The organism is Colwellia sp. 6M3, from assembly GCF_014077595.1.
Taxonomy (GTDB): Bacteria; Pseudomonadota; Gammaproteobacteria; order Enterobacterales; family Alteromonadaceae; genus Cognaticolwellia.
Map to the genome: position 1 here is coordinate 1 of NZ_JACGWF010000001.1, position 115,343 is coordinate 115,343.

Below are 115,343 nucleotides of genomic sequence, written 5' to 3' on the forward strand. Positions count from 1 at the left end.
GATGATGCAACACGTGATGTTTCAGACTGGCTTAAATGTGAATATATGCAAGATCATGTTGGTGATACATTTACTGGTGTTATATCGACTGTAACTAACTTTGGTTTATTTGTACGTTTAGCTGACTTACACATTGAAGGCTTAGTACATATTACCTCGTTAGGCCATGACTATTATCATTTTGATGATGTACGCATGTGTTTAACAGGCGAAAATACGGGTGCTAAGTATCATATTGGCGACACGGTAGAAGTACAAGTTGCAGCGGTTAATCTTGATGAGAAAAAAATTGATTTAGCACTCGCTGGTGCTAATGCTGTTATCAAACGTGCAAAACCACAAACGAAAAGCAAAAGCTCAGATAAGCATAAACGCGGTAAACGCTCTGCAGGTCAATCAGCATCAGAAGACGCAAAAGCGAGTTTTGATGAAAAAGCTCAGCCAGCTAAAAAACCAGCTAAAGCCGGCGATAAAACTACAACAAAAGCTAAGAAGCGCAAGGCGAGAAAAAAGCGTCCAGGTAAAAATGCTCGCAAAGCCGTTGATTAACTTATTAATGGTGAAATTATAACGGATTGCTTGGCACTTATGTCGTCAGTTTACGTTGTCGCCAGTTAACCTAATAAAGCCCGTCTAGATTGTAACTTATTTAGCTGCAAAGACATGTTATACCAAGTCTTCACGAAATAAGTTGAGTTGGTAAAAAGTAACTAATAGAGAAAGAATTAAATTTATGGCAAAGCAAGAAGAGTTAGTCATTGGCATTCATGCCGTAAAAGCCTTGATGGAACACGCACCAGAAAGGTTTATCGAGTTATGGTTGCTCAAAGGTCGTGATGATGACCGTTTAATGCCTATTATTAATTTAGCGCAAGAGTACGGTATCCTTGCGCAAATGGCGAATCGTAAAGTACTTGATGATAAAAGTGAAGGTGAACAGCATCAAGGTGTTGTTGCTCGTGTTAAGCCTGGTAAAGTTTTCACTGAAGCCGACTTAGAAGACATTCTTGCAGAAGCTGAACGTAAAGAACAAGCGCCATTTTTGCTGATACTTGATGGTGTAACTGATCCTCATAACTTAGGTGCATGTTTGCGAAATGCTGATGCAGCGGGTGTACAAGCGATTATTGTTCCAAAAGATAATGCTGCGCGTTTAACCGCAACTGTTCGTAAAGTGGCAGTTGGAGCTGCTGAAAGTGTGCCATTAGTGCAAGTAACCAATTTATCAAGAACCATGAAAGCATTGCAACAAATGGGTGTATGGATTATCGGTACTGCCGGTGAAACCGATACTTGCCTATATGACGTAAAGTTATCCGGCCCAATGGCATTAGTTATGGGCGCAGAAGGTAAAGGTATGCGCCGTTTAACACGCGAAAATTGTGATCAACTGGTTAAATTACCTATGGCAGGCAGTGTGTCTAGTTTGAACGTATCGGTAGCAACGGGTATCTGTTTATTTGAGATAGTACGTCAACGAATCGTGAGTTAACGCACAAAACTAATGAAAGCAAAGTAAGCTGAAACTTATTTTATTTAAGATAGCCTAAGCTTACTCTGCATTTTTTAAAGATATCCTTAAGCATAATGCTTATTTATTCGAGTTAACGACTAAAACACTCACCTCTCCACTTCATTTATCTCTCTCCAATATAAATTTAACCATTTTTGGCTAGATTATCTGCTTAATATAATATGCCAAGTGAATGAATATTAAGTTTAAATTGCTTTAAATAAACTATATGAAGCATCTTCTTGCCTTTTTTGCTGATTTTCCCTACAATACGCGTCCTTAATTCAGCCTGAACTTTTGTTCCTTGCCTCAACTGGTGTTGGCTGAGCCAGACAATGAGGCTACAACCGTAAGGAGCTCGTAATGCGTCATTACGAAATCGTATTTATGGTTCACCCTGACCAGAGTGAACAAGTACCAGCTATGATTCAGCGTTACAGTGACATCGTCACTAATGCTGAAGGCAAAATCCACCGTCTTGAAGACTGGGGCCGTCGCCAATTAGCTTACCCAATCAATAAATTGCACAAAGCACACTATGTTTTAATTAACATTGAAGCGCCACAAGCCGTTATTGATGAATTAGAAACTTCTTTCCGTTATAACGATGTTGTTATACGTAACATGATCATGCGCACTAAAGACGCGGTTACTGAAGCTTCAGCTATGGCTGTTGCTAAAGAAGACCGTCGTGATGAGCGTCGCGAAGTGAAGAAAGACGTTACTGACGCACCAGCTACTGAAGTATCAGATGTTGAAGCACCAGCTGCCGAAGCACCAAAAGAAGAAGCTGCGAGCGAAGAATAAGTAACCTGTGACCGTTCCTCTACCTATGAATAATAGTATAGAGAATTGCTTAGTATTGACCGGACATGTGGTAAAGCCACCTAAAACGTCAACTAGCCCAGCGGGTATTCAGCACTGTCAGTTTTCAATGGACCACAAGTCTATACAAAATGAAGCAGGCATGAACAGACAAGCGTTTGTTCGAATACAAGTTGTTGCAACCGGCAAAGTGTCACAACACTTAACTCGTGATTTAATTGAAGGCTGTAATGTTAAAGTGACTGGTTTTATAAACCGTCATGAATCTAGAAACGGTAATCCGCTTTTAGTATTACATGCCCAACAAATTGAAATGATTTAATTTAGGCTATACCTATTTATCGGTGATTTTCACCTGAAGAAAGTAAGCCATTTTAGGAGAAATCCATGTCTCGTTTTTTTAGACGTCGTAAGTTCTGCCGTTTTTCGGCGGAAGGTGCTGCTGCAATCGATTATAAAGATACAGCTGTACTAAGAAACTACATCACTGAAAGTGGTAAAATTGTTCCTAGCCGTATTACTGGTACAAGTGCTAAATATCAACGTCAACTTGGTCGTGCGATCAAGCGTGCTCGTTACTTAGCATTATTACCATATACTGATTTACATAAGTAACCTAATAAGGGGTTTTGAAAATGGAAGTAATACTTCTTGATAAAATCGCCAAATTAGGCGGCCTTGGTGACAAGGTAACAGTTAAATCTGGTTACGCTCGTAACTTTTTATTACCAAAAGGCAAAGCTGTTTTTGCCTCTAAAGCAAACGTTGAGCACTTTGAAGCTCGTCGCGCTGACTTAGAGAAAAAATTAGCTGAGCAACTTAGTGCTTCTGAAGCACGTGCTGCTAAATTAACTGAATTAGCTGAAATCACTATCGCTTCTAAAGCTGGTGATGAAGGTAAATTATTCGGTTCAATTGGTACACGTGATATTGCTGATGCAATCACTGAAGCTGGTGTTGAAGTTGTTAAAGCTGAAGTACGTTTACCATTAGGTAGCATTCGTGAAACAGGTGAATTCGATATCGTAATTCACGTGCACAACGATGTAGATGCAACAATTAAAGTTGTTGTTATTGCTCAAGCTTAATCGCTGCTAGTAATCGTATGATAAAAACCTGAATTCGTCATGAATTCAGGTTTTTTTATGCAAAAAATAAAGTCGTATTATGATCAATACTTCTATTGAAAGTTAATGTTAAGGTTAATGACTCACACATTTGAAAATCAACATAGCGCTAGGTAGAACTCATAAAAGTTTTTAGCAATCTAAATAAATCCGCGTATTTATACTACACTTGAATAAATGTGGAAATTAAAATAAGAATTTCAAAATGATAAATACTAAGGAAAGTTAGAAAATGGATGCTTTGCTACGGAGTGCCAATGTTATCAAAGGTTAATCTACACGAAAAACTCACCGTTAAAACACTATTTTTTTCGATAGTCATGCTTTATATCTTAGTGTGTCTGTTTTCTATTGTGGCTGTCTATCAAACGCAAAATAGCCAGCATAATACGATAGAAGCATTAATACTTAACGATCAACAATTACTTAACTTGGCCAGTACGCCTGCTGTACCTAATAGTGTAATTGGTCGATTAGTAATGACAAATGAAACAAGCTCTCGTTTGCTACCGATAGCGAATAGTCGCTGGTACTTAAGTTTTCAGCATCCTATTTATGTGGTGTTTTCTTCTTATTTATTCTGGATATTTACTTTAGTGTTACTTTTAAATGGGGGATTGCTATATAAGAAATTTAAACAGCAACTGGTGATTAATTTTAAACCCCTAAAAGCTTTAGAAAACTGGGCTAACTTATCGATAATTCAAGGTACGTCAAGCAAAATTGATATTGACCATTCATTAAAAGAAACTTACGCGATTACGTCAGCCATCCATCAATTACAGCAGCAAATTAATGACAACATTGAAAGTGACACCGCATGGGATCAAAGTATTAGGTCAAGTGCTTTGCTTGATCAAGAAACCCGAATAGGCAACCGAGCATTTTTCGATAATAGATTACAAGCATTTCTCAAAGAAGAAGAAGTTCAAGGCGCTGTACTTTTAATCCAATTTAAAGAAATTGAACTAGTGCAAAACCTGCATGGCTATCAACAGGCTTTATCACTTTTATTAACCTTAATTCAAGTCACTAAAAATAGACTACAAGGGCAACCTAGTTATTTTCTTGCACGACATAGTGATTATGAATTATCCCTATTACTTCCCAATTTTTTTGTGCAAGAAGTTGAACAGTTAGCAGGGAGGTTAATCAAAAATTTTCAAACAGTCGTCAAACCTGTAGGAATTAGCCAAGAAGAGTTTGTTCATATTGGTATTAGCTATTTTGGTCATGATCAGGTGCCTTATCAGATAATGTCAGAGGCGGATATGGCACTGCGCTCAGCACAGTTACAAGGGCCATCGCAGTGGTTTATGTTTGAAGCTGGAGAGTTAGCAGCCGTAAAAGCAAAAGGCTCACTCAAGTGGCGAACTTTTCTTAATGCCGCGATACAAGGTAATAGGTTTGTTATTTTTTTTCAGCCTGTTATTGCGAGCGATAATGCAGAAGTTTTGCATCATGAAGTTTTATCTAAGGTTAGGGATAAAAACGGTGCTCTGATAAATGCGCGCGTTTTCTTTCCCATGGCTAAAAAGTGTGGCTTAACCGTTCAAATAGATTTACTTATTCTTGAACAGGTATGTCGTGTTTTAGCACATGAACAAGATCAGCAATACAGTTGCAGTATTAATGTTTCTATAGACTCACTACTTTCAGCAGGGTTTGCTGATAAATTTATAGCAATAGCGCAACAGTTTCCTGCGGTTAAAGATAAGCTAATGATTGAAATAAGCGAGTACCAATTAGTCAGTCATATATCTGAGTTAGCTTCGACGTTAACCACTTTACATATTGCCGGTGTGAAAATTATTGCTGATAAGGTTGGGCAATATGTAGTAAGCGCTCACTATATTAATGTATATCCAATATATGCGATGAAGTTACATCGAAGTATTGTGATAGATATAGATAAAAAAGTGGAAAACCAGGTGTTTATCCAAAGTTTAAAAAAACTAGCAGAAGCGAAAAATATGCCGGTGTATGCGTTAGGTGTTGAAAACAAGTCGGAGTGGCGAACACTGTTACAACTTGGTGTAAAAGGAGGCCAAGGACACTTTTTTACCGAACCGGTGGCGCAGGTAGCAAAGGCCATTCATCTTGGTTAAGTAAGCCACGTTCGAACATCCCTGCTAAACCTTGTAGACCACCTGTGTGTAATAATACAATTCGGTGATGCTCAGGAAAGTAACCTGACGCTATAAGGTCTAGCAGCGCTAAAATCATTTTACCTGAATATATCGGCTCAAAGTCTATGCCAACTATATGACTAAAAGCACGAATTCTGTCAGCATCAATTTGGCTGAATTTGGCATACCCTCCTCGGTGAAATTCATGTGCTATGCGCCAATTACTACTTTGCTTTATTTGATTAGGTAATAATGAAAGCACCGCTTGCTCTAAATAATGTTGTTGTTTTAGAACAGCAATCCCTAGTAAGTTGTGTTTACATTTGTCACCCATTATAAGGCCAGCAAGGGTTCCGCCACTGCCAACGGGTGTCATAAGTGTATCAAACTCACTTTGCTGGCTTAGCTCTTCAATAACTTCACTGACACCACATAGCGCCAATGCATTACTTCCCCCTTCAGGGATAATAAAATGATCTGGGTATTGTTGCTGCAATTGCTTTAAGTAAGTTTCATCATCTCGCATGCGATAGGTCTTTCGGTCAACAAATTTTAATTGCATGTTCCAATGTTTTGCCCACGCTAAAGTGTAATTATTCTGACTACTTTCCTCGCCTCGTATAATGCCAATAACAGGTAAGCCATGGTCAAAACAGGCAAATGCACAAGCATGAATATGATTGGAAAAACAGCCTCCAAAAGTAATAACGCCTTTAGCGCCAATAGATTTAGCGTGCAGTATGTTGTGTTTTAATTTACGCCATTTATTACCTGAAATAATATTATGAATAAGATCGTCACGTTTAATTTGTACATTTAATTTATGTTGAGTAAAAACTGGATGAGTAATCGTTTGTAAAACTGAGAAAGTAGACATAAGTTTTGTAACTCAAAATAATGAAGTAATTAAAACACTTGCACCGAAAAGAGAATCAGCGATAATGGCTTTATGGTCAAAGATAACTAAGATAATAATATCGCTTAATGACAATTATTACACGGATCAAAAATATTTTCTCATCAGTGAAATCAACTGAATTAATTGGTGTCGCTTTACGACAGCATTCAATTAGCTATTTTGCTAAAAAAAGCAATGGCATTAAGAGTAAGGTTGTTGAAAACAAAGGTAATTCAGTCGTTAATGCGCTGAAAAAATTACTGAGTACTCAATCGTTTTCAGGCCAATGTCAATTGGTGCTAACACATGCCCATTCACAAATAGTTCAAGTAGATAAACCCAAAGTACCAGACGCTGAAATGAATGCAGCATTAAAATGGCAAATTAAAGACCTGGTCAGTATTTCACCGGAAAATATGATTTTAGATTATTTTGATGGTCCAACACTTGCCGGTGGACATGAAAAAATTAACGTTGTATGTGTCCCTAAAAATGACTTGATTGAATTGGTAGCAACCATTAGCGGTGAAAACTTAAGCATTGGCTGTATTACTACTGAAGAATTTGCTTTTGCCAGTTTACTCCCCATACAACAAGATGCCGTTTTACTCGTTTGCCAACAACCTAATGAAGAAATAAACCTGTTAATTGTTAAGAACGGACAGCTTTTCTTTAGTCGACGCTTACGCGGTTTTGCTCAAATTGCCACTAAAACTGAAGACGAATTAAGCATGGGTGTTATAGACGCTTTAAGCTTAGAAATTCAACGCTCTACCGACTACTTTGAACGACAATTAAAGCAAGCTCCTATTAAAGCGATTGAAATTTTACTGCCCGTTGAACAAGAAGCTTTTTTAGCACGTAAATTGGCAGAGAACACCAATGTAGAAGTTAAGTTGTTTGCTATGGCTACTTCGCTTGAAAACTTTCGAGGTAGTGCTGTAGCTGTTGGGGCTACACAGTTAAACTTTATGGAGCCAAATTAAAATGGCTAAACATTCAATCAACTTATTGCAGGCTGGCCTGTTACCAACAAAAGCGTTATGGTCACTAAATCGTGTTGTCGCAGTATGGGGTATAACTTTGGTGGTAATGCTCGGCATAATATTTATTGTTCAATTGCAGGTCAATAATGTTAAAGCTGAGTTTGAAAGCGTTAATTCAATCAATACTGCTAAAACAACAGAATTAAAGAGTTTAGAGTCTGCTATTAGTAATAATCGTCAAGATTCTAAATTACTCGCACAGCTAAATACAATTAAGCTTGTGATTGCCAATAAAGAGCATTTACATAAGCAGTTAACCGATCCAACAAAAACCTATAGTGCTGGCTTTTCAAGTGCGATGATAGAGTTAGCTGCATTACATGACAAAAATATTAGTTTACAAAGAGTTAGTATTGGCAATGGGAATATGACCTTTTCGGGAATTGCTAGAACACCAGATGCAGTTCCTCATTGGCTTTCTGGCTTTGAATCATCAACATTCCTTTCAGGCAAACGCTTTATTAATTTTTCTTTAACTGAAAATGAGCAAAAACTAACTGAGTTCGTTGTTAGCTCTGCACCAACTAAAGGAGAGTAGAGTTATGTCGCAGTGGTTAACTTATAGTGAAAAATTCAATAATACGACACCTCGAGAGCAGTATTTAATTATAGCGTCAGGCTTAGTGGCCATCGTTTTTATTTTATATAGTTTATTTTTAGATGAGCCTATTCAAAACATTGAACATTTAAGTGACCAAGTAACTATAGCCAAACAAGATAACGAAAATAAAAGCAATTCTATTCAAATTTTAGAGCAGGCGTTGCGTGAAGACCCAAATATTGCCTTACAAAAAGAGTTATCTCAATATCAGGCTAAGCTGGGAGATGTTGACGAAAAATTACTTGAATTAACCTCAGACTTAATTGACCCCATTCAAATGCGTTACGCCTTGATCAAATTACTCAAATTACAAAAGGGCGTTAAATTACTTTCATTTGAAGTGATGCCGGCAACGCCTGTAACTGAAAACAAAGCTGAAGCCGATAAAACGGATGAAAAAGATAGCATAACGTCAGTTAACGCCAGTCCTAAAAAGTCGCCGCCGAAGCAATTACGTTTATATCGACATGGGATAAAAATTAAGCTTCAAGGTCAATATTTTGAATTAAAAGATTACTTAACCCAATTAGAAAGTTTATCTTGGAAGTTTTTTTGGCAAGAATTTGATTATCAATTAAAAACGTATCCAGTGAGCGAACTTGAAATTGAAATCTATAGTTTAAGCACATCACAGGAGTTTATCGGTGTATAAAGTCATGTTCGTTTTATGCTTACTATTTGTGTCCAACTATGTAAATAGTCAGCAAACTGATCCAACCAGACCTTTTGGCGCGATAGCATCCGCCAATAGCAATGAAAAAAGTACCACTTTAGTTTTACAGTCAATTATCGAAAGCAATAATAAAAGAAAAGCAATTATCAATGGCCAGGTACTTAATGTTGGTGATAAATACAATGGCTTTAACTTGATTACAATTAGTAAGAATGGGGTGGTGTTAGATTCACCACAGGGTAGAATGGAATTATCATTATTTTCAGGTGTAATAGCGAACTCAAAATGAATAAAAAAATTACAAATAAAAAGCACCAAATGAAATTATTATGCTGCTCAGCGGTTATCGCACTCGTAGGTTGTCAGTCAGCGCCGAAACCACCAACGGATGTAACACAAGCATTAGATAAAGCCATTGCGCAAGCGGAACAACCAACCGCACCTAAGCCACTGCAAGCTTTACCAAACTCTGTTCGCCAAGAGCTTATGCAAAAAGAAATTCAACAAGCTCGTCATGGCCTATTGGCAGAAAAACGTTTAGAAATAGCAGCTAGCGGTGTGGCAGCAGATCAATTTTTTGCTGCAATAGTCGATGACTCGCCATACAGTATCGCCGTGCACCCAGAGGTAAGCGGCAACATCACACTGAATTTGAAAAATGTCACCCTAGATGAAACACTCGACGTAGTTGAATCACTTTATGGATATGATATTCGTCGAGAAGGGCGTGTAATTCAAGTTTATCCCGCAGGTATTCGTACTGAAACTATTCCTTTAGATTACTTGTACGTAAAACGCCGTGGTATTTCTAGTACCAGTATAAATTCAGGCGGTGTTTCTGAAAATGATCCAAACAGTAGTAACTCTAGCAACAATAACAACAGTAACAACAACAATAATAATAGTGGCGGCAGTAGCAACGGACAAAATGGCAACAGTAATCAAAGCAGTAGTAGTGGTGTAAACATTTACACCGAAAATGAGTCGGACTTTTGGACTGAATTAAAAGAAACACTTACCGCCTTAGTTGGCGATGAGAATGGCCGCTCTGTTATTGTTTCTCCTCAAGCAGGCCTAGTAACTATTAAGGCGCTACCTGGTGAAATAGCCGCTGTTAAACGCTTTATTGAAAGCACCGAAGAGCACCTACGTCGTCAAGTTATTATTGAAGCGAAAATTATGGAAGTCACCTTAAATGATGATTACCAGCAAGGTGTTAAGTGGGACCAAGTATTAGGACACATTGAAAGTACAGATATTGGTTTTTCTACAACCGGTAATATTATTGGTAATACTATCTCTTCTGCAGTGGGCGGTGTTACAAGTTTGAGCTTTTTAAATAAAGACTTCAGCGGTGTGATCGACTTATTATCCACGCAGGGCAATGTTCAAGTACTTTCTAGCCCAAGAATTACGGCGACAAATAATCAAAAAGCTATTATTAAAGTGGGTGAAGATGAATATTTCGTTACCGATGTTTCTAGCACTACCACTACCGGCACCTCAACCACCACCACGCCAGAAATTGATTTGACCCCTTTCTTCTCTGGTATAGCCTTAGATGTAACGCCGCAAATTGATGCAAATGGTGAAGTTATTTTACACATTCACCCTTCAGTGACGATAACGGATGAGCAAACTAAAACTATTAGATTAAGCGACCAAGATATTATATTGCCACTAGCACAAAGTAGCGTCAGAGAGTCGGATACTATTATTCGCGCAAGATCAGGCGAAATTGTGGTTATTGGCGGTCTGATAGAAACACGCAAAGTTGATATAGAGTCTAAAACACCTTTCTTCGGTGATATTCCTATTATGGGGGCATTGTTTAAGAGCAAGAGTGAATCTGTTCAAAAGAAAGAACTCGTTATTTTGCTGAAGCCTGTTGTGATTGGCCATGATACTTGGAAAAATCAGTTACAAGATGCACGTGCATTGTTAAAGCAGTGGTTTCCAGAAGATGCAGATGCAAGCACAAGCAATAATTAAGTTGTAACTTATGTATTTGTACCATTTTGGTTTAAGGGAACTCCCATTTACCCTGACCCCAAATACCAGTTTTTATTTGGGGTTAGAGTCTCACAATGAGGCTCTTGCGGTACTACTTACAGCGTTAAAAACAGGTGAAGGTTTTATCAAGGTTGTCGGTGAAGTCGGCACGGGTAAAACCTTGTTGTGTCGAAAGTTACTGAATGAAATTCCAGAGCACTTTGTCACTGCTTATATTCCAAATCCGTATTTGAAACCTGATGAATTACGACGTGCGGTAGCGGTTGAGTTAGGTGTAAAACAAGCCCAAAGCATGTCACTACAACTGCTAACTCAACGTATTCAGCAAAGATTATTGGAATTACATATTAGAGGTCATTCTGTTGTGCTAATTCTTGATGAAGCACAAGCTTTACCTTCTGAAAGCCTTGAAGCATTAAGGTTGTTTACTAATCTTGAAACTGAAACTCGAAAATTATTACAAGTGGTTTTATTTGCTCAACCAGAATTAGATGAAAGATTAGCCGAAAAAGCGTTTAGGCAGTTAAAACAACGCATCACATTTTCTTATAAACTACGTGCAATGAACGCTCGTGAAGTTGATTATTATATTCAACATAGATTACAAGTTGCTGGTCATAAGGGCGTTAATTTATTTAGCCATTCATTAGCCCATAAAGTCGCTAAAATCAGTGGTGGTATCCCTAGATTGGTTAATATTATTTGTCATAAAATGTTAATGCTGGGCTATGGTCAAGGTAGTTATGTATTGACCAAAAAGCATTTAAATTCTGCAATACAAGATACCGAAGGTTTGCAACTAAGCTCGTCGAAAAAGGTTTATTTATTTAGCCTATTGCTCGTTGCAATTTTTGTGGGTTTATACTTTTCATGGGATATTTTTGGGTTGCTAGTATGAGTGTAATAAACCAAATGTTAAAGGACTTAGACAAACGTCAAAGCGAACAACAAGATAATGCTAACGTTTCTGTGCCGGTAACAGTGAAAAATTCAACAACAAAAATTATACTGATTACTGTTGCTGTTATTGTAATCATAAATATTATTGGTATGTTCGGCTGGCAACTTTACAGTGAGAACACACAATTAAAATTACAGGCACAACAAAAAAAGGCATTTACTGTTCAGCCTAATACGACAATAGCCAAGCCAAATGTTGACACTAACGTTAATAAAGAGCCGGTACTTAAGCCTTCAAATCAGACAAAAACAACTGAGTCTGTAGTTGAAAGAAATCACAGTATACAAGTGATACCCGATACCATAGCAACTGAGATTAGTGACAAAAGTAATACCTTTGTCACTAAAAGCTCAAGCGAAGTAGCAAATGTAAATAACTCAAATAACTCAAATTATTTAGAAGCCAAGATACTAGAAAAAGATGACACGGTTGTTATTGTCGCACCGCTTGAGACAATTAAAAAAGCTGTTCAACCTGAAAGCTTGAGTGTATCGATGCCAGTTAAAGTTAAATCAAGCTTAACCATTTCACGTACACAATTATCACCAAAAGCGTTAGCAGCCAATAAAATTTCTCAAGCTGAAAAAGCAATGGAACGCAATGATATTGCTAAAGCTGAGTCGTTATTTGAAGAAATATTAATGGTAATGCCAACTCATGAAACCGCGCGTAAACAACTTGCCGCTTTGTGGTACGGAAAAAAATATTATCAAGATGCAATTAACTTGTTGTCGCAAGGTATTGCCTTAGAGCCGCAAGCAGAGGAAATGCGCTTGATGAGTGCTAGGATTTACTATGAACAAGGTCAAGCAAGACCCGCATATAACATTTTAAAGCCGGTAAGTCGTAGTAATAGTTCAGAAGTACAAACGTTGTTAGCTAATGTGTCTGCAGAGTTAAACGAACACGAAGATGCCATTTTTGCATATCGCCAACTGATATCACTGCAACCAGAAGTTGGTCGATGGTGGTTAGGTGTAGCAGTTTCATTAGATAGTCTTGGAAAGTTTGTACCTGCAAGAGATGCATACAAACAATCTATAGCACGTAATAATTTATCAACAAGTGCGATGCAATTTGCTCAACAGCGCCTGATAGAGTTAGGAGAATAATATGGCAGCACCTAAATTAAAAATGCGTTTGGGCGATTTACTTGTTCACGAACACATTATTAGTAATGAACAACTTATGCAGGCGTTAAATAGCCAAAAAACCAGTGGTAGAAAGCTTGGCGATACCTTAATTGAGTTAGGGCATATTAGTGAACGTCAATTGTTAGAGTTTTTTGCCCAACAACTTGATGTACCATTTTTAGATATAAGCCAGCGCAGAATTTCTTCTGAAGTTGCTTTGTTATTACCTGAAGTTCACGCACGACGTTTGCGCGCTATTATTATTGAAGACCAAGGCGACTCTGTACTCATTGGTATGAGTGATCCGGCAGATTTAAGTGCACTCGATCAGCTTGAACAGATGTTAGCGCCAAAACGTTTGAAACTTGCGGTTGTAATGGAATCGCAGCTTTTTAATGCCTTTGATGGTTTATATCGTCGTACTGCGGATATTGAATCTTTTGCTAGTCAACTTGAAGAAGAATACGATCAAAGTAGCGACTTTGATTTATCAAATAACTTTCTAGAAGAAGGCGGAGATGCAACGGTTGGGAAGTTATTACAATCAGTCTTCGAAGATGCTGTGCAAATGCGTGCATCTGATGTTCACATTGAACCAGATGAAAAAGCCTTACGTATTCGACAACGTATTGATGGTGTTTTACAAGAAAATATTTTAAAAGAGAATAAAATTGCCTCAGCGATGGTTTTACGCTTAAAACTGATGGCAGGTTTAGATATATCTGAGAAACGTTTACCTCAAGATGGCCGGTTTAACTTGAAAATCAATGGTCATAATATTGATGTTCGTATGTCTACAATGCCCGTGCAATACGGTGAGTCTGTGGTTATGCGTTTGCTTGATCAGTCAGCAGGTTTATTGTCGTTAGACGAAACGGGTATGCCTGAACATTTTGTGAAACGTATTCGTCATCAAATATCACGTCCACACGGCATGGTGTTAGTTACAGGTCCTACCGGTAGTGGTAAAACAACCACCTTATATGCAGCATTAAGTGAACTTAATAAATCAACTAAGAAAATTATTACAGTTGAAGACCCTGTAGAGTATCGTTTACCACGAGTTAATCAGGTACAAATTAACAGTAAAATTAACCTCACCTTTTCTAGTGTTTTACGTACCGCTTTACGACAAGATCCAGACATTTTGATGGTAGGTGAAATGCGAGACAAAGAAACCGTAGAAATAGGTTTGCGAGGCGCATTAACCGGTCACTTAGTGTTATCAACGCTACATACAAATGACGCAATTACCAGTGCTTTACGTCTATTAGATATGGGCGCAGCAGGTTTCTTAGTCGGGAGTTCATTGCGAGCAATTATTGCCCAACGATTGGTGCGTAAAGTGTGTGATAGCTGTCGCCAAGTTTATCAACCTGATGATCAAGAGTTGATGTGGTTATCAAATTTAGTTGATGAAGATGTTAAAGCAATTGAATTCAGTCATGGACGCGGTTGTCAAACATGTCAATACAGTGGTTATAAAGGCCGTATTGGTGTTTTTGAGTTATTAGAAATGAATGAGCCGATGATGGCCGCTTTAAAACGTGACGATACCGAGGCTTTCACTCAAGCCGCTAAACAGCATCCTGAATTTAGACCTTTAGCATTAGCAGCATTTGACTATGCTAAGCTAGGAGTTACCAGTGTTGAAGAAGTACTTAGGTTAGTAGAAACAATTGACGTCACAGGATAAGCAATAACATTATGCCAGCATTTAATTATATTGGGCGAGATGCCAGCGGTACCCAAGTTAAAGGCGCTATTGAAGCGGCAGACTCTACTATGGTTGCCGAGCAATTATCTCGTAAGCGCATTATTCCAATATCAATTGAAAGCGCCAGTAAAGCAACAGATGCTGTGGCTTCTCAAAATATCGACTTAAACGATCTGCTTGGCTTTAATCAAGTAACACTTGATGATTTAATCGTTTTTTGTCGACAAATGTATGCTCTAGTTAAGTCAGGTGTGCCTATTTTAAGAGCCATTAAAGGTATGGCTGAATCGAGTACTTCAGTGAAGCTAAAGTCAGCATTAAATGACATTTCTTCACAGTTAGAAGGCGGTTTTCCGCTTTCAACTACCTTGCATAAACACCCGAAAATATTCACGCCTTTATTTGTCTCTTTGGTTCATGTGGGTGAAAACACGGGTAACCTTGATGATGCATTTTTAAAGCTTGCAGGCTATTTTGAGCGTGAACAAGAAACCCGTAAACGCATAAAAACAGCATTGCGCTACCCTAGTTTTGTTTTAATTGCGTTAGTTGCTGCTTTAGTTATTTTGAATATTTTTGTTATTCCAACTTTTGCTAATATGTTTAGCAAATTGGGCGCTGATTTACCTTGGGCGACAAAAATGTTGATTGGTAGCTCAAACTTTTTTCTAGATTATTGGCCTCATATGCTGATTGCTAGTGTTGTTGGTTATTTCTCTTTAAGAAACTACTTGAGAACACCTTCTGGTATGTACTTATGGGATAAAAGAAAATTAAAACTACCCGTTGTAGGCGGGGTAATAGAGCGCTCTATTTTGTCACGTTTTGCTCATAGCTTTGCTATTATCTTAAGGGCAGGTGTGCCAATGACCTCAGGATTGTCGCTTGTTGCTGATGCTGTCGATAATACCTATATGCGAGAAAAAATCATGGCCATGCGAGGCAGTATTGAAAGTGGTGAAAGTTTATTGCGCTCAGCGGTTACCAGTACATTATTCACCCCGTTAGTACTGCAAATGATTGCGGTTGGTGAAGAAACAGGCCGTGTAGATGAGTTGTTAGCAGAAGTTGGTGATTATTATGAACGAGAAGTTGATTATGAACTCAGTACATTAACCGCCAGAATTGAACCTATCATGATTGCGATTGTGGCCGCTATGGTGCTTGTGTTAGCGCTGGGTATATTTAGCCCAATGTGGAATATGATGTCAGCATTTCAAGGTAAATAGTTATGTTTAATTCTTGTGGGAAAATATCATGACATCGCTACAAGTGGCCGAAAAAAGTGAGAAGTCGTTAACTGAAACGCTTGTTGTTGTGGTTTTAGTCGCTTCGTTAATGGCGAGTTTTATCTTTTATTTTTTTAAACAACAAGAGCAGTTAACACATGCTGGTTTTGAAACGTTAGCGCAAGTATTTTCAGCCAGAATTAATGGAATTCGTGCGCAATGGTTCATGGATCAAAAGCCTAATTACATCATAATTGAGAGTAGTAATATTCAGCCTGATGGAAGTCGTATGATAAAGGTGCCGATGAACAAAAAAGGCTGGATAGAGCCAGAAAATGAGCTATTGGTATGTCAGCAAATTTGGCAATTTGTTATGGAAGCACCTTTATTATATATGAAGCAACCTATTGGCGCTGTTTTGGTTGAACATAAAAATGAAGTTGTGCAATACTGTCAATACAGCTTGCCTAGTGGTGAATATTTCATTTATTATCAAAGTATTGGGAAAGTTAGTGAGGTTAAAATGGCATATTGAATTTCTCTGACCATAGAGTATTTTGCTATGTTAAGCTTTTAAGATGAAATAAAGTGACTAAGTAAGTGACTTCACTAGTATTTCGTTGTTAGAATCAAATTAATATAATTGTTAAGGGGTTGTTATGAATAAGCAGTCAGGTTTTACCCTCATAGAATTAGTTATTGTTGTGGTGATTTTAGGTTTTTTAGCGGTTACCGCTATTCCTAAGTTCCTCGATCTAACTGATCAAGCAAAGCAAGCTAACATTGAAGGCATGGCAGGTGGTTTTGCAACTGCAGTTTCATTAGCCCGAGCACAATGGGAGGCTGAAGGTCGCCCAAAGGATTCAAATAGTCAAAATTCGGTAGATTATGATGGTTCGATATTGGTTCTTACAACGGAAGCTACCGGTGTTCGTCCAGGGTATGTTGTATCTTCAGTTGCGGGTGGTGGCACTGGCGCTACATTAGGCGGTGACTTTACTTCAGCCAACTGTATTGATATTTGGCAAAATATTTTTCAACAACCACCTCGTATCACTAACGCTATAGCAACGTTGAATAGTGATAGTAGCATAGATTACTTATCTGCTAAATCAGGTACAGGCGCAACAACACTATGTCACTTTTATTTAAAGGAAACATTGAATAAAACCGGTAATAACTTTACTGACCCAGGCACAGCAACTACCACTGGTAATAGTTTTACTTACCAACCTGCAGATAGTTCGGTCGTTGTTTATATTAACAATAATTAATTTTTTAAAATAAAGGTTTACGTTATGAAGAAGTTAACAAGTAATAATTTTAGTACTCAAAAAGGTTTTACTTTAATAGAATTAGTCGTTGTGATCGTAATTTTAGGTATTCTTGCTGCAACAGCTGCGCCAAAATTTATCGATTTAACCGGTGATGCTAGACGTTCAGTTATGGAAGGTGTTCAAGGTAGCATTAATAGTGCGGTTAATTTAGCGCACGCAAAAGCGCTAGTTAGTAACCAAACGGGAGCTACAGGCTCAATTACAATTGGTTCTTTAAGTTATGCAATGGTGAATGGTTACCCCGCGGCACTTGCTAACAGCACTGACGGTTTAGGTGTTGGTAGCCTTCTTGAGCTAGATACTGATTCAGACATTGAGTTTACAGATGCCGCTCCATCTGTATTTACCCATAAAGGCACTGCAACGGGTGATGTTTGTACAATATCTTACGCTAACGCAGCAGGCTCAGAAACACCACCAGTAATTACAGCAACACTTACTGATTGTTAGAGTTTTAACTAATACTTAAAGGAGAGCTATGCTCTCCTTTTTTTTGCGCTAATGATTAGTAAAGTAAATGTCAGCCATTAATTGATACTTCCTGAATAAATTTTCCACATAGAAAAATGGAATATATTTTTAGATTAATTATGTCAATTAGATTAAGCTAACAACATAGTATTTATTGGTAAAGTTAAGCTAATTTAGCGTTACAGTAATTTAATTAAAGCAGTTAAAGGTACGTAGTATGAATTCCAAAGGGTTTACCTTAATCGAGTTAATTGTTGTTATCGTCATATTAGGCATTTTGGCTGCTACCGCAGTACCTAAGTTCATTAATTTGAAAGCGGAAGCGCAAACCGCGACATTGCAGGGCGTAAAAGCCAGTATGCAGGGTGCTGCTGCATTGGTTCATAGCAAGTCTTTGGTTAAAGGTAATCAAAAAGAAGTTGATAGTACTATTAACTTAGGTGATGGTGCTGGCTTTAGTAACGATGGGGAGTTTTTTATAACCTATGGTTATCCATTTGCGAATGAAAGTGAGTGGAAGCGTATAATAGATTTAGACGATAACTTTATTTATCTAGAGATAGGAAGTAGCTCAACAAGATCTTTAGTGATATATCGTAAAGACTCACCCGCCCCAACAAACTTTAACTCACCATGCATTTTGTATTATAGAGCTGCCGAAAACGAAAACTCTAGACCTGAATTTATTCTGAATAAGTGTATTTAAAGTTCAAAGGCTGAGCGAGGAAACAATATTGATTAATAAAAAGTCGTTAGCATACTTGCCTCGGCAGAGAAGCTTTGGGTTTACATTAATAGAACTAATTATTGTGATAATTATACTGGGTATTCTCTCAGTAACAGTAGTACCTAAGTTTTTTACGGCTAAAGGCTATTCTGAATACACTTATCGCTCAGATGCAATTGCAAAGTTGCGTTTGATACAAACTAAAGCTATGCAACAAACTAATAGTGATTATTGCCATAGGGTGTTAGTAACTACAACACAGTTAGGTACACCTGATAATTGTGGAATATCACCAAGTTTTACCTCACCATGGCAACAAAGTGCTTCAAAATTACAAATAGATATTAACGATAATATTACATTCATTACTAACTTTTCCGGCAATAGTTTTTTATTCGATAATATGGGGCGACCTTCTTGTAGCACACCTTGTGTAATCACCATTAAAGGTGAACAAAGTATAAGCATTCAAATTGAATCTGAGGGCTATATTCATGCTATCTAAGCAAAATAGCTATGCATTACAAGTCTCTCTAACAAAAGCTGGACAACAAGGTTTTACTTTAATTGAAACCATTGTTGGTATTGTAGTGTTGTCTATCGCTTTTTCAATATTTACAACGTTAATTTATCCTTTAGCTAACCAAAGCGCTGAGCAAGTACATCAAATTAAAGCAGCAGAGCTTGGCCAGTCAATGATTAACGAAATCTTGGGTAAAGCCTTTGATGAAAATTCAGAAATGTCAGGCGGCTTTTATCGATGCGGTGAAGACCAAAATAATGATGGTGAAATTAAGTCGAGTGATGGCGAAACATGTTCGACAGTTTTAGCTAATGAAGAGGGGGCTGAGAGAGAGTTATTTGATGATGTAGATGATTATAATGGCTTATCAATCATTGAAAGCTCGTTAGGAGATACTGATTCATTAGTTGATATGTATGTCGGTTATCAAGTTAATGTCACTGTTATTAACGATAGTGACTATGATGGTGATAATGATGGTGCGGATAATAACTATACTGCTAAGCTTATTACTGTAACGATAACAACTCCACAAGATTTTAAATTTGTTTTTTCAGTTTATCGAGTAAATTTCTGATGCCACAGCTACGACGATATCAACAAGGCTTTACTTTGGTAGAGTTAGTAACGGTCATAGTGATTTTAGGTGTGCTAGCGACTAGTATTACTTCATTTTTACGTTTTGGTACTAAAAGTTATACTGACGCTGCCGATCGTGAGGCATTAATATCTACGGCAAGATTTGTTGTGGAACGGTTAAATCGTGAAGTAAGACATGCACTACCCAATAGCATTCGTACCATTGGAGATAATAATCAATGCTTAGAGTTTGTTCCAATAGATAAAAGCGCCATCTATTTGGATATTCCTGTAGCACCTGAAGCACCTAGTAATAGTGTTAAAGTGGTTATGTTAGAAGACTTACTTAAAGCAACAACCAAATATGTGTCGGTTTATGCTCTAAATAGTAACGATATATATGCTACTTCATCAGGGGTGATCGAAACTTTTGCTTCAGTAAATAACTCAAGAGACAAACAAGTACCTTCAACAATTAACTTTGCAAGTAATATACTTTTTAACACCGAGTCACCTACTAGTCGTTTATACTTTATAGAACCACCAGTTAGTTATTGTGTTGAAAGTAAATCAATTTTCCGTTATCAAGGTTACGGTTTTGGTAATTACGTGAGTAGTGGATTGCCCAGCGTGAGTGCAACAACATCTCGTGTATTAATGGCCGAGAATATTGCTAATTACTCAACTTCTGACAATGTTGCCCCTTTTAGAACCTTTCCTGCAACCTTACAAAGAAATGGGCTAGCACTTACTAGGTTTAAGTTTGCTCGTAACTTAGAGGAGGTTGCATTTAATAATGAGATACAAGTGCCGAATGTCCCGTGAAGGAAAGCTTACCTTAGCGACTAAGTGCTCAAATATTACCCTAAAAAAATCTAAGCAGAAGGGGAGTGCATTAGTTATCGCTATTTTTATTATTATCGTATTGTCTGCATTGGGAGCGGCTTTAGTGAAGATGCTGGACTCAAGTCAAGAGGGAGTAGCCTATGAGGTTTTAGGTACTCGTGCTTATACTGCAGCGCAGAGTGGCTTGCAATGGCAGTTATCTGAAGTTTTTCCGTTAAACAGTGGTGCTATCGCATGTAAAAGCCAAACAGCCATTAACAGTAGAACCCCTACTTTTAATAATACACAGGGCTTAGCTCAATGTATTATTAACGTTACTTGTACTGACTTTGAACTAGATAGTATCCGTTATTACACCATCACAAGTTCAGGCGAGTGTGCTCTTGATGGCGAAGTAACTTCGAGAAAAGTTGCTGTCGAAGCACGTAGCTTATAACAGGCTAAAGCACACAAATAAAATTTCGCCATTTTCAGTATAACTGTTGGTTTTTTTTACACTCTTGCGATTGAATAATACAACAATATTTTAATAGTACTGATTTAAAAGGTTTTTTATGTTTTGGCGCGAAGATTGCATTCTTTAGGTTTAGTTGCATTACTTACTGCTGTTTTTCATTAGTTGAGGTTTTATAATGATCAAGTATTCATTCAAATTAATTACCATTTTATTCTTATTAGTTACTAGTTCTGCATTTGCAGGATATATAGAGACTGATCTTACCGAAGACACATATATAACTTATGGTGGCTATGATTGGACCTGGGCATCACCAGTAAATACTAGCGTATACAAAAGTACTGATTTTTCTCAGAGCTATGAAAATATATTTAAAGACGCGGATTCACGCACTGGCTGGATGACATTTATAAGTGGTAGTGACTTAGATAATATCTTTCGAGAGCTTACTTTAGTTGATTTTACCAATAATGGAAGAATTATACATTCAGCGCAATATTGGAATTCATTTTTTACTGAGGTCGACTCTAACAATTTTCATAGACGAAAAGGCGTAAAGTTGGGAGATAGTGCATCTGTTTTTAATGATTACGAAACATTCTATGTTCGTTCGTCAGTAGCACAAGCTCCTGCTGTTGTTCCTGAACCAACAACATTATTTATATTCGGCGCAGGCCTTTTAGGTTTTGCACTTCGTAAGCGAAAAATAAAGTAACTTAACAACACATGTACCAAACCCGCTAACTGCGGGTTTTTTTTACGCTATGATTTAATCAACACTTCGATTGTTTAACAGATACTCTATAAAAATAAAGTATCGGTTCTGTCTAATCTATTGTTAATTCGATAAAATTACGGTTAACTAACTAGGTAAAGCTTTATCATTCCTGACTTTATAAACTGTGGTAGGATTGTATAAACAATATATAGTAGTTTTTGTAAATAAAAACAGTAGCGTAAAGGTCGGTATTATGAGTTTTTCAAAGTGGTTCATTACTTTCATTATCACTGTTATTTCAGTTTATTCTAACCCACTTTTGGCTGCACTATGCCCAGCTGTATTCCCCGATGTTATTGCCACTCACGGCAATAAAGAAAAAAATAGTAACATTACTTTTGGTCGAGCAGCACAAGTCAAAAACAACCCTGATACAGTATTAACCACTCGCGCAATACAGTTCACGGCTACACCTCTTCTTCCTACTTGTGATAGTGCTGAGTGTTCTGCATCTAATAGTTCTTCGGCGTTATCGGAGCCTGAGTTTGATAATAATAAAAGTTCACAAGATGTTACCGTTACTGACGGCGGTTCAATTACTTTTGGTCTTTTAGGTGTTAATGAATATCGTGAAGTAAACATCAATATCATTGACACAAATGCCGATCCCAAACCTGTCCCCAATTTTGCGACATTAAATTTTGGTAACGATTTCGACACTTACCATTTTAAAAAATTTAATTTAGGGGTTAATACCACGCTAAATCTCATGGCTGGTAAAAGTTACTTTTTTGAAGAAATGACAATTCAGGAAGCCACAACAATAAATGTTGTAGGCCAGGGTACAGCGATAGTTTACATTAAAAAAAAGCTGACTTTTCCCGCAGATACACAAGTTAACTCACCCATTAAGGCCAGTGGTGACGTAACTAAATTAGTGATGCATGTTGATGATGATCTTATACTTAAAAGTGGTGTGACTTTTTCTGGGGCGCTTTACGCCAAAGATATTACTTTTACCGCGGCAAGCTTTTTATACGGTGTTTCAGCAGGCGAGAAAGTTATTATCGAAGAGGGGTCGTTACTTACTTACGATGCTAGAGTTTTTGATGCTGAGTTTGGTCGAGTTTGTGGACCAGAAGATAATACAGTTGCCCCCATTGCAAACTATAAGTTCGACGAAAAAGAATATGCTGATGTAAACGGAGAAGTTAAAGATAGTATCGGATCATTTCACGGCAGGGCTAAATTTTCTCAACCTGTGGAGGGGAAGGTTTGTCGGGCAATCGATTTGTCGACCACAGGTACAAGTGATTACGTAGTACTTGATGAAGCGGTTTTAGATGGACGCACTGAATTCAGTATTTCACTCTGGGCTAAAACTGCAAAAACAGGCTCGCAAAGTATACTTTCAGGCGCAACTTCAGGCAGTCACAATGAACTGCTTATGTGGTTTACGAATGCCACAAGCTTTAGACCTTATTTGCAAGATCAACAAAATGGCTCCTTATCTATTTCATCTATTGCCGGCGACACTTGGCGTCATTTAGTTTGGACACAAGGCAATGATAAAAGTTGTTTGTTTATCGATAAAGTTGCACAAGGGTGTTTAAACCAAACCACAACAAGAGTTGATATTACGAGTTTGATTCTAGGACAAGAGCAAGATAGTGTTGGAGGCAGGTTTTCGGCTTCTCAGGCCTTTAATGGCTTATTAGACGAAATAGTGATATTTGACCAAGTCATTGAGCAGAGCCAAATTGATCAAATATATGAATATCAGAACAATGGCTTGGGCCTTGATGGTGAACCTATCTCTTGTGGTGCTAACTTACTGCTTCAGTACTCAATGGAGGAAGCATCATGGAATGGTAATGCAGGCGAAGTGATTGATGAAACAGGAAACTTTAATACTCAAGGTATCAATGGCGTCACTACCGCTAAAAGCACACCAGCGTTAACGGGAAATCCTGGTACTTGTGGTTATGGTAACTTCGATGGTTTTGATGATTACATTCAGATTGATGATGACCCTAAATTAGATTTACAAAAAGAGCTAAGTATTAGCGTTTGGATTAACCCCAAATCGCTACCTACCACAGGTTTGAAAACGATTATTTCTAAAGACGAAAATTATGAGTTTCATTTGAATCCTGCTGGTGAGATTAATTGGTGGTGGCAAACACAATCGTTTTCGACTTCTGGAGCAGGTATTACTCCAGGCAATTGGTATCACGTTGCTATAACCTACGAAAGTGGTAAACAAGTGATATATATTAATGGTGTTGAAAAAGGTTCTAGAACGTTCACCGGAGACTTGATTTTAAACAACGACCCCTTGCAGATTGGTCAAGATCAAGGTATCGCGACTCGATTTTTTTCCGGCTTTATTGATGAAGTTCACCTCTTCGATGGTGCACTCTCGGCAGATGAAATTAATACTATTTATAACAAACGTCACGCATGTGCTGAACCCATTATTCATCATTATGAAATAGTGCATGACGGAAACGGCTTAACTTGTGCTGCTGAAGCCATTACCATTAAAGCTTGTACCAATAGTGACTGTACAATTGAAAGTACAGAGTCTGTAAGCTTAAACTTTAATATTACTAGTCCAACAACTGGCACTACAACAAAAGCTACCCCCACCTTCACGGGGAGTACAATTGTTAGTTTAAGTTATACCACCCCAGAAACTATCACTTTATCGATTGATGACGCTAGCATAGCAGCAAGCAATAGCGTTGAGTGTTCTGGTTTTGGTGCTAGTTGTGAAATGACCTTTGCTGATGCAGGTTTTAGATTTCTTTATGATGACACTAATAGTGAAACGATAGGTCATCAAACTGCCGCGGTAAACTTTAAAGAAGTATTAAAGTTACAAGCGGTTAAAAGTAATAACGGTGTTTGTGAAGGTGTTTTTAGCGGTAATGTGACTATTGGTTTGTCTCAACAAAATATGACACCAGACTTGGCTTTTAATGCCGGTTTAGCATTTCAATCCGGTGGTGTTGATATCGCAAAACATCCGCAGTTTACAGACAATGTTACCTTAGATTTTGGTAATGATAGTATTGCAATTATCCCTTCGCCAACCTACTTAGATGCGGGTAAAATTCGCTTAAATGCTAGGTACGCTAGTGGCGATATTGCTATTGTTGGTAGCTCTAATGATTTTTGGGTAAAGCCAGCAAGCTTTGAAATTACGGCCACGCATTTAAGTACGGTATTAAATGGCAGTACTGCGTTAAGTACCACAACGCATAAAGCCGGAGATAATTTCAATTTTAGCGTTAAGGCACTTAATTTTTCCGGCCAAACAACACAAAATTATAGACAATCTGACGGACAATTACAGCTCAAAGTATCTCGTGCAGCACCGGTATTAAATACTACCGTAGATGGGATATTTACCTATTCTGCAGGTCAGAATCGTACTACTTCAACCAATGCTAACTTTCAGGACGCTACTTTAACTAGCTTTACCGAGGGCGAAAAAGGCGTGTCAGCTTTTAATGCTGCGAAATATAATGAAGTTGGAATTATTAATGTAGATATCCAAGATGTTAATTATGGTGGTCTAGGCAATACAGATGGCTTAGTGTCAGCTCAGGATGTAACCATTGGACGCTTTACCCCTGCTTATTTTAAACAAAGTGTTAACGAAGATCATGGAGGGAAGCTAGATGGTTTCCATAGTTCACTTGGCAGTTGCGCTATTTCTGATTGGGCATATACAGGACAAAGAACAAATGATGACAAAGGCACAATTTCATACAGTATTGAGCCTAAAATAACTATTACGGCCTATAATTCGCACAATGAAATAACCAAAAACTATACCTTGGGTGAGCCTGAAAACTTTATGAAGTTGGTTGCTAGTGGTGTTGATATTACCGCCCCTACGAATGACGCTACACAACAAGTTGTGGGCAGTCTTACTGGTAATACTGTTACCATAACTTCGGGGATGGAAACCGGCACTTTAAGCGCTAGTATTGATGACGAAGGCGAATTTGTTGCAGGCGATTGGCTTTACACATTTTCTAATAACGACCATTTTAGTTATGATCATAACGATACGAGTTTATTAGTGCCTTTTGATGCAAAAATTCCGTTAGTTACTGCACAGGTTGAAGACAGTGACGGGATCTTATTAAGTAATGACACAGATGCAACAGAAGAGTTACTGATAGACGGTGTAGAAATTCGTTTTGCTCGCATGGTGCTTGAAAACTCTTACGGCTCAGAAAAAACTAAGTTACGAGCACCGTTAAATATTGAAGTTTATGATGGCGCTAATTTTATCACTCATACCGATGAATCTTGTTTGTCGACACTTATAGGTGACAAAAAAGCTGGAGCTAAATATTCTGGCAATATGAACCTATGGGATTACCGTTTAATCGACATTGATACCGATGCTATTCAGGTTGGTGATACCTCAGCAAATGTTTCAGGTATTTTTGACCAAGGAATTCAGACACAGTTAGTGTTTAGCAGTCCAGATAAGCAAGGTATGCTTGAATGGGAATATGAAGTACCTAACTGGTTCAAATTTAAATGGAATGATGTAGATGCAGATAATGATGGTAATTTTTATGATGATAACCCTAGTGCTTTATTAAGCTTCGGAATTTATCGAGGAAACGATCGAATTATATCATGGCGAGAAGTCGCTAATTAGGTATGAATGTTGAGTCTTTTGGGCATATCAGCATTTGTTTTCGCACATAAATCAAACCTTGGCTTAATCAATAGCAAAATATCTTAAAATTTAGTGAAATTTTTGTCATTGTAATAACACAAGTACTATAGTCTGCGGTATGATAGCGTGTTAATAGTACAAAGTATCATTTGTAAGCTAAACTAGGCTTGCAAATTCAGCACAATTATATTCTGGCAGTATGTTGCCTAGGTAATGTTTAAAGGACATTTCGACAATATGTTTAAGAAATTACGCGGCATGTTTTCTAACGATTTATCAATCGACTTAGGAACCGCAAACACCCTGATTTATGTAAAAGACCAAGGCATTGTTTTAGATGAGCCTTCTGTTGTTGCTATTCGTCAAGATCGTTCAGGTGGCTCTAAAAGTGTTGCCGCTGTAGGTACTGCTGCCAAACAAATGTTAGGTCGTACACCTGGAAACATTGAAGCGATTCGTCCAATGAAAGACGGTGTTATCGCTAACTTTTTTGTCACTGAAAAAATGTTGCAGTACTTTATTAAACAAGTACACAGTAATAACTTTTTACGACCTAGCCCACGCGTTTTAGTTTGTGTTCCTTGCGGATCTACGCAAGTAGAGCGACGTGCGATTCGTGAATCAGCCTTAGGTGCTGGCGCACGTGAAGTGTATTTGATAGATGAGCCTATGGCTGCAGCAATTGGTGCAGGTATGCCCGTCTCAGAAGCAACCGGCTCAATGGTAGTTGATATTGGTGGTGGTACGACTGAAGTTGGTATTATTTCACTAAATGGTGTGGTGTATTCTTCTTCAGTGCGCATTGGTGGTGATAAGTTTGACGATGCCATCATCAATTACGTGCGTCGTAACTTCGGCAGCTTAATTGGTGAAGCAACCGCTGAACGTATTAAACATGAAATTGGCTCTGCATACCCTGGCGAAGAAGTTATAGAAATCGAAGTACGTGGTCGAAATTTAGCTGAAGGTGTACCGCGCAGTTTCACTTTGAACAGCAATGAGATTTTAGAAGCTTTACAAGAGCCGTTAACCGGTATCGTCAGTGCTATTATGGTGGCATTAGAGCAATCTCCTCCAGAGTTAGCGTCTGATATTTCAGAACGCGGTATGATCCTTACTGGTGGTGGTGCTTTACTTAAAGGTTTAGACCGTTTGCTTATGGAAGAAACTGGCATTCCTGTTGTTGTTGCTGATGATCCACTAACGTGTGTAGCGCGTGGTGGTGGTAAAGCGATTGAAATGATTGATATGCACGGTGGCGATTTATTCTCATACGAATAAAAACTAAATTAGCATTTATACAAGTTTAATTTATGAATCCTATATTTAAGCATGGACCGTCCCCGCAGCACCGACTTATTTTGGTGCTGCTTTGTTCTGCAGCATTAATATTTTTTGACCATAAAATGAATAGCTTCGAGTCCGCTCGAGGCTTTTTGCAATCTATGGTGAGCCCTTTACAATATTTAGCCACAGCGCCTAAACAAATGATGAATTGGGCGGCAGAAAATATTGTTACTCGTCGTCAACTCATTGATGATAACGAACAATACAAAATCAACGAATTAGTCTTTCATGAACAGGCACTACAATTAGATATTGTAAAGCGTGAAAACAATCGATTAAGAGCGTTGCTTGCTTCGCCCGTTCGCAGTGATGCTAAAAAAATGGTCGCTGAAATTCTTGCGGTTGATAGTGACCCGTATACACATCAAGTGGTTATAAATCGAGGTGCAAACGATGGTGTTTACGAAGGCCAAGCAGTTATTGATGATGAAGGTGTTGTTGGTCAAATATTGCATGTTGGCACCACGAGTAGTCGTGTACTGTTAATTACTGATGTTACTCACGCGGTGCCTGTAAGAATAAGCCGCAACGGCTTACGGCTTATTGCTAGTGGTGTTGGCGTGATAGACCGTTTGACGCATAATCACGTACCGCACAGTAGTGATATACGCACAGGCGACTTATTAGTAACTTCAGGTTTAGGCAGTAAGTTCCCTGAGGGTTATCCTGTAGCCAAAGTATCTTCGGTTATTCAAGATGAGTCTCGTGCATTCTCTCAAATTCAAAGTCAACCCGTTGCTAAGATCGACCGCTTACGCTATGTATTATTGTTATGGCCAGAGCAACCTAATGAACAACAGCCACTAGTAACGGAAAGTTTGCCAGATAAAAAGGCAGAAAATAAATGACCATAGCAAGTCGCTTGATTATTCTTTTGACATTTTTAGTGGCATTAATGGCAAGCATTATGCCGTTACCTTTAAGTGTTGATGCTTTTCGCCCTGATTGGGTGTTAGTGGTGTTATTGTATTGGTGTTTGGCATTACCCTCGCGTGTTAATGTTATTTCTGCTTGGGTTATGGGCTTTATTCTTGATGTTTTGTTAGGCTCTACCTTAGGTGTTCATGCCGGCGCAATGGCAATTGCCGTTTATATTGTCGCGGGTAACTTTCAAAAAATACGCAACTTTTCAGTGTGGCAACAAGCCCTGATTGTTGGTGTGTTATCAGCGTTATATCACTTAATTGTTTTCTGGCTTCAACGGTTTTTAACCGACGCGGTATTTTTACCGAGCTATTTATATCCTGTATTCACGACAATAATCCTTTGGCCCTGGGCTTTTTTACTGTTACGTAAAATAAGACGAAATTTTAGAATAAAATAACATGTCTACTACTTTGATTTTAGCGTCGCAATCACCGCGTCGAAAAGAACTACTTGAACAACTCGGTTATCATTTTACTTGCTTACCCGCTGATATTGATGAAAGTGTCTTGGCGCAAGAAACTCCCGAGCAATATGTCTCTCGTTTAGCCATTGAAAAAGCACGTGTGATTGCCAAGCAATATGATGAGAGTGTTGTGGTGCTGGGTTCTGATACTAGTGTAATATTTGGTACTCATATATTAGGCAAACCTGCTTCACTTGATGAATGTATCGCTATACTTAGTATGTTATCAGGTCAAACGCATCAGGTTATTACTGCTGTAGCCGTTGTAAAAGGTGAACGTAGTGAGGTTCTTGTTGTCAGAACTGAAGTAGACTTTAAAGTGCTCACTGAACAAGAAATAAGTCGATATTGGCGCACAGGGGAGCCGCAAGACAAAGCCGGTGCTTATGGTATTCAAGGAATAGCTGGGCAGTTTGTTAAGCAAATTCGCGGGAGTTACTCTGCCGTTGTTGGCTTGCCTTTATATGAAACTTCACAATTATTGTCGTTATTCGGCGTACATTCTTCAATAACAAAAGATTAAACAGGAAGCGAAATGAGCGGTGAATTACTTATCAATGTTACACCAAGCGAAACAAGGGTAGCATTAATCGAAAATGGTTCACTGCAAGAGGTTCATATAGAACGAGAAGCCCGTAGAGGACTCGTTGGTAATATTTATCTTGGCAAAATCATTCGTGTTCTACCAGGTATGCAAGCCGCTTTTGTTGACATAAATTTAGGTAAAGCTGCTTTCTTACATGCCTCAGACATCAATTCTAAATTAATATTAAATGACGATAACAACAACGATCAAGTGCCAGATATTAGAAACTTGGTACATGAAGGGCAGTATATTGTTGTACAGGTTGTTAAAGATCCACTTGGTACTAAAGGGGCACGATTAACAACAGATATTACCATTGCAGCAAGGTATTTGGTGTTAATGCCTGATGCTAGCCATGCTGGTATATCTCAACGTATAGAAGACCCTGCAGAAAGAAATCGCTTGAAATCAATCGTTACCCCTTATTGTGGTAAAGATCATGGTTTCATTGTTAGAACGGCGGCTGAAGGTGCTGGTAAAGATGAGCTAGAACACGATGCAGAGTTTCTTCGCCGTGTTTGGGCAAAAGTAGTTGAGCGAAAAGAGCGTAAACAAACCAAAGATCCTATCTATCAAGATTTATCTTTAGCATTTCGCATGTTACGAGACTTTGTCGGGGTGTCGCTTGAGCGTATTAGAGTCGATTCAAAACTCACATATGAGCAATTAGTTGAGTTTACCACCGAGTTTGTACCCAATTTAACCTCGGTACTGGAATATTACCCCGGAGAGCGTCCCATTTTTGACTTATTCGATGTTGAAAGTGAAATACAGCGCTCTTTACATCGTAAAATTGAATTAAAGTCAGGTGGCTCTCTGATCATAGATCAAACCGAAGCTATGACCACTATTGATATAAACACCGGCGCTTTTGTCGGACATCGAAATTTAGAAGAAACTATTTTTAATACCAACATTGAAGCAACACAAGCGATTGCTCGTCAGCTTAGACTAAGAAACCTTGGTGGCATTATTATTGTTGATTTTATTGATATGCATGACAAAGAACACCAACGCCGTGTTTTACATAGTTTAGATGTCGCTATGGCAAAAGATAACGTGAAATACAGTTTGTCAGGGTTTTCTGCACTAGGTCTAGTTGAAATGACTCGCAAGCGTACGCGTGAAAGTTTAGAGCATATTTTATGCGGTGAATGTGATGTTTGTCATGGTCGCGGTTACATGAAAACAGTAGAAACTGTTTGTTTTGAAATTTTACGTGAAATTGTCCGCGTTAACCGTGCTTATGATGCAGATAAATTTATTGTTTATACTTCTTCTTCGGTAAGCGAGTCATTAGAGAATGACGAGTATCACAACCTTGCCGAGCTTGAAGTCTTCATCGGTAAGCAAATTAAAGTGCAAACAGAAAGCATGTATAATCAAGAGCAGTTTGATGTGGTGATGATGTAGCTATAACTGAAATGCAGGCGCTGTAATCAAGTAAATTTAAAGTTGGGTAAAGGTTTGGCTAAAACGTAATGAGTGTTTCCGCGGTTCTAAATAGATGGCTTAAACGTCTGTATAAACTACTAGCAATTTTGTTAGTAGCTTTTGCCGTGTTAATTAGCGCCTTACGATTATTTTTACCCTATGCTCACAACTATCGCCAAAATGTCGAAGATTTTATTAATAATACTTACAACAGTAATATTTCGATTGGCACATTAGCGATGGGCTGGGGTAAATCGGGTCCAACGTTAATCAGTAATCAAGTTGAGCTTTTAGCAGGTGATAATAGCCAAATATATCTTGATAGCTTGGCCGTTGAGTTAAATTTTTGGCGCAGCATACGAACCGGGCAATGGGTCACAAAAGACTTTGTAATTACAGGTGCAGAACTTGAGTTCGAACAAGCTGCCTTAACGAGCTCCGAAGATGATCTGGCTAATGATAAAACAAATGAAGTTAGTTTAATTGATTCACTTTCGTCTATATTTCTAAAGCAAATATCTCGTTTTTCTATACGCGATAGTCATGTGCTTTATCACACAACTACCGGTACTCGAGCTTTTACCATTAATGAAATGTTTTGGGTCAATAAAAATAATCGCCATCGAGCAAACGGCAGCGTTATGGTTGATGGGCTAAGCTCAAATAACTTAAAAGTATTATTAGATTTTAAAGGTCCAAGGTTCGATAAACTAAGCGGTCAAGCTTACCTTGAAGCCAATGAAGTCGACATTACTCCTTGGCTTGGGCGCTTTTTAGCCATCAAAGATGCCAATACACATTCAGCGATTAATTTTAGTGCATGGTTAACTATAGCCTCAGGAAAGCCCGACTTGGTTCAGTTTTCTTTAGGTAAAAATGAAATTATTTGGCAGCATAAAGGTAAGGCACAAACTTTTGAGGTTGTTGGTGGTGATATTGAAATAAAAACGCTAGACCAATTAGTTTATAACATTGCCACATCGCCTATAACGATCAAAAGAAACGGTGTTAAAACCAATAAATTATCATTAACTGCAGATGTAAAAGGCGAGTTTATTAATGGTCATATTAATGCCATAGAACTAGCCAGTTTTGCCGGTGTATCACCGCTATTATCTGACAATGTTGGTCTTGAAAAACTATTATTTGATCTCGATGCAGTTGGCCGAGTAGAAGACATTTACTTTCGTATCAACCCCAATAATACAGCTATAACTGCAACTTTTAGCGATGTAGATAGTCACTTCAGTCAAGGCATTCCGGGTTTAGACAATGTGAGTGGCGAGTTGATTTATGCTAATAATCAACTGCAAATATCGCTTAATGCTATTGACGGTGCTCTGCATTTTGATAAACATTTTAAATACCCCATCCCATATACGCATTTAAGTAGTTTGATCAATGCCAAATTTCTTGACGATAGCTGGCAACTTTCGGTTGAAAATATTGCCTTTAACTCTTCACAAATAAGTTTAAAAGCAGATCTAAACGTTAATAGTGTCGTAGATCAGCCAACTACCATGGCATTGTTAGCCAGTGTTAGTCATGGAGATGCCAAATTTGCCGAATATTTTTACCCTCATTTATTAATGGGGGATAGCTTAGTTAACTACCTTAATGGCGCTATTATTGACGGGGAAGTTAATCAAGCATTGGTCTTATTTAATGGGCCGTTGCAAGATTTTCCGTTTAATAATAATGAAGGTATCTTTGTTGTTGATGCTGAATTAGCGCAAAGCACCTTTAAGTTTGATCCACAGTGGCCAGCGATAGAAAACTTTGCCGCAAACCTTAATTTTACTAATAATAGTATGCTAATTACAGGGCGAGAGGGCACGTTATCAGGTATTGATGTTACCGGTGTTGAAGCGGCAATTGCTGACTTATCTGGTGAAGGTGTGTTAACTGTTGATGCTAGTTTTACCCAAACCCAGCCGGAATTAGTTACGCAATTAATGAACGCAAGCCCGATGCAGGATTCGGTCGGTGTTACCTTAGAACAAGTTATTATTTCAGCGCCTATTGATGGAGACTTTTCATTAATATTACCCTTAGCTACCCCCGAAGATGTTATTGCTAAAGGCCATGTTAAGTTTAAAAATAATAGTGTGGCACTGCAAACGCCAGCAATGGACTTTAAGCAAGTTAATGGTCGATTAGACTATTATAATGATGTGATAACAGCCAAAGGTGTAAAGCTTGATTGGCGTGGTATGCCAATGACAATTAATGTGGCAGCGAAGCAAGAACCTGAACTTTATAGCGTTAACATAGAAACGCTAGGTCAGTGGGAAAGTAAACATTGGCAAGCACAGTTACCTAATGAATTAGTGAAATATGCCGAAGGTAAAGTTGTTTGGGAAGGGATGCTTAAGCTTGAATTTATCGGTGATCAATGTTTTTACGATTACCAAATTAATACCGACTTACATAATATAGCGTTAGTTATTCCAGCACCGTTTACCAAAGAAGTTGAGCAAAAGCTTGCGGTGAGTATTCATGCTTTTGGAGATGAAAAAAATAGTACCATAAAGGCAGATGTTGGCAAAAATATTAACTTTTATGGCTTAGTAGATCATCAACAAACACGTTTTTCATTAGCGCACTTAGTGTTGGGTAATCAACAATCTTGGTTGCCGACTCAAGGGTTCCATATAACGGCGGATCTTGCGGATGCCAATTACCAAGAATGGCAGCCATTAGTATTAGATATTATAGCTGGAATAGAGTCAGCAACAACGGACTTAACTGATAATGTAACTGCTAACTTAGCACAGGCTAAAGTAAGTGAACCTGGTTTGTTATCTGTACCTGAAAAAATACACGGGGAAGTGAGTAATTTAGATGTTTATGGTAAAAACTTTCAGCAAGTAAGCTTTGATTTTACCCCTGAGCCAAATGGCTGGTTACTTAACCTTAATGCGAAAGAGCTAAGAGGTACTGCTATGTTTTACCCTGATTGGCTTGAGCAGGGTATCGAAATTAATGCTGATTTTATTCATTTAAAAAGTATACAACCTCAGTTAGAACCATCAGAAAACATTGATGATTTAGTAAAACAGAATGTGCTTGTAACACAAGCTAACAGTGACGCTATAGTCAATGATTCTCCAACACAGCATGTTGGTAAGCAAAATGAAAAAATTAAACAAAGCCAACAAGAACAAGCTGAAGTTCAGGTTGTTAATACAGCACAGCAGAAAATAATACCAGCTATCAACCATGCAAGTAATGCTGAAATATTTACAGTATTTCCTGCATTAAAAGTAAAGTGTACCAGCTGTAAATATGATAATTATGACTTTGGTGAGGTCAACTTTGCTATTGCGCGAGAAAACCAGAACACACTACTGCTGAATAATTTTATTGCTAAAAGAGGGGAAAACAACCTTACTTTTGATGCAAAGTGGCAACAAATAAATGATAGTTCAACCACTTCAATAATGGGCAGTTTATCAACAAATAATGTAGCGCGAGAAATCGAAAATATAGGTCTTGTTTCTATTATTAAAGACAGTGGCGTGAAAATGGATTATGACCTTGTTTGGCAAGGCGGTCCGCATGACTTTACAATGGCAACACTAAACGGAGATTTATCAACAACATTTGATGATGGTTATTTAGCTGATGTTGATGATAAAGGTGTACGTATTTTCTCTTTCTTAAGTTTACAGTCATTGGTACGTAAATTAAGTTTCGATTTTAGAGATATTTTTAGTGACGGTATGTTTTATAGTGAACTTAAAGGTAATTTTACTTTAAAAGATGGCGTAGCTTATACCGATAATGTGGTTATGAAAGGTACGGCTGGGGACTTAAGTATTGTTGGGAATACAAATTTAAATAGTGGTGGGCTAGACTATCGAATGACTTATAAGCCTAATTTGACCTCAAGCTTACCGGTATTAGCGTGGATTGCGACCTTAAATCCCGTTACTTTTTTAGCGGGTGTTGCACTAGATGAAGTGATCACTTCTACGGTCATTGCTGAAATAAATTTCGAAGTAACAGGTAATCTAGATGAACCTTTATTTAAGCAAGTAAGTCGAAAAAATAAAAACATTAGTGTTGGTCGTTCATCGCCTCCTAAAATAGTTGATAGCTTGCCAGAAAGTACTGCTGACGGCACCAATGTAGAAAAGTCAGCAAAGCCAAAGTCTAAAGGAGATAACATTGATGGGTCTTGAATATGGCAGATAAAATAAAGCAAATTTGTGCGATCCAAATGACTTCAGGTACTAATGTTGATGATAATATTAGTGATATTGAGCAACAGTTATTAACACTAGAACAGACACAGCAACAATTAGTTTTATTACCCGAGTGTTGCTTATTTTTTGGTGGTAAAGATCAAGAACAACTGACATTAGCTAAAGCAAATAAAGATAGTCATGGTTTGAAGGCAAAACTTGCGGCGCTAGCAAAAAAATATAATGTTTTTTTAGTCGCTGGTAGTATTCCTGTGTTATCAAAATTTCCAGATAAGTTTACCAATAGTTGTTTTGTTTTTTCTCCTGATGGAGAAACCCTCGGTGACTATGATAAAATTCACCTTTTTGATGTTGCAGTAGAAGATAACGAAAAAAATTACTTTGAATCACGTTACGCGAAAGCCGGTGAGCATATTAGCGTGGTTGATGTTGCTGGTATTAACGTAGGTTTATCGATTTGTTATGATCTGCGCTTTCCTGAACTTTTTAGGCAATTATGCCAGCAAGGCGCAAAAATTATTACCGTACCCAGCGCTTTTACACGTGTAACGGGAGCCGCACACTGGCAAACACTATTACAAGCCCGTGCGATTGAAAATCAGGTCTATATTATTGCTGCAGACCAAGAAGGTGTGCATTCAAATGGCCGTGAAACTTGGGGCCACAGTATGATCATTAGCCCGTGGGGCGAAATACTGACTCAGCTAGATACTGGCAAAGGTATCATTTGTGCTGAATACCAAGAAGAAGAATTAAACAAGGTGCGTAAAGCTATGCCTGTTAACACTCATAATCGTTTTAAAAATAAGTTGATGTCGTATGAATAATGTTGAGACTGAGCTCTTAGCCAATAGTAAAATTGATGAAAGTATGCTGATGGACACTTTGGATAACATCTTCCAACGTAAAATTGATTTGGCCGATTTATACTTTCAATCTAGTAGTCATGAATCGTGGATGTTAGAAGACGGTATAGTCAAAGAAGGTTCTTATAATATTGAACGTGGTGTGGGTGTGCGCGCTATATCAGGTGAGAAAACTGGTTTTGCTTACTCTGATGATATTTCCCCTGCGGCGTTAAAAAAAGCTGCAGATGCTGCTAAAGGTATAGCTATTGCTGAAAAATCTGCACGTGTACAGGTTTTTGATGGCAAGCAAATGCAAAAAAATCCAATGCTTTATAAGGCGTTGGACCCGCTAGCAAGTTTACCTCAAGAACAAAAAATTACGCTATTGCACGAAGTAGAAGCACATGCTCGTAGTGTCGATAAACGTGTTAAACAAGTGATTGTAAGTTTGTCAGGTGTTTATGAAAAAATATTAGTCGCTGCCAGTGATGGAACTTATGCGACCGATATTCGTCCATTAGTGCGACTAAATTGTTCGGTGTTAGTCGAAGAAAATGGTAAGCGAGAACGTGCCAGCTCTGGCGGCGGCGCACGTACAGACTATAGCTATTTTTTTGAGTTAGAAAATAATAAGCCGCGTTACTTAGCTTATGCAGAAGAAGCGGTAAGACAAGCTTTAGTTAACCTTGTTGCTATTGACTCACCCGCGGGTTCATTTCCTGTTGTACTTGGCGCAGGTTGGCCAGGCGTTTTGTTGCATGAAGCGGTAGGGCATGGTTTAGAGGGAGATTTTAATCGTAAAGGCTCTTCTGCATTTTCTGGCAAAGTGGGCCAACAAGTTACCTCTGATTTATGTACCATTGTTGATGATGGCACCATGGTTAATCGTCGCGGTTCAATAAGCATTGATGATGAAGGTACGCCAGGTCAATATAACGTATTGATTGAGAAAGGTGTGCTAAAAGGCTATATGCAAGATAAACACAATGCTGGCTTAATGGGCGTTAAACCAACCGGTAATGGTCGCCGTGAATCATATGCCCATTTGCCTATGCCACGTATGACTAATACTTATATGTTGGCTGGAGAGCACAAACCTGAAGATATCATTAAGTCAGTCAAAAAAGGCATTTATGCACCAAACTTTGCCGGCGGACAAGTTGACATTACCTCAGGTAAGTTCGTATTCACTAGCTCAGAAGCGTACTTAATTGAGAATGGTGAGATCACCTCGCCGATCAAAGGCGCCACTCTGATTGGCAGCGGTCCAGAAGCAATGAAAAATGTCAGTATGGTGGGTAATGACTTAAAACTTGATGCTGGGGTTGGTGTTTGTGGTAAAGACGGACAGAGCTTACCTGTAGGCGTTGGTCAGCCGACCTTGAAAGTTGATGAAATGACCGTTGGCGGTACACAATAATTCGCTAAACACCTTGGCTAAACACCTTGTTTTTTGAAAAATTTTAGTTGAAAAAAAAGCCCGTAAGGGCTTTTTTGTTTTTAAATAGATTGTAAAGTTAAGCTTATTTCAGGCGGATGCCATTAGCTTCAATGGTAATTTTTCCATTTTTCATTAAGTTACCTACCGTTGCTTTGAAGGTTTTTTTGCTCACCCCTAATATTCGCTTAATTAATTCAGGGTCACTTTTATCATGCAAAGGGCTAAAACCGTCATGTTCAGCAATGTGAGCTAATAATTTCTCACTAAAATCTTTTACTTTGCCTTCACCCGGACGAGTTAAAGATAAATCAATACGGCCATCTTCACGAACTTGTTTGATATAACCCGTTATTTTCTTACCCGTTCTTAGCGGTTTAAATATTTCATTGTCGTAAAGTAAACCCCAGTGCAGATCATTAATAATGGCTTTAAAACCTAAGTCAGTTTTAGAGGCAATGGTAAGTTTAACCTTATCCCACTTCTGATAATCAGCTGGCCAAATATCGATAAACTTATCAAGCTTACTTGAGGCGACTAAACGGTCGGTTTTTAAATCGAGAAAAATTCTTACAAGGTAATACTTACCTACTTCCATTTCGCTATGCTGCTGATTGTAAGGTACGAGTAAGTCTTTTGGTAAGCCCCAGTCAAGAAAGGCGCCCATTTTGTTTACTTGGCTGACCTTTAAAGAAGCAAATTCATCTACTTGTGCTAAGGGTTTTTCAGTTGTGGCAACAATTCGATCAGCAGTATCAGCATAAATAAAAACTTTAAGCTCACTTCCTATCTGGCAATCTTCAGGCACAAAACGATTGGGTAATAGTAGTTCACCTAAATCATCCGCATTTAAATATGCGCCTTTATCTGTTATTGCTACTACAGGAAGAGTGTTGTATTTGCCGATGCTTGCCATATGGTTTCTTGTTGTCAGTTAACTTGCGGCTATAATAACCGATTTAGCGGTAAGTTAACTATAACTTTCCATGTTGTCGGTATATTTTATTTAGTCGTACTGGTCTTGGCTTGAATATTTAATTTTGTTTGAATATATTCGCTATGTCGCAAATGCAATAAATCAGCAATTTTACGGATTATATGCTCCTCAATACTAGCAAGTTCACCATCAGCATAAGCCACCTGCCATAACAGTTCTAACATTTTAACACGCTGTTCTAAACTGTATTTCTCGTTGATTTTCGAGGTAAATTGATAAAAGTCAGTCGCATTTTCACAGAGCGCGAGCGAGTGATTAATTATTTCTGATACTTCATCAGGTGTTAACTGAAATTGGGTAGAAATAATATCGTTTAATTTTTTCTGCTCTGCAGTTTCAAGCTGACCATCAGCAAGCATAACTTCACATAATAAAACGCTACAAGCTATTTCAAGCGATAGTTCGTTCTCATGCTGATCATCCGTGTTGCCTAATGATTGAAAGAATGCGTTAATTTTTGACAACATAAAGTGTTCTCCGATGAAATAAAGATTAATTTTAATGTATTTACTTTAAGGTTCAAGTATTCAAGGTATATATTTCACAAAAAATAGGCACCTTGGGTTTAGATTGCCAATGTGTATTTATTCTGTGAAGTGATTAGATTCTACAATAATAACGATAAATTTTTTAAACCTAAGTTCAAACTGATCGTCATGAAAAATGCCTTACTGTTAACGACAATGTTAATTTCTCTCTTACTTATAGACCTCGATATTTTCAAAAATAGGAGACAACGTCAGAGTATTTAATACTTAAGACTGAGCATTCTTGGTAATTTTCATTGTTACTATCGTTAGTATTTTATGGGTAGTGATATCGACCAACAATTTTTTAAAAGTAAAATTATTTAGTGAAAAAAACCAAAATTGTGATCTTAGTTGCATTTTTTTTAACAGTCCTGATAAATACATATCAAAGATATTTCAGTTAAACTCATGATCTATATCGTTTTTATTTATTTTTAGATGGGATTGTCAAAGTCGGCTTGAATTTTGTAACAAGCATTTACAACTTTGTTAGTTTTTGTAGCCAATAATTTCTGTATCCTATTGGCAATTAAACTAGAAATTTTAAAATTTAGATTCTATGAGGACGTCATTGTGACACGGAAAAAACAAATAATTATACCAATTGTCATTCTAATTGCCGGTGTTTTAATTTTCTTTGCATTTTCAAGTATGAAAAAGCCCCCGGAAGAAAAAGAAGAAATCGATAATACTCCTATTGTTGCGGTTGAAGCTATTTCACTCGCACCCATGACCTTAGATGTAGATTCATATGGTGTGGTTAAGCCTAAATATGAAACTGAATTAGTGGCTCAAGTTAGTGGTCAAATTGTTGAGTTATCTGAAACATTTGTTCGTGGTGGCTTTGTCAAAGAAGGTCAATTATTGGCTCGTATAGATCCTAACGACTACGAGGCAGCACTTATTGAAGCTGAAGCTACAATGGCATCAGCCCGTGCTTCGCTTGAAACAGAGCGAGCACAAGGCCAAGTTGCCAAACAAGAATGGCAGCAAATAACAGATTCATCTCCAACAGAATTAAGTTTACGTAAACCACAATTAGCTCAAGAAATTGCTCGCGTTAAGTCTGCGCAAGCATCTATTTTACGTGCTAAGCGCAATTTAGAGCGCACTGAAATTAGAGCGCCATATGACGCTATGATAGACAGTAGAAATGTTGGGTTAGGCTCATTTGTTGGTACAGGTAGTATGGTTGGCAAGCTACTAGGTACGGCTATTGCTGAAGTACGTTTACCCGTTGCAGATAATCAATTACAGTTTTTGATTGATCAAGGAGAGAACGCAACGGTGAATTTAACGGGTACATACTCGGGTCTTACAACGGTATGGGACGCTAAAATTGCCCGTGGCGAAGGCGTTATAGACAGTACAAGTAGAATGAGCTATTTGGTTGCTGAAATTTATGACCCTTATGCTTTAGGTAAAGAAAACTCAAAAACACCATTACGCTTTGGCTCTTATGTAAAGGCAAAAGTATTAGGTATAGAAATAGCTCAAGCAGCCAGTGTGCCGCGTTATTTAGTTAATAATGGCCTTGTTGCATTAATGGATAATGAATCTAGATTACATTATTCAGCCGTAACAATTGTTCGCCAAGATGGCCAAAACATTATTATTTCAAAAGGCTTAGCTGACGGTGATAAATTGATAGTTTCTGCGCTTGATTATCCCGTTGATGGGATGAAATTGGCTTTAATTAGTGACAAAAAACCGAAAAAAAATGAACAAGAAGAGGGTGAAAGTAACGAGTCACAAGTTGCACAAAATGACAGTGGTTCAGGAGAGTAATCATGACAACTGTTACGCCTAAAGAAAAGCCGGAAATCGATCATACTATTGATACCAATACCGGCATAATAGCTTGGTTTGCTCGCAATAGCGTTGCCGCTAACTTGTTGATGATTTTCATTTTAGTGGGTGGTTTGTTAACTATTCAAACCATAAATAAACAAATGTTTCCACAGGTTAAGATCAACTGGATTTCTTACACCGCACCCTATCCTGGAGCCGCACCGCAAGAAGTTGAAGAAGGCATAACCATTAAAATCGAAGAGGCGTTAGAAACTGTTCAAGGCCTCAAAAGAGTTATTACTTATTCAAACCGAAACTTTTCCAATGGTTGGTTCGAGGTTGAACTCGATTATGACCCACAAGTTGTACTTGAGGAGGTTAAGTCTGCAATAGATTCAATCTCTAGCTTCCCTGATGGTATGGAACGCATCAAAATAGAACGAGAGAAATTTCGTCAAGAAGTGATGTACTTGAGCCTATATGGTGATTTAACCAATGGCGAACTTAAAGAGCTTGGTCGTAAAATACATAACGAAATTCAACAGCTGCCGATGATCAATATATCCGATATATACAGCGGTTTAGGTTATGAAATATCTATTGAAGTAAGTAAAGATAAGCTTCGAGAGTACGGCTTAAGCTTTACTGATATTGCCACCGCAGTACGCAGTTATTCACGCAACATGTCTGCTGGACAAATTCGTGCAGAAAATGGCTATATTAACTTACGTGTTGAAAATCAGGCTTATCGTGGACATGAATTCGAACAAATCCCCGTAGTAACTTTAGCCGATGGCACCAGAATTGTTTTAGGCGAAATTGCGACCATTGATGATGGCTTTGAAGAAGGTTTACAGTACTCTAAATTTAATGGTGAAAACTCAGTTACCTTATTTATTGGTGCTGCTGATAACCAAAGCATAACTGACATTGCCGCTGTGGTTAAAAAATATGTGGAAAAGAAATCTGCGGTATTACCTGAAAGCGTGAAGTTAGAAACATGGGTAGATATGACCTACTACCTTGAAGGTCGTTTGAATATGATGGTAGACAATATGAAAAGTGGTGCCGTATTGGTATTTATCATGTTGGCATTATTTCTACGTGTTCGCTTAGCTTTTTGGGTAATGATGGGATTACCGGTATGTTTCCTCGGTACATTACTGGTAATGCCACTCGAATTTGTCAATGTTACTATTAACGTTATTAGCTTATTTGCTTTCATTCTAGTGCTCGGTATTGTCGTCGATGATGCCATTGTTATGGGGGAAAGTGCCCATGATGAAATCGAAGAGCATGGTCATAGTACCGATAATGTTATTCGTGGAGTTAAGCGTGTCGCCATGCCGGCAACCTTTGGTGTTTTGACCACTATCGCGGTATTTCTGCCGTTTCTTTTTGGTGAAGGGCCATCTTCAGCGTTTGGAAAAGCGATTGGCTCTGTTGTTATACTTTGTCTTATCTTTTCATTAATAGAATCTAAACTTATTTTGCCAGCTCATTTGGTTAAAATGAAAATGAAAGCGTTCAACCCTAAAAATCCAATTGATAGATTACGCGCTTGGATTGACCTTAATTTGAAAAAATTTATTGATACCGTTTATAGCCCTGCGCTAGCTGTTTTTATTGCATACAGATATGGGGTATTAATGTTCTTTATTAGTTTAATGCTCATTAGTGGAGGATTGTTTAGTGGTGGTTTTGTGCGCTTTGTTGGGCAACCTAAAATTCCACATGACTTCCCTCGCGTAACGGTTGAAATGAATGTCGATGCTTCAGAAAAAGCGACTTTAGAAACCTTGTTAAACATTCAAGGGGTAATTAACCGTATCGATAAAGATATTGAAGCTAAATATGGCAATTCGATGATCTCAGATATGCAAGTTGATTTACGTACTAGAACCAGTGGTCAACTGATGGTTAAGCTTGTAGTACCAGAACTTAGACCAATGAATACCTTTGAATTGGCAGATTTATGGCGTGAGGCTATTCCTAATTATCCAGGCGTTAAATCATTCACTATAGGCGACAATTTATTTGGTGGTGGGCGAGACGACGGGGATATTGCTTTCAGATTAGAAAGTAAAAATGATGCAGAATTACTGGCAGCTGCGAGAGAATTAAAAGTTAAACTTAATTCACTTAAAGGCCTTGGTGATGTTAACGATAGCCGTCAAACGAGTGCTAAAGAAGTACAGTTTGAATTGAAACCACTCGCTTATAGTTTAAATTTAACCTTAGCAGACATCGCTTCGCAAGTAAGTTATAGCTTCTATGGTTTAGAGGCGCAGCGTATATTGCGTGACAGTGAAGAAGTGAAAGTCATGGTGCGTTACCCACTCGAACAACGTAGTTCTGTTGGTCATGTTGATGACGTAATGATTCAAGCCCCTAATGGTGCTGAATTGCCATTATCTGAACTGGCCGTTATTACCCTACAAGAAGGGGTTACTCGTATACGCCGTGAAAATGGTAATCGTACGATTAATGTTTGGGCAAGTGTTGATGCAGAGCAAGTAGAGCCCTTTAAAGTGGCTAATGATATTCGTGATAATTTCATACCTGAGTTGTTAAACAAATATCCACAAGTAAAAAGTGAAGTTACGGGTAGTATTCAAGAAGAAATGGAAGGGGCAGATAGCCAATTGCGCGATTTCGTTATCTCGTCAATGATCATATTTTCATTGTTAGCTATTCCGTTAAAGTCTTATTCACAAGCAATGATGATTATGGTCGTTATTCCATTTGGTATTATTGGGGCTGTACTGGGTCACTTTATTTTAGGTATGGATTTAAGTGCCTTATCTGTAATGGGAATTCTAGCGGCTGCCGGGGTAGTAGTGAATGACTCATTGGTGATGGTTGACTATGTTAACAATGCCAGAAAACGAGGTGTGCGACTTAAAGATGCTGTAATGCATGCGGGTAATAAACGCTTCAGAGCGATTATGTTAACGTCAATAACCACATTTATTGGTTTAGTGCCGATCATATTCTTTGAAGTTAGTGCCCAAGCTCAAATTGTCATACCTATGGCGGTATCTCTTGCATTTGGTGTGTTGTTTGCCACCATAGTAACTTTAGTGCTAATACCTTGCCTGTATCTTATTGTAGAAGATATTAAGGCATTATTTAGGCGTAAGAAAAAAGTCTCACAAACTGAAACACCTGTTTTAGATAGTCTTAAAGGTTAAGTTTAAGGCTATGCTTAAGTTATATGGACGTTAAGTTTTAAAGCCGTTAAACCTTAGGGCGATAAAATAAGCAGAAACTAAAAAGCCATCACATAGTGATGGCTTTTTTATTAACGGGTCTGTCCCAAGCTTAAATGTGTTTATGCATTTAAAGCTTATAGGTAATTATTTAACACCGAGTTCTTTTAGTCTTTCTAGTAAGTAACTTGCATGGGTATGTTTTTCTGATAAAACCACTTCGTTACGTGGATGTAAAAATAACGGTAAAGATATGCGTGATTTAGTCGCATTGTCGCCCGTTGGGTTAATAACCCTATGACTAGTTGAAGGAAAATAACCTTGTGAGGCTTCTTGTAACATATCACCAATATTAACAATTAAATGACCAAAGTCAGCTGGAACATCTAGCCATTGACCATCTTGAGCTTGCACTTGCAAACCTGGTTCATTGGCGGCAGGCAAAATAGTTAATAGGTTAATATCTTCATGTGCTGCAGCACGAATAGCACCAGGTTCTTCAGTCCCTTTAAGTGGAGGATAATGCAGTATTCTTAACAAAGTATTCGGGGTATCCTTGATCATATTCGATAAAGGCTCTGAATAGTGTTTAGTTACCTCTACAGGGCTATACTTCTCAACCCAATCAAGTAATTCACTGGCTAAATCTGAGGCCATTTTATAGTAATTTAAAATATCAGATTTTAATTGCTCAGGAATTCGTCCCCACGGGTATACATGATAATACTCTTTAATATCTTTTTTAGTGTGGCCTTTAGCAGTTTCTGAAATTTCAGGGCCGAAGTAGCCATCTTGCTTTTCAGGATCAAATGCAAAACTTTGCTTTTCTTCTTGCGTGAAAAAGGTATACCAATCCTGGTAAATTTTATCGACTAAAGCCTGTTGAATGGGATGATTAGTTAATACTCCAAACCCTGTATTGCGCAAACTCTCTACAAACTTTTTGGCGGCGTCATCAGCGCGATAATCAATAACTTGTACTTGCATATTTTTCCCCTAATACAATAATCTTAATGCTTAATCTTTATTTTTACGTATTATATACCAAACTAAAGGGAAGTGAATGAATTCAATCATTGTCGATTTTTAGACAAATAGCGTCACTGGTTTTAGCGTGCTGAGTTATATAACAAACAGCGCGTTCTTAGCGGTTTTTATTTATACCAAGTCGTGTTAATAACACCTATATAATAATTAATAGGCTGTTATTAAATAAGTTTATATAAAATTAAGAGTAGTCGTATGATAAAAAATTTGGTTGTGATGGTTTCTTCTGTTGTGTTTTTTTCGGCATGTAGTTCTAGTAATAATGTTTGTGAAGATCTCACATTAGCGTCAGAGCAGGTTCAGCAGTGCCAGTCATTACATAAACAAATCATTAATGCGAAAAATAAACCTATAATTCGTACAGAGTTGGAGCGCAGATATCAACAAGATTGTATCGATATCCGTTATTATCGTGATGACAAGCAAGACGGTATTTGTGGAAACAAACAAGAGGTCGAAGAGTCACTAAAACTTAATAAATAAAACAATGGCTTAAGTGGATTTATTGCCTGATATTTGTTACTTTGCCTACCTTTGAAGCGCTAGGGTCATTTACATGATCCATTTTATAACGTTTACCCGTTCAGTATGGTGAAAAAGTTGACTGATTCATTACATCCAATTGATCCATTAACTAATTCAAACGCAGATTTAGCGGTAGAATCGATCGCCTTACTAAATAAATATCAAAAACTTCAAGATCGCTACAAAGCGCTCTTAAAACTTAACCAACTTTCTATTGATTGTGCTGACCTAAACGCGCTATTTGAACAAGTTCATCATTCTATTGCCTCGGTGATGAGAGCAAATAATTTTTATATCGTGCTTTATGATCAAACATTATCAACGTTGGAGTTAGTTTATCATGTAGATGAAAAAGACAATTTAGCGCTAGGTGTTTACCCTATTAAATTTTTTGAAGGTTCAATGACAAACTATGTTATTGAAAGTCGAAAAGGTTTACTAGCGACACCAGAAGTTGTTATTCAATTAGAGCAAGAGCAAAAAATAAAATCTGTTGGTGAAGATAGTATTGACTGGCTTGGTGTACCTTTAATGCACGATGGTTTTGTTATTGGCGTAATGGCGGTGCAAAGTTATTCTGCTGATATGCGTTATCAAGAATCTGATCGAGACTTATTAGAATTTACCGCTCAACATATAGTAACAGCTTTAACACGTTTACAAGATAGAGGCCGTTTGCAAGCGGCTGTTGATGCGCGTACAAAAGAATTGATGCATCAAATTCGAGATCGAGAAAAATCGGAGTTATTGCAAGAGTCATTGTATCGTATCTCAGAGCTAACCAATGATCCTAATATAGATATAGATTCTTTCTACAGTTTAGTTCACAACATTGTAGGACAGCTGATCAACGCCGAAAACTTTTATATTGCCAAGTATGATGTGAAAAATGACGAGTTGTTCTTTGCTTACTTTCTCGATCAACATTTTGATAATACCGATGATCACTATCAACCCAGAAAACTTTCCAATCGTTTTACAGAAATAGTATTGAAAAGCGCTGAAACCGTATTACTCGATCAGGAGGCTATGCTGGCGCTACATCATCAAGGTAAAACGATTAAGCCAGATTTAGACGTTGTTTCTTGGCTTGGGGTGCCACTCATTCATTCTGGCGAAATGCTTGGCGCTATGGTGTTACAAAGCTATCAAAAAGCAATACGCTTTAACGAACAAGATGCAGAGTTGTTGCGATTTGTATCACGACATGTTGCCTCTGCCATGAATCGCCGTGAAATTTCAGATGATGAAAGAAAGTCACATGAATTATTAGAGCATCAGGTAAAGCTTCGAACTTCGGCGTTAGAAGAAGAAATAAAGCAACGTAAAGATGCCGAAGAAAAGCTCAAACATGCTGCTTCGCATGATATTTTAACGGGGTTACCCAACCGAGCAGTATTTATAAATCTTTTAAATCGTGCTATTGCACGTAACAAACGTCATGCAGAATTTAAATTTGCTATTTTGTTTCTTGATTTAGACCGTTTCAAAGTGGTAAACGACAACCTTGGACATCACGCAGGGGATAATTTATTAAAAAAAATATCTATCGCTTTAACTGAAGTAATTCGAGACAACGATACGGTTGCACGTTTAGGTGGTGACGAATTTGTTATTTTGGTAGAAGACATAGATAGTGAAGTAAGCACATACGAAATTGCTAAACGTATAACTGAGTTATTGTCTTTACCATTTACGATTGAAAATCAGACGGTTTTTATCGGCACTAGCATTGGCGTATTATTTAATAATATGCGCTATGAAAATGCAGATACTATGTTAAGAGATGCCGATATCGCGATGTATCACGCCAAAGACAAAGGTAAAGGTCGCTTTGAAGTATTTGACTCTAGTATGCACTCTAAAGTGCAAAATGCGATGTCGTTGGAAACTGATTTACGCGAAGGTATTGATAACGAAGAGTTTACCCCTTATTTTCAACCCATAGTACAAATGAGTGATGGTAAAATAATTGGTTTTGAAGCCCTCGCTCGATGGCAAAGTCCTAAACGAGGCTTTGTATTTCCTAATGATTTTATTCCGTTAGCTGAAGAAACTAACCTAGTGATGGCGATTGATTTTCAAATTCTTGAAAAGTCATGCCGACAACTCATGCTTTGGCAAAAACGCCTCGGGTTAGAACACCTGTATGTTAGTTGTAACTTATACTGTAATCATTTTTTTAATGTAAGCTTACCGCAAGATATTGAACATATTATCGATATAACCGGTGTAGAACCTCATCAAATTCGTGTTGAGCTTACCGAGCGAGCTTTACTCGAAAATAGTAATATTGTTCTTGATAACATGCGAGCTTTAAAGAAGCTGGGCGTGAAAATACTACTTGATGATTTTGGCACTGGATATTCGAGTTTAAGTTATTTACATCGTTTTCCAATTGATGTGTTAAAGATTGACCGTTCTTTTATTCATAATGTCCACGAAAGGGGTAATCACCAAGCAATAATTAAAACTATTATCGACTTAGCTGCAAACTTAAATATGGCGACAATTGGTGAAGGCATTGAAAATGAAGCTGATGCACAATTATTAAAAGCAATGGGCTGTATTTATGGGCAAGGTTATTATTATTACAAACCATTGCCAGGTGAAGAGATAGAACGCTTTTTGATAAGTAAAAGCTAATACTAAAAATGTAGTGTTTCACCACCGGACTCTTTAAAACCGCTAATATGAAGGTATTTGCGGTTTTTTTGAAATCATAAAGTCGCTTATATTAAATTTTTTAAATAGTGTGGCTAATTTTTTATTCAAACGTCATGTTGAGAATATATTGACAGTACTGAAGATTTCGAGATAATTTATTCTGTAATGCTAACCATAAAAATGACTGAACAATGATAAATAGCAAACCGAGAACGCTAGATCGTATTGATTTAACTATTTTAGACATTTTACAAAAAAATGGTCGAATATCAAACAACACGTTAGCACAGCACGTTAATTTAAGTGCTAGCCCTTGCCTAGAACGTGTAAAACGCCTTGAACAAGAAGGCTATATTGAGCGTTACGGTGCTTTTTTAAATGCCAGTAAATTAAAGTGCGGTATGACAGCGTTCATTCAAGTAACACTTGATCGAACGACTGCCGATATTTTTAATGAATTTCGTTCACAGGTAGTGCAAATAAAAGAGGTTGCTGAGTGCCACATGGTAGTGGGAGGCTTTGATTACCTACTTAAACTGCGCTTCGAAAATATGGAAGCTTATCGCATATTACTCGGAAGTATTGTCGACTTGCCAGCGGTATCTCAAACGCACACATATGTTGTTATGGAACATGTAAAACGCCACTCTGGCATCCCTATTTTTGATTAACAATAGCTATAATGCAAAGTTATAGTAACACCTAGCGATTTCCAATATGTTTGCATTTGGCATTGTGAGCTAGTTTTTTTACATAACAGTCGATATAGTGTCTGTAGACGTTTTTTAGCTCTTTTTATTACGATATATTTTTTAAAAAAGCTGAGATGTAATTATTAAAATAATAAAGCTAAATAGGTAAAATGTTTTTCAAGCCATTTAGCAGAAGTTAATGAGACTCCATGAATATACTCCCATCAAACATGATCAAAAAATTTAGCCTTATCGCCGTTGCTTTCATAGCATTATCCGCCTGTAATAAGTCACCCACAACGCCGGTGAATACCAGCAGCGAAGCGGGAGCTAGCCAAGTTAACGCTGACAACATTAAAGCGCATATTGAATTCCTTGCTGACGACACATTGCAAGGGCGAGACACAGGTAGTAACGGATACCAAATTGCAGCCAACTATGTAAAGTCATACTTTAAACAATTAGGGTTAACGCCTAAAGGGGAGAATATAGGCGGCGATTCTGAAGGCTTTGAACAACAAGTTCGCTTTCGTAAAACCTACCTAGTTGATGGCTCCGCAAGTGCTGTTATTCACGGCTTAAAAGGTGATGTTGAGCTTGAGTATATTAATCAGTTTTTAATGTCGGGTTCTAGTTTAAAAAATGAAAGCGCGATTACTGCCCCTACTGTTTTTGTGGGCTATGGCGTTATCTCTGAAGAGTTTGGCTATAACGATTATGAAAATATTGATGTTAAAGGCAAAATTGTAGTAGCGTTAACTGGTAGACCTGATGATTTACCTTCTGAAGAGGGAGCTCATATTGGCTCTAGCGCAGAAAAAAGTCGTCATGCAGCTGAACATGGAGCAGTTGGTTTTATTACTATCCATACACCTAAACGTGAATTGGTCAGAAGTTTTGAAAAATCTGCACAATATGCCAACACACCACGCTTAAGTTGGTTGACGAAAGATGATGTTCCATTTGGCAAGCAACCTACATTAATTTCTGGTGCATATATTCAACAAGATGCAGCACAGGCGCTTTTTGAGGGGGCAGAGTTTAACTTAGTCGATATTTATGCAGCAGATTCAAATAATACCGTGATTAAGGGGTTTAACTTACCTTATCAAGTTACGTTGAAGAATAACTCTCGCCATGAACAGATCACTAGCCCTAATATTATCGCAGCTATAGAGGGGAGTGATGCAAAATTAAAAAATGAATATGTTGTGTTTAGTGCGCACTTAGATCACATTGGTATTAGTTCGCATGGCGATAGTGAAGACACCATTAATAATGGTGCACTTGATAACGCATCAGGGGTTGCTATTTTACTTGAAACTGCTCGTTTGTTAGCTGAAATGCCAATAAAACCTAAACGCTCAGTATTGTTTGTCGTAGTTACAGGTGAAGAAAAAGGCCTATTAGGCTCAAGCTACTTTGCAAATAACCCAACGCTTCCGGTAACGCAGCTCGTAGCGAATGTGAATTTGGATATGCCGCTAATTTTGTACCCATTTGCCGATGTTATCGCTTTTGGTTCTACGCATTCAACGCTAGGTAACATTGTGGCAACAGCAGCAAAAAAAGTTGATATTGAGCTAAGTGAAGACCCAATGCCAGAACAAGCACTTTTTACCCGTAGTGACCATTACAGTTTTGTTAAAGCTGGTATTCCATCGGTATTTTTGATGACTGGTTTTAAATCAACAGATGAGAACATAGATGGTGGTGAGGTATTTGGTGACTTTTTGAAAAATCACTATCATCAACATAGTGATGAAATTACATTACCGATAAATTATCAAGCAGCGGCAAATTTTGCGCTAGTTAATATGATGATAGGCTTAGAAATAGCTAACCAAACTGCTCGTCCGCAGTGGCATGTAGGTGACTTTTTTGGTTTAACATTTGCGCAATAATATTTATCTAAAAGTTGTGAACATTTACATTAGGAATGATTAATTGATGAATGCCCTTGAATATGCCCAACAGGCAAATGGTTCTTTTGCGCTTCCTGACGCGTGTTTTAAAATAAAAGCGTTAATGGAAGACGACGACTCAACTATCGAAGATTTCGCTAACGTAATCAGTGTTGATCCCTCAATGACATCGCGCTTGTTGCAAATTGCTAATAGTGCAATTTATAGTTTTCCAGGTGAAATAAGCACTATTTCACGTGCGATTACCATTATTGGTACACAAGCTATTTACAACATGATGCTAGTCGATGTTGCTGCAACAGCGTTTAAACACTTTTCAAATGACTCAATTGATTTAAAACGTTTTTGGCATATGAGCGTTTTTTGTGGCTTAGCGACTAAAAATTTAGCAATAACCGCCGGTATTCGAGATATAGAACGATTATTTGTTGCGGGTTTATTGCAAAACTTTGGCGAGTTAATTGTGGCAAAAATATCACCAGAGCTTGCTAAGCAATGTGAAGCTTACCATGCCGATTTGTTGCCTTGGCAATTACAGCAGCAGGTGTTAGGTTTTACTTATACCGAAGTTTCTGCCGAGTTATTAAAAATATGGCAAATACCAGAAAAAATAATTTTGCCAATTCGCCATTACAATAACGCTCATAATATTCAAATCAATAAAGATGTTCAGGTACTATATTTAGCATCAAGACTAGCATTAGTTGAGTGCCATCCTGAGGACTTTAGTTACGATGACAGTATTGATGCTGCGATATGTAATACCCTAAAAGTATCAACGGATGATCTAGAAGCAGCCGCTAATTTTGCGGCTATAGAAACGGAAAACATTCTCAATATAATGAATGCTAATTTTTACGGTTAATCAACAATAGCAGGTGCAACAAATATGATACACCTGCAAACTATTGACGCATTTCAAATACAAGACTTTGGGAAAAAAGCTTGTTAGCATCAGTCAGTTATCCATCTAAATAAAAAACGGGCGCTGTGAATAAAAATTATAATTATTAGCCCTAAAAAAATACAATGAAGGACATTTATGAGTACAGAAAGAGAGCATTTCAGTTCCCGCTTAGGGTTCATTTTAGCAGCTGCTGGTTCAGCTGTTGGTATCGGGAATTTGGTTGGTTTTCCGGTGAATGCAGCTAAAAATGGAGGTGGTGCATTTTTATTAATGTATGCTCTTTTTGTGTTTTTTATCTGTTTACCCGTAATGGTTGCGGAAATGGCCGTTGGTCGCAAAACAGCAAAAGAACCTGTTGGAGCTTATAAAGCCTTAAGTGGTGGAAGTAGGGCTTGGGGCGCTGCCGGTTTTCTTGGTGTATTAACTCCTTTTATGATCGCTGTTTTTTATATGGTTTTAACCGTTTGGATTTTTGGTTATATCGTATTAACCTTAAGCGGAAATTTAGACTATTTAGCGAGTAACAAAGGTTTTGGAGAGTTTGTAAATAGTCCTTATATTTTCGCTGGTATGATTGTGGTTGCAGGTATAGTTAATTTTATACTCGTCGCTGGCGTTAAAGACGGTATTGAGCGCGCATCAAAGATATTGATGCCGACTTTATTTATTATGTTACTGGTGATGGTGATATATGTTCTAACTCTAGATAATGCACTTTTAGGTGTTAAGTTCTTTTTAATTCCAGATGTATCTAAAATTACCCCTGCGGTGATTAATGGCGCCTTATCACAAGCATTTTTCTCATTATCCTTAGGCATGGGCATATTGATCACTTATGGTTCTTATATTGACCGTAAAACTGATATTGTCGGCTCTGCAAAATTGGTAGCGTTAACGGATACCGCCGTAGCTTTCACTGCTGGTTTAATGATTTTACCTGCTGTGTTTTCATTTAATCCTAACGTAAATCCTGCGGAGTTAAGCGATAGCTCAGTATCGTTAATCTTTACATTCTTACCGAAAATATTTTTAGCGTTACAAGCATCAATTGGTTATATCGGTGCAAGTGCTGTCGCGGCTTTCTTCTTTATATTGGTATTTTTTGCAGCGATAACCTCACTAGTCTCTATTTTAGAAGTGCCAGTATCTTATTTAGTTACGGAGAAAAAACACAGTCGTAAGAAGGCGTTATCTATTTTATTGATGACTGCAGGTGTATTGACTGTGTTCGCTACTTTGTCTTTCGGAATGGTTTCATACTTTACAGAATTTACCTACTATGCGGGCGGTACACGCTCATTCTTTGATGTGATTTATGATGTTTTCTACGATACTATTTTACCGCTTAATGGCTTTCTATTGTGTGTTTTTGTCAGCTATCGTTGGAAGAGATTACAATTATCAGAAGAGTTGTCGATAGGTAACGCAAACTATAAAGGCTCATGGGTAGAAAAGTATATTAACTTCTCGCTCGGCACATTTATCCCGGTTATTGTCTTTAGTATTTTTCTAAATACGGTACTGCAAAAGTTCTTTGGCTATAGTATTTTTGGTTTTTAACTGATGTAACTGTGTAATTTATTTTAATGGGTATGATACCTAAGGCCGGATAATTTGTTATTATCCGGCCTTATTTTTTTAGCGAGCACTTCTTATAATGATTGAATTTATCCAGCCATGTGACTTTAGTGAAAGCCAGCGACTATTTCATGGTCGTGGTCATGCATTTCCTGAGCTTTCACATGTCAATATTGATTGGTTTGATCCGGTGATTTTGATCAGTTTATACCAAGAAGTTGAAGCAGAGTGGTTAGCTGAACAGATTGCTCAGTTACGCATGTTGACCGATAAGTGCCAATCTATTCAAGTGCAATATCGCTGCCGTAAATTTGCCCCGTGCGAGTTAGTTTGGGGGCAAGATATAAGCAATCTAACGGCGTTAGAACATGGTTTGAAATACCATATTAATCTAGGAAAAGCACAAAATTCAGGCTTGTTTTTGGATATGCGTAACGGTCGTGAGTGGGTTAAACAGCATAGCGAGAATAAACGCGTGTTAAACTTATTTTCATACACCTGTGCATTCTCTGTTGCAGCTTTAGCGGGTAATGCGTCAAAAGTTGTCAATATCGATATGAGTAAAAGCTCATTAACCAAAGGACGAGAAAATCACCGACTGAACCATCAAGATCTCAACAAAGTCATATTTGAAGGTGTTGATATTTTTAAGTCATACGGTCGCTTGAAAAAGCATGGACCATATCAACTACTTATTTCAGATCCGCCATCATTTCAAAAAGGCAGTGTTGATATTGAACGAGATTATAAGAAAATTATCCGCCGCTTACCTGATTTAATGTCAGATAATGGTGATGTCTTACTGTGTTTAAACTCGCCCGACCTTAATATTGAATTTTTATTAGCGGAAGTTGCAAGAGAGTGCCCTGACTGCGAGTTTCAATATCAACTTAATGCACCCGCAGTTTTTAAAGAGGCGCATGAAGGTAAAGGTTTAAAGTGTTTATATTTCATTTATAACCCCCAAGTTTAAATACTTAAATACTTATATGCTTGAATAAATAGGTTATTCAAGCATATATCATTGGAATAATATTTTTATTAATTAAGTACCACGCGCGCCGCTAATAAAATTAAAAAGCTGCCGGTAATTTTATCCACAATATGACTATTAGCTTTTAGTTTTTCTAAAATCGGCCCACGAGACAGAGTAAAAGCAATAATGACATACCAAAGCATATCTATAATGCCAACGGTTGCAGTCATCACTCCTTTTTGTTGCCAACTTGCATCAGGCTCAACAAATTGGCTAAATAAGGCCAAAAAGAAAATTGCCAGTTTAGGGTTTAAAAAAGCAATTAAAAAACCATCTCTCCAACCATTGATTGTTGGATCAAAATCACCATTTTGTTGAGAAAGCTTTATATTTTGCTGTTTGCTCATCAAGGCTTTAATGCCTAAATATAAAAGAAATGCAGCTCCAGCATATTTTATTGTTGCGAATATCATCGGTGATTGTACTATCAACAACCCAATACCTGTGGCGGTAATAGCAGCATAAAGCGCAACCCCTAAGCCATGACTAATCGCTGTTGCATAACCCTGGTTAACACCACCGTTTAATGTGTTTTTAATGACTAAAGCAAGGCTAGGACCAGGTGATAAAGCACCAAGAATGCAAATAACCACCAATGATAACCATAAATGAAATTCCATACGTTAAATGCCTTAAAATGATTACTTAATTGAACTAACTAATGTGTATTTCTAATTCGCAGAAAACTGGCAAATCTTGGCACACCTCGTTGTGTTTTACCAATGTATTTATAGGTTATTACACTGCCAATTTTTGGCGGGTGCTTACGTTGCAAGTCAGTAAATCCGCTACCTATTTTAAATATGATCCCTTCAGGTGTTTTGACTTTAATGGCACCGAGTAATCCGTTATATTTTCCCTTACCAGGCAGATGTGCTATTACCACGGCTTCAGCATCTTGATACTTTTTCAGTTTTAATAAATTTTTACTGCGACCAATGTTATATTTTGCGGTTGAAAGGTGCAGCATTAAACCTTCGCCTTTGTCCTCAACAACCTCTGTTAACCAAGCCAACAAATCAGAATTGGAAACTACTTTTTTTTGCTCAATCATAGCTAAATGCGGTGAATTACTGTTTTTTACCAATTGCTTCATAAGTGATATACGATGATTAAAGTCACCCAGTTGATGGGGTAAATCGAATAGCATAAGCTTTAGCTTCTTCCAACATGAGCCGTTTGATTTTTTTCGTCGAACACAGGCGCTGATTTGTTCAAATTGTCCTCTGTCACTCCACAGTTCGCCACCCATTGCCATTTTAGGCCAATGTTCAATAAACCATGCGGGTGGATTTAAATTGTTTCCTTTGCGGGTTAATAATTTATCTCCAGTCCAATAGCCACGAACACCATCGAGCTTTTCGCTAACCCAGTAATCATTAATAACCGCATCTTCATAATATTTAGTAGCGTGCTGTAGCTGAGGTTTAGCCTGACTTTTTTTATCGATTATCATTTCCTGAGCTTGCACATCAGATAATTGAACGATGAAAATAGAGATCAGAAACAAAGTGGAGAAAAATTTATGGTAGCTAATTGAATGAAACATCCTTGTCCCTTAATCTAAAGTAACTTTAAAGTATTTAGCGCTTTTGTTGGCTAGATTCGAATACAGTATAGAAGTATTTTTTTGATTTGGTTTATCACTTGATGAATGAGCTAATTATAGGCGTTATCGATTAAGTCGACTTTTTCTCAATCTTGACTACACTCTGGCTTACTATGGAATTCAATGGATGAAAGCCAATGCAAAAAATAATTATTTTTAGTCTACTGACGATGAGTTTATTATTTTCAATGACAGTAACAGCAGGAAAAAAGCACTGTAAAGGGTATCGAAGTAAACTCGACAATGTGCAAACGCAACAACGTCAATCTAACTCAAACAAGCGTAGTCAAAGCTTAGCAGTTAAAGAGTCTAAAGCTCGAAATACATGGTGGCAATGTGAAACGGGTAAACTCAAACCTAAAACAAAGAAAAAAAAGCAGAAAAAAGTTGCGAAACAACGCAGAAAAAAGACACTTAAATCTACTACGGTAAGGGCAGAGCAAAAGCCGTATAAGGCGATTAAACCTTTAATACCTTTTGCCAGTGATCACCCTGTTGTAGTGCGCTCTAAATACCAAGTTGAAAAATTACAGGCTTGGTTATCATTTTATAAACCCGCGAAAATGTGTGCTCGGCCAAAATCAACTCAACAGTTTGCCGCCTGTGTTGAAGACAAGCGCCGTCAGCAAATTGAATTTGATAATTATTATTAAAACTTTGTTGTTATTTTCACTATTAAATTGTTTTTTAAACCACAATATTCTGCTGAATTTTTAAAGCTGATTCTTACTTACTTGATAAATATGAATAATATTTTTTGGAACGACCTTTGCTATTACTTACTATTACTTGCCATTAATGATGTAAGAAAAAATAACTTAAAGGTCTATTATGACAAATAACATATCAGAAAAGATAAAACGCTTAGCACTAACTTTGCTAGGCTTTGTGTGTTTGTTGTTAGGAGCAATATTCATATTACTACCTGGTCCTGCGGTATTATTTATTCCGCTGGGCCTAGCTTTGTTAAGTTTAGAGTTTGATTGGGCTAAAATTTGGCTCAAAAAAAGCCAACGTTATTTTCGTCGGGTGGCTATTAAAGCCGACCAAGCCATGCATTGGTTGAATAGGAAACTACGCAGTTAAGCAAGCGTGACAACTAAACATAATTAAGTACTAGATAAGTCATTAGCTTAAATCGTAATGACTTACCTTTACCTTAATCGAGCCGTTTAAATCTGGTGGGTATTTTGAGGTTTGTGATTATCTCTGTGTTAAATATTGTGCTTTTGTATCATTGTATTGAGTAACAATATTATCAATAGTTTCTTGGCAATAATCTCTTAAACCACTTAATAGCATGAATTTCTTGCCGTTCCCGATCACTTGACCTTTTGAAACTAAATCAAATGATAAGCAGGCATTTCCGCGTTTACCATCAATATCGAGTGTGGTTGACGATAACTTTAATGTCACTTCTTCAAAATCTAGATTATCGAGATGAATTGACATACTTTCGTACATGATCATAGGGCGAGTAGGGTTGATCATAACCTGGCATTCTTTCATTAATTCGACAAGAATATGAGGAAAGGTGTGTCCTGAAAACTCAACATAAGCTCGAGTTAACGCCGTGATGGTTTTGCTACTCTTTGTGTAGTCACCCGATACAGACATATTCAGATATTCTTTTTGATTATCGTCAACAATACTCGCTGCAGTGGTTATTTCTGTTGGAATCGTTAACTTAGTAGCATCGGTAACCATACCTGAGAACTTAAAACTCATTTCTTTGTGTAAACCAGCACGCTCTAAAATTAATGAAAACAGCAAGTCACCAGGCACACAGAAACGCTTTGCTTGTATATCATGAAGCGGATTAAAATCGTCAGCAATTTGCTTTGCAAAATCGCTCGCCTGTTGACGTGTGAAACTAATTTTATCATCCGTAATTTGGCAATAATTTTCTAAAAACATGGCTATTTACTATCACTTTAAGGTGTTGAAATCGGCGCTATTCTATCAGTATGATGGATTAAGATCGAAGTTTATTCATCTTTAACAGACAAAGCAGACCAGTAATTGTAGGGCCTTTAGAGGTTTGTTGGTTATTTATGTGAGTCACTGGAATGAAAATATTGAGACACAAGTTGCTCTTTATTTTGCTTACTCAACTGCTTAAGCTGATATTCACGACGACTTGCTTCCTGACGATTTAATTGCGGCTCAGCATAGACTAATGTGACTGGTCGACGGACACGAGTATACTTTGCTGCTTTTTTGTTGCACTCGTTGTGCTCATACAAACGTCGTTCAAGTGACGTAGTAATGCCGGCATAAAGGCTGTTGTCAGCACAGCGAAGAAAATAAACATACCACATAAATTAAGTGTCTGATCGGTGAACTATTCACGCATTTTCGCAACTTTTGTCTAGATATTCGAGGTATTATTGAATTAATGCTAGCTGCTAGAAGTCGATTTTTATATTATTACACCCTAAAAAAATAATAGGTTGAGATATGTTGCAAATAGAAGCGGGTGCTCTGCGCAAAATGCGAGCGGATTTAGACGCAGACGGTACGGTAAATTATCGTATGGTTTTAGGCGAACAAGAAGTCGAATTAAATCCACTTATTTCCAAGCACCTGACGCTAAATTTTACCGGCCATATAGATTGTCAGCACTGTGGTCGAAAAATTAAAAAGAGTTATTCTCAAGGCTATTGTTACCCTTGTATGCAAAAATTAGCACAATGCGATATGTGTATTATGAAGCCAGAAACTTGTCATTTTGAGCAAGGCACTTGTCGAGATCCGCAATGGGGAGAAAGCAATTGTATGATCCCGCATTATGTTTATTTGGCAAATACTTCAGGTTTAAAAGTCGGTATTACGCGTCATACACAAATACCTACTCGCTGGATTGATCAAGGTGCCACTCAAGCATTGCCTATCTTTAAAGTAAGTACTCGCTTACAGTCTGGTTTAGTAGAAATTGCTTTAGCGGAGTTTATCGCGGATAAAACCAATTGGCGCGCAATGCTCAAAGGTAGTGCTGAAAACATAGATCTAAAAGCAATTGCAGAAGAGCTAAAACCAAAAATAGCAGAAAAATTAGCAAGTGTTAGCCTTAAGTATGGCACTGATGCTGTCATAGCATTAGATGAAGATATTGTAGATTTACATTTTCCTGTAACGCAATATTTAACCAAAATTTCATCTTTTAACTTTGATAAAACAGCTGAGGTTTCAGGTGTTTTACTTGGTATAAAAGGGCAATATTTAATTTTTGACACCGGTGTTATTAATATCAGGAAGTTTACCTCTTACCATGTAAGCTTGAAGGCAAGTTAATTATTTTATTTGATATTACATAGGCTAAACTAAACTTATTACTTGAGATTGTATTTATAATTGAGTTATTTGTAGCGATGAATGAGATTTTAGGATCATTATGATGAATGAAAACGACTATGCACAACAAGCCAGTGAAATATTTGTACTTTCAGATTCTTTTATCCGTATTAAAGAGCTGATCGATGATGACAATTCTACGATTGACGATATTGCTGACGTAATAATATTGGATCCTGCATTAGCAGGAACCATATTAAAACTCGCTAATAGTTCACTTTTTAGCTACCCAGGTAAAATTGACACCATATCAAAAGCTGTTTTGGTGTTAGGTATTACTGAAGTTTATAATTTGGTTATCGCCTTTTTCACTAGTCGTGCATTTAAAGCGTTAGACGTAGAACAAGACTATTTAGATGATTTTTGGTGTAAAAGTGTAGATTGCGCACTAATAGTAAAGTATCTAGGTGTTAACCTGAGAATTCCCAATGCAGAGCGCTTATTTCTTATTGGTCTTCTACATAATTTGGGTGAACTTGTTGTTCAACAAATAGCCCCTGAGAAAGCCGTAGTTGCGAACAAATTTACCGCTACTGAATTGCCGTGGGATAAACAAAAAAAGACACTTGGCTTTACCTATGCTGATTGCGCTGCAGAGCTTTTAAAACAATGGCAATTGCCTTTTAGTATTATAGAGCCTATTCGTAATCAAGATAATAGCGACTTTACTTACAGTACAGACGAAATTAAATTACTCTATTTATCAAAAAGAATTATGTTGAGTCAATTCGACTGCAGTGCACACGATGCTGAGTTGTTATTTCCTGATAATGCTATGCAACAGTTACTTATTGACGATGAAATGCTACAAGGAACAATTAATTATTGTGATTTCGAGCGTTTGAGTATTTTATCGATTATTAACCCCAGTGCCGCTACCATTTTTTAGTGGCTAAATTACTGATGGTCATCATGTTTAAAACCTATTCAATATGATGGTCATTGCATTTCACTTTTAGACATTCGTAACGTTAAGCTGATTGATATAGGTTAGTCTGCAGCCTAGTTATTTTGGCTAAACTTACCGACATTAGTTTGTTTACAGTACAAAAATAATCACTGTTAATTCATTTTTTCTTTTTAAATTTAAGTCTCCTATTGATTAAATTTATATCAATACGCAAGTCTTTCTTCGTTAAATTACGTTTCTCTATAAAATACTTTACGCCCCTCCATCATGGTAATAAATGTTGCACCAGTTGCTCTCAAATCAATTTGATTCGCACTATTGTGGTGCGTTTATCTCGGCATGAAAATCACTAACCTTTTGTTTTTAATTGTTATTTTTTTTGGCATAAAGCTTGATAAGGAATAGTTAATAATAATTAAGGGAAATATAACATGAAACTAGTAAGCGCAATTATAAAGCCATTCAAGCTTGATAATGTCAGAGAGGCCATTTCTGAGATAGGCATTGAAGGTTTAACTGTTAGTGAAGTTAAAGGCTTTGGTCGTCAAAAAGGTCATACCGAATTATATCGTGGTGCTGAATACCAGGTAGACTTTTTACCGAAAGTTAAACTTGAAATCGCTGTAAATGATGAGTTTGTACAACGGTTAGTTGATGCGATAGCTGAAGCGGCGCATACCGGTAAAATTGGTGATGGCAAAATATTTGTTTATGACCTTGAGCAAGCCGTACGAATTCGTACTGGTGAACAAGACATAGAAGCGATATAGGAGAAAATCATGGAACAAAATATTTTTCAACTACAGTACGCAATGGACACTTTTTATTTTCTAATTTGTGGTGCCTTAGTCATGTGGATGGCTGCTGGCTTTTCAATGTTAGAAGCTGGTTTAGTTAGAGCTAAAAATACCACAGAAATTTTAACTAAAAACGTCGCTCTTTATGCTATTTCTTGCATGATGTATTTATTTGTCGGTTACGACATTATGTACGGTGGCGGCATGTTTTTATCAGGTATAGAAACGGTTGATCCTGCAAAAGTGTTAGCTGATTTCTCTACAAGAGAAGATGGTTTCACTGGCGCGGCAATATATTCAGCTGCATCAGACTTCTTTTTCCAAGTAGTTTTTGTAGCAACAGCGATGTCTATTGTGTCAGGTGCCGTTGCTGAGCGTATGAAGTTATGGGCATTTTTAGCTTTTGCGGTTGTGTTAACGGGTGTGATTTATCCAATGGAAGGTAGCTGGACTTGGGGTGGTAACGCCGTGTTTGGTTTATACACACTTTCAGAGCTTGGATTCTCAGATTTTGCTGGTTCAGGTATTGTACATATGGCCGGTGCAGCAGCAGCCTTAGCTGGTGTTTTACTGTTAGGTGCTCGTAAAGGTAAATACGGTAAAAATGGTCAAATAAACGCTATACCAGGTTCAAACTTACCTATGGCAACTTTAGGTACCTTTATTTTATGGATGGGTTGGTTTGGTTTTAACGGCGGTTCAGTGTTAAAGCTAGGTGATATTGCTAGTTCACACTCAGTGGCTTTGGTTTTCTTAAATACCAATGCCGCAGCTGCAGCCGGTGCTATAGCAGCATTAGTATTTGCTAAATTGTTATTCAAAAAAGCTGATTTAACCATGGCACTCAATGGTGCATTAGCAGGCCTAGTTGTTATTACCGCAGAGCCATCTACACCAACACCTATACAAGCTACACTGTTTGGCGCAATTGCAGGTATTGTTGTCGTGTTATCAATTATCAGCTTAGATAAAATAAAAATTGATGATCCTGTCGGTGCTATTTCAGTACATGGTGTTGTTGGTTTACTAGGTTTATTACTAGTGCCTGTGACAAATAGTGGTTCAAGCTTTAGCGGCCAATTAATTGGTGCGGCAACTATTTTTGTTTGGGTATTCGCTACAAGCTTTGTTGTTTGGTTTATTTTGAAAAAATTAATCGGCATTAGAGTAAGTGAAGATGATGAATATGAAGGTTGTGATAAATCGGATTGTGGTATGGAAGCTTACCCTGAGTTTACTCGTGGCTAAGTCACGCTAAAACTAGTCGCTTTAAAACCATTAAGCCTGTGTATTCATTTACACAGGCTTATTTTTTTACCGATTACTACTTCAACTTAACGCTATAAAATAGTCTAACGTTGAAATATTTTTCAAAGTTTACTGCCATTAGTCATAAACTGTGTAAAATTAGGTATTAATCGATTTTTTTATTAGTGGATATTAGATGGCAAGAGAGCAGTTTGGCGTGTGTGCAGAGCCTAGCCTTCATGGTTATTATTTATTATTTAATGCCTTAGATGATAACTATTTGTTTTTGCGTAAAGCACTATCACGGTTGCCAGCTTTATTTGATAAATATGCTGATCGTTTTTCTGAAGCTAATTTAGCTGGTGTTATTGCTATTGGTACCAACTTTTGGGATGAACTTTATCCCCATGGGCGACCTAAGCATTTGCGTCAATTTCCAGAAATGGCGATTGAAGATTGCACAGCGCCCTCGAATAATTACGATTTGTATATTGAAATTCGCGGTGATCGTGCAGACGTAAATCACATTGTTGCGACTAAGGTCTGTCAGTTATTAGCTGACAGTGTTGAGTTGGTTGAACAAGTAAGAGCTTTTCGATTTTTAGATGGCCGTGATTTAACGGGTTTTGTTGATGGCACTGAAAACCCACAAGGTCATCATCGTCGACGTGTGGCCTTGATTAACGATGAACAAGATGCTGAATTCGCTTCAGGCAGCTATTTACATATTCAGCGATACCGTCATAACCTGAACTTATGGAATTCATTAGAAGTGAAAGAACAAGAAGACGTTTTTTCACGTACTAAAGTTAATAATGAAGAGTATTCAGAAGAAAACAAAGCGCCCACATCTCATATAAAACGCGTGAATTTAAAAGATAGTGAAGGCAAAAGTATTGAAATATTAAGACAAAGCATGCCTTATGGAGATATGAAGCTGCAAGGGTTGTTTTTTGTTTCTTATTGCCACTCACCTGAGCCATTCGAATTAATGCTAAAAAGTATGATTGGCGGTGATGCACATGGTCACAGTGACCACATGCTTAAATATACTCAAGCCGAAACTGGCGCAGCATTTTTTGTACCTAGCTTAAATATTTTGGCAAAGTTGGGTGAGTAACGCTGATAAAATTAAGAAAGCGAGCTTAAAATAACCAGGCTGATTTTCTGCATATATGCTTAGTGTCGCTGAATTTATATTTTAGTATCTTTTGCTAATTTTAAAGGTAGGTTAGCTTTCAAAGGCTGCAGTATAAAGATACATAACCCTTATTCAGTCATTACTCAGTACTTGATCAGAATCACTAATTTAGTTTGATTTATTAAGCTAAATTAGTGATATAAATTTAGCTTAATCAGTTAAGTTAGATTTTTTAAGAATAAATCTTCAAGTCTCGAAATGGTTTGTTTAATTGCTTTGACGTCAGTTGGGGCAATGAAGATGGTGTCGTCACCTGCAATCGTACCTAAAACACCATCACTTTTACTTAAGCTGTCCAGTAAGCGAGCGATTAGCTGTGCTGCTCCAGGGCTTGTTCTAATGATTATCATTACATCGTTATGTTCAATATCAAGAACAAGTTGCTTAAGTGGGCTTTTAGCTGTTGGCATTCCTAGCTCTGCAGGCAAGCAGTAAACCATTTCTTGGCGGGCATTACGCGTACGTACCGCACCAAACTTGCTTAACATCCGTGATACTTTAGATTGGCTAATATTTTCAAAGCCTTGAGCCTTTAAAGCATCAGCAATATCGCCTTGTGAACTAAATTGTTCCTGATTTAATAAATCTTTGAAAGCTTGCACTAAAGCTTCTTGTTTGTTTTGTCCGCTCATATAGGTCCATTAAGTGATAAAATTATGGTCGACTATTGTTGGTTGATAATATCTAAATTATACCTAAGTATTATTTCACAATTTTTATTATACGTTATCCTTATAGGTCAATACAGATGAATAACACTAACTCAATTAAGTATTGACGCGCTAGGCGGGAAATATATTTGATAGAATTGGTATAAACATTGTTTTTTTGTTGGTTATAATATATCTTTTGGCCAACAAATTTTTTTACGTAATTACTCAAATTTTCGGAGACATCGAATGAAAGTTGCTGTGCTAGGCGCTGCTGGCGGAATCGGCCAAGCGTTATCTTTACTATTAAAAACTCAATTACCTGCAGGTTCTGAGCTATCTTTATATGACGTTGCACCAGTAGTTCCAGGTGTTGCCGTTGATTTATCACACATCCCAACAGCAGTAAAAGTTGCTGGTTTTGGTGCTGACAACTTAGCCGGTGCTCTTACTGGTGCAGATATTGTAATTATTCCTGCTGGCATGCCTCGCAAACCAGGTATGGACCGTGCAGATTTATTTGCTGTTAATGCTGGTATTATTAAAACCTTAGCTGAAGGTATAGTGGCAAATTGCCCTAAAGCCTTGGTTGGTATTATTACTAACCCTGTAAACGGTACAGTGCCAATTGTTGCTGAAGTTTTCAAAAAAGCAGGTACTTACGACAAAAACCGTGTTTTTGGTGTGACTACACTTGATGTTATTCGCTCTGAAGCTTTCATTGCTGAATTAAAAGGCTTGAACGTAAGCGAAGTTAAAGTTCCGGTAATTGGTGGCCATTCAGGCACAACAATTTTACCACTTCTTTCACAAGTTGAAGGTGTTACTTTTTCTGATGAAGAAGTTGCAGCGTTAACACCACGCATTCAAAATGCGGGTACTGAAGTTGTAAACGCTAAAGCTGGTGGCGGTTCTGCTACACTTTCAATGGGCGCTGCTGCTGCTCGTTTTTGTTTATCTTTAGTGAAAGGTTTACAAGGCGAAGATGTTGTTGATTACGCTTATGTTGAAGTTGAAGGTGGCGATGCGCCATTTTTTGCTCACCCAGTACGTTTAGGTGTAAATGGTATTACTGAAATTTTACCTTACGGCGAGCTAAGTGCTTTTGAAGAAAAAGCTAAAAATGACATGCTTGCTACATTAAATGCAGACATTAAAGAAGGTGTTGATTTTATCAACGGCTAATCTTTTAACGTCATGCTTAAAACCGCGTTTACGCGGTTTTTTATTGCCTAAATTTTGTTTAAAGCCACTTAAATTCCCTGTTCTAAAATGTAGGGTAGAGACTTTTAAGTGACAAAATAGTATTTAGATTAAGTAATAGGTAAAATGCACACAACTTCATTAATTATAACTGTAATATGACCCAGCCCTTTAGTTATCAAACAAGCTTTATATTAGACAAATCTCATTTTAGTGAATGCTATGAGGAGTCTGTGCCGGCACAAACGCCCATCACTCTGTATCGTAAAGGTGCTGTTTTGATGTTAATTGGTGCCGTATTAGTTATTTTTTCAGAGCTTAACCCTTATGCAGCCTGGTTTATTTTCACGCTAGGTGTATTAGAAATTGTTAGTAGCCACTATAAAAAGCCGTGGTGGGTTGCACGTCAGATGTTAAGTAAAGTCGCCAAAGCTGAAGTTACCCTCAAAATTGATGATGATTGTATACACATATCGTCATTCTATAATGATAACAATATGAAATTTAGTGATATTAACCAAATAACAGCAACAGAAAATGGTTGGTTAATAAAACATAGTAATAGCAGGCATTATATTTCTAACCGTTGCCTTGATGAGCAAGCTCAGGCTTTTTTAAAAGCTAAAATGGGCTAATAATTTACCTTGATGGAGCTATTGTTTATTTTGGTGAGCTTATTAATCATATTTATATAAATTTAGTATAAGTTCTATAAAAGTTGAATGAGAATAATTCGCAAAAACCTTGACAGCGATAAGTATCTTCATTAGTCTTGCGGCAACTATAAATTCATCAATTTTCTAATTGTTTAGGCAGGTTTCATGTTGAATAAAATTTGGTTTTCTTCTTTTGTTTTAGTCGCTATTTTAGCGACGAGTAATAGCGCTTTCGCCAATGACGATGTTAATGTTTACTCATATAGACAACCGTTTTTAGTTGAACCATTATTTAAAGAGTTTACGAAAGAAACGGGTATCAAGGTTAATGTAGTTTTTGCCAAGAAAGGCATGGCTGAAAGATTAGCACGTGAAGGCGAATATAGTCCCGCCGACATTTTATTAACAACTGATATTAGCCGCTTAATTGAATTAAAAGACAAGCATTTACTTCAAGCCGTTCAATCGCCAGAACTCACGGCCGCAATTCCAGCACAATTTAAAGCGTCGGATAATACCTGGTACGCATTAACAACACGCGTTCGTAATATTTATTCGGCAAAAAGATTGGGTAAAATTGATTTTAATTATGAAGACCTAGCTGATGAAAAATACCGAGGTAAAATTTGTACTCGCAGCGGCAAGCATCCATATAATGTAGCACTAATCGCTTCAATGATCGCAGAACATGGCGAAGCCGATACTTTGACTTGGTTAGAAAAAGTTAAAGCTAACTTAGCTCGTAAACCACAAGGTAGTGATCGAGCGCAAGTACAAGCTATTCATCAAAACTTATGCGACATATCATTAGGTAATAGTTACTACTTTGGTAATATGCTTAACGATGAAAAACAAAAAGTGTGGGCAGACGCTGTTAATATTAACTTCCCTAATCAAAGTAATCGCGGTGCTCATGTTAATATTTCTGGTATGGCCATGGCAAAATATGCACCAAATAAAGCTAATGCCCTAACTTTAATGAATTTTCTTGTCTCAGAGCCAGCGCAAAAAATGTATGCTCAAACGAACATGGAATACCCTGTTCGCCCTGGTGTAGAACCTTCTAAATTAGTCGCTTCTTGGGGACAATTCAAAGCCGATAACTTATCGCTTGAAACTATCGCTAAACATAGAAAAGCGGCATTGATTTTACTTGATAAAGCACAATTTGATCTCTAACTCTCAACATCTCGAGTTCACTGAGTGATAATCGGTAATAAAAGTACCAGCTGGAAATTTTTCAGCTGGTTTTTTGCTTTAGCGCTAATGTCACCTATTGTAGTCATGCTAATAGGTAGCATGAGTGATTCAGGCGACCTTTTTTCGCATTTATGGGCTACGGTATTACCAGAGTATATCCAAAATACCATTATACTTGGCGTGTTGGTCGCATTGCTTTCATTTTGTTTTGGTGTGCCCGCTGCAGCGCTTATTAGTCAAACTAATATCGTCATGGCTAAGCAGTTAAGGTGGCTATTAATGCTACCGCTGGCGATGCCGGCTTACTTAGTTGCTTATCTATATACTGATTTATTTGATTATGCTGGACCTGTGCAACGTGTATTGCGTGCATGGTTTAATTGGCAATCCCCCAATGATTATTACTTTTTTGACATTAGAACCATAGGTGGCGCGGCAATTGTCATTTCATTGGTGATGTTTCCTTATGTCTACATGCTGACACGTACCGCTTTTGAGCAGCAAGACAGAAACCTGTTCAGAGCAAGTCGCTTATTAGGTTGCACCGAACGACAAAGCTTTTATCAGATAGCGTTACCATTAGCACGACCCGCTATTGCCGTGTCACTAATGTTAGTGATCATGGAAACACTCGCCGATTTTGCTACCGTACAATACTTTGCTGTAAATACCTTAACGACGGCTATTTATGATACCTGGTTAGGTTATGGTGATTTTGGCGCGGCGAACGCCTTAGCTAGTGTACTGATGTTATTTATTTTATTTATTGTGGTTGCCGAACAAAGAGCTAGAGCAGGGCAACGTCATCAATCAAGTCGACCAAATACAGAGCATCAGCTAAAGCAGCTGACTTTTGGACAACAAATACTGGCCAGTATTTTTTGTTGGTTCTTGGTGATTGCTGGGTTTTTATTGCCGTTAACGTTACTCATTATTATGGCAATAGATTATGCTGATTATCATCAGTTGATTGCGTTAATTGCTACCGGTAAAAATAGTATTGAAATTGCGGTTTATAGTGCGACTATAGCCACTTTAATTGCACTGACGCTGGCTTTATTTCAACGATTACATCAAAGTCGCGGCCGCATGATACCCGTGCAAATTTCTGGCTTTGGTTATGCTATTCCCGGTACGGTACTTGCCATGGCTATGTTAGCTACTTTTGGTCCTTTAGATCATCTCATTAACGACATTGCCAAAGCGCTAAGTTTTCAAGCGCCGGGGTTAATTCTATCGGGTACGGTCTTCGCCATTATTTTTGCATTTGTAGTACGTTTTTCTGCTATAGCTAATGGCACGATAAACGCAGGCATTAGCCAAATACCTAAATCGCTTGATCTCGCGCCTGGCAGTTTAGGCGTAAAAACTTTACCGGCTATTTTTCGGGTACATCTACCGTTATTAAAATCATCAATTTTGGTTGCTTGGCTGTTAGTGTTTGTTGAAGCAATGAAAGAGTTACCTGCTGTGTTATTATTACGCCCGTTTAATTTTGAAACCTTAAGTACGCAGATATATCAGCTAATTTCCGACGAACGCCTAGAACAAGGGGCGTTAGGTGCTATCTTGATTGTTTTGTTTGGTTTATTACCCATTATTTTTCTTAACCGCCAGAAGGACAGCGAGTGAAGCCACTTATTAATATTGAAAATTTAGCGGTCGAATTACAATCTAAAAGCATCCTCTCTAACGTTAATTTATCACTGGGAAAAGGTGAGATTTTAGGGCTTGTTGGCCCTAGTGGATGCGGCAAAACTACGTTGCTCAACACGTTGGCGGGTTTTATTGCACAAAGTACTGGCACCATTGAAATTAACACTAGCCATAAACCGTCAATACAAGTAACTATCGATAATATGTTGCCAGCAGAGCAGCGTAATATTGGTATGATATTTCAAGATTACGCATTATTCCCACACTTAAACGTTAATGAAAATATTTGCTTTGGGCTTAAAAACCTCACCAAGCTAGAGCAAAAATCGCGTTGTGAGGAATTATTAACCTTGCTTGAGTTATCAGCATTTGGGCAACGATACCCGCATCAACTATCTGGTGGCCAACAACAACGTGTTGCAATTGCAAGAGCGTTAGCGCCACAGCCCAGTTTACTGCTACTTGATGAACCATTTTCAAATATTGACGCGAGATTGCGTAATGAGTTAATGATTGAAATAAGGCAGCTATTAAAACGCTTAGGTATGACCGCTATTTTCGTTACTCACAATAAAGACGAAGTGTTTACATTTGCAGATAAAATTGCCGTTATGCATCAGGGGCAAGTATTGCAAATGGGATCGCCTGCCAGTGTTTGTCAGCATCCCAATAGTTGGCAAGTTGCTGACTTTTTACAACTGGGCAGCTGGCTACCGGTTACTTTACTTGAAAATGAGCACTCTGCATCAGTATCTACACTTATTGGAGATATTGAATCTGAAAATATTTTACAACAAACAACAAATAATACGGCTAATAAAGCACTGAGTTATCAGTTATTAATAAAGCCTAATCATGTCGAGTTATGTCAGCAGCAGAAACCTAATGTCGTTATTGAACACGTGAGTGTGACAGAACAAGGTTTTCACTATTTATTGCGCAGCACTGAACAAAATGTTGCATTATCCTTTACTCAGTTAAGTTATTATAGCCAAGAGCTTCACAGATTAGGTGATGGATTATCGGTGCGATTAAAAGCCGATAACTTTCATTTATATGCGGTTGAAAATAGCCACTTATAGGGTGATTTTATTACCACTGTCGCTGATCTGTGACAGTAAAATAGTATTTTTAGCCAAAAATTATTAATTTTTCGGGCCAAGTTGGGCAACCGATCCACAAAAGCCCACAAATTCATTCACTTCCCTAAAAGCCTTTATTTTCTAGGCACTCAGCGCGTTCAAATTACAAAACTTTGCTTGACATAAGTTGACTTTACTCACTAAACTGTATCATTGTGGTAAAAAGTGGGAATTAGTGGATCAAAGGTGATCCCAAACTAATAAAGTGGATTATGTACAGAGGCACTAGCGCTATAACGCTCGACAGCAAAAATAGAATCACGATACCTACAAGGTACCGCGAGGAGCTGTTTGCCGATTGCCAAGGAAAAATGGTTTGTACTGTTGATATTCAACATCCGTGTTTATTGTTATACCCGCTTCCTGAATGGGAAGAAATAGAATTAAAGCTTTGTGGCTTATCAAGTATGAACCCACAAGAGCGACTGTTACAACAAGTGCTATTAGGCAATGCCTCAGATTGTGAAATTGATAAAAGCGGTCGTTTATTAATTAATGGCCCACTGCGACAACATGCTGGCTTAGAAAAAGGCTTGATGCTTGTTGGACAGTTAAGAAAGTTTGAAATCTGGAGCGAAAATGCATGGCAAGATCAAATGCAGCAAGGTATTGCTAAAATTCAGTCAGGTGAAATAGAGCTCACTGACCGACTTCTTGATTTGTCGCTATGATAAATCAAACCACGAAAATAATGAAAATTATAGGGTGTCGATAAACTCATAATGCAACACGATAATGCACATATTTCAGTACTACTTGCCGAGTCGATTACAGGACTTGCGATTAAACCAGATGGTATTTATATCGACTGTACTTTCGGTCGTGGCGGGCATTCAGGGTTAATTCTTGAAAACTTAGGACCTAAAGGTCGTTTGATTGCGATAGATCGTGATCCATCAGCGATAGCCGCTGCAGAAAAGTATGCTAACGATGAACGTTTTATTATTGAACATCATGGTTTTGCTGATTTAGAAATGATTGTAGAAAAACATCAGCTAGTTGAAAAAATAGATGGTGTTTTATTGGATCTAGGCGTGTCATCTCCGCAACTAGATGAAGCAGAACGTGGCTTTAGTTTTATGAAAGACGGCCCGCTTGATATGCGTATGGATACATCACGTGGCCAAACAGCCGCTGAATGGCTAGCCGTTGCCGATGTTGAAGACATTACGTGGGTGCTTCGAACTTTTGGTGAAGAAAAACATGCATGGCGCATTGCCAATGCGATTGTCGACGAGCGCGAAGTTACCGCGTTGACACGCACCGGGCAATTAGCGCAACTCATTAAGAAAACAGCGCCACAAAGAGAAATTAAAAAGCATCCTGCAACGAGAAGCTTTCAAGCAATTCGTATGTATATCAACAGTGAATTAGAGCAAATTGAGCAAGTGTTGGCTGCGTCCTTGTCAGTATTAGCAACAGATGGCCGTTTGGTTGTGATTAGCTTTCATTCGCTTGAAGATCGCTTAGTGAAGCAGTTTATGAAAAAGCATTCACAAGGTAAAAAAGTACCTCGTGGTATGCCAATCAGTGAAGCAGAATTAAACAAAGGTAAAAACTTGAGCTTAATTGGCCGCAAGTTAAAACCAACGAAAGATGAAGTGGAAGAAAATGTGCGTTCTCGTAGCTCAGTACTTAGAGTTGCTCAGAGACTAGTACGCTAACTTTGGCGCATTAGTATGGCAAACCAAAAAGTTGTGTTAACGCTTGATATTTGGCATGACATTCGCCGTCATTTTTTGGTTTATGGCATTTTATTATTGGTATTGATTTCTGCGTTTTCGGTGATTTATTTCACCCACTTAAATAGGCTTACTACCAGTAAAATTGAAATATTATTAACTGAGCGTGACGCTTTAGAAAATGAGTGGCGCAACTTGGTTCTAGAGCAAAATAGTTTGGCAGAACATAGCGCGATTGAAAGTAGCGCAGAGAAGCAACTGAATATGACCAGACCAGACGCAAGCTCGGAAATTATAATTAAATTACCATGATTTATTAGCACGGGTAGGCAATGAAAAAACCAGCACAATATAATCCAAACACGGTAGCATGGCGTTTTTACGTTGTGTTAGGCGCTGTTGTGCTGATTTACGCAGGTTTGATGGCTCGTACTGCTTACATTCAAGTATTTGAACCCGACATGCTGAAAAAGCAAGGCGACAATCGCTCGCTTCGTACCAATACAAAAACAGTGCAACGCGGTTCTATTGTTGACCGTAATGGTCATGAACTGGCGATCAGTGTGCCTGTGGAAACCGTTTGGGCTGATCCTAAAATTATTTTTGACACAAATGCGTTATCGATGACTGAACATTGGCAGGCTCTGGCTGATGTATTAGGTCAAGACGTGAATAAGTTAAAAGTTCGCGTGACGAAAAACCCTCGAAAACGCTTTGTTTATATCGAGCGTAAAGTAGCGCCAGCAATGGCAAACTATATTCAAGAGTTAAAAATTCCGGGTATTCATTTACGTAAAGAATCTAAACGTTTTTACCCCGCAGGTGAAATAAGCGCGCATATTGTTGGCTTTACTAATGTTGATGATAAAGGTATTGAAGGCGTAGAACGCGTTTATGACCAACTGTTGACCGGTGAAGATGGCGAGAAAAAGTATCGTAAAGATGCCAAAGGCCGCAAGATTGAAATTTTATCAGTTAAAGCGTCTACCCAACCTAAAACAATTACCTTAAGTATCGACCAACGTATTCAAGCTCTTGCTTATCGTGAATTAAAAGGCGCGGTTAAAGCATTTAAAGCCACATCAGGCTCTGCTGTTGTTACCAATGTAAATACTGGCGAAGTTTTAGCGCTTGTTAATAGTCCATCATACAATCCAAATAATCGTTCAGGTGTGGCAATTCATCGTTTTCGTAACCGTGCGATTACCGATATTTATGAGCCAGGTTCGACCATGAAGCCGTTAACAGTTTTAACCGCTTTGGAATTTGGTAGCGTAAAAAAAGACAGTATTGTTGATACCTACCCAGGTTGGATGCGTTTAGGAGGGAGTCGTGTTTCTGATCCTCGCTATCTTGGTAAAATCACTTTAGCAGAATTATTGGTGCACTCATCTAATATGGGTACCACTAAATTGGCATTATCGGTGCCAAAAGATTATTTAATTGATAAGTTTTTTGACGCGGGATTTTCTGAAGATACAGGCACTGGGCTGGTAGGTGAAAGCTCTGGCATGATGCACGATAGAGCACGGTGGTCAAAGTTTGAATTGGCTACGCTATCTTGGGGGCATGGTGTCGCAATTACGCCAATTCAACTGGCACGTTTTTATACAACATTAGCGAATGGTGGCATTAAAACACCGTTAACTATTTTAAAACAAGACAAAGAATCATTAGCGCAGCAAAAGCATGAACGTATTTTTTCAGCTGAAAATAGTCAAAATGTGGTTGAAATGTTAGAGCAAGTGGTTAATGAACATTATACCGTAGCGAAAGTTGACGGTTATCGTGTTGGTGGAAAAAGTGGTACGGCAATTAAAGCGTTTGCCGGTGGATATGGCAATGATTATGTAGGCTTATTTGCTGGAGTCGCCCCTATTTCAGATCCTGAAATTGCCGTGGTTGTGGTTATTGATGACCCTGGCGGTGATTTATATCACGGTGGTGAAGTTGCCGCGCCGGTGTTTTCTCGAATTATGAAGGGCACGCTGCGGCTGCTCAATGTCCCGCCTGATGCGAACACGCGAGTGACCTCTGTAAAAGCAGAGAAAAAAATTGAAAGTGTACCTAAGGAGCGTGACCATGTTTGATCACGCTTTAACCGTTTCTACTGCACCGACAAATTTTGCCGCCATTGAAGCGGTTTTAAGCTTTGGTGAAATTACGCTTGCGGCTAATGATTTAAGGCAATTAGCAACACAGTTTTCTCAAAACTTTAACTCAACTAGAGCTAATTTAGTTAACGACACGAGGGCGTTAACGTCGGGCGATGTTTTTTGCGCGGTTATTGGCAGTTTACGTGACGGCCGTGAATATACGGTACAAGCGTTATCGGCGAATTGTGCAATGATATTACAAGAAACAACTGAGTCGTCCGAACATGGAAAATTGACATGGCTTGGACAAGCCTCAGGTCAAGAAACGCCAGTATTAAGTTATTTCCAGCTGAATGATAATTTGTTCAATGTTGCAAAAGTATTTTATGGCGAACCGCAAAAATTGTTAAATATTATCGGTATTACCGGTACTAATGGTAAAACCAGCACGAGCCAAATTATTGCGAACTTACTCGATAGTTGTCAGAAAAACTGTGCAGTTATTGGCACCAATGGCGCGGGTAAGTTGGCACAATTACATACGATTGAAAACACCACGCCGGGCGCAACTGAGTTGCATCAATTGTTGGCGTTATTTGCCGACAATAAAATTACCGATGTTGCTATGGAAGTATCTTCGCATGCTTTAGCGCAAAAACGTGTTAATGCAACCTTATTTAATACCGCCGTTTTTACAAATTTGAGTCGTGACCATTTAGATTATCATCAAACCATGGCCGCTTATGCTGAAGCAAAAAAAGCTATATTTACTGGCGATAATAAGCAAGTAGCGGTGATCAATGGCGACGACGCGCAAGCACAAAAATGGTTAGAAAATTGGCCAAGTACTCAAGCTATTGTTGTTTATGGACGAAACGCCAATGTTGCTAGTTATCAGCGCTTCGCACAAGCACTAGATGTTAAACATTATCCTCAAGGTGTTTGTTTCCAGCTGGTTACTGACCAAGGCAAATGTGAAATTAACAGCCAATTATTAGGTGACTTTAACGTTGAGAACTTGCTTGCTGCTATTGCCGTGTTAATGGTCGAAAAAATAGCCCTTGCGACAATTGCTAAAGCGATTACTCAGCTTGTGCCCATTATTGGTCGCATGGAGTCATTTTCCTTACAAGGTAAACCTACAGCCGTAGTTGATTACGCGCATACCCCAGATGCATTAGCCAGCGCTTTAGATGCTTGCCGATTACATTGCCAAGGTAAGTTATGGTTAGTATTTGGTTGCGGTGGTGACAGAGATACAGGCAAAAGAGCGTTAATGGCTAAAGTTGCCGAAAGCAAAGCAGATTGCATGATCATTACCAATGACAACCCGCGCAGCGAAGACCCTGAAGCCATAGCTGCAGATATTATTGCAGGGTTAGATAAAAATACACGTTTTGAAAAAATACTAGATAGAGCAACGGCAGTATCCACGGCTTTACAACAAGCGGATGCCAATGATGTTGTGCTTTGCGCTGGAAAAGGCCATGAAGATTACATTATTTTTGATAATGAAAAACGCCATTATGACGAACGTGCAGTAGTTAAAGCATTCTACTCTTCAGAAAAAGAGGTAACGGTATGATTGCGTTAACCTTAACTGAACTGTCACAAGTGATAAATGGTGAACTTATAGGTGAAGACTTAACAATTCATGCCATAAGTACGGATAGTCGTGCATTAAAACCTGGTGATGTTTTCTTAGCATTGCAAGGGCCAAACTTTGACGGACACAAATTCTTAAGCCAAGCAAGTACATTGGGCTGTAGCGCGGTAATCGTTCAAAAAGCGCAAGCAGATCTTACTATTGCACAAGTTGTGGTTAAAGACACTAACATAGCACTGGGTGAAATTGCAGCTTATGTAAAAGCAAAAGTTGCGCCGAAAACGGTTGCTATAACCGGTAGTAGTGGCAAAACCACCGTAAAAGAGATGGTGGCGGCAATTTTAAGTCATTTAGGTAATGTGCTTGCGACGAAAGGTAACTTTAATAACGATATTGGTGTGCCGTTAACACTATTACGTTTAGAAGATAAACATGATTTTGCTGTCGTAGAGTTAGGTGCAAATCATTTGGGTGAAATTGCATATACCTCCGCATTGGTTAAACCCGATGTAGCCATCATTAATAATATTGCCGCAGCGCATTTAGAGGGGTTTGGCGATTTATGTGGTGTGGCTCGCGCTAAAGGTGAAATTTTTTCTGGCTTAAATACCGGTGGCGTTGCCATTTATAATCAAGACACTCAATGGGCAGATAAATGGCTGTGGCGCTTAGCTGACAAAAAAGTCCTGAAATTTTCCTGTAAAGATGTCGCTGACTGTTACAGTCATCAAGAGACTTTAGACGAAAACGGTTGTGCAAATTTCACTTTAACAACACCAGTAGGCAGTACTTCAATTGCGTTGACCGTGCCTGGTCATCATAACGTTTGCAATGCTGTTGCGGCAGCAACTATCGCATTAGAATTTGGTGCTAGTTTAGAAGATATTCGCTTAGGTTTAGCAAAAATGGCTGAAGTTAAAGGACGTCTAAATTTACATCAACTTAATAAGCAAACTAAATTAATTGACGATACTTACAATGCTAACGTCGAATCAATTAATGCTGCATCTGATTTATTAGCCAGTTACCCAGGGCGTAGAATCCTTATTCTTGGTGATATGGGCGAACTAGGCTCAGAAGCACGCCGATATCATCAAGAGGTTGGCGAGCATGCAAAAGACAAGCAAATTGACGATTTGTTGACCTTAGGCGTGCTAAGTCAAAATGCATCTGATGCTTTTTATCAAGGGCAGCAAAAACAAGCTCAACATTTTAGTAGTAGAGAGAATTTATTGTCACGTTTACAACAGTTACTTCAAGATGAAAAACAACAAGTGACTATTTTAGTAAAAGGTTCGCGCAGTGCTCATATGGAATACGTAGTAGCTGATATTATTCAATGGCATAACAGTCAGACTATGCAGGAGCAGGCATAATGTTACTTTGGTTAGGTGAGTATCTCACTCAGTATTATTCATTTTTTAATGTCTTTTCGTATTTAACATTTCGAGCCATTATTTCAACTCTTACTGCGTTGATTATCTCGTTATATTTTGGCCCTAAATTGATCCGAGCATTACAAAATATGCAAATAGGTCAAACGGTTCGCGATGATGGTCCAGAAAGCCATTTAGTTAAATCGGGAACACCTACCATGGGTGGGCTATTAATATTAGCGTCTATCGTAGTCAGCGTTTTATTGTGGGCCGATCTAACTAACACCTATGTTTGGGTGGTGTTATTTGTAATAGCTAGTTTTGGCTTGATTGGATTTGTTGATGATTACCGTAAAGTTATTCGCAAAGACTCTAATGGCTTAATTGCCCGCTGGAAATATTTCTGGCAAACGGTTATTGGTTTAGCTACGGCAATATTCTTATATCAATTTGCCCAAAGCCCTGAAGAAACAACGTTACTCATTCCATTTGTGAAAAATGTTTTACCGCAGTTAGGCTTGCTTTATATCGGTTTAGTGTATTTCGTTATTGTCGGTACAAGTAACGCGGTTAACTTAACCGATGGTCTTGATGGCTTAGCTATTGTACCAACCATTATGGTAGCAGGCGCTTTCGCGGTATTTGCTTACATGACAGGCCATGCAAACTTTTCTGAATACTTACATATTCCACACATTGCCTTAGCCAGTGAGCTGGTGGTGGTATGTACGGCAATTGTTGGTGCAGGCTTAGGATTTTTGTGGTTTAACACATACCCTGCGCAAGTTTTCATGGGGGATGTTGGCTCACTTGCTTTAGGTGCTGCATTGGGTGTTATTGCTGTATTGGTGAGACAAGAATTAGTGTTATTTATTATGGGTGGTGTATTTGTTATTGAAACGCTATCGGTAATTTTACAAGTGGGTTCATACAAATTGCGTGGTCAGCGCATATTCCGTATGGCGCCTATTCATCATCATTACGAATTAAAAGGCTGGCCAGAGCCAAGAGTGATTGTTCGCTTTTGGATAATTTCTTTAGTGTTAGTTTTGATTGGCTTAGCCACTCTGAAATTAAGGTAAATATAAACGCGTGAATAAACATTTGCATCAGTCGGTAACGACACAATTAGCAAATAAGCGAATCGTGATCTTAGGTATAGGGATCACAGGATTGTCGTGCGCGCGTTTTTTACATCGTCATCAAATTTCATTTGCCGTAAACGATAGTCGAGCAATGCCTATTTCGCCCGGTGACTTTAAACATCAATTTGCAGATAATACTTTGGTACTTGGGCAGTGGGACTCTGCATTGATCGCCCAAGCAGAAGTGTTAATTGTCAGTCCAGGTATTGATATTTCAGTGCCTGAAATTAGCCATGCTATTGCAAAAAATTGTGATGTTATTGGCGATATAGAACTATTTTGTCGCTTAAGTGATACGAAAATTATTGCCGTTACTGGCTCAAACGGTAAATCTACCGTGGTTTCAATGCTAAATTATGTTGGTAACGCACTAGGCTATCATGTGCAGTTGGGTGGAAATATTGGCTTGCCAGTGCTTGATCAAATAGATGAAGTAGCCGCTGATTTTATGGTGTTAGAACTGTCAAGCTTTCAGCTTGAAACAGTTAAAAGCATGAAAGCCTTAGCAGCGACCATATTAAATATCAGCGATGATCATTTAGATCGCCATAAAACCATAGAAAATTATGCTACGATTAAGCAAAAAATTTATCAAAACGCACGTTATGCAATTTTTAATCGTGACGATGAATCAACTAAACCCAATGAAAGTTTTACTAACACTGAACAGTTAAGCTTTGGCTGTGATTCAGCACAAAATGCAAATTTTGGTTTAGCTGATATTGATGGTGTTGTGCACTTAATGGACGGTGAAACAGCGTTATGTTCATTAACAGAGTTACCATTACAAGGTATTCACAATGCGGTTAATTATCTAGCGGTATTGGCTTTAGGAAAATGTGCGGGCTGGAATGTCGCTGCGATGCTAGCAAGCTTAATAACCTTTAAAGGCCTTGCACATCGTTGCGAAGTAATTGAAACAACCGATGGCATTTGTTGGGTAAACGACTCAAAAGCCACTAATGTTGGTGCAACACTTGCCGCTATTGAAGGGCTATCACCGACATTAAAAAACAATAAACTGATTTTGATTGCTGGCGGTGATGGCAAAGGTGCTGATTTTTCTCCGCTAACACAAGCGCTGACACAACACGTTGATTACTTGATCACATTAGGTAAAGACGGACGCGCTATTGCTTCATTACGATTACCAAATCAAGCCAGTACAACGACCCATGTTGAGACCTTATCAGCAGCAGTTTCGCTGGCTAAAAATCAGGCTAACGCAGGCGATATGGTTTTATTATCACCAGCTTGTGCCAGTTTAGATATGTTTTCAAATTATGTTGAACGCGGTGTTGTATTTATAAAGTCGGTGCTAACGCAAAAGGAGCCTGTGTAATGTCGGTTTCTTTTGCAAACTTGTCACAGTGGACAATGCCAACCTGGCTACAAGTTGAGTCTCGCTCGGTTGCCACCTTTGATCGCAGCTATGTATTACTTGCACTTAGTATGTACATGATAGGTTTAATTATGGTGGCAAGTTCTTCAATGCCAATTGCCGAGCGATTATTTGAAAACCCATTCCATTTCATCGTCAGACATATGATTTATATCGTATTAAGTTTAGGAGTTGCAGGCCTAACGTTACAAATTCCAATGCAGCGCTGGCATCAATTTAGCAGTAATTTATTGATATTGGGCATTGTTTTACTGGTTGTTGTTTTAGTCGTTGGCCGAAATGTTAATGGCTCTACACGCTGGATCGCCATTGGACCGATAACGATACAGGCGGCAGAGCCAGCAAAGTTGTTTTTCTTTTGCTATTTATCTGCCTACCTAGTGAGAAGACGTGATGAAGTCATGGAAAACGTTAAAGGTTTTGCCAAACCATTAATCGTTTTTGGAGCGTTAAGTGGTTTGTTATTAATGCAACCAGATTTAGGCACCATTATCGTGATGTTTGTCACCACCTTTGGCTTATTGTTTCTAGCCGGTGCTAAGTTATGGCAATTTATAGCTATTTCAGGTGTAGGGGTCACATTATTATCAATGCTAGCGTATTTCTCTCCGTATCGCTGGGCCAGGGTGACGGGCTTTCTTGACCCATGGAAAGACCCTTTTGGCAGCGGTTATCAGTTAACACAATCGTTAATGGCTTATGGTCGCGGTGAAACATTTGGTCAAGGCCTTGGCAATAGTGTACAAAAATTAGAATATCTCCCTGAAGCACATACCGATTTTGTTATGGCTGTGCTTGCAGAAGAATTTGGCTTTATCGGCATAAGCGTTATTTTAATCTTAAGCATGAGCTTGGTTTTTAAGGCTTTATTATTAGGTAGAAAAGCCGTTAATCAAGAGAAGTATTTTGAAGGTTTTTTTGCTTACGCAATTGGTATTTGGTTTTGTTTTCAAGCAGCGGTAAATATAGGCGCTAGTGCAGGCATAGTACCGACCAAAGGTTTGACCATGCCACTAATAAGTTATGGTGGTAGTTCCATGATCATTATGACTATGGCGGTCGCCGTTTTAATCCGTATAGATCACGAAATAAGATTACAAAGTATTCAAGCAACCAGTCGCGCTACTGGTACTCATAAAAGCACTAAGAAGAAATCAAGTAAAGTGAAGAAAACTAAAATTATCGAGGGCGGCAATGACTGAACAAGTAAGTCATGAAGTTAAACGCCCAACACTGCTCGTAATGGCAGGTGGAACCGGCGGACACATATTCCCAGGCATTGCTGTTGCAGATGCACTGGTAAAACAAGGTTGGAATATCCATTGGCTGGGCACGGCTCAGCGAATGGAAGCCGATTTGGTGCCTAAAAATGGCTATCCAATTTCATTTATAAACATGGCAGGCGTGCGTAATAAAAACTGGCAAACATGGTTGAAAACACCGTTTAAAATTATGCAGTCTGTTATGCAGTCTATCCAGATTTTACGCAAAGTTAAGCCAGATGTTGTGTTAGGAATGGGAGGCTACGCAAGTGCTCCAGGTGGAGTAGCTGCTTGGCTACTAGGAATTCCGTTGGTATTGCATGAACAAAATGCCGTTGCAGGTATGAGTAACCGTTTTCTTTCGTATTTAGCAACGACAACCTTAAGTGCGTTTCCGGGAGCTTTTAGTAAAAGAGTGACTTCTAAAGTCGTTGGCAACCCATTACGTAGCGATATTATTGCCATAAAAAATGTTGTTCCTGCACAGCCTGCTACCAGTAAAAAAGTGTTAGTTGTTGGCGGAAGTTTAGGGGCAAAGATACTGAATGATGTAGTGCCGCAAGCGATGAATCAAATCAAGGTGCAAAGTATTGATGTTTGGCATCAAACAGGCGGCGGTAATGAACAAGCCGTACTAAAAAGTTATCAAGATTACGGATTACCTGAAGAAAAGGTCAAGGTAACAGAATTTATTGAAGATATGGCAGCAGCTTATGAATGGGCCGATGTTGTTATTTGTCGAGCAGGTGCACTTACTGTGTCGGAATTAGCCATGGCAGCAAAACCGGCAATATTTGTACCTTTGCCACATGCGGTTGATGATCATCAAACTAAAAACGCTATGTATTTAGTTAATTGTGGCGCGGCAAAGTTAATTCCACAAAAAGAGTTTAATGGCACCACACTAGGGCAAACGCTAAATAGCCTGTTTATATCAGATAAAGTAGTGCAGCAAATGTCTAAAGCTGCACACAACGCTGCCCATGCTGATGCAACGAATCTCGTTTCATCGGCTTGTATTGAAGTAGCAAAAATATGAGTAAATTAATGACAGCACAAAATGACAAAAATACTGTATCAAACCTGAGCAATAACAGGGTGCCAGAAATGCGCCGTGTGAAAACCATCCACTTTGTTGGTATTGGTGGCGCGGGTATGGGTGGTATTGCTGAAGTATTGTTAAATGAAGGTTATCAAATTACTGGCTCTGATATTGGAGAAAACCAAGTCGTTAAACGACTAATGGCTTTAGGTGCAAAGGTAACTATAGGCCATCACGCTGATAATGTTTCTGGCGCCAGTGTTATTGTGGTTTCAACCGCTATTGATAGTGAAAATCCTGAACTGACTGCAGCATACGAGCAACGTATCCCTGTTGTTCGAAGAGCTGAAATGTTAGCCGAGTTAATGCGTTTTCGTCATGGTATTGCCATTGCCGGTACACATGGTAAAACCACCACTACAAGCTTAATTGCCAGTATTTTTGCACAAGCAAATTTAGATCCTACTTTTGTTATTGGCGGTTTACTAAATAGTGCTGGAACGAATGCTCGTTTAGGTAGTAGCCGTTATTTAATTGCTGAAGCAGATGAAAGCGATGCGTCATTCTTACATTTACAACCTATGGTTTCAGTGATCACAAACATTGACGAAGATCATATGGAAACGTATGAAGGTGATTTTGAAAAACTTAAAGATACCTACATCGAGTTTTTACATAACTTACCTTTTTATGGTTTAGCCGTGGTTTGCTTAGATAACCCAGTCGTGCGAGAAATTTTACCGCGTATTAGTCGCCAAGTTATTACCTATGGCTTTTGCGAAGATGCAGACGTAAGGGCAACACAATACCAACAATCAGCCGGTATGAGTTCATTTGTTGTTGAACGTAAAGACAGTGCTCCTTTAGCTATAAGTGTTAACTTGCCCGGCGAGCATAATGTATTAAATGCCTTAGCAGGTGTTGCAGTAGCTATTGATGAAGGTGTTGCCGACATTGCTATTCAACAAGCTCTACAAGGTTTTGCAGGCATAGGCAGACGTTTCGAAAAATTAGCAACGTTGCAAACCGAGCAAGGCGAAATGATGCTAATTGATGATTACGGTCATCATCCAACAGAAGTGAAAGCAACCATATCTGCAATGCGTAACGGCTGGCCTGAAAAAAGATTGATCATGGTATTTCAACCTCATAGATATTCGCGCACCCGTGATTTATATGAAGACTTTGTGGAAGTGCTATCTGAAGTTGATTGCTTATTTTTACTTGATGTTTACGCTGCAGGCGAAGCGCCAATTGCCAATGCCGACAGTAAAAGTTTAGCGCGTAGTATTCGTTTACGTGGCCAAATAGAACCTATTTATGTTAGCGACAGTGATAAATTAGCCGAACTAATCTCTGCTCAATTGCAAGATGGCGACATGGTTATTACACAAGGTGCCGGAAATATTGGTGCAATTGCGCGTAGTTTAGCTGCAGATGAAAAGTTGACGGTGACAAACTCATGAAACCTTTAATGGAACAAAAGTTAGCCGTACTTTATGGCGGTACATCAGCAGAGAGAGCTGTGTCTCTAAATTCAGGTGTCGCGGTTGCTAAAGGCTTAGAGGCTGCTGGTTTTAAAGTACAGCTTATTGATACTCAAGACTACTGTTTAAGCGATCTTGTAAAGCTTGATATTGATCGAGTTTTTATTGCCTTGCATGGCCGAGGTGGTGAAGACGGCTGTGTACAAGGTGCATTGCAATATATGAATATTCCCTACACAGGTTCTGATGTGTTGGGCTCTGCATTATCGATGGATAAAATTCGCAGTAAGCAAGTATTTCAAGCGTTGAACTTACCTACCGCGGCTTTTGCTATTGTCGATAAAGCGCAATATCAAATGGCAGATGCAGAAAAAATTCTGCAACAGCTAGGTAACATGGTTATGGTGAAGCCAGCTAATGAAGGCTCCAGCATAGGAATGTCTAAGGCAAATAATGCCGAAGAATTGCATCAAGCGCTGATTGCCGCGTTTAACTATGACCACCAAATATTAGTAGAAGCTTGGGTTCAAGGTCCTGAATACACGATTGCGATTTTAGGCCAAACGGCTTTACCTGTAATTCATATGGAAACGCCAAACGATTTTTATGATTACGATGCGAAATATAAATCTAATACTACGCAATATCACTGTCCTTGCTCACTTTCAAATGAGGACGAAGTTGAACTTCAATCGATAGCATTAAAGGCGTTCAACGCCACGGGTGCAAAAGGTTGGGGACGTGTTGATGTCATGCGAGATAGCCAAGGACAATGGCAGATACTAGAAGTAAATACTGTACCAGGTATGACAGAAACGTCATTAGTGCCTAAAGCTGCAAAAGTATTTGGTTTAAGTTTTAGTGAGTTAGTAACAAAAATTGTAGAAATAAGCGCGGAAGGTAGCGCGTAAGTTATGGCAACGTCACAACAACTTCCGTTAAAGGAAGAGCTCTCAAACCTGCATTGGTCATTTTGGTTAGGGGTTACGTTTTTCGTTGCGGTTATTATTGCGATTTTATCGTTTGGTATTTTTTTAAACAAACAATTGAGTGCTGAAGAGTCGGCACCTGTTACATCTATTGCTATAGCGGGTGAAATGCCGTATACAACGCGTGCAGATATTGAAGGTGCAATAGAAAAAGTTAACTTAGGTAATTTTTTCAACTTAGATGTTAATGATGTACAGAAAAAAGTGGCCATGTTGCCATGGGTTTATTCAGTTTCTGTACGTAAAAAGTGGCCTGATGAACTGAAGATCTATGTGGTAGATCAGAAGCCTATCGCTCATTGGAATGGTGACTTTTTAATAAATGTTAATGGCAAGGCTTTTCAGGCGGATGTAAAGCGCTTAGCCAAAAAATTACCGGCCTTTTTTGGGCCAGAAGGTAGTGAGCAAATAGCATTAGACAATTTTATAAATTTGAACAAGTTATTGGATTTTAGCCAATTAGCAATTGATGAATTAGTGCTGACTGAGCGTTTTGCTTGGCAGCTAATCTTAAATGATGGCATTACCATTGATTTAGGACGAGATAATAGAGTAGAACGAATACAGCGTTTTATGGATATTTATCCAGAAATTAAATTACACAAAAAGGAAGGCCAACAAGTTGATTACGTTGACCTGAGATACGATACCGGTTTAGCCGTTGGTTGGAAGACCTCGGATAATAAAGAAAGAGTTTAGCCTGAATGTCAAAAATAACTGAAAGAAATTTAGTGGTTGGATTAGATATTGGAACGTCAAAAATTTCAGTAGCTGTTGGCGAGATCACGCCTGATAACCAGCTCAGTATCGTAGGGGTTGGAAATCAACCTGCTCGTGGCATGGATAAAGGCGGTGTTAATGACTTAAACCTCGTTATTCAGTCCATTCAGCGTGCGATTAATGAAGCTGAATTAATGGCTGATTGTCATATTACCTCAGTTTATCTTGGCATTTCTGGTAAGCATATCAGTTGTCAAAATGAAAACGGTATGGTGCCAATTAATGACAAAGAAGTCATGCAGGACGATGTAGATAACGTGATTCATACGGCGCGTTCAGTACCTATTTCTGCTGAACGTCGGATGTTACATGTATTACCTCAAGAATATAGTATTGACTGTCAAGATGGCATTAAAAGTCCTATTGGTATGTCAGGCGTAAGAATGGAAGCCAAAGTTCATATTGTAACGTGTGCTAATGATATGGCTAAAAACATTGTTAAATGTGTTGAACGTTGCGATTTAAAGGCTGACCAATTAATTTTTTCAGCACTTGCCTCTAGCTACGCCATTTTAACTGACGATGAAAAAGAGCTCGGTATCTGTGTTGTTGATATGGGTGCAGGCACCATGGATATAGCTGTTTTTACTGGCGGGGCGTTACGCCATACGGCAGTAATTCCAGTAGCGGGTAATCAAGTCACTAGTGATATAGCTAAAATATTTCGCACACCGTTAAGCCATGCTGAAGATATTAAAGTGCAGTATGCCTGTGCATTGCGCCAAATGGTGAGCATGGAAGAAAACATTGAAGTACCCAGTGTTGGAGGACGTCCAGCGCGTTCAATGTCTCGTCATACCTTAGCTGAAGTTGTTGAGCCTAGGTATCAAGAGTTATTTGAACTTATACAAGAAGAATTAAGAGAGTGTGGTTTAGAAGATCAAATTGCCGCAGGTTATGTATTAACTGGCGGAACCGCAAAAATGGAAGGTGTGGTTGAGTTTGCTGAAGAAGTATTTCAAATGCCAGCTCGTGTAGCGCAACCTTCTGACGTATGTGGATTGAAAGAGTATGTAAACGACCCAACATACTCAACGGTTGTTGGCTTGCTGCATTACGGCATGCAGGCGAGTCAGCAACAAAGTAACGAACAAAAGAAAAGTGAGTCAGTTGGTAGTATCGGATCGAAAATACTGGCTTGGTTTAAAGGCGAATTTTAATTAGTGGCATTAGCGGCTAATTAAAGGTGTAAGAAAAGTGTTTTGGTGGAACAAAACGTAATAAAAATCGGAGATAATAAAATGTTTGAATTAATGGAAGATCATAACGAAGAAGCAGTCATCAAAGTTATAGGCGTTGGTGGTGGTGGTGGTAATGCGGTAGAACACATGGTTTTACAAACCATAGAAGGTGTTGAATTTATTACCGCAAATACTGACTCGCAAGCATTACGTAATTCAGCGGCGAATGTTACTTTACAACTTGGCCACGATGTTACAAAAGGTTTAGGCGCTGGCGCAAATCCAGAAATCGGTCGTCGCAGTGCAGAAGAAGATAGAGAAACCATTAAAGAAGCACTTAAAGGTGCTGATATGGTATTTATCGCTGCAGGTATGGGCGGTGGTACGGGTACTGGTGCAGCACCTGTAGTAGCTGAAATTGCGAAAGAAATGGGTATTTTAACGGTTGCAGTAGTAACCAAACCTTTCCCATTCGAAGGCAAAAAACGCATGAATTATGCTGATCAAGGTATTGAGTTTTTATCAAAAAATGTCGATTCATTGATCACTATTCCAAACGAAAAACTGTTAAAAGTATTAGGCCCAGGTACAAGCTTATTAGATGCATTTAAAGCGGCTAATGATGTTCTATTAGGAGCAGTGCAAGGTATTGCGGAACTTATTACTCGACCGGGACTCATAAATGTCGATTTCGCCGATGTTAGAACGGTAATGTCTGAAATGGGCACAGCAATGATGGGCTCAGGTACAGCATCTGGTCCTGATCGTGCAGAAGAAGCAGCAGAAGCCGCAATTTCTAGCCCGTTACTTGAAGACGTTGATTTAGCAGGCGCTCGTGGTATTTTGGTCAACATTACTGCAGGTATGGATATCAGTATTGATGAGTTTGAAACTGTAGGTAACATGGTTAAAGCTTTTTCATCTGAAAATGCTACGGTAGTTGTTGGTGCGGTTATTGACCCTGAAATGACAGAAGATCTGCGAGTTACCGTTGTAGCAACAGGTATTGGTGCAGAGCGTAAGCCTGACATAACACTAGTTAACCCTGCGCCTATTGCTGAACCGCAAGTGGTTGGTGGTGATTATATTCCAAGCGCACAACCAGAGTTATCAGCGAGTCCGGTAACCATGCCAGAAGCAAATGCTCAAGCACAAAAAGTAGCGGCAACAGAGCTTGATGATTACTTAGATATTCCAGCATTTTTACGCAAACAAGCTGATTAATCGCGATTAATTTGGCTTGCTAATAATGCTATAAAAGTTGGAATATTGATTTTGTTAGGCTTTTTTGATATATTACGTCTCCGCTTAAATCAGTGGCGGCTAATAAATATAAAATATAGGCTTAAGAAGGCTATTTATGATTAAACAACGTACGTTAAAAGAAAGTGTCTCTGCCATTGGTGTAGGGTTACATAAAGGTGAAAAGGTGCAGATAACTCTCCGTCCTGCGCCTGCTAACACCGGTATTATTTTTCGCCGAGTTGATTTAGATCCCGTTGTCGATATCCCCGCGACACCGGAAGCTGTGGGCGAAACTACCCTTTGTACATGTTTAGTGAATGAGCAAGGTGTTCAGATTTCCACCGTCGAACATTTGCTTTCTGCTGTTGCAGGTTTAGGTATTGATAACCTTATTGTTGAGGTTGACTCACCTGAGATTCCAATTATGGATGGCAGTGCTTTACCGTTTGTATATTTAATACAGTCGGTAGGCATTGAAACATCAAATGTTGCCAAACGCTTTTTACGCATTACTAAAACTATTCGCGTTGAAGAAGGTGATAAATGGGCCGAATTAAAGCCTTATGAAGGATTCCGCGTAAACTTCGCTATTGAATTCGAACATCCTGTAATCGTAAATACTTGTCAAGCGATGAGTATGGACCTTTCAAGTTGTTCGTTTATCAAAGAAATTAGCCGTGCACGCACCTTTGGTTTTATGAAAGACATTGAATTCTTGCGCTCACATAATTTAGCACTCGGTGGCAGTTTAGAAAATGCTATTGTGTTAGATGAATATCGCATGCTTAATAAAGATGATCTTCGCTATGATGATGAGTTTGTAAAACATAAAATTCTTGATGCCATTGGTGATTTATACATGAGCGGTGTTAGTATTTTAGGTGAACTTAATGCCTTTAAATCTGGTCATGCATTAAATAACATCTTGCTACGAGAAGTATTTAAGCAAGTTGATTGTTGGGAATGGGTGACATTTGAAGACAGTGCTAAGTCGCCTATTCAATATCAAGAGATTGAAGCAACGTCTTTTTAATAGATTTTCCTTTCAATACTTAGCAATTAAAACCAGTCGATGACTGGTTTTTTTATAACTAAAAAAGGGATTTTTTAAGCAAAAAACTTTCAGGTAATAAGATGAAGGTATGCATAGGTGAAGAACTGCTAATCGTTATTGATATGCTCTTTGTTAGTTACAATAGATAGTCCTATTATTTCTTTGCATGTGCTGCTAGTTTTTCAAGTTTCTTGCGCAAACTATCGGGTGCAGTTTCAGCAATTTTTAATAAATGAGCTGCAGTTGCTGCCGAAATAGTCGAATTAATCGCATTAGGTATTATCGTTTTTTCAGGGATTTTGGGTCGAAATGGTGTGATTTTAATCTCGACTTGATTATAAGTATTGTCGGTAACTTTAATTAACTCACGACAAATATTTACTTTTTCAAATTGTAATCGCTGGCTCCAAACCGCTGAATTAACCTCAATAACGATGGCGTTTGCCCTGAAATTGGCTATTTTCCACACATCTGCTGGTAGGTCGGGGCAGATTTGTCGTACAATGTCTGACAATACTGTTAAAGAGTTGGTTTTTGCGGCTATTTGTGCCAAAGTGCCTGACGTTGAATTAAACAGCGCTGACATGTCTGTAGGGATTCTAGATTTTCTTGCCATGAGTCAGCTCTGAACTATACGATGAATGAATTATGAGTTTAACATTACTATACCGTGGAAAGAACGTTAGATTTTCAATGAAGCTAAATAAGCTACATTGGTTTTCTGCTTTGACAGCCTTTGCGCTCGTATCTGGCTTTATTGTTCATTTAGTTATTTCTGCTGATGACATACCACAAAACCCAATATATGGTATGTCTAGTCTACCGAGTACCCAAGCGCCTAAGGTAAATAGCCAAGTAACCGCTGTCACCATGAAATTAGCTGAGTTACAAAGCCAGGTATTAAGATTAAATGCCCTTGGAGATCGTTTAGCTGAAGAAGCTAATATTCCTGATAACGAATTTAACTTTCAGCAATCACCACCAAGTGGTGGGCCTATGATCCAGAGCAATGAAGATAAGCAACAGAGCTTAACGGAGTTACTGCTGAGCATAACATCATTAGAAAAAACCTTAGAACATGAAGAAAAACAATTAAAAATGCTTGAATCTGTCAGTTTTGGCCACCATATAGAAAATACAAGGTATTTATCTGGTCGACCTATTGTTAAAGGTTGGTTGTCTTCATATTATGGTATTCGTAAAGACCCTTTTAATGGCAAAGCTGCCATGCATAAAGGTGTAGATTTTGCCGGAAAAGAAGATGCCGACATTATTGCGACTGCATCAGGTGTTGTAAGTTGGGCAAGTGACCGTTACGGGTATGGGCAATTAATTGAAATTAACCATGGTGACAGTTTAAAAACTCGCTATGGGCACAATAAAGAAATACTCGTTGCAGTAGGTGATGTGGTTAATAAAGGTCAGGTTATTGCTAAGATGGGTAGTACAGGGCGCTCTACAGGTCCACACGTACATTATGAAATTTTACACAATAATAAACAAATAGATCCAAAAAAATACGTTTATCGAAAAGCAAAAGAATAGCTTAAGCACTAATTTCAGTTGTGTAAAATACTCCTGCGATTACAATACTAAGCAAGTTTATGTGATCGGTTATACCGATCATTTTATTTTCAGCGGAAGATTTTCTTCTCAATATGGTTTAACACGATGTTTGTAAGTTTAATGACAAAATTGTTCGGTAGTCGTAATGATCGATTACTTAAGCAAATGCAAAAAGAAGTAAGTAAAATAAATGCACTAGAACCGGTTTTTGAAGCACTCAGTGATGAAGAACTAAAAGCAAAAACAACTGAATTTAAAGAACGTGTTGAGCAAGGTGAAGAACTAGATGTTATTCTGCCTGAAGCCTTTGCTGTAGTTCGTGAAGCAAGTAAACGCGTATTTGGTATGCGTCATTTCGACGTGCAAATGATCGGCGGCATGGTACTTAATTCAGGTAAGATTGCAGAAATGCGTACGGGTGAGGGTAAAACACTTACCGCCACATTACCGTCGTATTTGAACGCTTTAACGGGTAAAGGTGTGCATGTTATTACCGTTAACGACTACCTTGCTACACGTGATGGTGATTGGTGTCGTCCTTTATTTGAATTTTTAGGCATGACAGTGGGTTGTAACATCGCTGGTATGGCACCACAAGATAAACAAGCAGCTTACAATTCAGATATTACTTATGGTACCAACAATGAATTCGGTTTTGATTATCTTCGCGATAACATGGCCTTTTCACCAGAAGAGCGCGCTCAAAAACCATTAAACTTTGCCGTGATTGATGAAGTTGACTCTATCTTAATTGATGAAGCAAGAACGCCACTTATTATTTCAGGTCAAGCTGAAGATAGCTCAGAGCTATATCGTAATATTAATCTTGTCGTACCAACACTTGTACAGCAAGAAGAAGAAGATAAAGAAGGTGAAGAAAGTACCGGTGACTTCACTATTGATGAAAAAGCGAAACAAATTTATTTGACTGAGTTAGGTCAAGTTCACATTGAAGAAATCATGATCGAAAAAGGCTTAATGGAGCAAGGAGATTCACTTTTCTCAGCAGCAAACATTACCTTGCTTCATCATGTTATGGCCGCATTACGTGCGCATAAGCTATTTCAAAAAGACGTTGATTACATCGTAAAAGATGACGAGATTGTTATTGTTGATGAGCACACAGGTCGTACAATGGAAGGCCGACGTTGGTCAGAAGGTTTACATCAGGCTGTTGAAGCCAAAGAAGGTGTGAATATTCAAAACGAAAACCAAACATTAGCTTCTATCACTTTCCAAAACTTCTTCCGTATTTACAATAAATTATCGGGTATGACAGGTACAGCTGATACTGAAGCATTTGAGTTTAACCATATTTATGGTCTAGAGACGGTGGTTATTCCAACTAACCAGCCTATGGTACGTAAAGACTTACCTGACCTAATATATTTAACTGCTGAAGAGAAATTTGAAGCTATTTTAGAAGATATAAAAGATTGTGTTGAACGTGGGCAACCAGTATTGGTTGGTACTATCAGCATAGAAACATCAGAATTCTTATCTTCATTTTTAAAGAAAGCAAAAATTAAGCATAAAGTACTTAATGCTAAGTTTCACCAGCAAGAAGCTGAAATTGTTGCCGATGCAGGTAAAATTGCAGCCGTAACAATAGCTACAAATATGGCTGGTCGTGGTACTGATATTGTCTTAGGCGGTAATTTAAGTACTATGTTGGCTAAGCTTGAAAACCCAAGCGAAGATAAAATTGCACAAGTTAAAGCAGACTGGCAAGAAGAGCACGATAAAGTATTAGCGGTAGGTGGTTTACATATTGTTGCCACTGAACGTCATGAATCTCGCAGAATAGATAATCAATTACGTGGTCGTTCAGGTCGTCAGGGTGATGCTGGTTCAACACGTTTTTACCTCTCTATGGAAGATGGTTTAATGCGAATTTTTGCCTCAGAACGTATTACTAACATGATGCGTAAATTAGGCATGGAGCGTGGCGAAGCTATTGAACATCCTTGGGTGACCAAAAGTATTGAAAACGCACAACGTAAAGTTGAAGGTCGTAACTTCGATATTCGTAAGCAGTTACTAGAGTTTGATGATGTATCAAATGATCAACGTAAAGTTATTTACGAGCAACGTAACGAATTAATGGACGAAGCTGATATTGCAGACGTTATCAAAGCGATACGAGCAGACGTTGTAAATGGCTTAATTGCACAACATATTCCACCACAATCGATGGAAGAAATGTGGGATGTTGAAGGCTTAGAAGAACGCTTTAAAGGTGAACTTACGCTTGAACTACCGATTGCAAAATGGCTAGAAGAAGATAAGAAGTTACATGAAGAAACCTTGCGTGAGAAAATTTTAGCAGAAGTTGAAGCCAGTTATATCGCGAAAGAAGAAATGGTTGGCGCTGAAGTTTTACGTCAATTTGAAAAAGCAGTTATGTTACAAAGCTTAGACTCGCACTGGAAAGAACATTTAGCGGCAATGGATCACTTGCGTCAAGGTATTCACTTGCGTGGCTACGCGCAAAAAAATCCTAAACAAGAGTTTAAACGTGAGTCGTTTGAGCTATTTGCTGAGTTGCTAGATAACTTAAAATATGACGTTATTGGTATTTTAAGTAAAGTGCAAATTAGAGCTGAGTCTGATGTTGAAGCCGTTGAAGAGCAACACAGAAAAGCAGATGAAGCGCCAAAAGAATTTAAACATGAATCAGCTTCTGAGCCAGAACAGGCAGCTATGCCGCGTGTGGGTCGCAATGAAGCTTGTCCTTGTGGTTCAGGTAAAAAATATAAGCAGTGTCACGGTAAATTAACTTAAATACTTAGCGAATTAATCGTAACCAAATGCCAGTCAATTGACTGGCATTTTTATATTCAGCCGTTCACTATTTCAACATAAGAACTTTTTTGTAGGCCGGGTTTTAGCGTATCACCTTTCAAACAAGCATAAATGAGATATCATCTGTACTGGATAAAAGCTTTTGAACTGGAATTTAGGATAAATTATGACAAAAATTGTGCATGTAGCTGTTGGTGTGATCAAGCTTGAGAATAAGTTTTTTCTTACTAAGCGCTTAATGGATAGCCATCAGGGCGGTTTGTGGGAGTTCCCAGGTGGTAAAGTAGAAAAAAATGAAACGGTACATCAAGCGCTTCATAGAGAGCTAAAAGAAGAAGTTTCGATAGATACTTTGTCATGCACATCACTAATGCAAATTAGCCATGATTACGGAGACAAAAAGGTATTGTTAGATGTATTTGTAGTGGATAACTTTACTGGCGAGCCATTACCGTTAGAAGGGCAAGAATCAGGTTGGTTTACTTTAGCTGAATTTGACGCTTTAAACTTTCCTGCAGCTAATCAGGCAATTATTGAAAAGCTGCAAAAAACTTACCAATAATAACTGCATGTTTTAGTTATTATTTGCTGTCAGCTTATTTTTAATTGTTTTATAAAAATAAGCGTGTTGAGGTTTGTTATTCTGGTTCAACGAAAAACTTATTATGCTGGAGAAATTCGGCTTCTAGTGCATCGAGCATTTCTTCATTCAAATCAACAGCACCTTGAACAGGTTGACTAATTTTATGATTTTCATCAGCCCAATCGCCTATATCAATTAATTGGCAGCGTTTACTACAAAACGGTCGATATTTACTATCTTCTTGCCAAATAACTTCTTTTTTACACGTGGGACAAGCAACTTTTAGTGCCATATTAATTTGAATCCGTCGGTATGAGTAACGATTAGAAAGATAGATATTATAAGAGAAAATTAACTATGCGGCTATAAAAAGCAGTCGGCTTTAAATTTTATAGCTTACGACAATTATAATTAGGCTGCTGATTGGGCAAAATAACTTATTAACTATTAACAGCGAGCTAAATGAAATGTAGTCGCTTGTTTTGAATACTTACGTCCCGTTTCATTGCAAGGCATCATAAAGCGAATAGAGTATCGAAATCGATTACCACTGATCGTAGGATAAACAGGGTAATTATCTGGTACTTTGATACGTATAAGGATTAAACCCTCGCCATTGTCTTGGTAAAAACCACTGTCTGTCGTTATTTCTTCAAATGCCGAACGTTGGCGGATAAACATCAGGTTAAGTGATAAAGCCGCTTTAATTTGTTCAAGCAGAGATAGCCAATAACGGCATTCCTCTTCTACTTTAGCGCTAGGCTGGTTTAACCAAAACTGCAACTGAGGTAAGTCAAAAAGAGAACTTCCACCTTGAATGGCAAAGCGTTGCTTTAAGCTTGTTAAGAACTTATCCGCTTTTAATTGTAGCCATAATGCCGAATGCACTTTTAGTTTACTGGAAAGTTGCACCGTTTTTTGTAAGTTGTCTTCAAGCGCAGCGCTATCAATATCAGGGTTCTGTGACCAAATGACTAAACTTTGCTCTAATTTCTCTAAATCTTTAATTAAGTCGCCACGTATATCATTGCGTTCAAGCGTATCTAAAATTGCAAACAAAGCATTAAAAAACACACTGTGGCTACTGGCAATATTATATTGTAAACAGTCTGAAGCTTGAGCAAACAATTGCTCTAGTTTTAGGTAGTTACGTATACGCTCATTGAGCGGATGCTCATACAATATTGAAGTCATTTATTTGAAACTTTGTTTGAAGGTTAAGTCGGTTATTAGCTTATAGTAACCATAGCGAAGATAAATGGCGAATTTTTTGTAAAAAAAACACCTGTCTACACACGTTTATTTATAATGGATTATCTCTCATTATTGAGTAACAAAGTACGATATTTTTGATCTAACTTTGTAACCTGCTGCTGAATATTATCTAAACCAAGGTCTTGGTTGTTGATAATATCATCTGCAAAACTTAAGCGTTGCTCACTCGACATTTGACTCGCAATAATACGTTTTATTTCAGCCACAGAGCTTGGATCGCGCGCAGCAGTTCGAGCAACTTGATGCGCTTCATCAATATTAATCACTAAAACTCGGTTTACTAATTTTTGTAAGCCATTTTCAATTAACAAAGGCGCAACGAGTACACAATAACTGCTGGTTGATTTTGAAATTTGAGTTAATATTTCCTCACGAATAAGCGGGTGTAATAGGTTATTGAGCCAAGCTTTATCGTCAAGATTACTAAAAATTTGGCTGCGAAGTTTTGTTCTATTCAGCTCGCCCGTTTCTGTTATAAAATCAGAACCAAAATAAGCTTCAATTGCAATAAGGGCTTTACTACCGGGCATTACAACAATACGGGCGGCAATGTCAGCATCAATAATATCGATATCTAAATTGGCAAACATATCACTAACCGTGGTTTTTCCGCTACCAATGCCACCGGTTAAACCTATAATGAATTTAGACATATTTGAGCCTTTGTTTGTTTAAGCTATTAGTTTGGTTTAGCTTAATGGGTGCGATTATTTACTGAAAGCTTCTCTTACAGACAACTTAAAGATTTTATAGCTTACTTTAAGTTAATGTACTTAAGTACCAAGTCCAAATACCATTACCCCAAAGCAGCGTAATCCAACCCGCTACTGCTAAATATGGGCCAAAAGGAATGGCTTGCTCTCTTTGGTGATTCTTAAATACCATTAAACTAATGCCGATAACCGCACCAACGGCCGATGCCATTAGAATGAGTAATGGCAATAACTGCCAGCCTATCCATGCCCCAAACAGTGCAACTAACTTAAAATCACCATGGCCCATACCGTCTTTGCCGGTAATTAGCTTAAATAACCAGAATATGCTGAATAAACTCATGTAACCGGCAACAGCACCGACAACGGCGTCTTGCAAGGGAACAATTGCCCCATTTATATTAACCAATAAACCTAACCATAATAGCGGAAGCGTAATTTGATCAGGCAATAACATATGATCAACATCAATCAAGGTTAAACAAATTAGCCCCCAAGTTAATACGAGAAGCATGAGTGTAGTAAAAGTAACACCATAATTGGCTGCAATAACAACACTCAGCATTGCCGTGACAAGTTCAACCATAGGATAGCGAAGCGAAATCTTAGCATTACACTGGCTGCACTTTCCCTTTAAAAACACCCAACTTATAACGGGAATGTTTTCATAAAAACGAATTTTATGTTGGCATTTAGGGCAGCTAGAACTGGGTGTTGAAAGCGTGATTAGGCTTTCATCAATTTGTATGGGTTTAGCTAATTCATCAGCAAGAAACTCGCGGCACTCACTTTTCCAACCTTGCTCAAGCATTTTAGGTAAGCGATATATAACAACATTCAAAAAGCTCCCAATCAATAAAGAAAAAACTACCACTATAGTGTAGAAATAAGCTGGAGAATTTGTCATCAGGGTAATAATATCGGTCAAAATTGTTGCCTCGAATTTAGGTAAATCTATTAACGTGCACTAAAGCTAGGTTTGCTATGATAATAAAAAAACGATGACAAGCATCGTTTTATTTTTCTGTAAAGTAGCCTTTCAAATAAGCCTTTATACCACCATACCAATTTGGAATATCGGTAAATACATAGCAATAATCAAACCACCGATAACCACACCTAAAACAGCCATTATCATAGGCTCTAATAAAGTGGTTAAGTTATCAACCGCATTATCGACTTCTTGCTCATAAACTGTCGCGACTTTAGCTAACATATCATCAACGGCGCCAGACTCTTCACCAATAGCAACCATTTGAATAACCATATCGGGGAATATGGCACAATTTCGCATGGCTAAATTCATTTGCATACCAGAAGTAACTTCAGCGCGAATTTCTAATATAGCATCACGAAAGACCGCATTACCTGAAGCGCCAGCAGCAGATTCTAGTGCATCGGGCAAAGGTACACCGGCGGCAAAGGTTGTTGAAAGTGTTCGAGCATAACGGGCAACTGCAGCTTTTTTAAGTACATCACCTACAACAGGTACTTTTAATATTTTTTTATCTACGCTGTCACGAAAGCTTAAACTATTTGCATGCGCTCTTTTAAATAGATAACTAGCGAGAAAAATAGCGCCAAGGCCAAAATACCAATAAGCTTGCATAAATTCTGAAATAGCGAGTACAAGTAATGTAAAACCCGGGAGTTCAGCGCCAAAACTATCAAATATCTCTTTGAAGACAGGAACAACAAATATTAATAATACCGCAGTTACAACAAAGGCAATAACCAATACAGAAATTGGGTATGTCATGGCCTTTTTTATTTTAGCTTTCAATGCTTCAGCTTTTTCTTTATAAGTCGCTATACGTTCATAAATAGTTTCAAGCGCACCAGATTGCTCACCAGAGTTGACTAAGTCGCAATATAAATCGTCAAAATACTGTGGGTGCTCACGTAAACATTCAGAAAGAGGGATACCAGATTGTAATTTGTTACCTATAGTACTCAGCAACTTCTGCATATTGCCATTGTTGTGGCCTGAGCTAATCATTTCAATGGTTTGTACTAAAGGTACACCAGCTCCCAGCATTGTGGCTATTTGGCGTGTGACTATAGCGATGTCCGCGGGGAGAATTTTCTTATCGCCACTCATGCCAAATAACGGTTTCGCTTTTTTACTGATTTTACCTGGCGTAATACCTTGTTTACGTAATTGGCCTTTAAGCTCTAAAATACTGGTAGCATTTAGCTCACCACTTATTTTTTTACCTTTACGGTTGAGACCTTGCCATTTATAAACATCTACTGATTTAACTTTGCTTTTTTTATCTTTTGTTTTTGTCGAAGAAACAGCCATTCGCTTAACCTAATTTTTAGTTTCTAGAAAGTGCCTAGAAAGTGCTTCGTAAATACTTAGTTAATACCCAGCCTTACTTTGTGAGTTTTTAGCTGGGAAGAGTCTGTAATTAATACAGTTAGCTTATATCTATTGTTCTAATATGGCAATTATTAGCCAATTAACTAAAATTATTACTATAAAATCAAAAGTATCAAATCGTTAAGTAACTTAGGTAAAATAATTAAGCGTTGGTCACCCTGTTAACTTCTTCTAAGCTGGTTACGCCCAGCGCTGCTTTTTCTAAGCCTGATTGGCGTAAGTTATTATAGCCTTCACGTTGACATTGTGCGGCAATGTCTAATGAATTGGAGCCGGTCATAATTAAATTTGCTGTAATTTCACTAATTTTTATTACTTCGTAAATACCGACTCGGCCTTTATATCCACCTGTGCAAAGATCACAACCCACAGGTTTAAATAATTTAACCTCAGAAAGTTGCTCAGGTAAAAAACCTTGAGCGAGCAATTCGTTTTCTGGAATATGTTCTTCTTCTTTACATTGAATACATAAGCGTCGGGCGAGTCGTTGGGCAATAATAATAGACACCGAACTGGCTACGTTGTATGACGGCACACCCATGTTTAATAAGCGGGTTAATGTTTCTGCTGCGGAATTAGTATGTAATGTAGATAATACCAAATGACCTGTTTGTGCCGCTTTAATCGCTATTTCAGCGGTTTCTAAGTCGCGAATCTCACCTACCATAACAATATCGGGATCTTGACGTAAAAATGAGCGTAATGCACTAGGGAAGGTTAAGCCAGAGCGAGTGTTAATTTGTACTTGGTTAATGCCATCGAGGTTAATTTCAACAGGGTCTTCTGCGGTTGAAATATTGCGCTCTTCAGTATTTAAAATATTTAAGCCAGTATAAAGTGATACTGTTTTTCCTGAGCCCGTTGGCCCAGTAACAAGTATCATACCTTGTGGCTGTGCTAGGGCATCCATGTAAATTTTCTTTTGTGCTGGTGCATAACCGAGCATATCGATACCTAGCATGGCACTTGACGAGTCAAGAATACGCATTACTATTTTTTCACCCCACATGGTGGGCAAGGTACTGACACGAAAATCAATCGATTTCTTTTTTGATAAAGCGAGTTTTATACGGCCATCTTGAGGGACACGACGTTCAGCAATATCTAATTTCGACATCACTTTTAATCGGGCAGCCATACGAGAAGCCAATGAAATTGGTGGTTTAGCCACTTCGTTTAGAATACCGTCAATACGAAAACGAATACGATAAGACTTCTCATAGGGTTCGAAATGTAAGTCTGACGCACCCTTGCGAATGGCATCGAGTAATATTTTATTTATATAGACAACAATCGGCGCATCTTCTTTGTCACCGCCGCCAATATTATCTTCTTCTTGACGTTCTTCTTGAACGTCTATACCGGCTAACTCTTCCGAGTCCATGTCGGAAATATCAAGGGCGTCGCTATCTTCTTCTAATATTTTCTCAATGCAGGCAGTTAGTGCTGTATCGTTGGCAAGAACTAATTCTGTAGAAAACCCCGTATTGAACTGAATTTCTTCTAGAGCATCAAGATTTGTTGGGTCAGACATAGCGACGAATAGCACTTTGCCACGAAGATATAACGGCAGGGCATGGTGTTTACGAATTAATTTTTCATTACGTACACCTTCCGGTACCAAGCTGGTATCGAAATTTGCTAGGTCAATTAACGGACAGCCAAAGCTGCGGCACAAGGTGCTCGCAATATCTTCTGCATTAATGCTTTTATCTTCAACTAAATAACGAATAAAAGGTTTTTTTTGTTGGATAAAATCGGCACTAATTGTTTCTGCTTTATCGCTAGGCACAATATTATGCTTAGTTAAGGCAGATAGCAGGCTTGATTGTTGATGAAGTCCTTTCATAGATCTCTTAATAAAACTATTAATAACTGCAAGTTACAGTGTAACTATTTTAATCAGGAAAAACAAAAAACAATTTTTGTTATTTTCAAGGTATAAAAAAAGCTCCTATAAGGAGCTTTATATGTTTGTAGTTATTTAAAAATTAACATACACCAGTAGCAATACAAGTGCCTGTTTGAGCCCAGTTTAATGAGTTGTTAGCGGCAGTAGGGGTAAGAACATATGTAGAACCATCTGTATCTGAGCCAGTACCAGTAATTACAGCAGTCCCGGCAGTAATTACTACTGAAGCAACTTCTGCACCAGCTTCAGCACCAGCTTTAACTGCACCAATTTTAGCGTAAGTATCACAATTAGCTAAGTCATAATCACCGCGTGTTTGAAAACAAGTTTCGATGGCAGCTTTAACTGAGCCTACGGCTAGTGGGATTTCTGAATAGCGCGCTTTTTCTGTATAAGTATTATAAGCCGGTAATGCTACAGCGGCTAAAATACCGATAATCGCTACTACGATCATTAATTCAATTAGAGTAAAACCTTGAGCTTTTTTCATTGTATTTAGTTTTTTCATTGTTTTAAATTCCATACATAATTACGGGGGCTGAATTGATACTGCGACAAAATTTGCTAAATGTAAAACATTGTGACGATATTTTTTAATTTTTTTACAAATTTAGCCGTTTTTAACACTCATTTACTCAATTTTCAGGCATTTAACAAAATTTTAACTAAATATAAAGTTAATTTATTAGCTAATACAAAACTAATTTGCTGTCGATTCAAGCATGTTAAATTCAATTATTTGAAATAACATATGATAAGAATTTTTAATAACGAAGCAGGCACTTTCATATGTTACCTGCTAAAATTTTAGATCTATAACATTTAACTGTTATCGCGTATTAAATACACACTTACCTATACGCAATTATTTGTTATACAAAGCGCATCGAAAGGTCTACTGCTTGTACGTGTTTTGTTAGTGCGCCTACCGAGATAAAATCTACGCCTGATTTCGCATAGTCTTTTAGTGTAGCTAAGGTCATGTTGCCTGAAACTTCTAACTTCGTGTTACCTGCCGATATATCAGCGGTTAACTTAACGGCTTGTTCGATCATTTCAGTACTAAAGTTATCTAGCATAATGATGTCGGCACCTGCGTTTAGTGCTTGAGTTAACTCTGCTATGCTTTCAACTTCAACTTCAACGGTTTTATCAGCATGATTAATGCGTGCTGTACTAATGGCTTTTTCTATCGAACCACAAGCGGCTATATGATTCTCTTTAATTAAGAAAGCATCAAACAAGCCAATTCTATGATTAACACCGCCGCCACAAGTTACGGCGTATTTTTGCGCGCTACGAAGGCCTGGCAAGGTTTTACGTGTATCGAGTAATTTGGTTGTTGTACCTGTAAGGTGTTTAACGTATGAACTTGTTATGGTTGCCGTACCTGAGAGGCTTTGTAAAAAATTTAATGCGGTACGCTCACCGGTTAATAAAATACGGGCATTGCCGGCTAATTCAAATAACGTGGTATTCGCTGTTACATGTTGTCCGTCGTTAACAAACCAAGTGATCTTAGTAGTTGTATTATAAATACTATCAAGCTGCTTAAATACTTCATTTACCCAAGCTACACCACAAATTACGCATTCGTCACGGCTTATAATATTGGCTACCGCTTGGTTTTGTGCAGGAATTAATTCAGCGGTAATATCACTACTGGTAGCAAGTTCGCTATAGCTATTTACGCCTAAGTCTTCACATAATGCCCAAGTAACGGTTTTGGTGATGTCGTGTAATAATGATGCTGGTAACATTTAATACTGCTCTCGTAAAATTAGTTGTTTTCCGGTTTGGCTAAATTCTACTCTTTTTAGGGCGCTCATGCCCAACAGAATTTCATCAGCAGCCATACTCGGGTTGATATTCGCAGCAACATTATACAGATAGATATTGCCAATGCGTAATTCATTTATTTGTGTTTGATAAACCGTAATAGTGCCATTAGCGGTTTGTACTCGCATTTGACCTTGAGCTTCTAACGATAAGTTTTTTGCTATGTGCCCTGGAATAGAAACGTGCGTGGCACCAGTATCAAGTAAAAAAGTAACTTGTGTGCCATTTATATCGCCATTGGTTATATAATGTCCTTGGCGGTTTTGTTGCAAGGTAACAGCGGCTTTACCGTTGGGTTGTAAAGACAATTGTGGTGTTTCGTTCGGGTTGTATTGCGCATCTAACAAATCTTGAAACACAAACACTAATAATACAATGCCGATCAACCAGGCTATCCAGACAAAACTTTTGCCAAAATTTGTTGAAGTGTCATTTTTAGTCATATTTGCCCATCATTTAGATTAATTTATTACCTTGTTCTGTTGCTAACTTTACTATGTAATAGTGCTTTGATAAACAAGGTGTGAATTTAAGGTGTGAATTATTGTATGTCATTTCTGACAAATGGCGGGGGAAATAGCCCTGAACTCATCATTGAGGCAGGTTGGTTAAACCATGCTGAAATACAACGTTCTAGTCATTTTGAGCCCCGAACGGCAGGTGAAGCAATCAACTTATTGGTTGTGCATAATATTTCTTTACCTCCAGGGCAATTTGGTGGTGATCACATAACCAATTTTTTTCTCGGTAATTTAGACCCCAATATTCATCCCTATTTTGAAAACATATATAACATTCGTGTTTCTGCGCATTGTTTAATTCAACGCAATGGTCATATTATTCAGTATGTTTCATTCAACGATAAAGCATGGCACGCTGGTGTTTCGGCTTATAAAAGCCGAGAAAAATGTAATGATTTTTCAATCGGAATTGAACTAGAAGGCACTGATGATATTCCTTATACTGAAGCGCAATACCAACAACTGACTCTTTTGAGTCGATGTTTGATTGATACTTATCCTGCGATGAAAAATAATATTGTTGGACATTGTGATATTGCCCCGGGGCGAAAAACAGATCCCGGAGAAGCTTTTGATTGGCAACACTTTCAAGCTTTAATGGTCAGCAAAAGTTAATAAATAAACAAGATTACGAATAAGTTATCAACTACAAGCTGTCAGTTAAATTAAATGTTAGCTTTGGATGATACACTCGACTTTAGTGAGTTGACTATAACTGTTAGCTAAATACTAAAACTAAAAACTTTTTTAATGGGTAAACCACAATGAGCTTAATTAGTTTATTAATTGCATTAGCCGCGGAGCGTTATTTGTCATCAAGCGCTTGGCAATTTTCTACATTATACCAACGATATATGACAGTAATTAAGCGGACGAAGTTACTGGCAGATTTTAAAAACTCTATCGTGCTAAGTTATGCGGTTATTTTTATTCCAGTGATAGGTTGTTACTTTTTACTAGCGCAAATTGATAACGCCTTACTTTATTTAATTGCTTCTACATTAATACTGATTGTTTGTTTTGGTTGTATGAAAACACGCGACGCCTATAAAAGTTATTTAGTGTCGGCTTTTAAAGGAGAGTTAACCAGTTGTGAATTTCAGCAATTGCAGCTGCAACAAGATAAAAACATTGGCAATATGGGCTTTGGTCAAACGATGGTTTGGCTAAACTATCGCTACTTTATTGCTGTTATGTTGTTTTTCGTACTGTTTGGCCCAGCCGGCGCTTTATTTTATCGCTTACTGACTACGGTGAATGAATGCTCAAATGAACTGGATATTTGCGAAGCTAAATCGGGTGATAATACAGCAGAGCATAATATTGAAATAGACAATACTGAAGTTGATAAAAAAAGCAGACAAGAAGTTAACCAAAGCAATCAACGACTATTATTTTGGGTAGATTGGTTGCCAGTGAGGTTAGTCGCTTTTGGTTATATGTTTGTTGGCCACTTTTCGAAAGCTATGCCGGTTTGGTTGGAAAACTTATTTGAGTTTGAAAAGCCACCTAGTAAGGTATTAATTGCCGTTGCACAAATGTCTGAAGATTTCATGGTCGATGCTGATGACTGTACAGCAGAACCTTGTTTGTTGGTTAAATTAGCCAAGCGAACATTATTACTATTTTTAGCGGTAATTGCCGCGCTAATATTAACTGGCGTATTATCCTAACTGGGATTCAACAATTTTGGCTGATAACTAGAACTATCAGCCAAAGTAGCCTAGTTTATATTCGTTTATTTATTACCAAATTCAAAATAATTTCTACTCATGTGTTATCACTAAAATGTAATACTGATTTCAATTGAGTAGTTACTTGCCCATTTCTATCTCACCATATGAAATCAATAAAGCTATATTTTAAAATATATCATTATTGATCTATAGCAACCTCCCTTGTGTTTAGTTGTTGATATTGATACTTTTATCTCTTTGGCTTTGCTCTTTACCTACTAACATTATGTTTTATTGTATTGTCGATAAATTATGCACTGTGTTTACAACAGCGTATTCATTTGTTACATTATATCTCAAATTATCAAATGGTAAGACCAATTTACCACGCGATTTGTGGTTTGAGTTAATGAATTTAGATACGTTTTATCTGAATAATTAAGGGTTTTAAATGTCGATTCCGAATATTGAAAAGCCGGTAAAGCAAGCTAAGTTGTCAGATATAATTTTGGCTCAGCTTGAGACAATGATCCTAGAAGGTAGCTTAAAGCCAGGGCAAAAATTACCAGCTGAGCGAGAGTTAGCGAAACAGTTTGATGTTTCTCGACCTTCATTACGCGAAGCCATTCAAAAGTTAGAAGCAAAAAATTTGGTTACCCGTCGTCAAGGCGGCGGTACATTTGTTAGTGATAAAGTCTTAAGTGGGTTGTCTGACCCTCTATTCGATTTAATGGCTAACAGTAAAGAATCGCAATTTGATTTATTAGAGTTTCGCCATGGTATTGAAGGTATGTCAGCATATTACGCTGCTATGCGAGGCACCCAAGCAGACTTTGATGAAATTCAGCGTAAGCATGACAATATTGGCACAGCACAATTAGAAGACAGTTACCGCCTTGAGGCTGAAGCTGTTTTTGAGTTTTACATTGCTGTATGTGGTGCCAGCCATAATGCAGTGATTTTACATTTAGCCACAAGTATGGCGCCATTGCTGATTGATAATATTGAGAAGAATTTAACAACCTTGGCTAAGCGACCAGACGTGTTTAGCCGAATATCTGATTATCGTACGCGCTTAATGAGTGCGATTGTCAGTGGTAAACCCCAAGCTGCTTGGGGAGCCAGCCATCGACATTTAGCTTTTATTGAAGAAGTACTATTAAAAATGTCGCAGGAAAATAGTCGTATGGAACGTTCAATACGAAGAATGAAACGAGCAAGAATAGATACTTAATTAATGATGAAGGTGGCTCAATGTGCCCATTGATCATTTATAAATAGTATTTAACTGATACAAAACAATACGAATTAAGGTTATCTGCTCAAAAGCAGCTATCTTTAAACAACTAAATTTACTTAACAAATAACTAATGGAGACTAAGTAATTATGTCTGAGCTCCCAAATCAAGATATTGATTCAATGGAAACCCAAGAATGGTTGGAATCAATGGAGTCTGTGTTAGAAAATGAAGGCCCTGAACGTGCTCATTTTCTACTTGAAAAGTTAATAGATAGAGCCCGTCGCAGCGGTACACATTTACCGTTTGACGCCAAAACTGCTTATGTAAATACTATTCCACCAGGGTTAGAGCCGCATATGCCGGCTGACCAAACGATTGAAGCTCGTATTCGTGCTGCTATTCGTTGGAATGCATTAGTATTGGTTTTACGTGCATCTAAAAAAGATTTAGAGCTTGGTGGACATATTGGCAGCTTTGCTTCTTCTGCCATGTTATACGATGTAGGTTTTAACCACTTCTTTAGAGCCGCGTCTGATAAAGACGGTGGTGACTTTATTTTTGCTCAAGGTCATATTTCTCCAGGTATTTATTCTCGCGCTTTCTTAGAAGGGCGTTTAACTGAAGATCAAATGAATAACTTCCGCCAAGAATGTGATGGTAAAGGTTTGTCTTCATACCCTCATCCGCATTTAATGCCCGACTTTTGGCAGTTCCCTACTGTTTCAATGGGCTTAGGTCCATTACAAGCTATATATACGGCACGTTTCCTTAAGTATTTAACTGACCGTGGTATTAAAGATTGTTCTGGTCAACGCGTTTATTGTTTCTTGGGTGACGGCGAAACTGATGAGCCAGAATCATTAGGTGCTATTGGTTTAGCAACTCGTGAAGGCCTAGATAACTTAACTTTTGTTATCAACTGTAACTTACAACGTTTAGATGGCCCTGTTCGTGGTAACGGTAAAATTATTCAAGAACTTGAAGGTACATTCCGTGGCGCAGGCTGGGAAGTAGTAAAAGTTATTTGGGGTTCATACTGGGATGCACTAATTGCACGTGATACCTCAGGTAAATTATTGCAACTGATGAGTGAAACTGTTGATGGTGAATACCAGAACTGTAAAGCTAAAGGTGGCAAGTACACTCGCGAAAACTTCTTCAATAAGTACCCTGAAACTGCGGCACTAGTGGCTAATATGTCAGATGAAGATATTTACCGTTTAAATCGTGGTGGTCATGACCCAGTTAAAGTTTACGCAGCATACAAGCGTGCAATGGAAACTAAAGGTCGCCCAACAGTTATCTTAGCGAAAACAGTTAAAGGTTTTGGTTTAGGTGCATCAGGTGAAGCATTAAACATCGCTCATAACGTGAAGAAAATGGATGTTGATTCACTTAAGCATTACCGTGACCGTTTTAATATTCCGGTAAGTGATAATGATATTGCTGACCTACCTTTCTTCAAATTCCCTGAAGACAGTGAAGAATTTAAATATATGAAAGCGCGTCGTGAAGCATTAGGTGGTTCATTACCTGCGCGTCGTGTACAAGCGGAAGAATCGCTTGATATTCCAGCATTAAAAATATTTGAGCCTATTTTGAAAGGTTCAGGCGAGCGTGAAGTTTCATCAACAATGACTTTTGTTCGTGTACTTAACAGCTTATTAAAAGACAAGAAAATCGGTAAGCGTATTGTGCCAATTATTCCTGACGAAGCACGTACTTTTGGTATGGAAGGTTTATTCCGCCAAGTAGGTATTTATGCTAGTGAGGGTCAAAAATATATTCCACAAGATGCTGACCAAGTTGCTTATTACCGTGAAGACAAAAAAGGCCAAGTGTTACAAGAAGGTATTAACGAGCTAGGCGCTATGGCGTCTTGGGTTGCTTCTGGTACGTCTTACTCAACCTGTAATGCAACAACAATTCCATTCTACATTTACTATTCAATGTTTGGTTTCCAACGTGTTGGTGACTTAGCATGGGCAGCTGGCGATAGCCAAGCGCGTGGTTTCTTATTAGGTGCAACAGCCGGTAGAACAACGCTTAATGGTGAAGGTTTACAACATCAAGATGGTCATTCACATGTGCAAGCTGGTTTAATCCCTAACTGTGTTACTTATGATCCAACTTACGGTTATGAAATTGCCGTTATCGTGCGTGAAGGTTTACGTCGCATGTACGAAGAAAATGAAAATGTTTTCTTCTACTTAACGCTAATGAATGAAAACTATCAACATCCGGCTATGCCAGAAAACAAAACGGTTGAAGACGAAATCATTAAAGGTATTTACCAACTTGAACGCGTTGAAGCTAAAAAGGCAAAAGCGAATGTTCAACTAATGGGCTCAGGCACAATTTTACAAAAAGTGCGTGAAGCAGCACAAATTTTGTCAGCTGATTACGGTATATCAAGTGATGTATATTCTGTTACTTCATTCAATGAATTAGCACGTGAAGGCCAAGAAGTAACGCGTTGGAACATGCTACACCCTGAAAGCAAGCAAAAAACAGCTTATCTTTCAAAGATCATTACCGCAGATAGTGGTCCAGCGATTGCTGCTACAGATTATGTTAAAAACTATTCTGACCAAGTACGCGCATACATCAACACCGAATACCGCGTTTTAGGTACAGACGGTTTCGGTCGCAGTGATAGTCGCGATAATTTACGTCAACATTTTGAAGTGGATCAAAACTACATTGTTGTAGCTGCTCTTTTTGAATTGGCAAATCGTGGTGATATTAAACGCACTGTAGTAAGTGAAGCGATTAAACGCTTTAACATTAATGCTGACAAACTTAATCCGCTTTACGCGTAATTAAGACTAGATAAGGAATTAAGAAATGTCTGATATTGAAAAAATTCTAGTCCCAGATGTCGGTGGCGATGAAGTAGAAGTTATCGAAATATGCTTTGCGGTTGGCGATAGTTTAGAAGCCGACGAAGGTATTATTACTGTTGAAACAGATAAAGCATCAATGGATATCCCAGCACCGTTTGCGGGTGAACTTGTTGCGCTTTCTGTTAAAGTTGGCGACAAAATTAAAGAAGGCGATGTTATCGCTGAAATGAAAGGCGCTGCTTCAGGCAGTGCCGATGAAGCACCAACAAAAGAACCTGCTGAAGCTGAAACAAAAGCTGAGCCAGAAGTAGAAGCTGAAGCGCCTGCTGAAGAAAAATCACCTGCAGCTGCAACAAGTAGTGAAGTTATCGAGATTGCCGTACCTGATATTGGTGAAGATGGCGAAGTTGACGTAATTGAAGTGCTAGTTGCTGTTGGTGATGTAATCGAAGCTGAAGATGGCTTGATTACACTAGAAACAGATAAAGCCACTATGGACGTGCCTTCACCGCACGCCGGAACGGTAAAAGAAGTTTTCATTAATACTGGTGATAAAGTTAAGCAAGGTTCAATTGTTATTAAACTTGAAACTTCATCAAGTGCTCCGGCTGAAGCTGATTCAACGTCAGAAGCTCCGGCGGAAACGCAAGCACCTGCTGAAAAATCGGCACCTGCAACAAGCAGTGAAGTTATTGATATTGCCGTGCCAGATATTGGTGAAGACGGTGAAGTTGATGTTATTGACGTACTCGTTGCTGTTGGTGATGTTATTGAAGCTGAAGACGGTTTAATTACTTTAGAAACTGATAAAGCGACAATGGATGTACCGTCATCACATGCCGGCACAGTAAAAGAAGTGTTGATCAGCACGGGTGATAAAGTTAAACAAGGCTCTATTGTTATCAAGCTTGAAACTTCATCGGATGCACCTGCTGAAGAAGCGCCTGCAGCACCTGCTCCTGCGGCTAAAACAGCAACGGTTGCAACTCCAGCACCTTCAGCTAAAAAAGCTGCGCCTGTACCGCATCACCCGCAAATGGGTTTAACGAATGCGAGTGCTATTTACACTTCACCTTCAATTCGCCGTATAGCGCGTGAATTTGGTGTTGATTTAACTTTAGTAAAAGGTTCTGGACGTAAAGGCCGTATATTAAAAGAAGATGTACAATCATATGTTAAATATGAATTGTCTCGTCCGAAAGCTAATGCGGGTAGCTCAGTAGCGTCTGGCGAAGGTGGTTTACAAGTTGTTAGTGCTAAGCAAATCGATTTTTCTAAGTTTGGTGAAATTGAAACGAAAGCGTTAACGCGTATTCAGAAAATATCTGGACCATTCTTACATCGTAATTGGGTAACTATTCCGCATGTTACACAATTTGATGAAGCTGATATCACTAATGTTGAAGCGTTCCGCAAAGAGCAAAATGTTATTTGTGAAAAGCAAAAGCTTGGATTTAAAATCACCCCATTAGTGTTTATTTTAAAAGCAGCAGCAGATGCGTTACGTGCCTTTCCTGTATTTAACTCTAGTTTGAGTGCAGACGGTGAAAGCTTAATCCTTAAAAAGTATATTCACATTGGTGTTGCGGTTGATACGCCTAACGGTTTAGTTGTACCAGTAGTGCGTGATGTAGATCAAAAGGGCATTCATCAGTTATCGCGTGAATTACTTGAAATCAGCATGAAAGCGCGTGATGGCAAGTTAAAAGCGACAGATATGCAAGGTGGTTGTTTTACTATTTCTAGCCTAGGTGGTATTGGCGGTACGGCATTTACGCCGATTGTTAATGCTCCAGAAGTGGCCATTTTAGGCGTTTCAAAATCAGAAATGAAACCTAAATGGAATGGTAAAGACTTTGAGCCTAAGTTAATGTTGCCATTATCGATGTCTTACGACCATCGTGTAATTGACGGCGCGTTAGCGGCACGCTTTACTGTACATCTGGCAAGTGTGATGAGTGACATTAGAAAACTCATTTTATAATTTGCCTAATGTCGTTTGAAGCTAATCAGTAAGATGACATAAAGTTGGTAAAGTGAAAGATATTGATTAATTTCACTTATACCAACTTTATGCTGATAATTACTGATTTAATGATGGCGATCCTAGTGCGGTTTAAGTAAAATCGCCGACAAGTAAGAAATAATGAAAATGCTGATAAATTAATTGTTCACGCTCTTAATTAGGTTCGGCAAATATAGGCTGGCAAAACCAGCAATACATACATCAATTTTTGAGGTTAGCATGAGTAACGATATTAAAACTCAAGTAGTAGTTTTAGGTGCGGGTCCTGGTGGCTATTCAGCAGCATTTCGCGCAGCAGATTTAGGTTTAGACGTAATTTTAGTTGAAAGCCGTGAGACGCTTGGTGGCGTTTGTTTGAATGTGGGTTGTATCCCTTCAAAAGCACTTTTACACGTAGCTAAAGTTATTGACGATGCGGCAGCAATGGCGTCACATGGTGTTACTTTTGGTACTCCTAAAATTGATTTAGACAAAATTCGCGATTGGAAAGAAAGCGTTGTTGGTCAATTAACGGGTGGTTTAGGCGGAATGGCCAAAGCACGTAAAGTTAAAACAGTATTTGGTTACGGTAAATTCACTTCAGATAAAACCATTGAAGTTGAAGGTGCAGACGGCAAAACAACTATTACTTTTGATAATGCGATTATTGCTGCTGGTTCATCAGTGGTTGATTTACCTTTTATTCCAACTGAAGATCCTCGTGTTATCGACTCAACGGGTGCATTAGAGCTTCAAGATATACCAAAAGAAATGTTAGTACTTGGTGGCGGTATTATCGGCCTAGAAATGGGTACGGTTTATAAAGCACTAGGTTCAAATGTTTCTGTTGTGGAATTTGCTGATCAACTAGTTCCAGCGGCTGATAAAGACATTGTTAAGGTTTACACTAACTTCAACAAGAATAAATTCAACATCATGTTGTCAACTAAAGTGGTTGCTGTTGAAGCAAAAGACGATGGTTTGTATGTCACTTTTGAAGGTAAAAACGCTCCGGCTGAGAAAGTGCGCTACGACAAAATTTTAGTTGCTGTTGGCCGCAAGCCAAACGGACACTTAGTTGCTGCAGACAAAGCGGGTGTTAATGTTGATGAACGTGGTTTTATTAACGTAACAAATGAACTTCGTACTAACGTTAATCACATTTTCGCCATTGGCGATGTTGTTGGTCAACCTATGCTTGCTCATAAAGCTGTACATGAAGCGCATTGTGCTGCTGAAGTGATCTCTGGTAAGAAACATACTTTTGAACCACGTTGTATTCCTTCAATTGCTTATACTGATCCAGAAATGGCTTGGGTAGGTGTTACTGAACGTGAAGCGAAAGAGCAAGGTTTGAACATTGAAGTTGCTAACTTTCCTTGGGCTGCTTCTGGTCGTGCTATTGCTTCTGCACGTACTGAAGGTAAAACTAAGATGATCTTCGAAAAAGAAACCGGTCGTGTATTAGGTGGCGCAATTGTTGGTATTAACGCTGGCGAAATGCTTGGTGAAGTATGTTTAGCGATTGAAATGGGCGCTGATGCTGAAGATGTTGGTTTAACAATTCATGCTCACCCAACGTTGAATGAATCTATTGGCTTAGCGGCTGAAATTTTTGAAGGTTCAATCACTGATCTACCTAACGCTAAAGCCGTTAAAAAGAAAAAATAATTTGATAATAAAGCGTTATCTTAACGTTTTAATTTAATCAATTGAAAGCCAGCTAATTAGCTGGCTTTTTTGTGTCTTTAATTTGAGATGTAACTATATTTAAGTCAATCGTAAAATTAAATCTGATTTATTTTTTCTAAACGTCATAGTTATTATAAATCTTACTAAATAATATAAATTTAAGTATTAAATAGGGGGTAGTAATAAAAATTTTATTAGTATAAAACAGTTAAATATTTTCATATAAGTTAATAGCTTAATGAGTTTTCAAGTAAAGACTAAGGTACATAATGATATTGAAATGTTGTTTTATGAGTTATTTGAGCTACTTTTGTAAGCAGCTATTTAAGGATAAATAACAAACCACATTAAGGATGATGTATGAATAATATTTATGTAACACTTATTAAAAAACCTCTATTAATGATATTCCTATCTGTCTTTGCACACAATGCTATAGCAGTAGAACAAATAGAGCCTATTGTTGAATGGGAAAAAAAACAGAACGCAGAACAGCGGCTTGAAGTATTTGGCGATGACTTCTTAGGTGATGCTATAGACCCGCACACAGGTACCCTTGTTTTTGATCAAACCGACATTAACATACCGGGTAATTCGCACTTACCCGTTATCTTATCAAGAAAACGAACAACAGGGTTCACTTATAAAGATGGCGTAGACGCTGAATTTGGTGACTGGACTTTATCAGCTCCACGTATAAAAACTACATCATTAGATGCTAGACCATGGGTAGGACAAAGGTGTTCTAAACCAACCAATCAAATTTTAAGTACTTTCAATTATGGCACACAAGGTAATTTAACGAGTGTAACAACAACGGGCTATTCAAACGGCATTCAATTAGAGGTGCCAGGACAAGCTAGTCAGCAAATAATAGAAAATAACGGTGTGGCAATTTGGCCGAGCACAGCCAAAAAAGTAACTGTTAAAAATTGGTATTTTACTTGTTCTACTGCAACTGATGGTGGAGAAGGCCTAATAGGTCATGCGCCTAATGGCGATATTTATCAATTTAACTATGCCTATGTTTTAGACTCACCCAAAATGGGGTTTGTTGGTGCTAGGCCTCTTGAAAGAAATATTTATATCCTAGCGGCTAGCCAAGTTAGCGATGTTAATGGTAATTGGGTCAAATATCAATATGACTCACTTAACCGTTTAAAAGCAATTTATGCTAACGATGGTCGTCGTATTGATCTTAATTATTCGGGTAGCTCTAAACTAATTAGCTCAGCAACAGCGGCTAGCGAAACGTGGTATTACAATTATCGGATAAATAATTTTCCAAGAACCGACTGGATGCCATATGCAGGCCAACCATTGCGTGGCCAAGTGCTATCTCAAGTTACACAACCTGACGGCCATTATTGGTCATTTAATCTAGACTTAATGACAGGTACTTCTGCACCTAGTGGTATTCGTTGTCATAAATGGTCACGTACGGTTTCATTAACACATCCTTATGGTGCAACAGGTACCTTTGTATTAAAAGATACTGAACATAGACAAATTTACGCTCGACAAGCTCGAAGAACGGGAAGATGTGCGGATGCTGAACCAGGTCTACCTGCACGTGGTAACCCAGATATACCTTTAGTTGATGACGTAACAACATCTTCCATGGCAGTAATCAGAAAAAGCGTTACAGGGCCATCAATAACGCCAGCTACTTGGGTTTATCAATATGAAGGCGATAAAGGGCCTACGGGGTCATCGTCATCAGATAGAACTAACTGGACGAAAGTATCAGCACCAGAAGGTCATTATACTTATTATCATGCTTGGGTTAGTGAACCATTAGGTGGCAGGCTTGTTAAAAAAGAAACTCGATTATCAAGTACCGGTATAGTTAAAAAAACTGAGCAGTACACATACTTAAAAGAAGTAAGTGTTGGCGTATCACCTATTATAAAAGCACCAGGGCCAGGCGACGCTAAAAACCCTATTCACACTACAAAAATTGTTACGAAACAAGATGGTGATACGTACACCCAAGAATTTGGTTTTAATACTAGTCATAGTTCATCGTTATACTCTTACGCTAACCCTGTTATGAAATCTGTAAAATCAAATGTTTCGACGGTCGCACGAGTAACCCAGACAGAATATAGTCATAATAAAAGTAAATGGATATTAGGACTACCTAAAAAACAGACAGTTAATAATAGGGTTACACAAGAAAACACTTATAACTCTTTAGGGAAAAAGATTAGCGAGCAGCGTAATGGCGCACTTTTTGCCACTTATAGTTATCATGCAGATGGCACTTTTTCTACAGCTAAAGATGCCAATAATCGCACATTAAAAGCCTCTACGTATAAGCGTGGAACACCACAAAAAGTAACTCGTGCTGATGGGAGAAGTGTTTATCAAAATGTTGATGACTTTGGTCGCATAAGCTCTATAACTGATGCGTTAGGTAATACGGTTAATTATATTAGAGACAGTATGGGTAGGCTCATTACTGCAAATCTGCCAGGTAGTTGGTCAAATGTAAATCATAATTATAATTTTAATAGCAACCCAAATCATACCATCACCAAAGGTAACGCCAGAACAACTATAACCTATGATGCTATGTTTCGACCTTTATTGGTTGCCACTAAAGACATCTTAACAAATAAGTCTACGTATATTAATTATAAATATGACAGTGCGGGAAGAGAGGTTTTTTCATCATTTCCTTCTGTTAGCTCAACATCTACAGTAGGCGTTACTTCAGCATATGATGGATTAAATCGATTAACTAAAAAACGTGAAACTGTTTTTCCGTATGCAACTACGTTAACCAGTTATCATAGTGGCCATCGTCGTACAGAAACGGATCCAGACGGCAATAAAACAGATTACTACTATTATGGTTACGATGGCGCTAATTACAAAGACGTTAAGTCACAACATTCGCCATTAGGAATACATACAGATATTAATAAGAATGTATGGGGTGAAGTAACATCAATTAAGCAATGGGGAAACCAAGGAAGTCTTGACTCTGGTGGCTCATCAGGAGGAGATATTGGTGAAGGCTCTAAAGGTGGCTCAGCTCTTATCCCTGTAGCACCAACTAACCCTGGTGATATAAAAATTAAGCCTCCAGGAATATATTTACCTGGAGATCCAATTAGTGCGAGCACAAATGCGTATGTTAATAACGAAGGTACAAGTACCAATGTCGCTGAAAACGATGTTGATGTTAGTGTTACTCGACGTTATTATTATAATCAGAACCGCCGTTTATGCCGAATTAGTGAACCAGATGTTGGTGATACGCTATATCAATATGACGCTTCTGGTTGGTTAACTGCTTATCAAAAAGGTGCAAACAGTGGAAATACTTGTTTATCACCAAGTGGTAATGCAAAAGTAACACTTTTAAGAGATGCTGTTGGGCGTATAACAAAGCGCGACTTTTCATACCACTTAACACCAGATATAAATAAAACCTATGATGCTAATGGTAACGTATTAGCTGTAAGCCGAAATGGCATTAACTGGTTTTACACCTATAACTCACTTAGCCTACCTACGTCTGAGCAACTTAATGTTGATGGACGTCAATATGCTTTAGCCTATGGTTACAATCCTGCAGGGCAAATGTCATCAATGACTTACCCAAGTGGCAAAACGATTAGTTATAATCCCAATGGTTTAGGTCGACCTCGTCAAGCAAACTATGGTGGAACTTATTATGCGAGTAATATTCAATATCATGCAAGTGGTCAAGTAAGCCGCTTAAACTATGGTAATGGGCACATTTATCAGCAACTATTAAATGAGCGATTATTACCATCACGTTTACTAACAAGTAAAGGCAGTATTAAAGCGATAGACATTAGTTATAGTTATGACAAACGAAAACTCACTACATCAATAATCGATGGTGCCATAAGTAATAATAACCGTGTAATGAGCTAC

The 115,343-nt window shown here is 38.2% G+C and carries 100 protein-coding genes (1 of these 100 running past the window's edge); 81 read left to right on the forward strand and 19 right to left on the reverse strand.

All coding sequences use genetic code 11. The annotated features are described in order from the left end of the window. From H4J50_RS00005 to H4J50_RS00035, 7 genes are all read left to right on the forward strand, one after another. A partial coding sequence (locus H4J50_RS00005; protein ID WP_182253676.1) for a S1 RNA-binding domain-containing protein occupies nt 1-549 on the forward strand: 549 nt, incomplete at its 5' end. 184 nt (nt 550-733) lie between these two features. Then, nucleotides 734-1,492: a 23S rRNA (guanosine(2251)-2'-O)-methyltransferase RlmB gene (gene rlmB / locus H4J50_RS00010; protein WP_182253678.1), complete on the forward strand. Its 759-nt coding sequence runs from the start codon at nt 734-736 to the stop codon at nt 1,490-1,492. A gap of 384 nt (nt 1,493-1,876) precedes the next feature. Then, nucleotides 1,877-2,320: a 30S ribosomal protein S6 gene (rpsF, locus tag H4J50_RS00015; RefSeq protein ID WP_182253680.1), complete on the forward strand. Its 444-nt coding sequence runs from the start codon at nt 1,877-1,879 to the stop codon at nt 2,318-2,320. 7 nt (nt 2,321-2,327) lie between these two features. Continuing rightward, nucleotides 2,328-2,660, forward strand: coding sequence for a primosomal replication protein N (priB, locus tag H4J50_RS00020; protein ID WP_404842728.1), 333 nt, complete (start codon nt 2,328-2,330; stop codon nt 2,658-2,660). Between the two features lie 65 nt (nt 2,661-2,725). Next, entirely contained in the window at nt 2,726-2,953 is a 228-nt protein-coding gene (gene rpsR, locus H4J50_RS00025) for a 30S ribosomal protein S18 (protein ID WP_085330283.1), read from the forward strand. A 20-nt stretch (nt 2,954-2,973) separates the two neighbouring features. Continuing rightward, complete coding sequence (rplI, locus tag H4J50_RS00030; RefSeq protein WP_081150055.1) at nt 2,974-3,426, forward strand: 50S ribosomal protein L9; 453 nt, start codon at nt 2,974-2,976, stop codon at nt 3,424-3,426. 296 nt (nt 3,427-3,722) lie between these two features. Next, on the forward strand, nt 3,723-5,573 hold the full coding sequence (locus tag H4J50_RS00035; RefSeq protein WP_182253682.1) for an EAL domain-containing protein: 1,851 nt from the start codon (nt 3,723-3,725) through the stop codon (nt 5,571-5,573). Here the strand turns inward: H4J50_RS00035 and H4J50_RS00040 are convergent. Beyond that, nucleotides 5,527-6,471 carry a 1-aminocyclopropane-1-carboxylate deaminase/D-cysteine desulfhydrase gene (locus H4J50_RS00040; RefSeq protein WP_108457320.1) on the reverse strand — a complete coding sequence of 315 codons (945 nt, stop codon included), beginning with the start codon at nt 6,469-6,471 and terminating at the stop codon, nt 5,527-5,529. The genes H4J50_RS00035 and H4J50_RS00040 overlap by 47 nt on opposite strands. Nucleotides 6,472-6,578: 107 nt before the next feature. On the opposite strand from H4J50_RS00040, the gene H4J50_RS00045 reads away from it, so the two are divergent. The 27 genes from H4J50_RS00045 to tldD all read left to right on the forward strand — a co-directional run bounded on the left by H4J50_RS00045 (nt 6,579) and on the right by tldD (nt 37,470). Continuing rightward, nucleotides 6,579-7,478 (forward strand): MSHA biogenesis protein MshI, encoded by a 900-nt coding sequence (locus H4J50_RS00045; RefSeq protein ID WP_182253684.1) that lies wholly within the window; start codon nt 6,579-6,581, stop codon nt 7,476-7,478. Nucleotide 7,479: 1 nt separating this feature from the next. Further along, entirely contained in the window at nt 7,480-8,076 is a 597-nt protein-coding gene (locus tag H4J50_RS00050) for a PilN domain-containing protein (protein WP_182253686.1), read from the forward strand. 4 nt (nt 8,077-8,080) lie between these two features. Then, nucleotides 8,081-8,791: a hypothetical protein gene (locus H4J50_RS00055; protein WP_108457317.1), complete on the forward strand. Its 711-nt coding sequence runs from the start codon at nt 8,081-8,083 to the stop codon at nt 8,789-8,791. Further along, a complete protein-coding gene (locus tag H4J50_RS00060; protein ID WP_108457316.1) occupies nt 8,784-9,101 on the forward strand; it encodes an MSHA biogenesis protein MshK in 318 nt (105 codons plus the stop codon). The genes H4J50_RS00055 and H4J50_RS00060 overlap by 8 nt, the downstream gene beginning before the upstream one ends. Continuing rightward, the gene (gene mshL / locus H4J50_RS00065) at nt 9,098-10,804 is read left to right on the forward strand and encodes a pilus (MSHA type) biogenesis protein MshL (RefSeq protein WP_259366119.1); all 1,707 of its coding nucleotides are present in this window, start codon (nt 9,098-9,100) and stop codon (nt 10,802-10,804) included. Before H4J50_RS00060 ends, mshL begins: the two co-directional genes overlap by 4 nt. Nucleotides 10,805-10,814: 10 nt before the next feature. Further along, nucleotides 10,815-11,723 (forward strand): ExeA family protein, encoded by a 909-nt coding sequence (locus H4J50_RS00070; protein ID WP_108457314.1) that lies wholly within the window; start codon nt 10,815-10,817, stop codon nt 11,721-11,723. Then, nucleotides 11,720-12,898: a lipopolysaccharide assembly protein LapB gene (locus H4J50_RS00075; RefSeq protein WP_182253688.1), complete on the forward strand. Its 1,179-nt coding sequence runs from the start codon at nt 11,720-11,722 to the stop codon at nt 12,896-12,898. Before H4J50_RS00070 ends, H4J50_RS00075 begins: the two co-directional genes overlap by 4 nt. Nucleotide 12,899: 1 nt before the next feature. Continuing rightward, the gene (locus H4J50_RS00080) at nt 12,900-14,615 is read left to right on the forward strand and encodes a GspE/PulE family protein (protein ID WP_108457312.1); all 1,716 of its coding nucleotides are present in this window, start codon (nt 12,900-12,902) and stop codon (nt 14,613-14,615) included. 11 nt (nt 14,616-14,626) lie between these two features. Further along, nucleotides 14,627-15,865, forward strand: coding sequence for a type II secretion system F family protein (locus tag H4J50_RS00085; RefSeq protein ID WP_182253690.1), 1,239 nt, complete (start codon nt 14,627-14,629; stop codon nt 15,863-15,865). Between the two features lie 28 nt (nt 15,866-15,893). Then, the gene (locus tag H4J50_RS00090; protein WP_108457310.1) at nt 15,894-16,400 is read left to right on the forward strand and encodes a hypothetical protein; all 507 of its coding nucleotides are present in this window, start codon (nt 15,894-15,896) and stop codon (nt 16,398-16,400) included. Nucleotides 16,401-16,524: 124 nt separating this feature from the next. Continuing rightward, nucleotides 16,525-17,139: a type II secretion system protein gene (locus H4J50_RS19785; protein WP_108457309.1), complete on the forward strand. Its 615-nt coding sequence runs from the start codon at nt 16,525-16,527 to the stop codon at nt 17,137-17,139. Between the two features lie 24 nt (nt 17,140-17,163). Then, nucleotides 17,164-17,652: a prepilin-type N-terminal cleavage/methylation domain-containing protein gene (locus tag H4J50_RS19790; protein WP_182253692.1), complete on the forward strand. Its 489-nt coding sequence runs from the start codon at nt 17,164-17,166 to the stop codon at nt 17,650-17,652. A 238-nt stretch (nt 17,653-17,890) separates the two neighbouring features. Beyond that, nucleotides 17,891-18,379, forward strand: coding sequence for a prepilin-type N-terminal cleavage/methylation domain-containing protein (locus H4J50_RS19795; protein WP_182253694.1), 489 nt, complete (start codon nt 17,891-17,893; stop codon nt 18,377-18,379). A gap of 55 nt (nt 18,380-18,434) precedes the next feature. Then, nucleotides 18,435-18,905, forward strand: a complete 471-nt coding sequence (locus H4J50_RS19800; protein WP_182253787.1) for a prepilin-type N-terminal cleavage/methylation domain-containing protein — start codon at nt 18,435-18,437, stop codon at nt 18,903-18,905. Beyond that, complete coding sequence (locus H4J50_RS00115; RefSeq protein ID WP_182253696.1) at nt 18,895-19,500, forward strand: prepilin-type N-terminal cleavage/methylation domain-containing protein; 606 nt, start codon at nt 18,895-18,897, stop codon at nt 19,498-19,500. Before H4J50_RS19800 ends, H4J50_RS00115 begins: the two co-directional genes overlap by 11 nt. Further along, nucleotides 19,500-20,327, forward strand: a complete 828-nt coding sequence (locus H4J50_RS00120; protein WP_182253698.1) for a type II secretion system protein — start codon at nt 19,500-19,502, stop codon at nt 20,325-20,327. The genes H4J50_RS00115 and H4J50_RS00120 overlap by 1 nt, the downstream gene beginning before the upstream one ends. Beyond that, a complete protein-coding gene (locus H4J50_RS00125) occupies nt 20,317-20,784 on the forward strand; it encodes a pilus assembly PilX N-terminal domain-containing protein (RefSeq protein WP_182253700.1) in 468 nt (155 codons plus the stop codon). The genes H4J50_RS00120 and H4J50_RS00125 overlap by 11 nt, the downstream gene beginning before the upstream one ends. A gap of 196 nt (nt 20,785-20,980) precedes the next feature. Next, a complete protein-coding gene (locus H4J50_RS00130; protein ID WP_182253702.1) occupies nt 20,981-21,520 on the forward strand; it encodes a PEP-CTERM sorting domain-containing protein in 540 nt (179 codons plus the stop codon). Between the two features lie 256 nt (nt 21,521-21,776). Beyond that, nucleotides 21,777-26,213, forward strand: coding sequence for a DUF6701 domain-containing protein (locus tag H4J50_RS00135; RefSeq protein ID WP_182253704.1), 4,437 nt, complete (start codon nt 21,777-21,779; stop codon nt 26,211-26,213). A gap of 258 nt (nt 26,214-26,471) precedes the next feature. Then, entirely contained in the window at nt 26,472-27,515 is a 1,044-nt protein-coding gene (locus H4J50_RS00140) for a rod shape-determining protein (protein WP_081148217.1), read from the forward strand. Nucleotides 27,516-27,547: 32 nt separating this feature from the next. Next, the gene (mreC, locus tag H4J50_RS00145; protein ID WP_182253706.1) at nt 27,548-28,429 is read left to right on the forward strand and encodes a rod shape-determining protein MreC; all 882 of its coding nucleotides are present in this window, start codon (nt 27,548-27,550) and stop codon (nt 28,427-28,429) included. Continuing rightward, the gene (gene mreD, locus H4J50_RS00150) at nt 28,426-28,905 is read left to right on the forward strand and encodes a rod shape-determining protein MreD (RefSeq protein ID WP_182253708.1); all 480 of its coding nucleotides are present in this window, start codon (nt 28,426-28,428) and stop codon (nt 28,903-28,905) included. Before mreC ends, mreD begins: the two co-directional genes overlap by 4 nt. A gap of 1 nt (nt 28,906) precedes the next feature. Beyond that, a complete protein-coding gene (locus H4J50_RS00155; protein ID WP_182253710.1) occupies nt 28,907-29,494 on the forward strand; it encodes a nucleoside triphosphate pyrophosphatase in 588 nt (195 codons plus the stop codon). A 12-nt stretch (nt 29,495-29,506) separates the two neighbouring features. Beyond that, complete coding sequence (gene rng / locus H4J50_RS00160) at nt 29,507-30,970, forward strand: ribonuclease G (RefSeq protein WP_182253712.1); 1,464 nt, start codon at nt 29,507-29,509, stop codon at nt 30,968-30,970. Between the two features lie 68 nt (nt 30,971-31,038). Then, nucleotides 31,039-35,178 (forward strand): YhdP family protein, encoded by a 4,140-nt coding sequence (locus H4J50_RS00165; RefSeq protein ID WP_182253714.1) that lies wholly within the window; start codon nt 31,039-31,041, stop codon nt 35,176-35,178. Between the two features lie 2 nt (nt 35,179-35,180). Next, a complete protein-coding gene (locus H4J50_RS00170; protein ID WP_182253716.1) occupies nt 35,181-36,029 on the forward strand; it encodes a carbon-nitrogen hydrolase family protein in 849 nt (282 codons plus the stop codon). Next, a complete protein-coding gene (gene tldD, locus H4J50_RS00175) occupies nt 36,022-37,470 on the forward strand; it encodes a metalloprotease TldD (protein WP_182253718.1) in 1,449 nt (482 codons plus the stop codon). Before H4J50_RS00170 ends, tldD begins: the two co-directional genes overlap by 8 nt. 103 nt (nt 37,471-37,573) lie before the next feature. Here tldD and H4J50_RS00180 read toward each other — a convergent pair whose 3' ends face one another. Both H4J50_RS00180 and H4J50_RS00185 read right to left on the reverse strand, forming a co-directional pair. After that, on the reverse strand, nt 37,574-38,404 hold the full coding sequence (locus tag H4J50_RS00180; protein ID WP_108457294.1) for a S1 RNA-binding domain-containing protein: 831 nt from the start codon (nt 38,402-38,404) through the stop codon (nt 37,574-37,576). A gap of 86 nt (nt 38,405-38,490) precedes the next feature. Continuing rightward, nucleotides 38,491-38,952: a TerB family tellurite resistance protein gene (locus H4J50_RS00185; RefSeq protein ID WP_182253720.1), complete on the reverse strand. Its 462-nt coding sequence runs from the start codon at nt 38,950-38,952 to the stop codon at nt 38,491-38,493. A gap of 636 nt (nt 38,953-39,588) precedes the next feature. On the opposite strand from H4J50_RS00185, the gene H4J50_RS00190 reads away from it, so the two are divergent. Together H4J50_RS00190 and H4J50_RS00195 are read left to right on the forward strand one after the other, a co-directional pair. After that, nucleotides 39,589-40,803, forward strand: coding sequence for an efflux RND transporter periplasmic adaptor subunit (locus H4J50_RS00190; protein WP_182253722.1), 1,215 nt, complete (start codon nt 39,589-39,591; stop codon nt 40,801-40,803). Nucleotides 40,804-40,805: 2 nt separating this feature from the next. Continuing rightward, entirely contained in the window at nt 40,806-44,000 is a 3,195-nt protein-coding gene (locus tag H4J50_RS00195) for an efflux RND transporter permease subunit (RefSeq protein WP_182253724.1), read from the forward strand. Nucleotides 44,001-44,165: 165 nt separating this feature from the next. Here H4J50_RS00195 and H4J50_RS00200 read toward each other — a convergent pair whose 3' ends face one another. Next, nucleotides 44,166-45,005 (reverse strand): isopenicillin N synthase family oxygenase, encoded by an 840-nt coding sequence (locus H4J50_RS00200; RefSeq protein WP_182253726.1) that lies wholly within the window; start codon nt 45,003-45,005, stop codon nt 44,166-44,168. A 255-nt stretch (nt 45,006-45,260) separates the two neighbouring features. Here H4J50_RS00200 and H4J50_RS00205 point away from each other — a divergent pair, with 255 nt between their 5' ends. From H4J50_RS00205 to H4J50_RS00235, 7 genes are all read left to right on the forward strand, one after another. Next, a complete protein-coding gene (locus H4J50_RS00205) occupies nt 45,261-45,548 on the forward strand; it encodes a hypothetical protein (RefSeq protein ID WP_182253728.1) in 288 nt (95 codons plus the stop codon). Nucleotides 45,549-45,665: 117 nt separating this feature from the next. Then, entirely contained in the window at nt 45,666-48,236 is a 2,571-nt protein-coding gene (locus H4J50_RS00210) for an EAL domain-containing protein (protein WP_259366121.1), read from the forward strand. A 212-nt stretch (nt 48,237-48,448) separates the two neighbouring features. Further along, nucleotides 48,449-48,928 carry a winged helix-turn-helix transcriptional regulator gene (locus H4J50_RS00215; RefSeq protein WP_108457288.1) on the forward strand — a complete coding sequence of 160 codons (480 nt, stop codon included), beginning with the start codon at nt 48,449-48,451 and terminating at the stop codon, nt 48,926-48,928. A gap of 230 nt (nt 48,929-49,158) precedes the next feature. Next, a complete protein-coding gene (locus H4J50_RS00220) occupies nt 49,159-50,853 on the forward strand; it encodes a M28 family metallopeptidase (RefSeq protein ID WP_259366122.1) in 1,695 nt (564 codons plus the stop codon). Nucleotides 50,854-50,899: 46 nt separating this feature from the next. Beyond that, nucleotides 50,900-51,739, forward strand: a complete 840-nt coding sequence (locus tag H4J50_RS00225; RefSeq protein WP_108457287.1) for an HDOD domain-containing protein — start codon at nt 50,900-50,902, stop codon at nt 51,737-51,739. A gap of 177 nt (nt 51,740-51,916) precedes the next feature. Next, nucleotides 51,917-53,341 carry a sodium-dependent transporter gene (locus tag H4J50_RS00230; protein WP_182253732.1) on the forward strand — a complete coding sequence of 475 codons (1,425 nt, stop codon included), beginning with the start codon at nt 51,917-51,919 and terminating at the stop codon, nt 53,339-53,341. A 97-nt stretch (nt 53,342-53,438) separates the two neighbouring features. After that, nucleotides 53,439-54,332 carry a class I SAM-dependent methyltransferase gene (locus tag H4J50_RS00235; protein WP_182253734.1) on the forward strand — a complete coding sequence of 298 codons (894 nt, stop codon included), beginning with the start codon at nt 53,439-53,441 and terminating at the stop codon, nt 54,330-54,332. 68 nt (nt 54,333-54,400) lie between these two features. Here the strand turns inward: H4J50_RS00235 and H4J50_RS00240 are convergent, their stop codons facing one another. Continuing rightward, nucleotides 54,401-55,015: a LysE family translocator gene (locus H4J50_RS00240; RefSeq protein ID WP_182253736.1), complete on the reverse strand. Its 615-nt coding sequence runs from the start codon at nt 55,013-55,015 to the stop codon at nt 54,401-54,403. Between the two features lie 38 nt (nt 55,016-55,053). Continuing rightward, entirely contained in the window at nt 55,054-55,944 is an 891-nt protein-coding gene (locus H4J50_RS00245) for a DNA ligase (protein WP_182253738.1), read from the reverse strand. Between the two features lie 197 nt (nt 55,945-56,141). On the opposite strand from H4J50_RS00245, the gene H4J50_RS00250 reads away from it, so the two are divergent. Beyond that, nucleotides 56,142-56,657, forward strand: a complete 516-nt coding sequence (locus tag H4J50_RS00250; protein ID WP_182253740.1) for a hypothetical protein — start codon at nt 56,142-56,144, stop codon at nt 56,655-56,657. Between the two features lie 178 nt (nt 56,658-56,835). After that, nucleotides 56,836-57,090, forward strand: a complete 255-nt coding sequence (locus tag H4J50_RS00255) for a PGPGW domain-containing protein (RefSeq protein ID WP_182253742.1) — start codon at nt 56,836-56,838, stop codon at nt 57,088-57,090. A 117-nt stretch (nt 57,091-57,207) separates the two neighbouring features. Here the strand turns inward: H4J50_RS00255 and H4J50_RS00260 are convergent, their stop codons facing one another. Both H4J50_RS00260 and H4J50_RS00265 read right to left on the reverse strand, forming a co-directional pair. After that, complete coding sequence (locus tag H4J50_RS00260; protein WP_182253744.1) at nt 57,208-57,921, reverse strand: DUF3581 family protein; 714 nt, start codon at nt 57,919-57,921, stop codon at nt 57,208-57,210. Between the two features lie 131 nt (nt 57,922-58,052). Beyond that, on the reverse strand, nt 58,053-58,325 hold the full coding sequence (locus H4J50_RS00265; RefSeq protein ID WP_182253746.1) for a GIY-YIG nuclease family protein: 273 nt from the start codon (nt 58,323-58,325) through the stop codon (nt 58,053-58,055). Between the two features lie 172 nt (nt 58,326-58,497). Between H4J50_RS00265 and H4J50_RS00270 the strand changes: the two genes are divergently transcribed. The 5 genes from H4J50_RS00270 (at nt 58,498) to H4J50_RS00290 (ending at nt 63,433) form a co-directional block, all read left to right on the forward strand. Further along, nucleotides 58,498-59,298, forward strand: coding sequence for a DUF2797 domain-containing protein (locus tag H4J50_RS00270; RefSeq protein WP_404842729.1), 801 nt, complete (start codon nt 58,498-58,500; stop codon nt 59,296-59,298). A gap of 100 nt (nt 59,299-59,398) precedes the next feature. Next, nucleotides 59,399-60,247 (forward strand): HDOD domain-containing protein, encoded by an 849-nt coding sequence (locus tag H4J50_RS00275; RefSeq protein WP_239059023.1) that lies wholly within the window; start codon nt 59,399-59,401, stop codon nt 60,245-60,247. A 452-nt stretch (nt 60,248-60,699) separates the two neighbouring features. Further along, nucleotides 60,700-61,038 carry a P-II family nitrogen regulator gene (locus H4J50_RS00280; protein WP_108457277.1) on the forward strand — a complete coding sequence of 113 codons (339 nt, stop codon included), beginning with the start codon at nt 60,700-60,702 and terminating at the stop codon, nt 61,036-61,038. A 9-nt stretch (nt 61,039-61,047) separates the two neighbouring features. Continuing rightward, nucleotides 61,048-62,313, forward strand: coding sequence for an ammonium transporter (locus H4J50_RS00285; RefSeq protein WP_108457276.1), 1,266 nt, complete (start codon nt 61,048-61,050; stop codon nt 62,311-62,313). A 196-nt stretch (nt 62,314-62,509) separates the two neighbouring features. Further along, nucleotides 62,510-63,433, forward strand: a complete 924-nt coding sequence (locus H4J50_RS00290; protein WP_182253750.1) for a Dyp-type peroxidase — start codon at nt 62,510-62,512, stop codon at nt 63,431-63,433. 239 nt (nt 63,434-63,672) lie between these two features. Here H4J50_RS00290 and argR read toward each other — a convergent pair whose 3' ends face one another. Beyond that, the gene (gene argR, locus H4J50_RS00295; protein ID WP_108457274.1) at nt 63,673-64,146 is read right to left on the reverse strand and encodes a transcriptional regulator ArgR; all 474 of its coding nucleotides are present in this window, start codon (nt 64,144-64,146) and stop codon (nt 63,673-63,675) included. 267 nt (nt 64,147-64,413) lie between these two features. Between argR and mdh the strand changes: the two genes are divergently transcribed. From mdh to lpxC, 21 genes are all read left to right on the forward strand, one after another. Continuing rightward, on the forward strand, nt 64,414-65,349 hold the full coding sequence (mdh, locus tag H4J50_RS00300) for a malate dehydrogenase (RefSeq protein WP_108457273.1): 936 nt from the start codon (nt 64,414-64,416) through the stop codon (nt 65,347-65,349). Between the two features lie 251 nt (nt 65,350-65,600). After that, a complete protein-coding gene (locus H4J50_RS19805) occupies nt 65,601-66,002 on the forward strand; it encodes a YcxB family protein (RefSeq protein ID WP_182253752.1) in 402 nt (133 codons plus the stop codon). Between the two features lie 186 nt (nt 66,003-66,188). After that, complete coding sequence (locus H4J50_RS00310; RefSeq protein WP_182253754.1) at nt 66,189-67,202, forward strand: extracellular solute-binding protein; 1,014 nt, start codon at nt 66,189-66,191, stop codon at nt 67,200-67,202. 120 nt (nt 67,203-67,322) lie between these two features. Beyond that, nucleotides 67,323-68,855 carry an iron ABC transporter permease gene (locus H4J50_RS00315; RefSeq protein WP_259366123.1) on the forward strand — a complete coding sequence of 511 codons (1,533 nt, stop codon included), beginning with the start codon at nt 67,323-67,325 and terminating at the stop codon, nt 68,853-68,855. Next, on the forward strand, nt 68,852-69,961 hold the full coding sequence (locus H4J50_RS00320) for an ABC transporter ATP-binding protein (RefSeq protein WP_182253756.1): 1,110 nt from the start codon (nt 68,852-68,854) through the stop codon (nt 69,959-69,961). The genes H4J50_RS00315 and H4J50_RS00320 overlap by 4 nt, the downstream gene beginning before the upstream one ends. A 272-nt stretch (nt 69,962-70,233) precedes the next feature. Continuing rightward, entirely contained in the window at nt 70,234-70,692 is a 459-nt protein-coding gene (gene mraZ, locus H4J50_RS00325) for a division/cell wall cluster transcriptional repressor MraZ (protein WP_108457269.1), read from the forward strand. 51 nt (nt 70,693-70,743) lie between these two features. After that, the gene (gene rsmH, locus H4J50_RS00330) at nt 70,744-71,685 is read left to right on the forward strand and encodes a 16S rRNA (cytosine(1402)-N(4))-methyltransferase RsmH (RefSeq protein WP_108457268.1); all 942 of its coding nucleotides are present in this window, start codon (nt 70,744-70,746) and stop codon (nt 71,683-71,685) included. 15 nt (nt 71,686-71,700) lie between these two features. After that, nucleotides 71,701-72,015 carry a cell division protein FtsL gene (gene ftsL, locus H4J50_RS00335; RefSeq protein WP_182253758.1) on the forward strand — a complete coding sequence of 105 codons (315 nt, stop codon included), beginning with the start codon at nt 71,701-71,703 and terminating at the stop codon, nt 72,013-72,015. 20 nt (nt 72,016-72,035) lie between these two features. Further along, a complete protein-coding gene (locus H4J50_RS00340) occupies nt 72,036-73,793 on the forward strand; it encodes a penicillin-binding protein 2 (protein ID WP_182253760.1) in 1,758 nt (585 codons plus the stop codon). Then, complete coding sequence (locus H4J50_RS00345) at nt 73,786-75,384, forward strand: UDP-N-acetylmuramoyl-L-alanyl-D-glutamate--2,6-diaminopimelate ligase (RefSeq protein ID WP_182253762.1); 1,599 nt, start codon at nt 73,786-73,788, stop codon at nt 75,382-75,384. Before H4J50_RS00340 ends, H4J50_RS00345 begins: the two co-directional genes overlap by 8 nt. Then, a complete protein-coding gene (gene murF / locus H4J50_RS00350; protein ID WP_182253764.1) occupies nt 75,381-76,781 on the forward strand; it encodes a UDP-N-acetylmuramoyl-tripeptide--D-alanyl-D-alanine ligase in 1,401 nt (466 codons plus the stop codon). The genes H4J50_RS00345 and murF overlap by 4 nt, the downstream gene beginning before the upstream one ends. After that, nucleotides 76,781-77,863 carry a phospho-N-acetylmuramoyl-pentapeptide-transferase gene (mraY, locus tag H4J50_RS00355; protein WP_182253766.1) on the forward strand — a complete coding sequence of 361 codons (1,083 nt, stop codon included), beginning with the start codon at nt 76,781-76,783 and terminating at the stop codon, nt 77,861-77,863. The genes murF and mraY overlap by 1 nt, the downstream gene beginning before the upstream one ends. A gap of 10 nt (nt 77,864-77,873) precedes the next feature. After that, nucleotides 77,874-79,268, forward strand: coding sequence for a UDP-N-acetylmuramoyl-L-alanine--D-glutamate ligase (murD, locus tag H4J50_RS00360; RefSeq protein WP_310733236.1), 1,395 nt, complete (start codon nt 77,874-77,876; stop codon nt 79,266-79,268). A gap of 35 nt (nt 79,269-79,303) precedes the next feature. Further along, complete coding sequence (ftsW, locus tag H4J50_RS00365) at nt 79,304-80,530, forward strand: cell division protein FtsW (protein WP_239059217.1); 1,227 nt, start codon at nt 79,304-79,306, stop codon at nt 80,528-80,530. Beyond that, nucleotides 80,523-81,629: an undecaprenyldiphospho-muramoylpentapeptide beta-N-acetylglucosaminyltransferase gene (gene murG, locus H4J50_RS00370; RefSeq protein ID WP_108457261.1), complete on the forward strand. Its 1,107-nt coding sequence runs from the start codon at nt 80,523-80,525 to the stop codon at nt 81,627-81,629. The genes ftsW and murG overlap by 8 nt, the downstream gene beginning before the upstream one ends. A gap of 8 nt (nt 81,630-81,637) precedes the next feature. Next, on the forward strand, nt 81,638-83,098 hold the full coding sequence (gene murC / locus H4J50_RS00375; protein WP_182253794.1) for a UDP-N-acetylmuramate--L-alanine ligase: 1,461 nt from the start codon (nt 81,638-81,640) through the stop codon (nt 83,096-83,098). Beyond that, on the forward strand, nt 83,095-84,030 hold the full coding sequence (locus H4J50_RS00380) for a D-alanine--D-alanine ligase (RefSeq protein WP_310733238.1): 936 nt from the start codon (nt 83,095-83,097) through the stop codon (nt 84,028-84,030). Before murC ends, H4J50_RS00380 begins: the two co-directional genes overlap by 4 nt. Before the next feature lie 3 nt (nt 84,031-84,033). Then, nucleotides 84,034-84,807 carry a cell division protein FtsQ/DivIB gene (locus tag H4J50_RS00385; RefSeq protein ID WP_108457260.1) on the forward strand — a complete coding sequence of 258 codons (774 nt, stop codon included), beginning with the start codon at nt 84,034-84,036 and terminating at the stop codon, nt 84,805-84,807. A 5-nt stretch (nt 84,808-84,812) separates the two neighbouring features. After that, nucleotides 84,813-86,048, forward strand: a complete 1,236-nt coding sequence (ftsA, locus tag H4J50_RS00390; RefSeq protein WP_108457259.1) for a cell division protein FtsA — start codon at nt 84,813-84,815, stop codon at nt 86,046-86,048. Nucleotides 86,049-86,129: 81 nt separating this feature from the next. Then, the gene (gene ftsZ, locus H4J50_RS00395; RefSeq protein ID WP_108457894.1) at nt 86,130-87,293 is read left to right on the forward strand and encodes a cell division protein FtsZ; all 1,164 of its coding nucleotides are present in this window, start codon (nt 86,130-86,132) and stop codon (nt 87,291-87,293) included. A gap of 136 nt (nt 87,294-87,429) precedes the next feature. Then, nucleotides 87,430-88,347 carry a UDP-3-O-acyl-N-acetylglucosamine deacetylase gene (gene lpxC / locus H4J50_RS00400; RefSeq protein ID WP_108457258.1) on the forward strand — a complete coding sequence of 306 codons (918 nt, stop codon included), beginning with the start codon at nt 87,430-87,432 and terminating at the stop codon, nt 88,345-88,347. A gap of 175 nt (nt 88,348-88,522) precedes the next feature. On the opposite strand, the gene H4J50_RS00405 is transcribed toward lpxC, so the two are convergent. After that, nucleotides 88,523-88,984: a DUF721 domain-containing protein gene (locus H4J50_RS00405; protein WP_108457257.1), complete on the reverse strand. Its 462-nt coding sequence runs from the start codon at nt 88,982-88,984 to the stop codon at nt 88,523-88,525. Nucleotides 88,985-89,016: 32 nt separating this feature from the next. On the opposite strand from H4J50_RS00405, the gene H4J50_RS00410 reads away from it, so the two are divergent. From H4J50_RS00410 to mutT, 3 genes are all read left to right on the forward strand, one after another. Next, nucleotides 89,017-89,913 carry a M23 family metallopeptidase gene (locus tag H4J50_RS00410; protein WP_108457256.1) on the forward strand — a complete coding sequence of 299 codons (897 nt, stop codon included), beginning with the start codon at nt 89,017-89,019 and terminating at the stop codon, nt 89,911-89,913. A gap of 126 nt (nt 89,914-90,039) precedes the next feature. Beyond that, the gene (gene secA / locus H4J50_RS00415; protein WP_108457255.1) at nt 90,040-92,718 is read left to right on the forward strand and encodes a preprotein translocase subunit SecA; all 2,679 of its coding nucleotides are present in this window, start codon (nt 90,040-90,042) and stop codon (nt 92,716-92,718) included. A gap of 184 nt (nt 92,719-92,902) precedes the next feature. Beyond that, nucleotides 92,903-93,301: an 8-oxo-dGTP diphosphatase MutT gene (gene mutT / locus H4J50_RS00420; protein WP_182253798.1), complete on the forward strand. Its 399-nt coding sequence runs from the start codon at nt 92,903-92,905 to the stop codon at nt 93,299-93,301. A gap of 76 nt (nt 93,302-93,377) precedes the next feature. Here mutT and yacG read toward each other — a convergent pair whose 3' ends face one another. The 9 genes from yacG to H4J50_RS00465 form a co-directional block, all read right to left on the reverse strand. After that, complete coding sequence (yacG, locus tag H4J50_RS00425) at nt 93,378-93,614, reverse strand: DNA gyrase inhibitor YacG (RefSeq protein ID WP_108457253.1); 237 nt, start codon at nt 93,612-93,614, stop codon at nt 93,378-93,380. 155 nt (nt 93,615-93,769) lie between these two features. Then, nucleotides 93,770-94,516, reverse strand: coding sequence for a cell division protein ZapD (zapD, locus tag H4J50_RS00430; protein ID WP_182253768.1), 747 nt, complete (start codon nt 94,514-94,516; stop codon nt 93,770-93,772). A gap of 119 nt (nt 94,517-94,635) precedes the next feature. Beyond that, a complete protein-coding gene (gene coaE, locus H4J50_RS00435; protein WP_182253770.1) occupies nt 94,636-95,250 on the reverse strand; it encodes a dephospho-CoA kinase in 615 nt (204 codons plus the stop codon). A 106-nt stretch (nt 95,251-95,356) separates the two neighbouring features. Beyond that, nucleotides 95,357-96,238 carry an A24 family peptidase gene (locus H4J50_RS00440; protein WP_310733239.1) on the reverse strand — a complete coding sequence of 294 codons (882 nt, stop codon included), beginning with the start codon at nt 96,236-96,238 and terminating at the stop codon, nt 95,357-95,359. Between the two features lie 123 nt (nt 96,239-96,361). After that, nucleotides 96,362-97,615 carry a type II secretion system F family protein gene (locus tag H4J50_RS00445; RefSeq protein ID WP_182253772.1) on the reverse strand — a complete coding sequence of 418 codons (1,254 nt, stop codon included), beginning with the start codon at nt 97,613-97,615 and terminating at the stop codon, nt 96,362-96,364. A gap of 223 nt (nt 97,616-97,838) precedes the next feature. Further along, on the reverse strand, nt 97,839-99,545 hold the full coding sequence (pilB, locus tag H4J50_RS00450) for a type IV-A pilus assembly ATPase PilB (RefSeq protein WP_182253774.1): 1,707 nt from the start codon (nt 99,543-99,545) through the stop codon (nt 97,839-97,841). Between the two features lie 142 nt (nt 99,546-99,687). After that, the gene (locus H4J50_RS00455; protein ID WP_310733240.1) at nt 99,688-100,116 is read right to left on the reverse strand and encodes a prepilin-type N-terminal cleavage/methylation domain-containing protein; all 429 of its coding nucleotides are present in this window, start codon (nt 100,114-100,116) and stop codon (nt 99,688-99,690) included. Nucleotides 100,117-100,480: 364 nt separating this feature from the next. Further along, nucleotides 100,481-101,368: a carboxylating nicotinate-nucleotide diphosphorylase gene (gene nadC, locus H4J50_RS00460; protein WP_182253776.1), complete on the reverse strand. Its 888-nt coding sequence runs from the start codon at nt 101,366-101,368 to the stop codon at nt 100,481-100,483. Next, nucleotides 101,369-101,890, reverse strand: a complete 522-nt coding sequence (locus H4J50_RS00465) for a TIGR02281 family clan AA aspartic protease (protein ID WP_182253778.1) — start codon at nt 101,888-101,890, stop codon at nt 101,369-101,371. It lies immediately after the preceding gene. A gap of 105 nt (nt 101,891-101,995) precedes the next feature. Here H4J50_RS00465 and ampD point away from each other — a divergent pair, with 105 nt between their 5' ends. The 7 genes from ampD to H4J50_RS19510 form a co-directional block, all read left to right on the forward strand. Then, nucleotides 101,996-102,583: a 1,6-anhydro-N-acetylmuramyl-L-alanine amidase AmpD gene (ampD, locus tag H4J50_RS00470; RefSeq protein ID WP_182253779.1), complete on the forward strand. Its 588-nt coding sequence runs from the start codon at nt 101,996-101,998 to the stop codon at nt 102,581-102,583. Between the two features lie 149 nt (nt 102,584-102,732). After that, a complete protein-coding gene (gene ampE / locus H4J50_RS00475) occupies nt 102,733-103,641 on the forward strand; it encodes a beta-lactamase regulator AmpE (protein WP_108457245.1) in 909 nt (302 codons plus the stop codon). 469 nt (nt 103,642-104,110) lie between these two features. After that, nucleotides 104,111-104,878 (forward strand): pyruvate dehydrogenase complex transcriptional repressor PdhR, encoded by a 768-nt coding sequence (gene pdhR / locus H4J50_RS00480; protein ID WP_182253804.1) that lies wholly within the window; start codon nt 104,111-104,113, stop codon nt 104,876-104,878. Nucleotides 104,879-105,031: 153 nt separating this feature from the next. Next, on the forward strand, nt 105,032-107,707 hold the full coding sequence (gene aceE / locus H4J50_RS00485) for a pyruvate dehydrogenase (acetyl-transferring), homodimeric type (RefSeq protein ID WP_108457244.1): 2,676 nt from the start codon (nt 105,032-105,034) through the stop codon (nt 107,705-107,707). Between the two features lie 25 nt (nt 107,708-107,732). Next, nucleotides 107,733-109,715 (forward strand): pyruvate dehydrogenase complex dihydrolipoyllysine-residue acetyltransferase, encoded by a 1,983-nt coding sequence (aceF, locus tag H4J50_RS00490; protein ID WP_182253781.1) that lies wholly within the window; start codon nt 107,733-107,735, stop codon nt 109,713-109,715. Between the two features lie 261 nt (nt 109,716-109,976). After that, nucleotides 109,977-111,407 (forward strand): dihydrolipoyl dehydrogenase, encoded by a 1,431-nt coding sequence (gene lpdA, locus H4J50_RS00495; protein ID WP_108457242.1) that lies wholly within the window; start codon nt 109,977-109,979, stop codon nt 111,405-111,407. Between the two features lie 381 nt (nt 111,408-111,788). Then, nucleotides 111,789-115,343: the 5' portion of an RHS repeat domain-containing protein gene (locus H4J50_RS19510; RefSeq protein ID WP_182253783.1), read on the forward strand. 1,224 nt of this gene lie beyond the right edge of the window; the window shows 3,555 of its 4,779 coding nt (coding positions 1-3,555); it begins with the start codon at nt 111,789-111,791; the stop codon falls past the right edge of the window.

Excerpts from the sequence above, each read along its gene's own strand:
- H4J50_RS00220 (WP_259366122.1), top strand. The coding sequence starts at position 49,159 with ATGAATATACTCCCATCAAACATGATCAAAAAATTTAGCCTTATCGCC.
- mshL (WP_259366119.1), top strand. The coding sequence starts at position 9,098 with ATGAATAAAAAAATTACAAATAAAAAGCACCAAATGAAATTATTATGC.
- rsmH (WP_108457268.1), top strand. The coding sequence starts at position 70,744 with ATGCAACACGATAATGCACATATTTCAGTACTACTTGCCGAGTCGATT.
- H4J50_RS19785 (WP_108457309.1), top strand. The coding sequence starts at position 16,525 with ATGAATAAGCAGTCAGGTTTTACCCTCATAGAATTAGTTATTGTTGTG.
- H4J50_RS00130 (WP_182253702.1), top strand. The coding sequence starts at position 20,981 with ATGATCAAGTATTCATTCAAATTAATTACCATTTTATTCTTATTAGTT.
- murG (WP_108457261.1), top strand. The coding sequence starts at position 80,523 with ATGACTGAACAAGTAAGTCATGAAGTTAAACGCCCAACACTGCTCGTA.
- ampE (WP_108457245.1), top strand. The coding sequence starts at position 102,733 with ATGAGCTTAATTAGTTTATTAATTGCATTAGCCGCGGAGCGTTATTTG.
- H4J50_RS00465 (WP_182253778.1), bottom strand. The coding sequence starts at position 101,890 with ATGACTAAAAATGACACTTCAACAAATTTTGGCAAAAGTTTTGTCTGG.
- H4J50_RS00270 (WP_404842729.1), top strand. The coding sequence starts at position 58,498 with ATGCGAGCGGATTTAGACGCAGACGGTACGGTAAATTATCGTATGGTT.
- H4J50_RS00195 (WP_182253724.1), top strand. The coding sequence starts at position 40,806 with ATGACAACTGTTACGCCTAAAGAAAAGCCGGAAATCGATCATACTATT.
- ampD (WP_182253779.1), top strand. The coding sequence starts at position 101,996 with ATGTCATTTCTGACAAATGGCGGGGGAAATAGCCCTGAACTCATCATT.
- ftsZ (WP_108457894.1), top strand. The coding sequence starts at position 86,130 with ATGTTTGAATTAATGGAAGATCATAACGAAGAAGCAGTCATCAAAGTT.
- yacG (WP_108457253.1), bottom strand. The coding sequence starts at position 93,614 with ATGGCACTAAAAGTTGCTTGTCCCACGTGTAAAAAAGAAGTTATTTGG.
- H4J50_RS00140 (WP_081148217.1), top strand. The coding sequence starts at position 26,472 with ATGTTTAAGAAATTACGCGGCATGTTTTCTAACGATTTATCAATCGAC.
- H4J50_RS00040 (WP_108457320.1), bottom strand. The coding sequence starts at position 6,471 with ATGTCTACTTTCTCAGTTTTACAAACGATTACTCATCCAGTTTTTACT.
- argR (WP_108457274.1), bottom strand. The coding sequence starts at position 64,146 with ATGAGCGGACAAAACAAACAAGAAGCTTTAGTGCAAGCTTTCAAAGAT.
- H4J50_RS00055 (WP_108457317.1), top strand. The coding sequence starts at position 8,081 with ATGTCGCAGTGGTTAACTTATAGTGAAAAATTCAATAATACGACACCT.
- H4J50_RS19795 (WP_182253694.1), top strand. The coding sequence starts at position 17,891 with ATGAATTCCAAAGGGTTTACCTTAATCGAGTTAATTGTTGTTATCGTC.
- H4J50_RS00285 (WP_108457276.1), top strand. The coding sequence starts at position 61,048 with ATGGAACAAAATATTTTTCAACTACAGTACGCAATGGACACTTTTTAT.
- rlmB (WP_182253678.1), top strand. The coding sequence starts at position 734 with ATGGCAAAGCAAGAAGAGTTAGTCATTGGCATTCATGCCGTAAAAGCC.
- zapD (WP_182253768.1), bottom strand. The coding sequence starts at position 94,516 with ATGACTTCAATATTGTATGAGCATCCGCTCAATGAGCGTATACGTAAC.
- H4J50_RS00135 (WP_182253704.1), top strand. The coding sequence starts at position 21,777 with ATGAGTTTTTCAAAGTGGTTCATTACTTTCATTATCACTGTTATTTCA.
- H4J50_RS00090 (WP_108457310.1), top strand. The coding sequence starts at position 15,894 with ATGACATCGCTACAAGTGGCCGAAAAAAGTGAGAAGTCGTTAACTGAA.
- secA (WP_108457255.1), top strand. The coding sequence starts at position 90,040 with ATGTTTGTAAGTTTAATGACAAAATTGTTCGGTAGTCGTAATGATCGA.
- mreC (WP_182253706.1), top strand. The coding sequence starts at position 27,548 with ATGAATCCTATATTTAAGCATGGACCGTCCCCGCAGCACCGACTTATT.
- H4J50_RS00050 (WP_182253686.1), top strand. The coding sequence starts at position 7,480 with ATGGCTAAACATTCAATCAACTTATTGCAGGCTGGCCTGTTACCAACA.
- rpsF (WP_182253680.1), top strand. The coding sequence starts at position 1,877 with ATGCGTCATTACGAAATCGTATTTATGGTTCACCCTGACCAGAGTGAA.
- coaE (WP_182253770.1), bottom strand. The coding sequence starts at position 95,250 with ATGTCTAAATTCATTATAGGTTTAACCGGTGGCATTGGTAGCGGAAAA.
- H4J50_RS00310 (WP_182253754.1), top strand. The coding sequence starts at position 66,189 with ATGTTGAATAAAATTTGGTTTTCTTCTTTTGTTTTAGTCGCTATTTTA.
- H4J50_RS00240 (WP_182253736.1), bottom strand. The coding sequence starts at position 55,015 with ATGGAATTTCATTTATGGTTATCATTGGTGGTTATTTGCATTCTTGGT.
- mdh (WP_108457273.1), top strand. The coding sequence starts at position 64,414 with ATGAAAGTTGCTGTGCTAGGCGCTGCTGGCGGAATCGGCCAAGCGTTA.
- mreD (WP_182253708.1), top strand. The coding sequence starts at position 28,426 with ATGACCATAGCAAGTCGCTTGATTATTCTTTTGACATTTTTAGTGGCA.
- H4J50_RS00125 (WP_182253700.1), top strand. The coding sequence starts at position 20,317 with ATGTCCCGTGAAGGAAAGCTTACCTTAGCGACTAAGTGCTCAAATATT.
- H4J50_RS00385 (WP_108457260.1), top strand. The coding sequence starts at position 84,034 with ATGGCAACGTCACAACAACTTCCGTTAAAGGAAGAGCTCTCAAACCTG.
- H4J50_RS00115 (WP_182253696.1), top strand. The coding sequence starts at position 18,895 with ATGCTATCTAAGCAAAATAGCTATGCATTACAAGTCTCTCTAACAAAA.
- H4J50_RS00035 (WP_182253682.1), top strand. The coding sequence starts at position 3,723 with ATGTTATCAAAGGTTAATCTACACGAAAAACTCACCGTTAAAACACTA.
- H4J50_RS00345 (WP_182253762.1), top strand. The coding sequence starts at position 73,786 with ATGTTTGATCACGCTTTAACCGTTTCTACTGCACCGACAAATTTTGCC.
- tldD (WP_182253718.1), top strand. The coding sequence starts at position 36,022 with ATGAATAATGTTGAGACTGAGCTCTTAGCCAATAGTAAAATTGATGAA.
- lpxC (WP_108457258.1), top strand. The coding sequence starts at position 87,430 with ATGATTAAACAACGTACGTTAAAAGAAAGTGTCTCTGCCATTGGTGTA.
- murF (WP_182253764.1), top strand. The coding sequence starts at position 75,381 with ATGATTGCGTTAACCTTAACTGAACTGTCACAAGTGATAAATGGTGAA.
- H4J50_RS00260 (WP_182253744.1), bottom strand. The coding sequence starts at position 57,921 with ATGTTTTTAGAAAATTATTGCCAAATTACGGATGATAAAATTAGTTTC.
- H4J50_RS00340 (WP_182253760.1), top strand. The coding sequence starts at position 72,036 with ATGAAAAAACCAGCACAATATAATCCAAACACGGTAGCATGGCGTTTT.
- H4J50_RS00245 (WP_182253738.1), bottom strand. The coding sequence starts at position 55,944 with ATGTTTCATTCAATTAGCTACCATAAATTTTTCTCCACTTTGTTTCTG.
- H4J50_RS00410 (WP_108457256.1), top strand. The coding sequence starts at position 89,017 with ATGAGTTTAACATTACTATACCGTGGAAAGAACGTTAGATTTTCAATG.
- ftsL (WP_182253758.1), top strand. The coding sequence starts at position 71,701 with ATGGCAAACCAAAAAGTTGTGTTAACGCTTGATATTTGGCATGACATT.
- rplI (WP_081150055.1), top strand. The coding sequence starts at position 2,974 with ATGGAAGTAATACTTCTTGATAAAATCGCCAAATTAGGCGGCCTTGGT.
- H4J50_RS00315 (WP_259366123.1), top strand. The coding sequence starts at position 67,323 with ATGAGTGATTCAGGCGACCTTTTTTCGCATTTATGGGCTACGGTATTA.
- H4J50_RS00120 (WP_182253698.1), top strand. The coding sequence starts at position 19,500 with ATGCCACAGCTACGACGATATCAACAAGGCTTTACTTTGGTAGAGTTA.
- rpsR (WP_085330283.1), top strand. The coding sequence starts at position 2,726 with ATGTCTCGTTTTTTTAGACGTCGTAAGTTCTGCCGTTTTTCGGCGGAA.
- mraZ (WP_108457269.1), top strand. The coding sequence starts at position 70,234 with ATGTACAGAGGCACTAGCGCTATAACGCTCGACAGCAAAAATAGAATC.
- H4J50_RS00045 (WP_182253684.1), top strand. The coding sequence starts at position 6,579 with ATGACAATTATTACACGGATCAAAAATATTTTCTCATCAGTGAAATCA.
- H4J50_RS00250 (WP_182253740.1), top strand. The coding sequence starts at position 56,142 with ATGCAAAAAATAATTATTTTTAGTCTACTGACGATGAGTTTATTATTT.
- H4J50_RS00380 (WP_310733238.1), top strand. The coding sequence starts at position 83,095 with ATGAAACCTTTAATGGAACAAAAGTTAGCCGTACTTTATGGCGGTACA.
- H4J50_RS00185 (WP_182253720.1), bottom strand. The coding sequence starts at position 38,952 with ATGTTGTCAAAAATTAACGCATTCTTTCAATCATTAGGCAACACGGAT.
- H4J50_RS00205 (WP_182253728.1), top strand. The coding sequence starts at position 45,261 with ATGATAAAAAATTTGGTTGTGATGGTTTCTTCTGTTGTGTTTTTTTCG.
- H4J50_RS00080 (WP_108457312.1), top strand. The coding sequence starts at position 12,900 with ATGGCAGCACCTAAATTAAAAATGCGTTTGGGCGATTTACTTGTTCAC.
- aceF (WP_182253781.1), top strand. The coding sequence starts at position 107,733 with ATGTCTGATATTGAAAAAATTCTAGTCCCAGATGTCGGTGGCGATGAA.
- H4J50_RS00170 (WP_182253716.1), top strand. The coding sequence starts at position 35,181 with ATGGCAGATAAAATAAAGCAAATTTGTGCGATCCAAATGACTTCAGGT.
- nadC (WP_182253776.1), bottom strand. The coding sequence starts at position 101,368 with ATGTTACCAGCATCATTATTACACGACATCACCAAAACCGTTACTTGG.
- murC (WP_182253794.1), top strand. The coding sequence starts at position 81,638 with ATGACAGCACAAAATGACAAAAATACTGTATCAAACCTGAGCAATAAC.
- H4J50_RS00255 (WP_182253742.1), top strand. The coding sequence starts at position 56,836 with ATGACAAATAACATATCAGAAAAGATAAAACGCTTAGCACTAACTTTG.
- H4J50_RS00235 (WP_182253734.1), top strand. The coding sequence starts at position 53,439 with ATGATTGAATTTATCCAGCCATGTGACTTTAGTGAAAGCCAGCGACTA.
- H4J50_RS00200 (WP_182253726.1), bottom strand. The coding sequence starts at position 45,005 with ATGCAAGTACAAGTTATTGATTATCGCGCTGATGACGCCGCCAAAAAG.
- H4J50_RS19790 (WP_182253692.1), top strand. The coding sequence starts at position 17,164 with ATGAAGAAGTTAACAAGTAATAATTTTAGTACTCAAAAAGGTTTTACT.
- ftsA (WP_108457259.1), top strand. The coding sequence starts at position 84,813 with ATGTCAAAAATAACTGAAAGAAATTTAGTGGTTGGATTAGATATTGGA.
- pilB (WP_182253774.1), bottom strand. The coding sequence starts at position 99,545 with ATGAAAGGACTTCATCAACAATCAAGCCTGCTATCTGCCTTAACTAAG.
- H4J50_RS00155 (WP_182253710.1), top strand. The coding sequence starts at position 28,907 with ATGTCTACTACTTTGATTTTAGCGTCGCAATCACCGCGTCGAAAAGAA.
- H4J50_RS00455 (WP_310733240.1), bottom strand. The coding sequence starts at position 100,116 with ATGAAAAAACTAAATACAATGAAAAAAGCTCAAGGTTTTACTCTAATT.
- H4J50_RS00180 (WP_108457294.1), bottom strand. The coding sequence starts at position 38,404 with ATGGCAAGCATCGGCAAATACAACACTCTTCCTGTAGTAGCAATAACA.
- H4J50_RS00280 (WP_108457277.1), top strand. The coding sequence starts at position 60,700 with ATGAAACTAGTAAGCGCAATTATAAAGCCATTCAAGCTTGATAATGTC.
- H4J50_RS00215 (WP_108457288.1), top strand. The coding sequence starts at position 48,449 with ATGATAAATAGCAAACCGAGAACGCTAGATCGTATTGATTTAACTATT.
- H4J50_RS00265 (WP_182253746.1), bottom strand. The coding sequence starts at position 58,325 with ATGTGGTATGTTTATTTTCTTCGCTGTGCTGACAACAGCCTTTATGCC.
- H4J50_RS00290 (WP_182253750.1), top strand. The coding sequence starts at position 62,510 with ATGGCAAGAGAGCAGTTTGGCGTGTGTGCAGAGCCTAGCCTTCATGGT.
- mraY (WP_182253766.1), top strand. The coding sequence starts at position 76,781 with ATGTTACTTTGGTTAGGTGAGTATCTCACTCAGTATTATTCATTTTTT.
- H4J50_RS00405 (WP_108457257.1), bottom strand. The coding sequence starts at position 88,984 with ATGGCAAGAAAATCTAGAATCCCTACAGACATGTCAGCGCTGTTTAAT.
- H4J50_RS00225 (WP_108457287.1), top strand. The coding sequence starts at position 50,900 with ATGAATGCCCTTGAATATGCCCAACAGGCAAATGGTTCTTTTGCGCTT.
- rng (WP_182253712.1), top strand. The coding sequence starts at position 29,507 with ATGAGCGGTGAATTACTTATCAATGTTACACCAAGCGAAACAAGGGTA.
- H4J50_RS00075 (WP_182253688.1), top strand. The coding sequence starts at position 11,720 with ATGAGTGTAATAAACCAAATGTTAAAGGACTTAGACAAACGTCAAAGC.
- ftsW (WP_239059217.1), top strand. The coding sequence starts at position 79,304 with ATGCCAACCTGGCTACAAGTTGAGTCTCGCTCGGTTGCCACCTTTGAT.
- H4J50_RS00445 (WP_182253772.1), bottom strand. The coding sequence starts at position 97,615 with ATGGCTGTTTCTTCGACAAAAACAAAAGATAAAAAAAGCAAAGTTAAA.
- lpdA (WP_108457242.1), top strand. The coding sequence starts at position 109,977 with ATGAGTAACGATATTAAAACTCAAGTAGTAGTTTTAGGTGCGGGTCCT.
- H4J50_RS00275 (WP_239059023.1), top strand. The coding sequence starts at position 59,399 with ATGATGAATGAAAACGACTATGCACAACAAGCCAGTGAAATATTTGTA.
- H4J50_RS00165 (WP_182253714.1), top strand. The coding sequence starts at position 31,039 with ATGAGTGTTTCCGCGGTTCTAAATAGATGGCTTAAACGTCTGTATAAA.
- aceE (WP_108457244.1), top strand. The coding sequence starts at position 105,032 with ATGTCTGAGCTCCCAAATCAAGATATTGATTCAATGGAAACCCAAGAA.
- H4J50_RS00085 (WP_182253690.1), top strand. The coding sequence starts at position 14,627 with ATGCCAGCATTTAATTATATTGGGCGAGATGCCAGCGGTACCCAAGTT.
- H4J50_RS00230 (WP_182253732.1), top strand. The coding sequence starts at position 51,917 with ATGAGTACAGAAAGAGAGCATTTCAGTTCCCGCTTAGGGTTCATTTTA.
- H4J50_RS00070 (WP_108457314.1), top strand. The coding sequence starts at position 10,815 with ATGTATTTGTACCATTTTGGTTTAAGGGAACTCCCATTTACCCTGACC.